Below are 98,739 nucleotides of genomic sequence, written 5' to 3'. Positions count from 1 at the left end.
GACGCCGGAAGAATATCGGCTGATGGCTGAGAAACCGGAAATCTCAAAAAGTGTGTGGAACTAAAGCTGGGATACTTACACTGTCATAACAGCCAAAGATGAAATACGTCCCCAAGTCTCCAGATCTTTACCAATACCCTCACGGTGGAGGCGGGTCAGCAAAAGCTTTACTATTTCAAAATGACTATGGTAAGCGTAATACAGGCACCTTTCGGCGGTTCGCCAAAGCCCATTAGTGTCATGCATGGCTAAATGGAACAGCTCCCAACCTAGATCGAAAGATTTGCTTTGCAAATATGGTAACCGACGCAGAATCAAGGCTCGAATCGCAGGATGTTCGTCGTTGGCAAAGCGGCGCAACGTAGGTGTAAGCAATCTAGGGAATTCATGTCCTTGCTCAAGGAAATTACTAGCCAAGATCATCAAGGCTTCAGCAATATTCCCCTTCTCCATATTAATGCCTTTTGAAATCAAATCGACTGAATCCCCCTCAATTTGATCAAATTTATCAAGTCCTGCAAAACCTATAGCTAAAAATATTAGTCGCTCTGCCGCTTTTGGGTCCTGTATGACATTGGCGCAGGCTTCAATCGCTTTTGCTGAAGAGTAGTTGCATCGCCATTGCATCGGATGTCTTTCCAGTTCATCGAGAATCTGATTTACAAGGATCGGAGCATTGGGCTCCTCCAGCGGTTCCCATTTTGCGTTGGTATTTAAGTTGCCATAACGATGGGCCATAAAAGTAGCGACTCCATTCATAATATCATCGCGAAATTTTGTAGAAATAGTTGCCCAAGAATCAGATAAAAAATTTATGAATCGGGCAGATTGACGGGAGGAAGCTTCGCGTAATTGCCAGCCAACCTCTCTTTCTCCACCAATAAGAAAGTCATCCCAGTCCCGTTGAGTATGGCCATCATAATGTGATAATAGTTGTAATACTCCGCTATTGCTGATGCTAAGAAAAACCTCAGATGAGAATGGGGCACTAACAGTACCACCTTGTGAGTGGATGTTAGGTTGACGGATTAATACCCCAGCTTTTCTTTCATATTCATCTACTAGTACTTGTAGTTCGGGTAAACGAAGATTGCTAGGAATTGGTACGATCAATTCTGCTTGCGCCTTTAATCTCCACAAGGGGTGCTCATTAAAAATATATTCATCGTGGACTGTCAAAATAGCCGCTGCCACTGCATCTTGTGCAGGGGCAGAGAGCAAGTTGAATGCTGATTGAATTAGCCCACCTAATTCATAAGTAAGTTCAGACTCAAGCATTTCTCGGTCGCACAACATGGAGCCTACTGCATCGATATTGGTTTCAGGAAATTTAGTACAAGCAATTATGCCAAAGTAGAACAATGCGCCTTCATTGCTAAAACAAATGCGTTCACGGTTTTTTTGCCACCAGTCTGAGTTTGTTTTGGCATGCTGGAGGATGCTAACCTCTATTGCGTCAAGTAGTATGTTCATACTGTCAGCATGTTTCATATCCCTATGGCTATGTGTATCTTCGAAAGAGGTTTCGCCCAAAAAGCCATGCCGGTAACCTTTGCGGGCATCTCCAAAACGTGATGCCTGAACAAGGCTCCAATGTTCTATTGATTCTAAAGCATGATCTAGTAATACACTGGATTGCAGCATACGTTGCTGGAGAAAATTATCATTTCGGTTCCCGAACTCATGGGCTTGACACCGCAGCTTGTTAGCGAATGTGTACTGTTGTAAATCATCTTCACTCACGTCATCTGTTATATAACGCCACAGCAAAGTATCATTAATGACTCCACCCATCACACAGTTAGCAATAATCTGACCAAGAAAACTGTGCTCCGATTGCGGTAAAGTAAGCAGCCGTTCAAGTAATAGAGCGGCAATGCTGACATTTTTTGACTTAATTTGTGACATGTGCATAGCCAATTGACCTGCAATTTTATTGCCATCAAACCAATCAAGATCAAGTGCTTCAATCCAAAATGAAACCACTCCAGCAGTATCAACATTATTCCATTGAACAATACGATGAACATGCATCTCTATGCCTTCTACATCCTGGACCATTTTTAAATAAGGAATCAGGAAGTTAATCCAGAAATAATGCCATTCAATAGAACTGCCTGCGGTATAAATCACCTGAAAAACATCACGGTTTTTTTCGCGCAAATCGCGTATTAATAACCAGTCTTCATTCTGCGGATTTTGTTCTGCAAATGATTCTGCTACCAGACGTCTGATGTGAAATGCTGAGTTACCAGTTAACACTGCTCTGAGTTGTTTTCTGAATTCACGGCGCTCGCCTTGTGCCAATTGAGAGATAAAACTGCGGATGCTGGGACGTACAAACGGAACGGGTGGTAAGGCATTTATGAACTCACTCAATGTAGCACCATTCCGTATGGCTTGGCTTATTACAAGTACGTCCAACAAAGTTTGATGACCAAATGTTAGCTTACCATCCTGAGTCTTCTGCAATACATTTAAACTGAATAGTTTCCTCTGAATATCCTGAGACGCAGGAAAGCGCTGATTTGGAACTACCAAACTTCTCGAGTTCAACATTTCAGAAGCAATAGTTTCAATTGCTTGTATCGCAATATCTCCTAATTCACTTTCGGCAAGCACAATAGTATTTAGATAGCGTTGCGCCAATGCCTGACTGGTCACCACATTGAAACTGCCATCTCGCAGGGCTAGCTCGACGAATAATGCCAGCTCACGCGGATTGCGTATCAGCTCGCGAGTTGCAGTATCAATATTAGTAGTCGCAATTCCCAGTGAATAGAGTAATGGTGCAATCTCAGCGTCCCAGTCAAGTCAAGTAACTGACACTTTAATTCACAATCCCAATGCCGTTCAGCAATCTGTCTGTCGTAATGTCTATCGAAATCGCGGCAAGCGGTAACAACAGTGATATTAGGGATCAATAACACACGATCGTTCTGCGCAAGAAAATACTTTAGTACACGGTGTTCGCGGGCGATGGACAATACATCCAAAGAATCAATAACGATTATCACATGGGCGTTTTCAGCTAGTCTTGCAGATTCCTCCACCCACTGTGGTGACAAACCCTGAGCCTGACGATCTTCTAGTGTAGCTAGGTCAGCGAACTCACGTGACTGAATAAAGAGAGGGATAATGTCCGAATGATTTTTTACTCGTTCTTCTAAAGCCTCCTGCAATTCAAGCAATACACAGGTTTTTCCTGAGCCCGGGAGTCCTGTAAGCAGGATAGAGCTTTTTCGCGCATCAATAGCAACAAGTAGTTCATCCAAGACTGGATTGGCTATACGCAGTCCACCAATATCTCGTCGCCACGACCTACCAATAGCAGAGGTGCTGGCAAAAGAATGATGCAACTTTGTAAGATCCATTTGCGGAACAAGAGTTGCTCCGGACTGCTGAACAATGGTTCGAAGGTCCTCTTTTGTCAAACGATGTTGTACAGCAGTAGATAAACCACCATCTCCCATACGCGCACCAAGTTTATCCAGACTTACCCAGAGTGCATTAAAGCAGCGGCAGGGTTGCTTACCATGTGTCGTAAACGTATCCGTAACTGCTGTTCCATCTGATCCAGATCGTCGCTGGTCACAAAATTGGTTCGATGCAGGAATTCAAACGTTGAAAGACTAAGTGCAGTTTTCGCCAATTGTATCGACAGGATTTTATCCAGTATCTGTTGTGCTTTTCCTAAACTTTGTAGGTAACTACTTTCGTCTGGTTGAGATGAACTGTGCTCTTTAAGTTTTGCAAGGTCGCCAAAGTTATTTCTCGAATAGAAGCGTACATTAACTTTCGGATTATTAGCCAGCAGAAGGAAGGCTTTGTCCAGCTCATCGCCAAGATCAGCTATCGTCCAGGCTTTGAAATCGGTTTGATTTTTTTGCACTGACAGGCGATCAAAGCTCCGTCAACTTTACCGACAACGACATCATCAACGGAGTAGTTTATTGAGTCGACCTCAATCCATTGAAAGTCCTGCTCGGACAATACTGTCAATGCCCAATCAAACGCAACCAGAATCTGATACCCATCGCCACGATTGGAGCGTATACCTGCAATACTCATCACTAACTCCCTTCCGGAGGGTATTCTTTCCTCCTCATCCAAACGCATTAGCATCGCCAAAAGTTTTGGACATGATATTCGTCCTTCTGCAACTACACCAGAGCGTAAAATATGCCCTCTTTAAATAGTTCCAATGCGGAACCCTCGAATTCCTAGGATTAATTCATATTGAATACTTACCTACTTTGAGTGCCTTATGACCTGTCCACTAGGAAAAGGATGGCTTCGACCAATAGCTTCCATCATCTTCGCAATTGATCCTATCCGCGTAATGTGGACAGCGTCTAAGGGAGATAGAGTGCCTAATTACGGCATAACGCATTTCTTTCTATCTCCACTTATAGCGATAAAATTAGCTTCGTTAGGACGCAGGTTTTTATGCAAAGTATTTAACGTTCTGGTTAATCATTTCTACATGGCACTTAGCCATAAAGATGGCTAAGTGCCATTACCCTACTATGAAACATCCTTTAGCTTGGGTTTGGTAATAGTATCGATAAAATCCCCATACCACTGCAACATCTCCCTACGCTGCTCCAGATACTGCGCATGGTTATATGTGCCACGAATAGTGTTCTTATCCACATGCGCAAGCTGTAGCTCGATCCATGCCGTGTTATAACCTTTTTCATGCAGGATGGTACTCATCGTGTGCCGGAAGCCGTGTCCTGTAGCCTTCCCATGATACCCAATCCTTTTCAATACCTGATTGATACTCGCTTCGCTCATTGGTTTGGTGATGTCGTTGCGCCCAGGAAAAACCAGGTTATAACGGCCCGTAATTGCCTGGATCTCTCGTAGTGCAGCCACAACTTGATCAGATAGTGGAACAAGGTGAGGGCGGCGCATCTTCATCCTTTCTACCGGCACTTCCCAAACCCGCTTGGCGAAATCAAATTCTTTCCATTCAGCCATGCGGAGTTCAATAGTACGAACGCCTGTTAGCATCAGAATCTTTGTTGCTAGCCGAGTTATTGGGTTCCCCGAATAAGCGGCGAGAGCTTCTAAGAAAGCAGGAAGTTCATCCGCTAACAGATGAGGGTAGTGCACAGATTTTGGCGGGGTTAACGCACTTGCCAGCTCTGAGGCAGGGTTAGTTTCAGCCCGACCGGTGACGATAGCATAGCGGAATACCTGATTGCAGGCCTGGCGAATTTTACGCAGCTTATCGAGCACACCCCGCTTTTCGAGTTTACGCAGTGAGCTGAGCACTTCGAGCGGTTTGATCTCAGCAATGGGACGCTTACCAATATCAGGAAATATATCGTTCTCGAATGCTTCCATCAGAACTTCAGCATAGCCTTTCGACCAGTTAGGCCGTTTGTACTCATGCCATTCCAGTGCGATAGCCTTGAAGGTGTCTTCGACATTGGCCTTTTGAGCCAGTTTTTCTGCTTTCTTTTCCTCTCCAGGGTCACCGCCTAAAGCGATGATCTTCCGTGCTTCCTCTCGCTTCAAGCGAGCATCAGCCAAAGAAATATCAGGATAAACACCGATAGAAAGCTTTTTCTCTTTCCCCAAAAAAACGATACTTCAAGCGCCAGTATCTCGCCCCATTAGGCTTCACCAACAGATACAGACCACCACCATCGGTGAGCTTGTATTCTTTTTCTTTGAGTTTTGCAGTATCAATCTGTCGTGCATTTAGTGGCATGAAGGGGCCCCTAATTTCCATTGAACGAGATGAGCCCCCGCAAAGGCCCCCAGATACCACTTGATTTGGGTATAACTGAGTTGACCTCGGTAGAGTTCGTGACAGAAAAATTCAGTAATTTAAGAGAATATAAAGGATAAAAAGCGAATTCAGTAGAGGTGTGTTGACTTCGAAATGGTACGCCCTACAGGGCTCGAACCTGTGACCTACGGCTTAGAAGGCCGTTGCTCTATCCAACTGAGCTAAGGGCGCATTGTTGATTTTCCACAGAATAACTTGCTGCGGATGGTCAGTTGCGGAGTTGGATTATACGGGCAGACACCCGTGAGTCAATGGGTTTTCGCCTTACAACCACTCACCTGTACATTTATTCGTTATTCTACGCCTGACAGCACGCCCCGCTTCTGACAAAATAGAGGAATTCCCGCTTTTTTAATTGATGGACTCCTCCACTGATGTCAGCAAAAATTATTGACGGTAAAACGATTGCGCAGCAAGTTAGGACTGAAGTTGCTGCACTGGTTCAACAGCGTTTGGCGGCAGGTAAACGCGCCCCCGGCCTTGCGGTAGTGTTGGTTGGTGAAAACCCAGCCTCACAGATTTATGTCGGCAGTAAGCGCAAAGCCTGTGAGGAAGTGGGATTCCTTTCTCGTTCATACGATATGCCCGCCAGCACTTCAGAAGCCGAACTGCTGGCTTTAATTGATACGCTGAACCAAGATCCAAAGATTGACGGCATTTTGGTTCAATTGCCGTTACCTGCCGGTATCGACAACGTAAAAGTACTGGAACGCATTAATCCTGATAAGGACGTGGATGGATTCCATCCTTATAACGTAGGCCGCCTATGCCAGCGTGCGCCAAAACTGCGCCCTTGTACGCCACGCGGTATCGTTACTCTGCTTGAGCGTAGCGGCATCAACACTTACGGTCTGAATGCCGTTGTGGTGGGCGCATCCAATATCGTCGGTCGTCCTATGAGCCTTGAGCTACTGCTGGCCGGCTGTACCACTACCGTCACTCACCGCTTTACTCAGGATCTGCGCTCACACGTCGAACGTGCCGATTTGCTGGTTGTTGCGGTCGGTAAACCGGGCTTTATTCCGGGTGACTGGATTAAACCAGGGGCGATCGTCATTGATGTCGGTATCAACCGTCTGGAAAGTGGTAAAGTAGTGGGTGACGTAGAGTTTGATGTTGCCGTTGAACGCGCTGGCTGGATCACTCCGGTTCCCGGCGGTGTCGGGCCAATGACCGTAGCAACTCTGATTCAAAATACCTTGCAAGCCTGCGAGGAATATCACGACATCAACACAAATTGATTTAAAGGATAGTAATGGAAATCTTTCAGTTGGAAAATCACCCTCATGTTGAACTGTGCGATCTGTTGAAGTTTCAAGGGTGGAGCGACAGTGGCGCATCAGCAAAAATGGTGATTGCCGATGGTCTGGTCAAAGTTGACGGAAAAGTAGAAACGCGTAAGCGCTGCAAAATTCTGGCAGACCAAATCGTGGAGTTTCAGGGGATGACCGTACAGGTTAAAGCCTAAGCTTCATAAAGAACATTGCGGTTACTGATAGCTATCAGCACCGCAATGTTTTCTTTGATATTTTTATTACCGCGACTCAAGGTTATTCCGCAAGATTCCACATCTTAAAAGATGGGAACCCTCCGTTTACATCAAATCAAAACCACTTATCTGCTACTTACGACGCCAACTGGTGCCCTGCGGCCCATCTTCCAGCACGATGCCCATTTCGTTGAGCTGATCGCGAGCTGAATCTGCCATTGCCCAGTCTTTACTGGCGCGAGCATCGTTCCGCTGTTTAATCAGCGCTTCAATTTTGGTCACTTCATCATCATTACTCTGCGCGCCACTTTGCAGAAATTGCTCCGGTTCTTGCTCCAATAATCCGAGAACATGTGCAAGTTTGCGCAGTTCTGCCGCCAGACCGTTGGCCGCTGCCATATCCTCCGCTTTCAGACGATTGACTTCACGAGCCATATCAAACAGAACGGAATAAGCTTCAGGCGTATTGAAATCATCGTCCATTGCTTCACAGAAACGGGTTTCAAACTCAGAACCGCCGGCTGGCATGGCGCTAGCATCGGTACCACGCAGAGCGGTGTACAAACGCTCTAGAGAGGCACGAGCCTGTTTCAGGTTCTCTTCGCTGTAGTTCAACTGGCTACGATAGTGACCAGACATCAGGAAATAGCGTACGGTTTCCGCATCGTAATACGCCAAAACATCGCGAATAGTGAAGAAGTTGTTCAGCGATTTCGACATTTTTTCTTTGTCGATCATCACCATACCGGAATGCATCCAGTAGTTGACGTAAGGGCCATCATGGGCGCAGGTGGACTGAGCAATTTCATTTTCATGGTGCGGGAACATCAAATCAGAACCGCCGCCGTGAATATCAAAATGCGCGCCCAACTGCTTACCGTTCATCGCGGAACATTCAATGTGCCAGCCCGGACGCCCCGGCCCCCAAGGTGATTCCCAGCTTGGTTCACCCGGCTTGGACATTTTCCACAGCACGAAATCCATTGGATTACGTTTCACATCGGCAATTTCGACCCGTGCGCCAGCCTGAAGCTGTTCCAAATCCTGACGAGACAATAAACCGTAATCCGGATCGCTATCTACCGCGAACATCACATCACCGTTTGACGCGACGTAGGCATGGTCGCGCTCGATCAGGCGCTGCGCCAGTTCAATGATTTCAGTGATATGGTGAGTGGCACGCGGCTCCAGATCCGGGCGCTCAAGATTCAGCGCATCAAAATCTTTATGCATTTCAGCTAACATGCGGGAAGTCAGCTGATCGCAGGTTTCATTATTTTCTGCCGCGCGTTTAATGATTTTGTCATCAACGTCGGTGACATTGCGGACATAAGTCAGGGAATAGCCCAAATAACGCAGATAACGCGCAACAACATCGAAGGCAACAAAAGTACGACCATGCCCAATGTGACACAGGTCATAGATGGTGATCCCGCACACGTACATGCCAACTTTCCCGGCATGGATAGGCTTGAATTCCTCTTTTTGGCGACTCAGTGTATTAAAAATCTTTAGCATCGGGACATTCCGTGGTTTTTTGCTAGGCGCGTACGCGTGAATATAAACAGGATATTACCAAAAATGGGCGCTTAAATAACCCAAGGATATATTGAAACGCGATCCTTATTGCATTGCAAGGTCAGCCATCGGTAAAACCTACTGAATAACGCAATTTTAAGCGGTTTTACGATTAAAGGTGATGATAAAAAGCGCGGATGAAAGGGGCGAATTTATTCGGTTGTAAAGCGCTTTATTAATCAGCCACATTACCCCACTCATGCTTTCCGCCTCTCCTTGCCAGAACGCGGTGGAAAGGCGCGAATACTGACTCAATCCGGCAGATGTGTTATAAGAGCCGTCTAAAGAGTAGCGACTCACTTTGTGATTCCACATATTACACTAGCAGGAATATTATTATGGTTACTTTTCATACTAATCACGGCGATATCGTCATCAACACTTTCGCTGACAAAGCGCCGGCTACCGTTGAAAACTTCCTGAATTACTGCCGTAAAGGTTTCTACGACAACACTATTTTCCACCGTGTTATCGATGGTTTCATGATTCAGGGCGGCGGTTTTGAGCCAGGCATGAACCAGAAAGAAACGGGTGCGCAAATTAAGAATGAAGCGAACAACGGACTGAAAAACACCCGTGGTACTTTGGCAATGGCGCGTACTAACGATCCGCACTCTGCTACCGCTCAGTTCTTCATTAACGTAGCTGACAACGACTTCCTGAACTTCCGTTCAGAGCGCGCTGACGGCTGGGGCTACTGTGTATTCGCTGAAGTGGTCGAAGGTATGGACGTTGTTGATAAAATCAAAAGCGTTGCAACTGGCCGTAGCGGCATGCATCAGGACGTTCCAAAAGAAGATGTGATCATCAAAAGCGTTACCGTTAGCGAGTAATTGCGACGGAATGCGCACGCTTTTTATAGCAGATCTGCATCTTAGCGTTCAGGAACCGGCAATTACTGCCGGTTTTCTGCGTTTTTTACAGCGCGAAGCCATTCACGCCGACGCTTTATATATCCTCGGCGATCTATTTGAAGCGTGGATTGGTGATGACGATCCGCAGCCGCTGTATCGTCAGGTCGCCAGCGCCCTGAAAGACCTGCACCATCGGGGAATTCCCTGCTACTTTATTCACGGTAACCGTGATTTTTTAGTTGGAAAACGTTTTGCTGCCGAAAGCGGTATGACACTGCTACCAGAAGAACAAACTCTCGATCTATATGGCCGCAAGATTTTAATCTTGCATGGCGATACGTTATGCACAGACGATGCGGATTATCAGCATTTTCGTCGCCGGGTTCACAATCCCATTATCCAATGGTTATTCCTGTCCTTACCCCTTTCTTGGCGTTTACGCATTGCCGCGTCCATGCGGAAAAGCAGCCAACAGAATAATAAAGGCAAATCCGAAGCCATCATGGATGTGAATAACGCAGCGGTGATTGAGGCTTTCCAACGCAATGGCGTAGAGTGGATGATTCACGGTCATACACATCGTCCAGCAATTCATCCCCTTAAATTGGCAGATAAAACCGTGCATCGCGCCGTATTGGGTGCCTGGCATGTGGAAGGGTCGATGATTTGCGTCACCCCTGAAGCCATCGAGCTGATCGAATTCCCATTTTAACCCTTACTGCCCAATCCTGAAAAATCCTGTTTTTTCGTACAAAAACCAGCTACGCAACCGTTTTCCTTGCCTGTAGCTCATGGTATGCTCTACGCCCTCTTCGCCAGACACAATTCGCTCTGGCCGACGCTTGCACAATCACAGGAGCTTTACACCCATGGGAGCCAACCTCGATTCGGCTATCGCAGCCGGGGTTAAAATCGCAATAGTTATGGGGTCTAAAAGTGACTGGGCCACCATGCAGTTCGCTGCTGACGTGCTCACCGAATTGGATGTCCCTTTCCATGTGGAAGTGGTTTCCGCTCACCGTACGCCGGATAAATTATTCAGTTTTGCCGAACAGGCAGACGCTAATGGACTGGATGTGATCATTGCCGGTGCCGGCGGGGCAGCCCATCTTCCGGGTATGCTGGCGGCAAAAACGCTGGTGCCGGTGCTGGGCGTGCCGGTACAAAGTGCAGCGCTGAGCGGCGTAGACAGCCTTTACTCGATTGTGCAAATGCCGCGCGGTATCCCTGTGGGGACTCTGGCGATTGGCAAAGCAGGCGCAGCCAACGCGGCACTGCTGGCAGCACAGATTTTAGCGCTGCACGATAAAGCTCTCGCTGGGCGTCTGGCAGCGTGGCGTCAAAGCCAAACTGATGAAGTGCTGAATAATCCCGATCCGCGGGAGGGTGTATGAAGCCAGTTTGCGTATTAGGTAACGGTCAGTTGGGGCGCATGCTGCGTCAGGCCGGAGAGCCGCTGGGAATCGCAGTTTATCCAGTAGGATTGGACGCAGAACCCGAAGCCGTGCCTTATCAGAATAGTGTGATTACCGCTGAAATTGAGCGCTGGCCGGAAACCGCACTGACTCGCGAACTGGCTACTCACAACGCCTTCGTTAACCGCGATATTTTCCCGCGTTTGGCCGATCGCCTGACGCAAAAAAAACTGTTAGATAGCCTGAATTTAGCCACCGCGCCTTGGCAATTACTCGCCGATGCCGAACAGTGGCAGCAGGTTTTTGCTTCTCTGGGCGAACTGGTCATTGTTAAACGTCGCGTCGGCGGTTATGACGGACGCGGGCAGTGGCGTTTACGTCCCGGTGAGCAAGATAGCCTGCCTGCGGACGCCTACGGTGAGTGCATCGTCGAGCAAGGTATTAATTTTTCGGGTGAAGTTTCTCTGATTGGCGCACGTAGCCATGACGGGAAAACGGTTTTTTATCCGCTAACCCATAATCTGCATGAAGACGGTATTTTGCGTATCAGCGTAGCTTTACCGCAACCAGATGCCAAATTGCAGGCTCAGGCAGAAAGCATGTTGTCCGCCATTATGAATGAGCTGGATTATGTGGGCGTGATGGCGATGGAATGCTTTATCGTCGGCAATAATCTGCTAATCAACGAGCTGGCTCCCCGCGTACACAACAGCGGTCACTGGACGCAAAATGGTGCATCCATCAGCCAGTTTGAATTGCATCTGCGCGCTATTCTGGATTTACCACTGCCAAAACCGGTGGTTAGCACCCCTTCAGTCATGGTGAATCTCATCGGCACGGCCGTTAATTTGGCATGGCTTTCACAGCCTCTGGTTCATCTGCATTGGTACGAAAAAGAAGTGCGTGATGGGCGTAAAGTCGGGCATTTGAATCTCAACGATCCGTCGGCAAGACAATTAGCCGAAACGTTGAACTCGTTGTCCCCCTTGCTGCCTGACGAATATCAAAGCAGCCTGCGTTGGGCGCAGAAAAAACTGGGATAAGCATTAATGGAGACGCCATAAACGCCTCGGTTTTATCACAGAGTCAGTTATTATAATCAGGGCAGCCAATAGCTGCCCTTTTCTTTATCATCTAACCGGTGTTTATAACTGATGTTTAGCCTTCCTCGTAGCTGCGGAATAAAGCCTTTCCGCGTAGCAAACGAGCGCCCAGCCAGCCGCCGCATAGAGACAATAACAATGCGCCAAGCAACGGCAACATCCACCACAAAATCCAGTTAGGCTGCCACGGGAAATCAAATACCAACCGTTGCAATGCCCAGAGTGAAGCTTCGGCACCTATAGCGGCAGCGATGCCCGCCACCAGCCCCAGCAGAGCAAATTCGCACCATAATGTCCCCCGTAGCAAGCGCTTACCCGCGCCTAAAGTACGGTAAACCACCAGTTCCTGGCGCCTCTGGCGCATTCCCACCTGAACCTGCGCGAATAGCAGCAAAGTGCCACAAATCATGACCAGCACCACCATGACTTCCAACGCTCGACTCACCTGTTGCAATACTTGGCCGACCTGTTTCAACATCGAGCCAATATCCAGCAAGCTTAACGTTGGGAACTGGCGGTTCAATTGAGTCAATAACTGGTCGTCACCGTTATAACGGAAGCTGGTTAGCCAGGTTTGGGGCTGTTTATCCAAGGCACCCGGCGGGAAAATAAAGTAGAAATTAGGCCGTAAACTTTCCCAATCGACTTTGCGAATACTGCTCACTTTGGCCGAAAACGACTGAGTATCACCGCTGAAGGTTAAGGTGTCACCCAGATTGATACCAAGCCGCTCGGCTACACCCTGCTCCATCGACACTTCATCCGCTTTTGGCGGCCACTGCCCATCAGTTAACTGATTATGAGACGGTAAATCCTGTAACCAGGTCAGATTAAGCTCTCGATTGACCGCTTCCCCTCCCGGATCGTTTTCATGCACCCGTTCGGTCGCTTGCTGCTGGTTAATTTCCGTCAGGCGCACCCGCACAATCGGATAGAACGTGGTTGGCGTAATCTGGTGCTGATTAAGAAAAGTGCTAACCTGCGGCACTTGCTCCTTCGTCATATTCAACAGGAAATAGTTGGGGCTGTCCGGCGGTAATTGCTGCTGCCAGCGATCCAGCAGATCACCGCGCAGTACCAATAACAGCGCCAACAACATAAACGATAGCGAAAATGCCGCCAGTTGGGTCAATGTCATCCAAGGCTGACGCAGTAGGCGATTGATCGCCAAACGCAGTGGCAAGCGCGTCACCGTTAGTCGACGCAGCATTAATAGGCTGCCCCAACCGATACAACCCAATAACAGTGACAACACCAGTAAGCCGCCCAAAATCGCCCACAGCAAGGTATTGCCGCCCATTAACAGCGCCAGCACCCCGATCACCGCTAATAACATTAACGGGATGAAATAGCGCAGCGGCCAGACATTTGCCGCCACATCTCGTCGTAACACGCGTAACGGCTGAGTCGCTAATAACTGACGATAGGGGCGCACCCCCACCAGCAGGGAAATCAGAATCAGGGAGCCTATCGACCACAGCCACGGCCAGAGCCCGGCTGCGGGTAATGCCGCAGGCAGCACCGGCGCCAACATGGAAATCAGCAGTCTTTCAAATAGCAACCCCACCGCGCTACCGCACAATGCCGCCAGCATCAGTACCGATAACCATTGGCCGACAATCAGTTTTCTCAGCGCGGCCTTGCCCGCCCCCAGCGTTTTCAGTACCGCCACCAAATCATAGCGGCTACGGCAATAATGCCCCATCGCGACCGCAACGGCGGCAATGGAAAGTAACAGTGTCAACAACGCCGATAACAGTAAAAATTGCTGCGAGCGTTGTAAGGATTTCCCCAATGCGCCGCCAGATTCCTGTAAACCGTACCAACGTTGATCCGGCTGCAGTTCCGGTTTTATCTGATCGCCGAAGCGCTGAATGCTATCCGGCGAGCCCGCAAACATATAGCGATAGGTCAAACGGCTGCCCGGCTGCACTGCGCCGGTTTTTTCCACATCAGCCAGATTAATCAAAATGCGCGGCGCGGTCTGGAAAGGATTGAATCCGGCGTCTGGTTCCTCCAGCACTTCCCCGACAATACGCAGCGACGCATCCCCCACCTCCAGCCTATCGCCAACGTTAACGCCCAATAACGTTAGCAGGCGCGGAGCCACCAACACGGTGCCCGGTTCCAGCCGCGCATTCTCCGGCCGGGTTTTCAGCGTGCCGTATAACGGATAAGCGCTGTCCGTAGCCTTCACATCCGCCAATTGCGGTCTATCACCGGCGTAAGTCATGGTGGTAAACGACAGTTGGCGACTGAGAGTTAGCCCTTGCTGCTCGGCATCTAACAACCACCCCTCCGATACTGGGCGAGAAGCGCTCAATACCCGATCTCCCGCCAGAAAATCACGGCTTTGCTGGCTGAGGCCCTTCTCCATTCGGTCGCTGATGCTGCCCAACGCCAACACGCAGGCGACGGCCAGAGTCAACGCTAACCAGACAATTAATAAGGACGGCGAGCGCCATTCGCGCCAAAACCAACGCCAAATCATGCTTCCTCCCACAGCTTGCCATCCCGCAGGCGCAAACGCCGCTGGCAGCGCGCCGCCAGTTGTTCATCATGCGTGACCAAAATCAGGGTGGTGTCGTAATCGCGATTCAAAGAAAACAACAGATCGGCAATGCGGTCGCCAGTTTGACGATCCAAATTTCCCGTTGGTTCATCGGCAAACAATACCCGTGGACGACCACTAAATGCCCGAGCCAGTGCAACACGCTGCTGTTCTCCACCGGAAAGCTGAGCAGGCAGATGGTGCAGACGTTCCCCCAGCCCCAATTGCTGCAATAACTCCGTGGCTTGGGCTTTGCTCTGACGATCGCTATCCCCACGCAATAACGCAGGTAATTGAACGTTTTCCAGCGTGTTCAACGTGGGCACTAGCATAAATGACTGGAAAACAAATCCGACGTTTTTCGCCCGTAATTGCGCACGTCCTTCCTCATCCATTGCTGTCAAAGATTGCCCCAACAGGCTGACTTCGCCGCTGCTGCCATCATCCAAACCTGCCAGAATTCCCAGTAGGGTCGATTTACCAGAGCCAGACTCGCCAATCAGGGCAATTGTCTGCGCGGGTTTGACAACCAGCTCAACTCCGGTAAGGATGGAAAGCTGATGCTCACCCTGACCGACGTGTTTATTAAGATGATGAACTTCAAGAACGTTTTCCGCTGGCATCTTCCCTTCCTTCTGCTGTTGGGATTATTCAGTCTGCGCGCTGCTGCAAACGATACATTATTGATTTTGGGCGACAGTTTAAGCGCCGGCTATCGCCTGCCCATTGCCGAAGCCTGGGCTACCCGTCTGGACAAGCAATGGCAATCGCTGCCAGCTCATCCTAAAGTCGTCAACGCCAGTATCAGTGGCGACACAGCCGCGCAAGGTCTGGCACGGCTTCCCGCACTGTTGGCACAACATCAGCCCCGCTGGGTATTGATTGAATTAGGTGCCAATGACGGGCTACGCGGATTTCCCCCGCAGGATATTCAACGGGATTTAGCGCAAATCATCAGTCTGGTTAAACAGGCCGATGCTCAACCCTTGTTAATGCAAATCCGCATTCCACCAAATTATGGTCGCCGCTATACCGAGTCATTCGCCGCGCTGTATCCGGCAATAGCACAGCAGGCCGACATTCCTCTACTCCCTTTCTTTATGGAGCAAGTAGCGATAAAACCTGAATGGATGCAGGACGATAGCTTGCATCCTAACGCCGAGGCGCAGCCGTTTATTGCCGACTGGATGTCAAAGCAACTCACGCCTTTTATCCAAAAAGGTAAGTCAGAATAACGCAGCACTTATTAATATAAGATATTAGCTATCTGATAATATAAGTTCTTAGTAAACCATTAGTCTGGGCAAATAGGTTCATTCAGTAGGTAAAGTTATGCAAAAAGCGGTTTTAATCACCGGTTGCTCGAGCGGAATTGGTTTGGTAGCGGCGCAGGATCTGCGTAACAGAGGCTATCGGGTTTTGGCTGCCTGTCGGAAACCTCAGGACGTAGAAAATATGTCCCAATTGGGGCTAGAAGGCATTGAGCTGGATCTGGATGACAGCGCCAGCGTCGAGCGCGCCGCGACACAGGTTATCGAACTAACCGGTGGGCGACTGTACGGTTTATTCAACAACGGCGGCTATGGCTTATACGGTCCGCTGGACACCATTTCGCGCCAACAAATGGAACGGCAGTTCTCCACCAATGTATTTGGCACCCACCAACTCACCCAATTACTGTTGCCTGCCATGTTGCCCCACGGAGAAGGCCGAATTATTCAAACCAGTTCGGTGATGGGGTTGATTTCAACGCCGGGTCGGGGCGCTTACGCAGCCAGCAAATATGCGCTGGAAGCTTGGTCAGATGCCTTACGGATGGAGCTAAACGGCAGCGGGATTTTTGTCAGTTTGATTGAACCGGGTCCGATTAGCACTCATTTCACGCAAAACGTTAATCAGACCCAGGCTGACAAACCAGTGAATAATCCGGGTATTGCCAAACGCTTCACCCTGCCGCCTGAAGCGATTTTGCCCAAATTACGTCATGCATTAGAAGCGCCGCGGCCTAAGTTGCGCTATCCGGTCACGCTGGTGGCACACGCCGTTACGGTGTTGCGTCGTATTTTACCGGGCCGCTTGCTGGATCGCGTCTTGCGGGGCAATGCCTGATAACCGATAAACCGCGATAGAGGGTTGAAGCCGGATATTCTGCCCCCATCTATCGCTAAAACGGATGAGAGAATAAAGTCATGCTAGCACCAACAGTTATCGATATTACCGAAGCTAACCTACATCAAACCCTGGAACAGTCCATGGCGCAGCCGGTTCTGTTCTATTTCTGGTCGGAACGTAGCCAGCACTGCCTGCAATTAACGCCAGTTTTAGACAAATTAGCCGCCGAATACGCCGGTCAGTTCATTCTGGCCAAAGTAGATTGTGACGCTCAACAAATGGTTGCCTCACAGTTCGGCCTGCGGTCTATTCCTGCGGTCTATCTGTTTAAAGACGGCCAGCCGGTTGACGGCTTCCAGGGCCCGCAGTCGGAAGAGGTTATCCGCGAACTGTTACAGCGTGTATTACCTAAGCCAGAAGAACTAAAAGCAGCAGAAGCGGCGCAGCTTATCGCCGATGGCAAAATACAAGAAGCCCTTCCGTTACTGAAAGATGCCTGGCAGCTTAGCCAATATAACAGCGAAATCGGCCTGCAGCTGGCGGAAGTTCAGATTCAACTGAATCGTAGTGACGATGCGGAAGCGGTATTGGAAACTATCCCACTGCAAGATCGGGACACTCGCTATCAGGGCCTGATTGCACAGATAGAATTGCTCAAACAGGCGGCAGATACGCCGGAAATTCAGCAATTACAGCAACAGCTGCTCGATCAGCCTGAAAACGCAGAGTTGGCGGTACAGCTGGCACTGCAACTGCATCAAGTTGGCCGTAACGAAGAAGCGCTGGAACTGTTGATGAGCCATCTGAAAAAAGATCTGGCAGCAGCGAACGGCAACGCTCGCAAAACCTTGATGGATATTCTGGCCGCCCTTGGCACCGGCGATGCTCTGGCCGGTAAATACCGTCGCCAGTTGTACTCTCTGCTGTACTAAGCGACTAAGCACGTTTTAGCTTCTCTGCGCGGGATCTTTCTCGCGCTCTTTCTCATTCACTTTTCAGGTTTTTTTCTGCTTTTTCGATAGCAGAATGATTCCTTACATGTATTTACCTCCCTTTAGTTAGTCTTTTAGCCTGTCGTCGCGTAATATTATGAAACAATATTCATTGACTGACAGGAAGTTAACTATGTTTACGGTTATCCCGATTATTATCGTCGTTGCGCTGGTTGTGGTGTTCTCCGCAATCAAAATTGTCCCACAGGGTTTCCAGTGGACAGTTGAGCGCTTTGGCCGCTATACCAAAACGCTGATGCCGGGCCTGAACATCGTCGTCCCGTTTATGGACCGTATTGGCCGTAAAATCAATATGATGGAACAAGTTCTGGATATTCCTTCACAGGAAATCATTTCCCGCGATAACGCCAACGTTGCCATTGATGCCGTCTGCTTTATTCAGGTTATTGACCCGGTAAAAGCGGCTTATGAAGTCAGCAATCTGGAACTCGCGATTGTTAACCTAACTATGACCAACTTCCGTACCGTGCTTGGCTCTATGGAATTGGATGAAATGCTGTCCCAGCGCGATAACATCAACAGCCGCTTACTACATATTGTTGATGAAGCCACCAACCCTTGGGGCATCAAAATTACCCGCATTGAAATCCGCGATGTACGCCCACCGACCGAACTGATTTCAGCCATGAACGCCCAGATGAAAGCCGAACGAACCAAACGTGCGGATATTCTGGAAGCCGAAGGCGTGCGTCAGGCAGCAATTTTACGTGCTGAAGGTGAAAAACAATCTCAAATTCTGAAAGCAGAGGGTGAACGTCAATCCGCCTTCCTGCAGGCAGAAGCCCGTGAACGTGCCGCAGAAGCCGAAGCTCAGGCAACTAAAATGGTTTCTGAAGCTATCGCCGCCGGTGATATTCAGGCGATTAACTACTTTGTGGCACAGAAATACACCGATGCGCTGCAACACATTGGCTCAGCTAATAACAGTAAAGTCGTGATGATGCCACTGGAGGCCAGCAGCCTGATGGGCGCGATTGGCGGTATCGCTGAACTGATTGGCGAGAGCAAAACCAGCCGAGGTAAATAACCATGCTTAAACAGATTGCAGCAAACCCAAATTGGTTTTGGCTATCACTCGGCGGATTGTTATTAGCCGCAGAAATGTTGGGTGCCGGCGGTTATCTGTTATGGAGTGGCATTGCCGCTGTGCTGGTTGGCCTGTTGGTCTGGATGTTGCCGTTAAGCTGGGAATGGCAAGGTGTACTGTTTGCCGTTCTCACCGTTAGCGCCGCCATTTTGTGGTGGTATTGGCTGAGTAAACGAGTCAAACCGCAGCCTGCCATGCTTAACCAGCGGGATCACCAAATGGTTGGTCTGCGGGCAACGCTGACGGAACCGACACTGGACGGCTATGGACGAATGAGAGTCGGCGACAGTAGCTGGCGCATCCATAGTTCTGAAGAATTAAGCGTGGGCACGGAAGTCGAAGTGGTCTCTATTGAAGGTAACACTTTGAATGTACGTGCAATAACACGCTAGTTTGTAGCCCACTTTCGGTTGACGACCGTGGGCTTATTAACTCTATCCTTTCTGTTCGCTGTGACAGCACCCCGCCAGATTATTGATAATCGGACAATTCGCCCCCTCGTCGCCGGGGCATTCAGCCGCTAACGCCAGTAAGCGCAAGCGCATCTGATTCAAATCCTGAATATGTTTCTCTATTTCAGCTACTTTCTGTAACGTCGCGGCTTTGACGTCCGCGCTATGGCGATCCGGATTATGGAACAGCGCCAATAATTCACGACATTCATCCAGAGTAAATCCCACCTGGCGCGCCTGTCGCAGCAAAGTCAATTCTTCAATATGACGGGCATCATAGCTGCGATAACCGTTATCAGTACGGATAGGCGGCGTTACCAGCTTTTTTTCTTCGTAAAAGCGAATCGCTTTGCTGGTCAAACCGGTCTTTTTGGCCACATCGCTGATATTCATATTTCTCCCTTGACCTTACCCTTGCTGGAAGGTTTAACCTCCATAAGTAGTTAAAATAGTCATGTCGGTCAAGAGAAATTCACCTTATTGCCCGCCAGAAGATTGGCGTCAAGGTAAAGGGCTTAATACCGACTAAACTTATCCCCGCAGACAAAAGGATAAGTTTCTTACTCTTTAAGGAGTTAATCATGTCACACACTACGCTGCTTGCTTTGCAGGGTTTAACTTGCATGAACTGTGCCGGACGGGTGCAAAAGGCGCTGGAAGGCCGGCCTGACGTCGAACAGGCTCAGGTTAATGTTCACTATGCGAAAGTAGTCGGTGAAGCTGACGTACAGGCACTGATCGAAACGGTAAAACAGGCAGGCTATCAGGCGGAACCGGTACAGCAACCGAATGTAGAGTTACAACTTTCCGGCTTAACCTGCATGCACTGCGCGGCAACGACACGTAAAGCGCTGGAAGCCGTCCCAGGAGTCATCGCCGCCGATGTATCAACCTCCAACGCCAAAGTTTACGGTCAGGCCGATGCAAACGCACTGATTGCCGCCGTGGAAAATGCCGGTTATCAGGCCACGTTGGCACAGGAAAACACTGTCCCAAAAACTGAGCCGCTGGCACATGCTACACAACCTGAGCCGGAATCTCTGGCAGCGGCCTCTTCTCTTCCGGCAACAGAAAATACCACCGCAGCCGCTCCAACGGACGGCGACGATCCGGATAGCGTGCAGCTATTGTTAACCGGGATGAGCTGCGCCAGCTGCGTTTCTAAAGTACAAAAAGCGTTGCAAAGCGTAGATGGCGTACAGGTCGCGCGAGTGAATCTGGCTGAACGTAGCGCACTGGTGACAGGCTCTCCGAATAATAGCGCGCTGATCGCCGCTGTAGAAAAAGCGGGCTATGGCGCAGAAATTATCGAAGACGAAGCTGAACGGCGGGAGCGCCAGCAGGAAATGTCTCAGGCCAATATGAAGCGCTTCCAATGGCAGGCCGCGCTGGGGCTGTTATTAGGTATTCCATTAATGGCATGGGGTTTATTCGGCGGCAGTATGACGCTAACGCCAGAAACCCAAACTCCGTGGCTGGTGGTTGGTGTACTGACGCTGCTGGTCATGATCTTTGCCGGCGGACATTTCTATCGCAACGCTTGGGTCAGCCTGAAAAACGGCAGTGCCACTATGGATACGCTGGTGGCATTAGGCACCGGTGCCGCCTGGATTTACTCGATTACCGTCAATATCTGGCCCGATGTATTCCCGATGGAAGCCCGACATCTTTATTACGAAGCCAGCGCCATGATTATCGGTTTAATCAATCTGGGACATGCGATGGAACAACGCGCCAGACAGCGTTCCTCTAATGCGTTGGAACGCTTGCTGGATCTGGCACCACCAACCGCTCGAGTTGTTACTGAAGACGGTGAGAAACAAATCCCGCTGGCCGACGTACAACTGGGTATGACCCTCCGTTTGACCACCGGGGACAGGGTTCCCGTTGACGGCGAAATTGTGCAGGGTGAAGTGTGGATGGATGAAGCTATGCTCACCGGTGAACCGATTCCACAGCATAAATTCGCTGGGGATAAAGTACACGCCGGAACCTCAGTACAGGATGGGTCAGTTCTGTTCCGCGCTAACGCCATTGGTAGCCAGACTACGCTGGCACGGATTATCAAGCTAGTACGTCAGGCACAAAGTAGTAAGCCGGAAATTGGCCAGTTAGCCGATAGAATCTCTGCAGTATTTGTTCCTACCGTCGTGGCTATCGCCTTGATTGCCGGTGTGATTTGGTACTTCTTTGGCCCGCAGCCCCAAATTGTATATACCCTGGTGGTTGCCACCACGGTACTGATCATCGCGTGCCCTTGCGCACTGGGATTAGCTACGCCGATGTCGATCATTTCTGGCGTTGGTCGTGCCGCTGAGTTTGGCGTACTGGTGCGAGATGCGGATGCGCTTCAGCAGGCCAGCGGCCTGAATACACTGGTATTTGATAAAACCGGTACATTGACCGAAGGCCGTCCGCAGGTTGTCGCTATCCATACCTTTAACGGGGTTACGGAACAACAGGCGCTTAGCTGGGCGGCTGCGCTGGAAACAGGCTCAAACCATCCGTTAGCGCAGGCAATTTTGCAACGTGCCAAAGGCCTGACGCTGCCTGCCACCAGCCAGTTCCGAACCCTGCGCGGCTTAGGCGTCAGCGGTGATGTTGAAGGAGCATCGCTGCGATTAGGAAACAGTGCGCTGCTAGAACAACAAGGGATTGATACCCTTGAGTTAAGCGACTTAATGCAGCAACAGGCGAAAACGGGCGCCACGCCGGTTATTCTGGCGGCCAATGGGAAAGTCGCGGCGCTGTTCTCCATCCGCGATCCGTTACGCCGTGATAGCGTCTCAGCATTACAACGTCTGCATCAGCAAGGCTACAAACTGGTGATGCTGACAGGTGATAACCCGATTACTGCTAATGCTATTGCCAAAGAGGCCGGTATCGATCAGGTGATTGCCGGAGTGCTACCCGATGGCAAGGCCGATGCGATTAAGCAGTTACAGGCTGCGGGTAACAAAGTCGCGATGGTTGGAGATGGTATTAACGATGCGCCCGCGCTGGCTCAGGCCGATGTAGGTATTGCTATGGGCGGCGGTAGCGATATTGCGATAGAAACTGCGGCAATTACGCTTATGCGCCATAGTCTGCACGGCGTCGCCGATGCCGTAGAGCTATCCAAAGCGACATTACGCAATATGAAACAAAACCTACTCGGCGCATTTTTCTATAACGCGTTAGGGATTCCAATCGCGGCAGGTATTTTGTATCCGTTCACTGGAACGTTGTTAAGCCCTGTGGTCGCTGGGGCTGCCATGGCGTTGTCCTCCATCACCGTCGTCAGTAATGCCAACCGTTTATTACGCTTTAAACCTAAACAATAAACGAAGTCCTAACCCAATGGCGCACAACCCTTTATTGTGCGCCATTTAGCGTTTAGCATGGGAGAAATGCTAAATCAGGACGCACACGGTTATGGGTCAACTTTTACGTCAGCTAGCCACCTTTCTTGGTATCCTTTCTCCGCCGAGTTATCCATATCCGGGTATCGATTTGCAACTGCCTGGCGATCGCCACTTTCATTTGGTAGGGAGTATCCATATGGGGACCGAAGGCATGTTCCCGCTACCGGATATCCTGTTGGATCGCCTGATAAAAGCCGATGCATTAATCGTCGAGGCCGATATTACCCAAGGTGGCTCTCCTTTCGGTCACTATCCCGATGAACTACCGCTGGTCGACCGGCTCGCTGAAACAGATTACCAACAGTTTGTTCAGCGCTGTGAAGAATTAAAAACTGACCCGCTGGCTCTGGCCACCCTCCCGGCCTGGCAAATCGCGCTGATGCTACAAGCACGTCAGGCGCAGAATTTGGGGCTGCGCGGGGAGTACGGTATAGATTACCAATTATTGAATGCAGCCAAAGCGCAGCGGAAAAATATTATCGAACTGGAAGGTTCGCAAATGCAGCTTTCCCTACTGGAAACCCTGCCTGACAGTGGAATGGGGTTGTTAAAAGATACTCTGACCCACTGGCACACCAACGCCCGCATGTTACAAACCATGGTCAGTTGGTGGTTAGAGCGGCCCCCCTGCGACAGCCTAGCTAAACTGACAACAACTTTTAGCGATGATTTATACGAGCTATTAATGGTGCAACGTAACCAGCAATGGCAAAAACAACTTTCCGCCTTACCGGCGGGGCGTTATCTGGTTGCGGTGGGCGCTTTACATTTATATGGCGACGGAAATTTACCGGCTTTAATGCAGCCAACTCATGGATAAAAAAATGGCCAATATCACTATTGGCCAGTCAAAGAGGAATTTTCATTGTTTTAGTTATTACATAGCAAGCCGGCTTTCCTAACGGTCAACCAATTTGCTATATCAGGGTAGCAACCTGCGGATAATATAAGCAACTGGGATTCATTATTATTGAGGGATACAATTTCATAATTTTGATTCTATTGAGTTAATTTTTTTCTTACTAAGCCGCATTAAGCGTAAGATACTAAAAAGATAAGGATTATCCGCAACGATAGTCCTATTATGATTAACTGGTTTCATTTTTATATTGGACGAAAACTATGACTCCTGCCGTCATTCTGCTGGAAAAGCAAAAAATCGCCTTTACTCTTCACCCTTACGAACACGACAGCGCAGAAACAAATTTTGGTGATGAAGCTGTCAAAAAATTAGGGTTAGATGCCCGGCAAGTTTATAAAACCCTACTTGTTTGCCTGAATGGGGAAACCAAAAACTTAGCCGTTGCCGTCACTCCGGTCGCCACTCAGTTGGATTTAAAAAAAGTTGCCCGAGCCTTAGGGGCGAAAAAAGCAGATATGGCCGATCCACAGCTAGCGCAGCGAGTAACCGGTTATTTAGTCGGAGGAATTAGCCCGTTAGGACAGAAAAAACGTTTACCGACGGTCATCGACAGTCAGGCACAGCAATATGCCACCATGTTTGTTTCCGGCGGCAAACGCGGGCTGGATATCGAGCTAGCTCCAGCAGATTTAGGTCGGTTGCTCAACGCGGTCTTTGCGGATATAGCCAAACAGGATTAATCCTCGTTTCGCTCTGCCAAGGAATGCCTCTGAGCAAAAAATGGGGAATACGCATAGACGCATTAGCGCTACCCGTACTCCCCCGTTAAGATAAAAAGTCCCTAAGGTATTTTCTACCTCATCTCAACTCACTACTTATAAACAATCTCACCCTTCGGCTCATAGGCCGCAGCGTCTAGTGGAGAGTGTTTTTCAATATATTGCTTCAAGACTTCCGCATCGATGAAGCCGGTATTAACGTAGCTTGGCAAAGTATCCACTTTCGGATAACCATCACCACCTAGCGCGTTGAAATTCAGCGTTGCCATGCGATAGGTTTTATTCGCATCTAGCGGTTTCCCTTGAATTTTAACATCACTAACGCCAGTGCCATCGGCAATCAGGCTGACGTTAGCAAATTGAGCATAGGCACCTGAATCCACTTTTTTATTAGCGACAACAGCCAAATACTTCTCAACTTCACTGCCCTTCATATCCACATAAACCAACGTATTGCCGAATGGCTGCACTTTCAGCACATCTTTATAAGTGATATCGCCAGCATCGATAGAGTCACGCACGCCGCCGCCGCTCATCACTGCAAAATCAGCGCCAGCACGCTCTATTTGCGCCGCTAACAGCATCCGCGCCATATTAGTTTGCTGGAAGCGAACTTTGCTACGATCGCCTTCAAGCTTGCCATTAACGCTACCGACTTTAATTTCCAGCTGCGCTTTGCCTTTATCTTCAAACGGCGTGAGTAATTTCAACATTGCCGGATTTTCAGCGATCTCTTCGGTATAGAAAACGCGCTCACTGGTGCCGTCGGCTTTCTCTACTTTCTTCTTCAGATTAACCGGAATCAGCTGATAGTTAACCAACGTCAGCTCACCGTTGCGGAATTTAAAATCTGCACGCCCGACGTATTTACCCCATTCGTGCGCCTGAACGATCCAGGTTCCATTTTGGCGATCGGGTGCGCAAGCCGTACCCGGAACGTAATCTACCTGCTTATGATTCTCGCGGGACATACAAACCGGGTCCTGCGAATGCCCACCCACAATCATGTCCAGATAACCTGCAGGCAGACTACGAGCCATTTCTACATCACCTGGCGCATTAGAACCGTGATTGCCGTTGTCATAATGTCCCATATGGGTGGCGGCGATAATAATGTCCGGTTTTTCATCCTGACGCAGTTTTTCGACGACCTCTTTGGCTTCCACCGCCGGTACGCGGAATTCAATATCGGTGAAATACTCAGGATTGCCAATTTTAGCCGTATCGTCAGTGGTTAACCCAATAACCGCAATTTTAATCCCTTGCTTATCAAATAGGGCATAAGGTTTAAATAAGCGCTGCTGGGTACTCTTCTGATAAATATTGGCAGAGAGCAGCGGGAAAGTGGCCCATTTTTCTTGTTGACGCAATACGCTAAGCGGGTTATCAAATTCATGGTTTCCGATCGCCATCGCATCGTATCCCACTAAATTCATACCGCGAAAATCGGGTTCCGCATCCTGTAAATCAGACTCAGGTACACCGGTATTAATATCTCCGCCGGAAAGCAACAATAAGCTGCCCCCTTCTGCTGCCACTTGCTGGCGAATATTATCCACCAAGGTTTTTTGCGCCGCCAGGCCATATTCACCGTGATCGTTTTGCCAGAAATGGCCGTGATGATCGTTAGTGTGCAGGACAGTAATGTCGTAAGTTTTATCTTTTTCCCAAGCGCTGGCCCATCCGGGGGCAAAGGCCAATGTTACGGCCAACGCGCATGCTGTGGTATTGAATGAAAAACGCATGGCAAATCTCCATGTAATCGCCAAAAGCGGGTCGAGTAAAAGTCAGTCTGATGAATACAGATCGCGTAATAGTTCAGGATTTCTGTGAGAATCAAGGTGATACCTCGATGCAGTTTGCATTGTAACTCGATTAGATACACCTGAATTTCACATTTTTGCGATACCTGTCAAATAATGCTGGATATAGCAAAAATCATACGATATGCATAACATGTATCCATTACCGCGCTATCTTTCACAATAAAAAAAATTAGGCTGATACTCATCATGACCGATCGCATCGTCCCCCCAACTTCCCAAACTAAGGGAAATGTATTAAAGCGAACATCGTTTTCCATATTAGGGGCGATAAGCGTCTCTCATTTACTAAACGATATGATTCAATCGCTGATTTTAGCTATCTATCCTTTATTACAGACAGAGTTCAGCCTGAGCTTCACTCAAATCGGCTTGATTACATTAACCTATCAGATGACTGCATCAATGCTGCAACCGTTGATTGGCCTCTACACAGACAAGCACCCACAGCCTTATTCCTTACCTATTGGTATGGGATTCACGCTTTCGGGCATCTTATTACTGGCCGCTGCGACTACTTTTCCCGTGGTGTTGTTGGCAGCGGCGCTAGTTGGCACCGGCTCCTCCGTATTTCATCCTGAATCTTCCCGCGTGGCACGCATGGCATCTGGCGGGCGTCACGGGCTAGCGCAATCGCTGTTTCAGGTTGGTGGGAATTTTGGTAGCGCGTTAGGCCCATTACTGGCGGCGGTCTTTATCGCCCCCTACGGTAAAGGGAATGTTGGCTGGTTTTCACTGGCGGCGTTACTGGCCATTGTGGTGCTATTACAGGTCAGCAAATGGTATCAAATGCAAAATCGCGCAGTGGCCGGTAAGCCGATAATAGCGACGCCGGTACACACGCTGCCTAAAAAGACCGTAATTGCCACTTTAGCGATTCTGTTAGTACTGATATTTTCCAAATATTTCTACTTAACCAGCATAAGTAGCTACTACACCTTCTATTTAATCCATAAGTTTGGTGTTTCAGTACAAAACGCCCAAATCCATTTGTTTGTATTCTTGTTTGCCGTAGCCGCAGGCACCATCATTGGCGGGCCTTTGGGGGACAGAGTTGGGAGAAAATACGTTATTTGGGGCTCTATCCTTGGTGTTGCCCCATTTACCCTTATTTTACCCTACGTATCTCTGCAATGGATTGGCATTTTGACGGTGATCATTGGTGTCATATTGGCATCAGCGTTTTCTGCCATTCTGGTTTATGCACAAGAGCTAATCCCCGGAAAGGTAGGCATGGTTTCCGGCTTATTCTTCGGTTTAGCTTTCGGTATGGGGGGATTAGGTGCGGCTGTACTTGGTTATGTTGCTGATTTAACCAGTATCGAGTTGGTTTACCAAATCTGTGCATTCCTGCCACTCCTTGGGATATTCACAGCCTTACTGCCTAATATTGAAGAAAAGTAGTCATTATTACTAACTTAAGCCGGATGAGATAGCAGTATTATCTGGCTTAAACCCTTATATCCATTAGGCCTAAATGAGATATCACTCACAAATGACCACCTCAGGCAATTTACAGGCCAACCTTCAATTTTATTGACAAAATATGAATTTTTATCGCGCAAAGTTCACTCAAATGCAATAAACTAGTGCTATTGCTGTGAATGAACACTGCCGTATAACAAGAAGGAGTCTGGATGCACCACTCAACACCCCTGATTACAACGATTGTAGGAGGCCTCGTACTCGCCTTCCTCCTCGGTACACTGGCACACCGCCTGCGCATCTCTCCATTAGTGGGATATCTCGCCGCAGGGGTGTTAGCCGGGCCATTCACGCCGGGTTTCGTCGCCGATACGTCATTAGCGCCAGAACTGGCTGAAATCGGTGTTATCCTGTTAATGTTCGGTGTTGGGCTGCATTTCTCTCTTAAAGACCTCCTCGCTGTAAAATCCATTGCTATTCCCGGTGCCATAGCGCAAATCGCAGTTGCCACATTGTTGGGTATCGGCCTTTCGAGCCTGTTGGGTTGGGATCTGGTCACAGGCTTGGTGTTTGGTCTTTGCCTGTCTACCGCCAGTACCGTGGTATTGCTGCGAGCACTGGAAGAACGGCAGTTGATCGACAGCCAACGTGGACAAATAGCCATTGGCTGGTTGATAGTTGAAGATCTGGCGATGGTACTAACATTGGTGTTATTACCAGCATTCGCTGGCGTTATGGGTAGCGAAAATACCAGTTTGAGCCAATTATTCACCGAATTGGCAATAACCATTGGTAAAGTCATCGCCTTCATCACCTTGATGATAGTGGTTGGCCGCCGCCTTGTCCCATGGATATTGGCAAAAACCGCCAGTACCGGCTCCAGAGAGCTATTTACCTTGGCCGTGCTGGTCTTAGCGCTGGGTATCGCTTACGGTGCTGTAGGGCTGTTTGACGTCTCATTCGCCCTAGGCGCCTTTTTTGCCGGTATGGTGTTAAACGAGTCCGAACTCAGCCACCGCGCGGCTCAGGATACCTTACCGCTGCGTGATGCCTTTGCCGTCCTGTTTTTTGTTTCGGTTGGCATGCTTTTCGACCCGATGATTCTGGTTCGTGAGCCTTTAGCGGTTATCGCCTCACTGGCTATCATTATCTTCGGTAAATCTGCCGCAGCCTTCCTATTAGTTCGCATGTTTGGCCACTCTAAACGCACTGCACTGACTATTTCGGTCAGTTTGGCGCAGATCGGTGAATTCGCCTTTATTTTAGCGGGTTTAGGGATCTCTCTTGGTTTGATGTCGGAGCATGGCCGCAATCTGGTTTTAGCCAGTGCCATTCTTTCTATCATGCTGAATCCATTGCTATTTAGCCTATTGGATCGCTATCTAATTAAAACCGAAACCATGGAAGATCAAATTCTGGAAGAAGCAGTAGAAGAAGAAAAACAAATTCCAGTCGATCTGTGTAACCACGCTTTATTAGTCGGTTATGGCCGCGTAGGTAGCCTACTGGGATCAAAACTCAATGCAGCCGGTGTTCCATTAGTGGTCATCGAAAACTCCCGAACCCGAGTCGAAGCCTTGCGTGAGCAAGGAATTAACGCGGTGCTGGGCAACGCAGCCAATGCAGAAATCATGTCATTGGCTCGACTAGACTGCGCACGCTGGCTGTTACTAACCATTCCAAATGGCTATGAGGCGGGTGAAATTGTCGCTGCGGCGCGTCTCAAACGCCCAGACCTTGAGATTATTGCCAGAGCGCATTATGACGATGAGGTGGTTTATATTTCCGACCGCGGTGCCGATCAGGTCGTTATGGGTGAACGCGAGATTGCAGGCAGCATGCTAAATATGCTGAAAATCGATACGTTGAGTGAAGAAGTCAAAAGCGCAGCTTGCCCGATCTGACTAGACCGATATTAAAATACAAAAGGCCAGCAATGCTGGCCTTTTGTTGTCTAGCGATTGGATTAACGTTCCCAGTAAGACTCTTCCAGACTATCCTCTCGCTCAGGTAAACCGCGCGTCAGACGAGGAGAGTGCTGATTCAATACCTGATAGCTCACTCGATTAGCATATTTACAAACCTGCGCCAAAGACGAATAGCTCAGGTAACTACGCACATGTTTACTTGAATTAGGAACATTATTACGATGATAACCGTTGGCCGCTATATCATGTAACACTGCGGACAATGCCCCATCCCCTGCCCCATTAGTATTCATAATCTTCTCAGGTCCGCCCATATAAGGAGCGATGTGTGAGTAAATCTTGAATGGCGTATCACAATGTTCTTTTCTCATTGCGCGGCTAAATTCGTACATATTGAATTCAGCAACAGTACCCGGCAGTAAAGGATGCTGAGTCTGGCGTTTGCCAGCTTCTTCCGTATAGCCAGCCATATAAAGGCCATTTGGCCCGGCGGTACATAGCACCAAATCGACCCAATCCAGCGCCATATCTGCGGCCATCAATGGATCGCTGATCCCCGTAAGCTCCAGCGCTTCATCTTCATTCATCGCTAAAATAGAGACGTTTTCTTTAAGGAAATCTCGCCACCATTGAGGATTATCTGCAATGACGTATTTTGTACCCAACGTCAGTACCACTGGCACATGATATTTTTTAGCGTATGCGATGGCCTGCATAGTGGCATCTGGCATTGGCTCACCGGGTTTACAACGAACTAAATAAGCAGTGAGAACTAAAGCCGAGGCTCCTGCAATCACTTCTTCAGGAATGCTTCCTGGGCGTAGCTGATTCATTTGGCCAGGACTGATAGCGAAAGTCCGCTCTCCGTTCTCAGTAATCAAGGTAAAACAGCGGCCAATAGCGCCATCCACGGCCTGCAAATAATTTAAGTCAGTACGACTTGAGGTATTACACAGATAACGATAGGCATAGCTGCCAATCTTTATATTGCTGCACATGGTTCCAAGTAAAACAGAGCGGTCATCAGCCAGAACCGAGTAATTATGCAATGTATTACCGATGGTGCCACCTGCAAACTCATGGGTAATCAAACCATTGCTGGTTAACTCCTGATAAAGAGCCTCAGCCACATCATCTTCAATAACTAAAGAATGTCCCTGGCTCAAACCGTAGCGCTGAATAAATCCTTCATCAACTTTGGCCTCAATATCGACTAGGGTTTGGTCGATACCGACGATATAAGAGGTGCTGACCTCATTTTCGGCCTGAACCTGCGTTTGTTGTAATAACGGATCGCGGGCATTGACCGGAAAATAATGTTTGGATTTACGTTTACCAGGAAATTTCATTGTTTTGATTGGCAGTGTGAAGATGAAAAGGAAGTGGATTTTAGCATAAGCTCAAGCTGGAAACATAATTAGGGAAAAGGTATGAGGTCGATTTAATGCGGTCAGAGAACAAGGATGAACGCTAACTTCAGAATTTTTATAAAAAAAAAGCCGGACAAGCAGCGCTTATCCGGCAATGTAAAATATCAATTATTATTGATTCGTTATTTTTTATCGGTATTCGCCAGCTTTAACATCTCATCTTCACGCTCGCGTTCACGCATGAAATGATCAACTAACACAAAGCCGACAGATCCCACCAAACCTGCAAGTGCGAACAGGATCATAATCAGCCCACGTTTAGGCGCATCTCTTTTGGTTGGCTCGGTTGGCTGTTGCAGATATTTAAATGGCACCACTTCCACTTTAGGAATTTCCAACGCATTTAACTTATCCAGATACAGTCTACGGTTAAGAATTTCAGCATTGATAGAAGCCAAGTCAGTCACCGATTTCTCAATTTCCAATTTGCGATTCAGTGCATCAGAACCCATAGTAATAGGGAAATCTGGATCATCACTAATAGCAGAACCACTACTGTAAACTGGTTTTTTAATACCCGCCGCATCAGCAATTGAAGTCGCGTACTTCAAACGTTCAATTTTAACTTCCTGACTATTCTTGGCACGCAATAGGTCCAAAGTATATTTATCAGTACCAATACCTTTAGCTAAATCAACAGCACGCTGTATTTTTCTAGATACATCAGCATTAACTATACTGTTAACGTAGTTAATATACCCCTGCAATAAATCACGCGCATCTGTAGCCGTCATGGCGCTGTATGATAATTTGTAGTACCGATATTCCTTATCATTATCGCTTTTATCTCTCTGCGGGCTGACTGATGTGATATTCTCATTCACTATCCGTTCAATTAATGCTCTTTTCTCCAGACCATCTTCAGGATTATCTCGCATTAATCTCTTAAAATACTCAGTATTCACTAAATACTGCTCACGGAGATCTTGAGAATCAAAGTTTTGTTTAAAAATAGACAATAAATAATCTGAATTGATATCAAGCTTAATATCAAGCACAGATAAATTAGTTGTTATCTTATCTAACACTTGAATTTGTTCATCGCCAGGCGAGACGATAACTGCTGTGCTCGTCCAGCGTTGAGGGAGAATAAAGGTAATAACCAAACCAATAATGATAAAAATAAAAGTGGTGAATATTATTTTTATTTTAGATCTAAAAATAATAGCCATTAACTCAAATAAATCTATCTCATTTTTCGAGGAGTTTACATTAGGAAAACCATAATCAGAAGGCATTTTAGAATCACTATTATTTACTTTAAAATTATCAGCCATTAACCGTCACCGAATTGAGAATCATTACTAAACTTAGCACCCCGTGAACTATATCAAATATATAAACCCACGGAGAGCTGATATTTTTAACTATACTTAATCTCTATGACCTTAATAATAGTAAAATCTCTTCTGTTTTTTCCAGCATCAAAGACTTATTCGCACGAGATTCTACATTCAATCTAACAACTGGCTCAGTATTAGAACTACGTAAGTTAAAACGCCAATCTTTGAACTCAAGGCTAATCCCATCGGTTTCATCAACGACCAGCGCTTCATTTTCATAAGTTGCGCGAACTTTAGCAATTGCTGAGGCAGGCTCAGACAATATTGAATTTATCTCACCGGATGCAGGGTAAGCACTCATACACTCTTCGACTAATTGCTCCAAACTTTTATTTTTAACGCACAATAGCTCTGCAATTAACAACCAAGGAATCATTCCAGAATCACAGTAAGAGAAATCACGAAAATAATGATGAGCGCTCATTTCTCCACCATAAACGGCATCTTCTTCACGCATTCTTTCTTTGATGAAAGCGTGTCCAGTTTTTGACATGACCGGCTTTCCGCCAGCAGCAGTTACAATATCAATTGTATTCCAACTCAAGCGCGGATCGTGAATAATATTTGAACCCGGTTTTTTCTGTAGGAATGCTTCAGCTAACAATCCAACAATATAATACCCTTCGATAAACTCCCCTTTATTATTAAAAAAGAAGCAACGATCAAAATCGCCATCAAAGGCAATGCCCATATCTGCACCATGGGCTAATACAGCATCAGTGGTATCTTGTCTACATTCTGGCAGTAGCGGGTTGGGGATTCCATTCGGGAATGTACCATCCGGTGAATGATGAACTTTAATCAGAGTTACAGGCATACCAAGCTTATCAAAACGCTTTTCCAAAGCATCAATAACATGCCCTGCAGCCCCATTCCCACTATTGATAACTAATTTCAAGGGCCTAAATAAGGATGGCGTTATATAACCAATTAAATGATCAATATAGGCATCAATAACTGATATTTTCTTGTAACTCCCTCTCTTAGACTCAACAATAGGCGGAAAGTCATTTGATTCTGCCAAACGTTGTATATCGCGTAGACCAGTATCACCACTAATAGGTCTAGCCCCCTGACGAACAAGCTTCATTCCATTATAATTAATAGGATTATGGCTAGCTGTAACTTCTATTCCTCCATCAACGCCAAGATGGAAGGTCGCAAAATATATCTCTTCCGTACCAGATAATCCAATATCCAATACATCTGTACCTGCATCTTGCAGGCCACGACTCAATGCAAGTTTAAGGCTCTCACTTGTTAGCCTTACATCACCACCAACAACAACTGTTTTAGGTTTTGCAAATTCACCATAGGCTCGACCAATACGATATGCTATCTCATCATTCAACTCTTCGCCTAACTGACCACGGATATCATAAGCTTTGAAACAAGTTAGTTTAGACATATATATCACTTTATAAACTGAGGAATTTTAGATAAGTTTTTGCAGATTAATGATACAGGCCAAAATAAAGCTTGCTTCTTCATAATCTTAATATCTTCTTTTGATTTAAGTATCATGTTTTTAACTGAACGGTTGCTTATTCCTCCGACCCTCATTTTGGTTAGCACACGAGGTAAATACGCTAGCTTAATCTGATGAGATATAATATAGCGAGTTAGTGAGTCATAATCCGCTGATATTTTGAAACTTAAATCAAAACTACCCAAACGCTCATATAATTCACGTTTCATATAAAATGTCGGGTGAGGCGGCATCCATCCATACTGCATTTTCCGTGGGTGAAACTCACCACTTTTCCAGCATCTAATGACATGGTCAATATTATCCCTTGCTACATATTGCAAGTCACCATATACCGCATCACATCCGTTATTTTTAAACGTTGCAACAACATCGGCGATAACATTTGAATCAGCTAACAAATCATCCGAGTGTAAGAAACCAATGATATCCCCAGTAGCAGCTAAGATACCTTTATTTAACGCATCATAAATACCTTTATCTGGCTCACTGATAATTGTAGAAACTCGGGTAGAGTTTCTATCTATCACTTTAAGTGTATTATCTTTTGATGCTCCATCAATAATAATATACTCAATATCTAAATGTGTCTGTTTCTCTAACGACAATAGAGTATCTATAATGGTTTTTTCACTATTATACGTAGCAGTAATAATACTTACTTTCATCATTAATACCCTACACCTAAGTTATCTACACGTTCTACATCACTTTCGGAAAGATAGTTTCCGGTATGTACTTCAATAATTTCTAACGGTATTTTCCCTGGATTTTCTATTGAATGTGCAATTCCTACAGGAATATAGGTAGACTCATTTTCATTCACTAAATAAGTTTTATCACCATAGTGAACTTTAGCTATGCCCGAAACAACGACCCAATGTTCAGCTCTATGGTAATGAATCTGAGTTGCAATGCGCTGGCCCGGTTTAACTGACACATGTTGAACCTGGTAGCGAACACCTTCTGCAATAGCATCGTGGGAACCCCAAGGGCGATATACCTCACGGTGTTGCAGATATTCGCACCGCTCCTCTAATTTGAGTTTGTTAACGATACTTTTAACATCTTGCACTTTATCTTTATGCGCAACTAATACCGCATCTTTGGTTTCTACAATGATAAGATCGTTTACTCCAACCGTCGCAACGAGCCTATTTTGAGAATAGACATAACTATCATGCATATCCTCTATTAATACATCACCGCGAACAACATTTCCCTGGCTATCTTTATCATTTATTTCCCATAGCGCAGACCAACAACCAACATCACTCCACTGAGCATCCATAGGCACAACAACCGCGTCGCTGGTTTTTTCCATAACTGCATAATCAATTGAATCATCCGGACAGTTATAAAAAGCCTCTTCATTCAGACGAATAAAGTCTAGATCAGCACGCTGACCGGCGATTGCTCGCTGGCAAGCTTCAAGAATATCAGGTCGATGTAACCCAAGCTCTTGTAAATAGCGTGATGCTTTAAATACGAACATACCGCTATTCCAATAATAATTTCCGGAAACCAAATATTCTTGCGCGGTAGCTAAATCAGGCTTTTCAACAAAAGCAGCAACCTCATAAGCACCATCTTCAACCAAAGCTCCCTGCCTGATATAGCCATATCCAGTCTCTGGACTATTAGGAACAATACCAAAAGTGACCAACTTACCAGCTTCAGCAAGAGGTTCAGCTCGTTTTACGGCCTGAATAAATGCAGGTTTATCCTGAATAACATGATCAGCCGCTAATACCAGTAATAACGGATCATTGCCGTTTAAAGTCGCATGCAAGGCTGCCAACGCAATTGCCGGGGCTGTATTACGACCAACAGGTTCCAATACAATACCGCTATGTGAGAGTTTTTTCTGGCGCAGCTGTTCAGCAATAATAAAACGGTGATCTTCATTACAAATCACAAGCGGAGCTAGATGAGGAAGCTCGTCTAATCGAAGTAGAGTTTCCTGTAGCATGGTGAGTTCTGAAGTCAAAGCCAGAAATTGCTTTGGATAATGAGTCCGAGATAGCGGCCACAGGCGACTCCCAGAGCCGCCTGCCATAATTACGGGTAATAGCATGAGCGATTACTTCCTGTCTTGAAAATAGAGCTTGGTATGAAGATGAACATCGTCAGCGGAAAGTAAATCATCGACCGCTCTCCAACAATACTGAGAATGTTGATCTTTTGGCAATTGTACTAACGGTGTCTCAATGACCAGTTTGTAGCCAAGCACTACATAATGAGTTGAAAAGTCTTCTTCAGAAAAATTATCCGGATAGAAATGTTCAAATGTGCCAATAAAGGCCGCATTTTGAATAGAGATAGGGAATCCTAACTCTTCTTTTGCTAACCGGGTAAAAGCATCAGCAAGAGTTTCATCTTTTCTTACTCGTCCCCCCGGTACAAACCAATAATTCTTTGCCGGGCGATTTAGTCGTTTACCAAGTAATATTCTATTCTGAGAATCCTGGACGACGAGATCGATAGATATCAATGGCGTATTAGCCACAATAGTCTTGAACAAAGATGTATCTAAGGGACGAGCCATATTATTTCCTGAAATTATGCTGGTTATCCAAAAACCACTGATAAGTCATCATGAGTCCTTCTTCCAAGGAAATATGATAACTCCATCCTAATTTGGCTAACCTACTAACATCCATCAACTTGCGCGGAGTTCCATCAGGCTTCGTTGCGTCAAAGACTAGTTTGCCCGTGAATCCCACCACTTTTGCCATAGTTTCAGCTAATTCTTTTATCGTACAATCTACACCTGTACCGACATTAATATGAGAAAGCATGGGCTGAGTATTAGCAGCGTATATCTGGTTAGATAATTCCATAACATGTACGCTGGCAGCTGCCATATCATCTACATGTAGAAATTCGCGCATTGGTTTCCCTGTTCCCCACACAACCATTTCCTCATCATTATGTAATTTCGCCTCATGGAAACGGCGTAATAATGCAGGAATTACATGGGAGTTTTCAGGATGGAAATTATCATTTTCACCATAGAGATTGGTTGGCATTACGCTACGGTAATCACGACCATATTGACGATTATATGATTCGCACAACTTTATCCCTGCTATTTTAGCGATAGCATAAGGCTCATTCGTTGGCTCCAAAATACCAGTTAACAGCGCGGCCTCAGTCATTGGCTGTTCTGCTAGTTTAGGATAGATACACGAAGAACCCAAAAATAGCAGTTTTTGTACATTGGCTAGGTGTGCAGCATGAATAATATTGCATTCGATCATTAAGTTTTCGTAGATGAACTCTGCCGGATAATTATTATTAGCCTGAATTCCTCCGACTTTCGCTGCGGCCAAATAGACTTCATCTATTTTTTCATCAGTGAAAAATGCCTGCACTGCAGCTTGAGATATCAGGTCTAGTTCATCACGAGTTCTGAGAACCAATTCAATATCGCTGCGATTCTTAAGTTGGCGCACAATGGCAGAACCAACCATGCCGCGATGGCCTGCAACAAATACCCGTTTCTTATCCATTATCATCAATTCTCCAACGAAATGGATACATCAAAACCGTTGGCTTTCAGCAAAGCATGCTGTTTAGCTTGTTGTAAGTCGCTTGCAACCATTTCAGCACACATTTCTTCAACAGTAATTTCAGGAACCCAGCCCAAAACTTTCTTGGCTTTTGCTGGATCACCCAGCAGTGTTTCAACTTCTGCAGGGCGGAAATAACGAGGATCAACACGAACAATAACGTCGCCAACTTTTACTGCAGAGGCATGATTACCGCTAACTGCCACAACAGTAGCTATTTCATCAACACCTTCACCACTGAACTCCAGTTCAATTCCAGCTTCTTTTGCCGACATACGAACAAACTCGCGAACAGTAATCTGTTTACCTGTCGCAATAACAAAATCTTCTGGCTTCTCTTGTTGAAGCATCATCCATTGCATACGAACATAATCTTTCGCATGCCCCCAGTCACGTAACGAATCCATATTGCCTAAATAGAGACAATTTTCCAAACCCAAAGCAATGTTTGCTACAGCACGAGTAATTTTGCGAGTAACAAATGTCTCACCCCGACGTGGAGATTCATGGTTAAACAGTATGCCGTTACACGCATACATGCCATAAGATTCCCGGTAGTTAACCGTAATCCAATAAGCATACATCTTGGCCACAGCATAAGGAGAACGCGGATAAAACGGAGTCGTTTCGCGCTGAGGGGTTTCTTGTACTAATCCATAAAGTTCTGAAGTCGACGCTTGATAGAAACGAGTCTTTTTTTCTAACCCATTAATTCGAATCGCTTCTAATAAACGCAACGTCCCCATAGCATCAACATCAGCCGTATATTCAGGTGACTCAAATGAAACAGCTACATGTGACTGTGCACCTAAGTTATAAATTTCATCAGGCTGAATTTCTTGAACTAAGCGAATCAAATTGGAAGTATCAGTTAGATCGCCATAATGTAAAAAGAAACGAGGATTTTCTTCATGACGATCTTGATAAATATGATCAACACGGCTGGTATTAAAGGAGGAAGCTCGGCGTTTAATACCATGAACCTCGTAACCTTTCTCTAACAAAAATTCAGCCAAATAAGAACCATCTTGTCCAGTAATACCTGTAATGAGCGCAATTTTAGTCATAATATTGTAATCCGTATTATTTATTCAATTCTTTATAAACATTGAGTGTTTCTTGATAACACTTATCCCATGAGAATTTGGCTGCTTGCTGAAAGCCAAATTCAATAAGCTTAGACCTTTCATTATCTATAGCGACTAAACCTTCGACTAATTCATCCACACTAGGTCGGTTCACTAATATCGCCGCATCTCCAGCAACCTCTGGTATTGAAGACACTCCCACAGCGACTACAGGGCATCCGGCACGCATAGCTTCTAAGATGGGAATACCGAATCCCTCGTAACTCGACGGATATAGTAATGCATAAGCAGAATTGTAAGCCTCATTCAAAGCTTCATCACTCAAGCGCCCTAACCAATGATAGCGATGCGGTAGATGCTGATTTAATAGCGATAATTCTCTATCAGTAAACTCGCCCCCCCCCACCACAGATAACTCAAGATGAGGGAGTCTCGATATAACTTTTACGGCAATATCAAAATTTTTATATCCGCCTCGAGCACCAACAAAGATAACTTTATTCGTATGAGTTTTTGTTAGCACTAAAGGATGATATTTCTCCGACACACCATTGTGAATAATTCTAATTTTATCACTAGGAACAGAGCAATAATACTGTAAATCTTTCGCAGTATTTTCAGAAACACAAATGATCAAATCACTATGTTTCACCGCTCTATTTTTTTGCCATGTATGTACCCATTTCGCAGGACCGCTGACAAACTTTTCATATGTAAAATCATGAACCGTTGTAACTACAGGCATATCCTCTTTGGGCAGACGATAGTAGGATGAATGAAATATTGGAGATATCTCTTTATTTATATCTGGTAATAAGCAATCTCTATAGCGTTCAAAAATACGGCTTTTAAGCTCCGTACTTTTAACGCCTACATCACCAATTTTATCATCATAAGAATACCAATCAAAATCCCCACCAGGCAGGCGAGTAACTATCTCTTTAAAATAAACAGTAATACCGCCATTACTTTGCAGTGAATTAATAATCCCATCATAAATTAATTTCATAAAAACACACCATAATTATTCCCATTAAGATTACCTTTCTCTATTAATTTGAAACCACGAAATCAAAATCAGTGGAGCCCAATATGTAGGAACAAACCATAGTATATCTGCGGAAAATACGATAGGCATGAGTATCACACCACCGCATAATATTTTTTCAACTACTGTTTTTGAGCGTTTTGAAACAACTATTGCACATCCAATCAGATAGACATAAAAGAAGAATGCAATAATACCAATCTGAGTAAACATGGAATATATTCCCATGTTTATTTCCGGGAGTCCATATATCGTTCTAAAAGTACTTCCTCCATACCCAAAACCGTATGGATATAAATCAAGATACTGCATCAAAAGAGAAATAGTCCGTCCACCTGTTTCATCTCCTGAGAATACAAAATCAAAAACTTTATCTAGAAGATAATTCAATGTACTTGAAAAAAACCAAAGATATATTGAAGTAATAACCAGAGAAAGAAATACTGCTGGAAGAGTATATTTAGCATTTTCACGAGTGAAAATAACGCGTCGACACAAAAAGATTGTCGCGAAAATTGCACATGCAAAAAAAATATATCCTGACGCAGAGAAGTTCAGCAACATCATTGATGTATATAATATTATAGGCATGTAGCGCCTATTTAGATACATATCTATTAATAAAAATGGTAGGAATGGTGCCATAAATTTTGAAAGGTGTCCTCGCTCAACTGATACTGCAGCAAAAGAGGGAAAGCCGCCAAAACCTGCACTATCAAAAGTACCATATGGTACGCGCCCGGATAAAAGAACAACAAATTGTATAATATAAACTACCGAAATTAATGCTGCAACTTTAGAACCGATCCGACTAATTTCTGATAATGTTGCTATACTTTTTACTTTAGAAAATGATAAAAATAAAAATGGAATAAGTAGCACTTTGAATATAACAATAAATCTATTAAAGAAGTTGTCACCAGCCAAACTGATACCGACGGCGTCACCTTGAAGAATAATAAATTTCCCTGTAGACAACAACAGATATAAATTGACCATAATAAAGTGAAGTAAAATAGAAAAGCATAATAAAACGAATTGAGTGAAAATTATATTTTTATTAAATCGCGCACCAAAAATAATGATATAGAGCGCATTTAAAACCAGGAAAAATTCAGCCAAACTTATTATATATATATAAGCTGGATTGGTAAATGGCCATAAAAATACAACCAAGGTTCCTAGTTTTTCTTCACCTAGAAGCTTAGATTTGCACACACTATAAATAATATAAAAAACAATAAAAAACCCAATAGCTAAATGTATCCCCTCAACATTTAATGCATAATCTCTTACATATTCAAATATATTATTGAATGGGTATCTCAGCTCATAAAATTCCATCGCGCACCAATATTAATGATCATACAGTATATTTAACTATAATCTTATGAATATAAAGACTAAAAACGTAATGATATAATACTCAAAAGAGTATTCCAAATATTTGTATCGAGAGTAATCTACCATTTCATGCAGAAATTTATAGACTTCGTCTTACTCTATTGGAACATGGACGAATTACAGTGACTAGCCCTCTAGATTTTTTTGCTAATGCATCCATAGAAAAAGATAAATCACACCCTAAACTAATTAATAATTACAATCACTTAAATAACAATCGCCGAATTTTTTTATACATGAATTCAAGCTTTAATTTTGAAGCAAACACATATAAAGGCCTAATAAAATAAACAAAGTCAACTAATAAAGAATTAGCACCAGAATACTTAAAATTATGCTTCATTCTATTTCTTTGTTCCTTTTCACCATACACCGAAGTTAAGATGTTAGTATGAAAAATTGAATGCTCTCTTAGTAAAATGGCTAAAAAAGCAGATTTCACATCAGGGTCGTTTGAGTAGAATTTTTCAGCGAATTTCATATACCCATTAAAGTCTATTTCTATTCTTTTCACTACACCATCTTTAGCAAAGAAATCATTTCCAAGTCGAGTATCAACTAATGGTTTATTTATATATTGGACTTTTGCACCATGCGTCACGATATCTAATAGATAAAAAACATGGCTATATGCGCTACCAATAAATGATTCATCAAAGGATACATTCTCCCACGAGCTTCGTTTTACAATATTAGAACCAAGGAAGCTGAAGGTAGCACCAATAGAATTACTATTGTTAAAATATTTGATTAGTTCATCTTTATCATTAGTTAAATAGAGAGAATCTCCAGTAGTCATCCATGGTTTGTATGAGATTCTGTTCATAGACAGATCACACTCATAACGATCGCACAGATAAATATCACATCCTGACGCTAGATATTTATCTATTTCATCGAGAGCTCCATCGGATAAAACATCATCACTACCAAAAAGCCAGCAATATTCACCTGATGCTAAAGAAACAGCGGCCAAATAATTTTTATCCGGACCAATGTTTTTATTATTTCTTTTATATACAATTGACGTGTTGGTGTTTTTTCTAAAATTTTCTATCATCTCGCTTGTATTGTCTGTCGAAGCATTATCTGATATACATATTTCTATATCATTTCTATTATTAGTTTGAGAAATAATGCTATCAATCAATTCAGACAAGAAATCACAACGATTGTATGTTGGAATACAAAATGAAATTTTAATACGGTTCATCTAAAATCCTTTGAACGCTCTTTGAGAAAACAAGTAACTTTTAAAATGGTGTGAAAAACAGACAGCTCTACATTTTAAACAGACTGTAATTCCTTTATTTTTCTCTTATAGAAAACAGGAAGAAATATAACCACAGTAAATAAAAAAGATAAAATCAATCCAGTTAACATACCTTTCATCCCGTAAACTGATGCTAAAGTCCACTGGAGGCTCAAACTAAGAATTGCTTGAACAGGCACTAAATACCATAACGGCCGTAAATAATTCATGCTTTGTAGGAGCATCGCATATGTATCAGTCCAAATACGCAGTAGGAAATACACACCAAATAAGGCTATCGTGGTAACATCTATATTAGGATTTATTTTTTTAGAGATAAGACCAATGATTTGTGTTTTAAATAGATAAAAGCCAACGCTACAAATGACGATAAAAATAGCGCCTAGCATAATATATTTATTTACTATTAAATTTAATTCCGACCATTTGTTTTGAACTCTGTATTCAGCACATACCGGCCAAAGAGCCTGTAATAATGCAGAATAAACAAAAAGGATCAATCCAAATATTTTAATTAATACAGTGTAAACAATGATATCACTAGCGACTAATTTCTGAGACATCACTATATAATCTGCCTGAAGAACAATTGTGGCTAAAAATGCAAAGAACAAAAAACCAGATGACCTCTTTAAAATTATTTTAACTAAATCATGATCAAAATCATCAGTCGCTTCGGCTCTAAATGTTTTTATAATTCTTGAAATAAATATCGTGACAGGTATTAATGCTGCTGGACCAAAAAACATGATAATAGCTAAATATATGCTACTAGATGCGCTATATTTACTGAATATGACTATTAGTATAAGGCCTAGTAAAGAAGCAAGTGCGGTGATCACATTAGCAATCCAACCTCTTTGTTCAGCGAACAATATTTTATATAGAACTCCGCCAAAACTGGTAAAAATAAAAATACAAAGAGTGATGTATAGCAATAAATGCTTATCATAAATAGTATTATTATCAAACCCTTGCAGATATACTGGAGCTAAAAATTTTGTTATCGGCCACAGTATTGACGCTAATACCAATATCCCAATTGATATTAAACACGCAGAAGTCAATATATAGTCATTATACTGTTTTTTATTTGCTCTTTGCTCTGATATAAAATTTTGTAAACTATATCCGATGCCAAAATCAGCTAATGCTCCCCAAGCAACAAGGCCAGCAAGTAAAGTAAAGGCAGCGTAGCCATTCTCACCCATTAAATCTAGTAAGTATCTAATACTTAAAAGTTGAATTCCTGCAGAAACAATTCTGGAAATCCAAGAAGATAGTGCTATCCATAGATGATTAGGTATTTTTTTAATTAAAAATTTCACGAACCACCATTATTAATTGTATCACTCAGAAGAATTCGCAATTATTTATATAATCAATAGAAAAACTTACACACTATTAAATCAAGACTCATCTAAACACCGAGTTATATAAGATTCTAATTTATCCTCTATTAATCCAATGTTTTCAAATTTATATTCAGGTTTTAGCACTTCATCTTCTCTATATCCATAAGAACCGAACTCAACAAGTAATTCCCTTCTATTACTATTTTTATTAACTAACTCCACAATATCTTTTACTGTATACTCATGTGGATTAAAGATAGAAAGTGTCTTGTTTTGATAATTTTCACTCTCAGAACAGACAACATCCATGATTGCATTCACCACATCTTCTATATAAACAAGATTCAGTTTTTGTTCTCCAGGCGATAATTTAAGAGCTATCTCAGCTTTTGCACTGTTAATAATAGCATCTAGTATTTTCCCCCTATTATCATTTTCCCCATAGGTTCCATATAACATAATATTAGTATATTTTACATTGTAACTAGAATAATACTTTAACAAATCCCTTAAAGCTGACTTAATGATTCCATAAGGATTCACGCCCTCAACATTTCGGATTGAATTACTAAACTCCCAATAGCTACCAATATTGACAAATCGACCATGGCCGCGTTTTTTAAAATATTCCAATAAGATAAATGGGATTTTAAGATTACCATCAATCACATTAAGATCAGGTATTTCTCCGGGTTTGTAATAACCCGCGGCTAAATTTACAATAAGATCAGGGGATAATTCATTTAAAATAAAGGTTAGCGAATCTATAGAAAATTTCGCATATTCAATTTCTCCATCGGCTGATATCGATGTTACTTTATCTCTCCCTATATTATAAATAACCCCATATTTTTCTATAAGTTTCGGAATTAAGAAACCACCTATATAACCGGTCCCACCAGTCAACGCTATTTTCATTTAATATTTGGCCAGTGCAATACTGGCCAACCTCGATTAGAAATTCAAACCAAAGAATTCTTCAAACTTACTGACCACGTAATCCAGATGATCATGTGTCAGGCCTGGATAAATACCGATCCAGAAGGTTTGGTTCATAATACGGTCTGTATTAGTCAACTCACCGACAACGCGATACTTCACGTCGTGGAAATACGGCTGGCGCGTTAAGTTTCCAGCGAACAGTAAACGTGTACCAATTTTGGCTTCATCTAAGAATTTAACCAAATCGATACGGGTTACACCGCTGTCTTCTTTAAGCGTTATTGGGAAACCGAACCAAGATGGATCTGAGTTTGGTGTGGCTTCCGGCAGTTCGAGGAATTGCTCACAAGACTGCAAAGCACTTTTTAGGTATTTAAAATTGGCTTTACGCTTTTCTACAAATTCTTCTACGCTTTCAAGCTGAGCCAAACCACAGGCAGCCTGCATATCCGTAATTTTAAGGTTATAACCTAAGTGAGAATAGGTATATTTATGGTCATAACCGAATGGTAGAGAACCTAGTTGTTGGCCAAAGCGTTTTTTACAGGTGTTATCACAGCCTGGTGCGCAATAGCAGTCACGGCCCCAGTCACGGAAGGATTCAATAATACTCTTCAACTCTGCTGATTTGGTAAATACCGCCCCACCCTCACCCATAGTAATATGGTGAGCAGGGTAGAAACTAACGGTACCAATATCACCAAATGTACCCGCCATTTTGCCATCATAGGTTGAGCCTAATGCATCACAGCAATCTTCAATAAGCCAAAGGTTATATTTATCCGCTACACGGCGAACTTCAGCCAGATCAAATAAATTACCCAGCGTATGAGCAATCATAATGGCTTTAGTTTTATCACTGACAGCTGCTTCGATCAGGCTGGCGTTCACATTATAAGTTGGAATATCAACATCAACGAAGACAGGAATTAAGCCATTCTGAATGGTAGGGTTAACAGTAGTAGGGAAACCAGCAGCAACAGTAATCACTTCATCGCCTGGCTTCAACGCACGTGCACCAAGTTTTGGCGAGGTTAGCGCAGTAAGCGCTAGCAGGTTAGCCGAAGAACCTGAAGTGGTTGTCAGTACATGAGGAACACCGAGATATTCCCCTAATTTTTTCTCAAAAGCATCATTAAAACGACCGGTAGTTAACCACCCATCCAAAGATGCTTCAACCATCAGCTGAAGTTCTTTAGCACCAATAACTTTACCTGAAGGTGGAACGACACTTTTACCTGCTTCAAATGGCTTAGGGGCCATAGCCGTTTCAGCGTACTGAGCAACTAACCCAGCAATCTGTTGACGTAATTCTTCTTGACTCATTTTCTATGACCTCAAATCATCTAGTTTTCATGTAATTATTAATTTCGGTAACACTATATTCATGCATGTCTTCGCCAGCTAGCCAGGCTTTATGCCAAGCCACAATATATTCCAGCGTGGTATTAAGGCTCCAACGTGGATGCCAACCAAGTTGCATTTTAGCTTTTGAACAATCTAACTTTAAGTAATGAGCTTCGTGCGGATGTTCATTACCATCCAATTGCCAGCTTGCATCACCCCCCCAAAATTCGACCATTTTTTCAACAATATTTTGAACCGGGGTCGCATCCGCTTCATTCGGACCAAAGTTCCAGCCCTCGGCATATTCTACGCCACCGTCGTACAACTTTTGCGCCAGTAAAATATAACCGGACAACGGTTCAAGCACATGCTGCCAAGGACGAATGGCGTGAGGATTGCGGATAATAACAGGTTTTGACTCTTCGAAAGCACGTAAAATGTCCGGAACAATACGGTCCAAAGCCCAATCGCCGCCGCCTATAACATTTCCGGCGCGGACAGTTGCCAGTGCTGTACCATGCTGATCGTACTTGGCTGGATTAAAGAAAGAGTTACGATAAGAAGATGTGACTAACTCAGCGCAACCTTTACTGTTGGAATATGGATCATATCCTCCCATCGCTTCATTTTCACGATAGCCCCATATCCATTCTTTATTGTCATAGCATTTATCGCTGGTGATATTAACCACAGCTTTGATGCCACCAACCTGACGGATTGCTTCCAGTAAATAAACGGTGCCCATAACGTTAGTTGAATATGTGTCAACGGGTTCCGAGTAGGATAGTCTTACCAGCGGTTGAGCCGCCATATGGAAAACGATTTCTGGCTGAAATTCACGAATTGAGTTTAATAGTTTTTGTTGATCGCGAATATCGCCGATTTCTGATTCCATCCCGTCAGCTACGCGGGCAGTTTCAAATAGGCTAGGTTCAGTTGGCGCAGCCAGAGAATAACCTTTAACCGTTGCCCCCATGTTCTGCAACCACAAACTCAGCCATCCACCTTTAAACCCGGTATGACCTGTTACAAAAACACGTTTACCTTGCCAGAAGCTTGCATCAATCATTTTTTATTCCCATACCTTCCAAGGTGCGCGTCCTTCTTCCCACAGTTCATGCAGGTAGAGTTTGTCACGCAGTGTATCCATTGGCTGCCAGAAACCTGTATGCTCAAAAGCCATCAGTTCGCCCTGCTCAGCCAGAGTCATTAATGGTTCTTGCTCCCAAGTTGAGTTATCGCCATCAATTAGATCAATAACTTTAGGAGACAGGACAAAGTAGCCACCGTTGATTAAAGCGCCATCACCTTTAGGCTTCTCTTTAAAGCTACGAACCTGTTTATCTTTGATGTCTAAAGCACCGAAACGGCCTGGCGGATAAGTAGCAGTTAAAGTTGCTTGCTTACCGTGATTTTTATGGAATTTAATCAATTCCGCGATATTCACGTCGCTGACACCATCACCATAGGTGAAGCAAAAGGCTTCATCGTCTTTAACGTAATCTTTTACTCGACGTAAGCGACCACCAGTCATTGAATTCTCACCGGTATCAACCAAGGTAACATTCCAAGGCTCGACGCGTTTTTGGTGTACCGTCATTTCATTATCACGCATGCAGAATGTAATATCGGACATATGCATAAAGTAGTTCGCAAAATACTCTTTAATGACATAGCCTTTATAACCACAGCAAATAACAAAATCATTTATTCCGTAGGATGAATAAAGTTTCATAATATGCCAGAGGATCGGTTTCCCCCCAATTTCCACCATTGGTTTTGGCTTAACTACGGTTTCTTCACTAAGACGGGTCCCAAGACCACCGGCAAGAATGACTGCTTTCACTAGAATCTCCATTACGTATTACTTTGACAAATCAAAGCTATTTTGATGGCACAAAGGCATCAGAGAAAAATTTATTTTCGTTTAATCCATTTTTTATAAAATCAGCTCGCGCAGCAGATATCATAGCTAAGGAACCGCAGGCATAAACATTAAATGGACTGAGATCGTCGATATCGTTAAGAACTGACTGATGTACAAATCCAGTTGCACCAGTCCAACTTTCATCATGACCTGAGACTACAGGAATATAATGAATATTAGGGTACTGAATTGCCCACTCCCTTGCGATATCTGAATAAAAACTATTCCCTGTTGGCATTCCCCAATAAATATACATTTCACGTTGATCATTCTTAGAAATCAATGATTCAACCATAGACTTAACGGGAGCGAAACCAGTTCCACCGGCAAGGAATATAATAGGTTCATTATTCTCACGCACAAAGAAAGTGCCCTGCGGACCTTCAATACGTAAGAGTTGCTGTGGTTTTAATTCGTTAAAAATGATATTACTGAAAAGCCCATTAGAAACTTTCCGTATATGCAATTCAACATTCCCACCGGGCGCGTTTGCAATAGAATAACTACGGCGTTGCCCATTCAGTATTAAATCAATATATTGTCCAGCCAAATACTCAATGTTGGCACTAGGTGGCAGCCTTAGCGACAAAATAGCAATGTCATCGCCAATATACTCAATATTGTCAACCTTGCATGGATAGGTTTTCTTCTTTATATGACTAAGTTCAGGATAATAATGAACGTCTAACTCAACATTAGACTTTGCTTTTGAACAACAAGTTAGTATAGAACCATTCGCAATATCCTCTTCGGATAAGAATGTATTCTCCCCTTGCTCAACCTCGCCTGATAGCACGACTGCCTTACAAGCGCCACAGGTTCCGTCCTTGCAGCTGTACTCAATGTTGATATTATTTTCTAGTGCTGCATCCAGAATGGTTTCGGTACCATCAGAAGTAAAAATAACACCGGATGGATGCAATTTAATTTCTAAAGACATATATAAATCCGAATTAAATAAATTTAAATAGGTAAATTAATTCGCATGAGTGATTTTTATCTTTTTAAGAATTAATCTTAGCGAATGATTTTTAACAAAATACACAGAGTAGTGATCTTTTCATCCATGAAAGACATCGTCGTATGAATAGAATAAAAGTCCCACGCTACCGCCCTTGGCTTGCAGCTACCAATGCACTGATTCGAAGGTTTAGGTCTGTGGCCCCGCCGGGGGTGTTGAGGGTACGCGCTTTGGCCTTAAACCGGTCTCAGAGCATTCCTAAACAGCAGACACATTTTAAGTTAAACATCCATTTAATTAAGGCATTAAAATTTTGTGCCAATTCTCGTACTAATACCCCGCCATTACAAGAAAAACGTGATTTATGCCGCACTTTAATTGACTAAGATAATACGAGAAAATCCGGAGAATGCCTTTTGCACAATAAATCGTAACCAACTGTATTCACTTCGTTTTTTCATATCTACGCGTATTTAAAAATTAAATTTTCAGCACAACATAAGCAGATCTATATATAGAGCACTTATATTTAGCAAGGCACTACATGTGCTGTTTAACTAATAATTCAAGCAAGTCTATATGCGCAATATCATCATTCAATGCAGGGATATATTCAAATTTCTCGCCGCCTGCATGTAGAAAAATCTCACGATTTTGTTCTTTAATTTCCTCTAGCGTTTCCAGACAGTCAGCGGAAAAACCAGGGCAGATCAGCTGTATATGCTTAACACCTTGCGAAGGTAAGTTTTTTAAGGTTTCATCAGTATAAGGAGTGAGCCAGGGTTCGCGACCAAATCGTGACTGGTAAGTCATCATGATCTGTTCTGCCGGCAGCGGCACAGCCGCAGTAAGCGCGCGGGTTGTATCTTCACAACGCAGCGGATAGTCGTCACCAAGCTGTGCGTAACGTTTAGGGATTCCGTGGAAAGAGAGCACCAGACGGTCAGGTTGACCATGCTGCTCAAAAGACCGTTCTACGCTTTGTTTTAATGCGGCAATGTAAGCAGGATGCTCTGCATAGTCACGAATAAAGCTGATAGAAGGTAAACGACGATAATTTTTTAGTATACGTGCAACGCTATCCCAGACGGCAGCGCTGGTCGAACAGGAATATTGAGGATAGAGCGGTAACACAACCAATTTAGTTACGCCTTGTGCCAACAGTTTTTCTATGGCATCGGATAAATGGGGTGAACCGTAGCTCATTCCAAGTTCTACCGGTGTATCCGGCATTCGGGCCGCTAGCGCTTGCTGCTGCCGACGACTAAAAACCAATAGCGGCGAGCCTTCGTCCATCCAAACTGATTGATACAGTTTAGCCACTCGCGGAGAACGGATTGGCAGTATGACGCCGTGTAATAAAGGCCACCAAAGCAAAGGGGAAGTATCAACTACTCGGCGATCGCTGAGAAACTCAGCCAGGTAACGCTTAATCGCTGGAGTAGTCGGGGCATCAGGCGTTCCCAGATTGACCATCAGAACGCCAAGTTTGCTTTGCATGAATCTGTTCCCTTCCTTTACTAATAAGCTGCAATGTATTTAAACCCGCGATGCACAGCATGTTTATTTATTGCTATTATAGCGAGGCGACCATAAATATAAACTGCCTGCTACTTCACCTCAGCAATATATCAAAAAGGCGACCCAAGGCCGCCTTCTTGTCTACCCAAACATATTAGCCCAAAATAGTAGCTAATTCAGCGCTTACTTCAGGAACTTTACGAGTTCCGTCTAATTTAAAGTACTGGGTGTTACCTGCATCAGCTTCTTTACGATAGTAAGAAACCAGCGGAGCCGTCTGCTGATGGTACTCAACCAAACGTTTGCGAACCGTTGCTTCCTGATCGTCTTTACGAATGGTTAATTCTTCACCGGTAATGTCATCTTTATCTTCAACCTTAGGCGGGTTGAACTTGATATGATAAACACGGCCAGATGGAGCATGAACACGACGGCCAACGATGCGATCAACGATCAATTCGTCTGGCACATCAAATTCTAGGACGTAGTCAACCTTAATCCCGGCTTCTTTCATGGCATCAGCCTGAGGAATGGTACGAGGGAAACCATCAAGCAGAAAGCCGTCGCGACAATCGTCTTGAGTGATACGCTCTTTTACCAGTGCGATAACCAGCTCATCGGTCACCAACTTGCCAGCATCCATAATTTCTTTTGCTTTTAAGCCCAATTCTGAACCGGCTTTAACAGCTGCGCGCAACATATCGCCAGTGGAAATTTGCGGAATACCGTACTTCTCCATGATGAATTGCGCTTGAGTTCCTTTACCAGCGCCCGGAGCGCCCAGCAGAATGATACGCATTGCGTAAATCCCCTTGCTATGTAGTTTTTCTATGTGTTTTTACTAGAATGAAATCGAAAATGCAGAAAACGCATAACCATACCATTTCCACGGGGGTTCGCTCAAGGCACCTTGCCGGAAGAGGTAATTGAGTAAATGGGACTAACTGAATTGATTTGGCAGGGAAAGGCAGTGATTGTGCGGTTAAAATGCCCCTAACCGAGCCATTGGTCAGGGGCAATCGCATTGCAAATTAGGCTGTCAGTAACTGATTCATGCGGCGGATGAACTGGTTTGGATCGTCCAAAGTCCCGCGCTCTGCCAACAGAGCCTGATCGAGCAGCAGCTCAACCCACTCTGCAAACAGGCTTTCATCACTGACTTCTGCGGCGCGTTTTACCAACGCGTGTTCTGGGTTCAGCTCGAAGATGTATTTCACTTCAGGTGCTTGCTGACCCGCAGCGGCAAACAATTTTGCCATTTGCGTGCTCATTTCATCGGCACCGGTGGTGACAATGGCCGGCGTGTCGGTCAAACGATGAGTCAAGCGTACATCTTTAACCCGGTCATTCAGCAGCGTTTTAACGCGCTCAACGAATGGCTCCAGCGCTTTTTCCGCTTCTTGCTGCTCAGGAGTTTCTGCATCAACCAGTTTATCCAAGGATTCATCGGCCTTACTCACTGACTGGAAGGCTTTGCCATCGAATTCAGTCAGGTAGCTCATCATCCACTCGTCAATACGATCGGATAACAGCAGAACCTCGATGCCTTTCTTACGGAACAGTTCCAGATGCGGGCTGTTCTTCGCTGCGGCATAGCTGTCGGCAGTAATATAGTAAATCTTCTCCTGACCTTCAGCCATACGGCTAACATAATCCTCCAGCGAAACGGTTTGCGCCGAGCTGTCGGTGTGGGTTGAAGCAAAGCGCAGCAGTTTAGCAATGGTTTCTCTGTTGCTACCATCTTCTGCTGGGCCTTCTTTCAGTACCATGCCGAACTGTTGCCAGAACTTCTGATACTGTTCCACATCGTCTTTCGCCAGTTTTTCCAGCATTTGCAGTACACGTTTACTCAGCGCGCTACGCAAATTCTGGGTAATACGACTGTCCTGCAAAATCTCACGAGATACGTTCAGCGGCAGATCGTTAGAATCTATCAGTCCGCGAACAAACCGCAAATAGTTCGGCATAAACTGTTCGGCGTCGTCCATGATAAACACGCGCTGCACATACAGTTTCAGGCCGTGTTTATGATCGCGGTTCCACATATCCCAAGGTGCCTGTGCTGGGATATATAGCAGACTGGTATATTCCTGCTTACCTTCTACGCGGTTGTGGCTCCAGATTAATGGATCGGTAAAATCATGGGCAATATGTTTGTAGAAGGCTTTATATTCGTCATCGCTAATATCGGCTTTACTGCGCGTCCACAGCGCTTGGGCTTTGTTAATTTTTTCCCAGCTAACGGTGCCGTCTTCTTCGTTTTTACTTTCGATTTCCACCGGCAGAGCGATGTGATCGGAATACTTGCTGATAATTGAGCGCAGACGCCAATCGTCCAGATACTCATCTTCTCCTTCACGCAGGTGCAGGGTGATTTCAGTACCGCGATCTTCTTTGGTGATGTCAGCGATAGTGTAATCGCCCTCACCTTTTGATTCCCAAAACACACCGGCATCCGCAGGTTCGCCTGCGGCACGAGTACGAACGGTAACTTTATCTGCCACGATAAAAGCAGAATAGAAGCCCACGCCGAACTGACCAATCAATTGGCTATCTTTAGCCTGATCGGAACCAATAGATTCCAGGAATGCTTTAGTGCCGGACTTAGCGATAGTACCCAGGTTTTCAATCACCTCGTCGCGACTCATACCGATACCGTTATCGCTCAGTGTTAGAGTGCGTTTTTCTTTATCGCAAGACAAACGGACGCGCAGTTCACCGTCCCCTTCATATAATTCAGGGGCAGAAAGCGCACGGAAACGCAGCTTATCGGCCGCATCCGAAGCGTTTGAGATCAGCTCGCGCAGGAAAATTTCTTTATTGGAGTAAAGCGAGTGAATCATCAAATGAAGCAGTTGTTTTACTTCAGACTGAAAACCACGGGTTTCTTGACCTTTCATACTCATTAGTTACCTCAATGCAAATTACTGTGCAGGCGGATATAGCCGAATGATGGAGATCAGATGGGGGTTGTAAGGAGGTGTTTCAAGTCTGAAAAGTGATGTTTGAGAGAAAAAAAGCATAAGCAGGGGCGACGGTCTGATGATCCCAAATGAGATTATTCATATGATAATCAATAATAAACCGTCGCCCGATCTGAAAGGTGATCAATATTTGATCGGATGTCGCCCAGCCAGAGAGTGAGACAGCGTGGTGCCATCTACCATTTCCAACTCACCGCCCACCGGCACACCATGCGCTATTCGGCTAGCCAATACGCCATATTGGCCACACATCTGGCCAATATAGTTAGCCGTTGCGTCACCTTCCACCGTTGGGTTAGTGGCCAGAATGACTTCGCTGATACTTTCGCTGGCGAGCCGCTGTTCCAACAGGTCCAGGCCGATATCCGCAGGGCCGATGCCGTCCAACGGCGATAAATGCCCCATCAGGACAAAATAACGCCCGCCAAACTGCCCGGTTTGTTCAATGGCGTGAATATCCGCCGGGCTTTCCACTACGCAAATCTGCCCGTTTTGTTGGCGACGGGGATTAGCGCAAATGGTACAGCTTTCTTGCTCAGTAAAAGTACGGCAATCGACGCAGTGGCCAATTTCCGACATCGCGCGGGTCAGCGCCTGAGCCAGACGCATTCCACCGCTACGATCACGCTGTAGCAGGTGGAAAGCCATACGCTGCGCCGATTTTGGGCCTACGCCCGGTAAACAGCGCAGCGACTCCATTAATGTTTCAAGGAGTGGGCTGGTTTGCATCAGAACGGCATCTTAAAGCCCGGTGGCAGTTGCATACCACTGGATACGGAAGCCATTTTTTCTTTTTGCGTTTCATCAATGCGGCGTGCGGCGTCATTCAATGCCGCAGCAATCAAATCTTCCAGCATTTCTTTATCATCTTCCACCAGCAGGCTTGGATCGATTTCAACGCGGCGGCAGTTATGCGCACCGTTGATAGTCACTTTAACCAAGCCCGCGCCAGCTTCACCGGTAACTTCCAATTTGGCGACTTCTTCCTGCATCTGCTGCATTTTTTCCTGCATCTGCTGGGCTTGTTTCATTAAATTGCCAATACCGCCTTTACCAAACATAGTCTTCTCTCACAGCAAGGGCCGCGTCTGTGCACCATGCACGTACCGCAGCGATTAAATAGGTCGGATACTTTCTTCATCCAGCTCGGCATCAAAGAATCGACGCAGAGTCTGAATATTCTTATCCGTAAGAATCGACTGACGCGACTGCGCCAGCTTCTCTTCATAAATTGCCTGTCGCCATTCCAACGGCGTTAATTCCGCTGGATTGTCGTCTTCAATCACGCTCAGTTCAACCGGGCTGCCGTACAACCCGCTTAACGCTTCCGTCAACACTTTCTGCGCGGACGGTGAATTCAGATGGCGCTGAGACGAACGCAGGTGAAGGCAAATATTACCCGGTTCTATCTGTTGTTTAAATGCATTCAGCGCCAACTGCTGAACCAATTTAGGGATCTGTAGCTGATTAATCTCCGCCGCCCAAGGGTCGCGAAGAATCGCCTCTTCCGCTAATTTTGCCGATAGCTCCGGCGTTTTCTCATGTTCTAGCGCCGAACGTAACGCTTTAGGCGTAGCAACCGGCTCCGGTGGTGCTTCAGGTTCATTTTGCGCTTTCCAGCGATACGCCTCTTTCTTACTCGGTTTCGCCTCAGTGACTTTGGCAGCCTGACGCTGCTGACTACGCTCGGTTACTGAAGCCAATCGCTCCAGAGCCGAGATTGCCGGCCGCGCTTTGTCAGGCGCTGCCGGCTCATTCTTTTTTGGGCTGGATGTCCCATGCTGTCGTAAAAGCTGGGTTCGCGCCTGCAATAGCTGAGCGGTGGATTCTGGCACCGATGCGGGCGGCGTTGGTTCTTCCCGAGCTAGTGTTGACGTTACCGGCTGCGGCGCGGCGTTACGCTGTGGTATAGCATGAGTTGGCGCAGCGATCGGGGAGGGAATCTGCGAAATAACTTCCGGCTCGGCGATAACCGCTTTTGGGTGGAAAGCCAGAGCACGTAACAACGTCATTTCAACACCCATACGGCGATCCGGCGCATAAGCCAGCTCTTTACGCCCCACCAGCAATGTCTGGTAATACAGCTGAATATCCGTTGGCGGCAAAGTACGCGCCAATTCACGTAAACGCGGTTCGATTTCTGCGTAATGATTATCCAGCATGGATGGCAGCAATTGAATCATTGCGATGCGATGTAACAGACTGAGCGTTTCAACCAGCAGGTTTTCCCAATCTACACCGCGTGACGCCGCCTGTTCTATCTGCGCCATCACCCGCGCACCATCGGCGCTTACCAGCGCTTCGATTATCGCCAGCGGCTGTTCATCATCCAAGGTTCCCAGCATCTGGCTGACCGTCGAAGTGGTCACCTGCCCCTGCCCCATAGATACCGCCTGATCGGTCAGGCTCAGAGCATCGCGCATACTGCCATCGGCCGCGCGTGCCAGCAGTTGTAACGCGCGAGCATCGCTGTCGATTTGCTCAGCCTGAAGCACTTTTTCAAGCTGAGCTCGGATTTGTTCCACATCCAGCGCTTTCAGATGAAATTGCAGGCAGCGGGAAAGGATCGTCACTGGTAATTTCTGCGGATCCGTCGTCGCCAGCAGGAATTTTACGTGTGAAGGCGGCTCTTCCAGCGTTTTCAACAGGGCGTTGAAACTGTGGCGGGAAAGCATGTGCACTTCATCGATAAGATAAACTTTAAAGCGGCCGCGCGCTGGCGCATATTGCACGTTATCCAGCAGTTCGCGCGTATCTTCCACTTTGGTGCGCGAAGCAGCATCGATCTCAATCAGATCGACGAAACGCCCCTGCTCAATTTCCAGGCAGTTGGCGCATTGACCACATGGCGTAGCGGTAATACCGATTTCACAGTTCAGCCCCTTTGCCAATAAACGAGCAATAGAGGTCTTACCGACACCGCGAGTACCGGAGAAAAGATAGGCGTGATGAATCCGTCCTAACGAAAGGCCATTAGCCAGCGCTGTCAGAACATGTTCCTGACCAACAACTTCAGCAAAAGTTTGGGGACGCCACTTGCGGGCAAGGACCTGATAGCTCATTAATACTTCATCGCTGAGATTGAGAAGACCATTTATACAGAAAAAACAAAAACACCGTTACCGCTTATATTTCATACTGGATTGTTTTCATTCACCTTTACTACCAAGGTATAACCTGTCGACACCGTCAAAATTATACCCATACCATCTATCACTATACTGTACCAGTACGTTGATTGTCATTCCTATTACTTTGAACATCCCATTTCAGCATAATTAAGCCTGATTTAGCTGCGCGCCCTTCTCCGCTCGTAGCACACAATGATTGAAAGCCTGATACAGCGATTTTATTAACCATTAAGCTTACCAACAAATTGAGCCAATAAATGAAAACGGATGCGGACCAGCAGTCCGCCCAGACTTTCTCCACTCAAAAGCTCTAGATGGCTTTGATGGTAAATAGCAATATCTTTGACTAACGCTAGCCCCAGGCCGGCTCCGGACTGTTCGCCAACGTTATCCAAACGATGAAATGGAATAAGCGCCTGTTCCGTTTCGTTATTGGCAATACCGGGGCCACTGTCTTCAATTTCCAAAATACATTGATCGACATGCCGATCCTGACGCAAGCGGGCAGTGACCGTTCCACCGTCTGGCGTGTATTTCAAGGCGTTATCCAACAGGTTATCGCACAGTTCGGTCAGCAGCAGCCCATCCCCTGCAATTTGGTACTCGCCATCACTCTCATAACCCAAATCAATCTGCTTGCTACGCGCCTGCGGCAAACGGGCAAAACAAGCGTCCCGCAATAATTGTGAGAGATTTACGGGTTGCAGAGTTCGTTCGACCACTTTAACGCGGGAGAGCTGTAACAGACGGTCAGTCAGCGCCACCGTGTTATCTAGAGTATGTTTCATCGCCTGTAGGCTCTCACGCCATTGAGCCGGTTCGTTACTAGCCAGAGCCACTGCAGCCTGAGTTTTCAGCACCGCCAGAGGCGTACGCAGCTGGTGAGAAGCATCGGCGCTGAATCGCCCCTGACGCTCAACCATTTCCCTCAGCCGCTGGATATAGCGGTTAAATGCCAGCAGCAACGGTGCCATTTCAGACCAAGGGAGAATTTTAGGCAGTGGCGTTAACTCACCGGGATCGCGCAGTAACATCAGGCTGGAAAGTTTACGTAGCGGCTTAAGAATTCGCTTCAACAGCAGATAAGCCATAGCCAGCGTGAATAACACTAAGGCCCCCTGAGTGAGCACCGCAGAGACCATAATCTGTTGCGCCAGATTATGCCGCGATGCCAGCGTTTCGGCCACGAGCACCAACACCATCCCCATTACGCCCTCTTCGTTAACTGGCTGATACAGCGCCGCCACGCGAATCGGCTTTCCATCATAATGAGCATCATAAAAATGTACCAATGCGGGATAAAGATTCGAGCGCGGCGTATTGGGCGGCAACGGCGGTAAATCATCGTAACCGGCAATGCTCTTGCCTTCCGGTGTAATGACTTGATAATAAAGCTGATCATTCATGTTACGTTCGAAACTATCTAGGACAATGTAAGGCACATCCACTTCTAAACGGCCGTTTCTCACTACCAGCCGTTCCGCCACGGTTCTGGCCGAGGCCAACAACGAGCGATCGTAAGCCAGCGTTGCCGCATTCATCGCGCTGATATAATGGGTATAAATCGAAAGGCCGCCGAGAATCAGTAAAGGTAGAGCGAAAAAAACCAATAATTGATGGAATAACGAACGCGGCGCTGTCAGGCCTGCACCTTTAGCCCTGCCCATGTTCGCTTTCCAGACTGTATCCTAATCCGCGCAATGTCATGATAGACACATCGCTCCCCAGCAATTTTTTACGCAACCGATGAACATACAGCTCAATACTTTCCGGGTTAGCTTCATCCGACAGAGTGAAAACCTGCTCAAATAATTGCTGTTTTGCCACCGGCCGCCCGCGACGATGCATCAGCGTGGTCAATACCGCAAGCTCTCGAGGCGTCAGCGCCAAGGGTTTATCGTCCAGTAAAAAATATCCCTCATCATGATAAGTCAGAGAACCAAATTGCAGAGCTTGCTGAGTAACGCCCACACTGCGTCGCAGTAAAGCGCGAATGCGCGCCTCCAGTTCATCGAGTTCAAAAGGCTTGGTGAGATAATCATCTGCACCCAGATTCAGACCTTTTACCCGATCTGCTACCTCTGTACGCGCCGTCAGCAATAATACTGGCAAAGTTTGTCCGCGTTTACGTAGCCGGGCTAATACCTCCAATCCATTCAATCGCGGCAAGGCAACGTCCAAAACGACTAAGGCATAGCTTTCGTTTTGCAGCAAATGCTCGGCTTCAATTCCATCATTGGCGATATCCACGGCAAAACCCGCGTGAGTCAAAGCCTTCTGTAACCAATGGGATAATTCGGGATGATCTTCTACCAACAAGAGACGCATATCACATCCTGTACTTTTTCCTGACCGTTGAAAGGTAACTGAAAGGTTATTGTTTTAACAATTCAGCAACCTCGCAATCGCGGGAAGGCTCACAGTTTGTTAGAAAATAACTTAGGAATCGCTATGAAAAATATCATTACCCGTGCTCTCACCGCTTCCGTCCTGATGTTAGCCGCACAACAAGTTTTGGCGATAGAACCACCGAAACGCACCGAATGTATTGCTCCCGCCAAGCCCGGCGGCGGTTTTGATTTAACCTGCAAATTGATTCAGGTTTCCCTACAGGAAACCAAAGCCATTGACCGCCCAATGCGCGTCACCTACATGCCTGGCGGCGTTGGTGCCGTCGCCTATAACGCCATAGTGGCACAGCGCCCGGCGGAATTCGGCACCGTCGTGGCATTTTCCGGCGGATCGCTGCTTAACCTGTCGCAAAACAAATTCGGCCGTTATAACGCGAACGACGTGAAGTGGCTGGCTGCGGTTGGCACCGATTACGGCATGATCGCGGTACGCAGCGACTCTCCATATAAAACGCTGAAAGATCTGATGGATGCGTTCAAGAAAGATCCAAACAGCGTGGTATTTGGCGCCGGAGCATCCATTGGAAGTCAGGATTGGATGAAAACCGCGTTGCTGGCGCGCGAAGTCGGCGTTGATCCTCACAAAATGCGCTACGTCGCCTTTGAAGGCGGCGGCGAGCCGGTAACGGCGCTGCTGGGTAACCATATTCAGGCAGTGTCCGGTGATTTAAGCGAAATGGTGCCTTATTTAAGCGGTGACAAACTGCGCGTGCTGGCGGTGTATTCCGAACAGCGTCTGCCCGGCCAACTGGCTGATATTCCTACGGCCAAAGAGCAAGGCTTCAATCTCGTGTGGCCAATTATTCGCGGTTTCTATTTAGGGCCAAAAGTGACTGAAGAAGAATACCAATGGTGGATTAACACCTTTAACACATTGACTCAAACCGAAGAGTTTAAAAAACAGCGCGATTTGCGTGGGCTGTTTGAATTCAATCTAAGCGGCAAAGCATTGGATACTTACGTCAAAAATCAGGTTGAACAATACCGTGAACAAGCCAAAGCCTTTGGTTTAGCTAAGTAATCGGAGGTAGATAATGAGCGACCGCATTTTTGCCGGTATCTGGATTCTGCTGTGCGTCAGCGGCTTGTTTATCGGCTGGGGAATTCAAAGCGAATACAGCTATGAACCGCTGGGGCCAAGGCCTTTTCCTATCGCTATTCTGGCGTTAATGACTCTGTGTGCAGTGCTATTACTGCTGCGCAAGCCGGAAACCATTTCCTGGCCGCACAGTAAAGTATTACAGCGTCTGCTGGTGATGATCATTACGCTGGTGCTGTATGGCTGGGGATTCGAATGGCTCGGATTTCCACTCGCGACGGCTTTGCTGACCTTCAGCATAGCGCTGTTGTTCCAGGCCAGTCTGATTCAAGCGCTGCTATCGGCGGTCGTTATCGGTATTGCTTTATTTTATGCCTTTGACCACTTACTGGATGTCACCTTACCGCTCGGCGTTTGGCTGAACTAACGAGGCAATAATGGAAACTTGGATGTATTTATCCCAAGGGTTTGAAGTGGCATTAGTGCCACAAAACCTGATGATTGCCCTAATTGGTTGCTTTATCGGCACCATCGTTGGCCTGCTACCCGGCCTTGGGCCAATCAATGGCGTGGCGATTTTGCTACCTCTGGCGTTTGCCTTAAAGCTGCCAGCAGAATCTGCCCTGATTTTACTGGCAACGGTTTATATCGGCTGTGAATACGGCGGACGCATCTCCTCGATATTACTGAATGTCCCCGGCGATGCGGCAGCGATTATGACCGCGCTCGACGGCTATCCCATGGCGCAGCAAGGACGCGCAGGCATTGCACTGTCTATCTCAGCGGTAAGTTCCTTCGTCGGCTCAATCATAGCCATTGGCGGCATTATTCTGTTTGCACCGTTGCTGGCACAATGGTCGCTCTCATTCGGTCCGGCAGAGTATTTTGCACTGATGGTGTTCGCCATTGCTTGTCTGGGCAGCATGATGAGCCAGAATCCGATTAAATCACTATTGGCAGCATTAATCGGTTTGGGGCTGGCAACGGTGGGCGTGGATGCCAACACCGGGGTATATCGATTCACCTTTGACAGCGTCCATCTCTCTGACGGCATTCAGTTTATCGTGGTGGTGATTGGTCTGTTCTCGGTCAGCGAAATTTTGCTGATGCTGGAAAGCACCAGCACCGGGCAAAAACTGGTGCGAAAAACTGGCCGTCTGTTATTTAACCGTAAAGAGGCGGCGGAATGCGTGGGGCCAACACTGCGTTCTTCCGTGATTGGTTTCTTCGTGGGTATTCTGCCCGGTGCTGGGGCCACCATTGCCAGCGCGCTGACCTACATGACAGAGAAAAAAATCAGCGGCAATAGCGAAAGCTTCGGCAAAGGAGATATTCGCGGCGTAGCAGCACCGGAAGCGGCCAACAATGCCTCGGCCTGCGGTTCGTTTATTCCAATGCTGACACTGGGCGTGCCCGGTTCAGGCACCACGGCGGTGATGATGGGCGCATTGACGCTGTATAACATCACGCCGGGGCCAGCCATGTTTACCGAGCAACCGGATATCGTCTGGGGATTGATTGCTTCGCTACTGATTGCCAACGTGATGTTGCTGTTGATGAATCTGCCATTGGTCGGTTTTTTCACCCGCATGCTCACAATTCCCCTATGGTTTTTAGTGCCGGCGATCGCCGCCGTTTCTGCTGTCGGGGTATATGCGGTACACAGCACCACATTTGATCTGGTCTTAATGGTTGGACTGGGCGTCTTTGGCTATCTGCTGCGAAAAATGAATTTCCCGATGTCACCGCTGATTTTAGGCTTTGTTCTGGGAGAAATGCTTGAGCAGAATTTACGACGCGCACTTTCCATTAGTAACGGAGATTTCAGTATCTTATGGCATGGCGCAATCGCCCAAACCTTATTGGGTCTGGCCGTGGCAGTATTGATATTACCTTTGATATTAAGGCGTTGGCGTAAACGTCGACAAAAATCACCGGCAAATGCCAATGTGTAATCATCAGATAGACGTGCTATTCGCCGCGAGTATTGTTAATTGAGAATATTGCTAACAGAAAGTATGGTTAGCTGAAGGTGCCGTCAGACAGTGATCAATCAGACAGCAATATAGAAGTCACTGGGCCTCGTGCTATTTCAGTAACGAGGCCTTTTTTACCGATTGCCAAAAAACATAGCCAAATTAATGGCCGTCGAAAGAGACCAGGCTGTAGCAATCAATACCTTGTTCCGTCAGGCGTTTTTCACCGCCCAACTCCGGCAGATTGATAATAAATGCCGCAGCAACCACTTCACCTTTCAGACGGTGAATCAATTTAGCCGTCGCCTCAATGGTGCCGCCTGTCGCTAACAGATCGTCGATAACCAGAACTTTATCACCCGGTTTAATGCTATCGGTGTGAATTTCCAGCTTATCGGTGCCGTATTCCAGTTCATAGGTTTCGCTAATGGTTTCACGCGGCAGCTTGCCGGGCTTACGGACCGGAACAAAACCTACGCCCAGAGCCAATGCAACCGGCGCGCCGAACAGGAAGCCACGGGCTTCGGTACCTACAACTTTGGTGACGCCAGCGTCCAGATAACGTTCTACCAGCAGTTCGATACTGGAAGCGTAAGCCAAAGGATTATCCAACAGGCTGGTAACATCGCGGAACAGTATGCCCGGTTTTGGATAGTCGGGGATAGTTTCAATACTGTCTTTAATATACTGAAGCTGTTGTGCTGCATTAGGTGCGGTAGCGGTCATAATTTATGCCTGATAAAACTGCTGAACATACTAAAACGCGGCCACCCGATGTCGATCAAACACCGCCGGGACAGAATACATCCACCCCTTTTAACGCCCTAAACAGGGACTATGGGGCAATCCGCGCACGAAAACGCTCAAATCTATTCAAACTGACGGAAAAATGCAACCGGAGCCAGATAATCAGCGCCTTTTTTGTTGCGTTAGGTCAATAACCGGCATCCGCAACATGAAAATCAATAAAACGATAAGCATAATTGCTAATAGCATTCTTACCCACCAGATTTTGACCAGCCACAGGGATATGGCAAAAGTGATGAGGGTCATCAGTACCGCTTTCCACTTGGCACCCGGTGGCAGCGCCCGATGTTGCTGCCAGCTACGAATATAGCTGCCAAACCATGAACGATAGAGTAGCCACTGATGGAAGCGCGGCGATGAGCGAGCGAAACACCAAGCGGCTAATAGCAAAAATGGTGTGGTAGGTAACAGCGGTAATACCACGCCTAAGGTAGCCAAGACCACGGCGGCCCATCCCAGGATGATTAACAACCAACGAGACATAAGCTCCCTTTATTTATTCTCACCATCATTGAAAACGACACTAATCATTACTTTATCATTAACCCGATTCACCACCAGCCGATTAATGATTCAATTTAATCAGACCAGTCCTTATTCCTTGTTTCCCTGCGGGTTCAAAGGCAAGCTAGTCCCCAAGACTATCAGGAGAAAATTCCATGAGCACAGAAAAATTGTTACAGGTGCTTGAAAGTCAGGTTGAAGCACTGTCGGCAGAAATCGCCCCACAGGCGCACACGCCTACAGCTCAGGCTCGTTTTGATCAGCTTCTTTTCAGTAACCACGGCACGCGTTTGCGGGATTATCTGCTGGAGGTTCGCAAGAATCTGACCCAATTGAAACAAGTCGTCGCCGAACAGCGCTCCGAACAGGTGGCTTTTTTGGCAGAGAAGCTGGTGGCGCAAATTTCAGCTTTACAGAGAGAGCTCGCGACCCAAACACTACGTAAAAATCAGCCCAAACCACGGCAGGTTAGCCAGGATCCTTACCATAAACTGGCAGAGCATCAGGATTATGAACGACGGATCATCGCCATGATTCAGGATCGTGAAAGTCAATTGGGACAACAAACCCGTCTGGTTGATCAGCAGCGAATCCAGAAAGAACTGGCGGCGCTGGAGGGCCGGTTAATGCGTTGTCGTCAGGCTTTATCGCGAATCGAGCGCAGTATCGAGCGAAAAGAGAATGGTTTTTGAAGGCGGGTCACATTTACATAACTGATGATTATTTGGTTTAAATTTATTATCTATAATCATATTCGGATTAGCTAGTGTGTAATCTAAGTTGATTCATTCCGCATATATTTACGTCTCTGAGGCTGACCGATTTCCTCGCTCAGCCGCCAGATTATGTGGGATAAGACGGCTTATCGGTTTGTCAGATCCGCCGACATTCACATTGACGGCACGGAAATACACCGCACCAGATTGTTTTTGGTGTCACGTTGGTTTTTCTTCACTCAAACTGAAACCCTAATGTTGGTTCATATGTCAGTTGAACATGCCCCACCAGAATTACAGCTAGCGGTAGATTTGATTTACCTGCTGGAATGCAATGAAATTGCGCCAGAAACGGCGCTGGCAGCACTGGAAATTGTTAAGCGTGACTATCAGCAAAAGCTGAGCCATCACCGTCAGGAATAATTTTCCGCCTGTCTACGGCTTACGATGCTGCCCCCAAAAAGGGCGAAACCTCTCCGGCTTCGCCCTCAGTATTTATGGGTTTTACAGCTGATTTTCCGATCCTACGAACATTCTCAAACTAAGACTGCGGTTGTTGCCGCCCGTTATCCGGCATCAAATTGATAGGACGGCTGACTTCCTGCACTTCCGATCCATCTTCTTTATGCAGATAAACTTCAAGCTGATTGAACGCAATATTGATGTCGTTTTCGCGGCAAAGCTTATCAATTGCTCGGTTTAACTCATCGACGGTGTAGCTACGATCGCGCAGTTCACGTACATATAACCGCAGTTCATGATCGAGCGTACTGGCTCCAAAATTGAGGAAAAACACCTGCGGTTCCGGATCGGACATCACTCTAGGATTATCATGAGCTGCTTTCAGCAGAACTTCTTTAACTTTATCTAAATCAGAGCCATAGGCAACGCCAACTTTAATCAGAATGCGGGTAATAGTATCTGACAGCGACCAGTTGATTAAGCGCTCGGTAACAAAGGCTTTGTTTGGGATGATCACTTCTTTCCGATCAAAATCCGTAATGGTGGTGGCGCGGATACGAATTTTGCTCACCGTACCGGAGAAAGTACCGATAGTCACCGTATCGCCGATACGCACCGGACGTTCGAACAAGATAATGATACCGGACACAAAGTTAGCGAAGATTTCCTGCAAACCAAAGCCCAGACCAACCGTTAACGCCGCAACCAGAAACTGCAGCTTATCCCACGAAACGCCGAGAGAACTTAAGGCGGTAATGGCCCCGACAGAGGTAATCAAATAAGTGAGCATCGTCGTTATGGCGTAGGACGTGCCCTGACGCAATTGCAAGCGAGATAACACCAGCACTTCCAGCAATCCCGGCAGGTTGCGGGTCATGACATAAGCCACCACCAGCGCCATAATTCCCACCAGAATATTACCCAGCGTCACCGCCTGCTGCACATTGGCACCGGCCACCGTGCTGTTGTAATGCCACAGGGTAATACTGTCTAGATAGGAGATAACCGTGACTAAATCCGACCATATCCAGTAAAACGCCGTAGCAAAAATCAGGAACAGAACCATCGTGGTCAAACGTAATGACTGCTGGTTAATCTGATCCAATGCCAACGGCGGCTCTTCTACCGGCTCACTCCCTTCCGCCCCTTCTTTCGCCAGACTCTGGCGACGAGCAATGGCGCGTCGGTAAGCCAAACGGCGGGCGGCGACGCCTAAGCCACGAATAGCGGTCAGATAAACGATATTCCACAGGAAGAATAGATAGATACTGTCAATCCAACGCCCGGCCAGACGTAGCGTGGTATAGAAATACCCTGCGGCCATTAACCCAATAAGAATCACCGGCGTCACCGCAATGGCCGTTACTATCACCAATCGCACCGCGTGGCTGTTTTTCTCACGCCAGCTATCACGACAGAATGGGAAAACAAATACCGCCAACAGCGCTAGCGCAATAACCACCACCACCTGGCCGATAACGTCATCCACCAGCCGCAGAGGACTTTTCTCGCCCAATACCGACCAGAAAATCACCGGCAGCAGCGCTACGCCCAAACGGACCATTTGCCGACGGTAATGCGCGCAGCGCTCAGCGGCAATATTGAAGTGATGTTCGGTAATTCCCCCAGGGGACAACATGCGGTAAGTCAAATCGAATATCAGCCAGAACAAGGCTAACTGCTGGAAGAAGCTCCAGAGGAAATCACTAATTGCCATCTCCGATTGCAGGCACCAATAGCCCACGAGCAGAATCAGCACCACACCCGGCAATACCTTTAATAAGGTGAGCAAAATCGCTTTCGGCGTATGCATCTGCGTATCGTGTTTTAGCTGACCAACATCGTTCGCCAGACTATCCAGATGGTTATCTATGATTTTATAGCGCCAGCGAATCACGCCGACCAGCAGCACCCCCGGAATCACAAAAATCAAAGATTTCAGTAATCCCGCCAGAATATCGCTAGGGGAAAATTTGAAATGAAGATTACTCAACTCACTGTGAATCGCCTCAGGCAAGCTTTTCAACCACGACCAATCCATCGGTTTATTGCTACTCACCCAAAAGATTTGTTGCGTTAAAGTATGTTGCAGTGAGCTGTTGACACTAAGTAATTGCTGCTGATTTATTTGCAGGTTAATCGCCAATGTCAGTTGGTTACCCAACTGTTTATTCAATTGATCCAACAGCTCACGGCGAATATCGACAATTTGCCCCAGCGCATCTTCCACCTCGCCGCTGACTTTTTCTTTACTGTCGCTCATTACCTTTTGAATATAATCATCGCCTTGGAAGAGCTGATCACGCTGTTGATTAATTTCAAACTGCTCCAAACGCAGGTCGGCAATGCGCGTTCCCATATCGCTAATCAGGCCGTCGGTCGGTAAGTTCAGTTGTTGTTGATACAAAATACGGGATAACAACAGGCTACCGCGCAATACGGTAATTTGTTCTTTCAAATTGCGTTCGGACTGCAATGCCCGATCCAGCCAGTTTTTCACACGGATATTCTGCTGAACCAGCGTATTGCCTTCTTTGGTGGCATTGATCAAACGCTGGCTTAAATCGCGGTTAATCGCCAGTTCGCGGCTGACCAGCGGATCGTTTTGAATGTCGGTCGAATCATCCGGAACCTGAGCTTCTTTAGCCGTTTTTTCGGAAAGAATCAGCCGCTTACCGCTGACAACTTCCTGAAGCGTTTGGATGTAACGTTCCAGTTGGCTGATATGAGCATTGGTATAATCCCGCTGCTTTTGCAGTAAATCCTGCAACGTAGTGTTGGCTTCCAGATTTCTCCGCTGTAAGTCCAACTGCGCATTCAACAACACCTGTTCGGTTAACAGCATTTGCTGTTGCGTAGGACGTAGGCCATCCTGTCCCGGCGCTAATCCATTGAGCAAATTACGGATTTGTTGTAGCCGCTGGGAAGCGCTATACATGGCGCTTTGTACACGTTCAGGTTGAGTTTGTAGGGAAATCAATTGGCTATTGTAAGTGGAAAGATCTTCCTGAGCCGCCTGTAGGTCATCCAGCGTTTCATTGAGCCGGGATTCCAATTGACGTAAAGAATAGTTCGCTAGCGATTCACGAGTCAGCGTATCGGATGAGTTGCTTTTCAGCGCTTCCAACGCATCGGTCGCCTGACGCAGCTTAGCCGGTGCCTGAGCCAACTGCTGCTTAAGCTGGTTGGCTTCCTGCTTCACTCGCTCAATGGCGTCGAGGTATTCCAGCGTTCGCACCAAATCTTGCTGGGCCAGTTTGTCGGCTGGCGTCGGAGTTTTCAGCTTAGCCAGAGCATCGAGTTGATTTTGAACTTCACTACGGCTCGGTACATCGCCATTTAAGTTCGCCGCGTTGGCTGCAGGCAAACACACTAACGCCAGAATAAGCAGGCTAAAAAGCATCCAGACACGAAGAAAGGGTGCGCTGTCGGTATTATTGAAAAGCAGAGACGATTGGGTATTGAACCAGCGAATCATGATCTAATTTCATATCAGCGGAGATAATAGAAATCCTACCACGTTCAGCCAGCCCCTATCATAAGAAAAGTTATTCATTGCATAAAAAACGGCCTCCGGGGCTGAAAACCGCCCTATCGGCCTAAGAATTAAAAGGTTAACACTTTCTCAGCTGCCAGCGTCCACTGAGCCAGTTCGACCAAAGTCCCAATTTCAAGGCCTTCAATAAGCGGTAACGCGCTAATACCGCGCGCATCGGCACAGGTTTTACACAGTTTGATAGGAACCAACTGGGCGCTGAGAATCTCCAGCATCTGCTGAATGTTGTACCCCTCATGTGGTTTTTGTCCGGGAATACCGGCAGTCACCGCATCAGACATCAGGAATAAACGAAGATCTAAGTCAGGCTGCTGATCTTTTAGCGCAATGGATAAACGTAGCGCGTTAAATAATGACTCATGACCATAGGCGGCCCCGTTGGCAATAACGACCAAAGAACTCATATTTACCTCACGTTAATCTTATTTCGTTAAAGCACCTTCCCCTCGCAGGGTTTGGCACCGTGAAATCATTTCCAGGTAGGTATCAATTAATACCGCTGCATCCTTTTGGATATCAAAACATTCAGGGGTAAATAACCAATTTTCCATCAGGCCGGTAATATAGGCGCGCATAATGATCGCCGCACGGCGTGTATTCAAATCGGCGGGGAGCTGTTTTGCCGCGATACAGTCTTGCAAAACGGCTTCAATTCGCTCATAACTGGCCAGATAGAGGACTTTTCTTGCGTCATGGACTGAGGTCATCTCCCCCACGAATTCGCATTTGTGGAATACAATTTCCATCAAAGCACGACGCCGGCAGTCTTCTTTCGTGGCGACCAGAATATAAATCAGGATTTCTCGTAGGATACGCAGTGGATTATCGGGATATTTTGCCTGATACTCTAGTTCGAGTTCATCGATGTTAAATTCCGATAACGCCCAGACTTCATTAAACAGATCGACCTTGTTTTTGAAATGCCAATAAATAGCACCACGGGTAACACCCGCAGCGTCAGCAATATCCGCGAGTGAGGTTCCTGAAACACCATGTTCAGAAAATTCTCTCACGGCGGCATCAAGAATGTGTTGCCGGGTCTCAAGGGCCTGCTGTTTGGTTTTTCGTGCCATGGCGTTGTTTTTTCGGGGGGCTGTGATTTACATACATTTGCGAATGTATGTACCATAGCACGCACATATCATTTTCGCAGCAATGGGTTTTAGAGCTTGTGATCCATTGGTTAATTAAAAATCGGACACTTGAGGTTTATCTATGAGCAAAAACAGAGGGGTAATGCCTCTGGCTGCAATTCTGGTACTTTCAGGCAGCTTAGTACTTATAGGATGTAATGATAAAGATGCAGCGCAAGGCGCTCAGGCACAACAAGCCCCTGAAGTTGGTATCGTGACATTGAAAGCTCAACCTCTCAATATTACTACTGAGCTTCCGGGGCGGACGTCTGCTTTCCGTGTTGCGGAGGTTCGTCCTCAAGTTAGTGGCATCATTCTTAAACGTAATTATGTTGAAGGCAGTGACGTTACTGCTGGAACATCGCTATATCAAATTGACCCGGCGTCCTATCAGGCCGCTTATGACAGCGCCAAGGGCGATTTAGCCAAAGCACAGGCCAGCGCAGAAATTGCGCGTTTGACCGTTAACCGTTACAAACCGCTGTTAGGCACCAACTACATCAGTAAACAAGATTACGATACTGCGACCTCTAACCTGATGCAGGCCAATGCGGCAGTACAAAGCGCAAAAGCTGCGCTGGAAAGCGCGCGTATCAATCTGGCTTACACCAAGGTAACTTCGCCAATTACCGGTCGTACCGGTAAATCTTCGGTAACCGAAGGTGCTCTGGTTAGCAGCGCTCAGGCCACGGCATTAACCACCGTTCAGCAGCTCGACCCAATGTATGTGGACGTAACGCAGTCCAGTGACGAATTCCTGCGCCTGAAGAAAGAACTGGCTAGTGGCGTCATGAAACAGGAAAACGGCAAAGCGAAAGTACGCCTGTTATTGGAAAACGGCACTGAATATTCTGAAACCGGGACTCTGGAATTCTCCGGCGTAACCGTGGATGAAACCACAGGTTCCATTACTATCCGTGCCATCTTCCCTAACCCGAACGAGTCATTGTTACCGGGAATGTTTGTCCGCGCCCGTCTTGATGAAGGTGTGAGAGAAGACGCGCTGCTGGTTCCTCAGCAGGGTATTACCCGTAACCCGCGTGGTGAAGCCACGGCGATGGTGGTGGGCGAAGGTGACAAAGTAGAACTGCGCACGGTAACGGCGGCTCAGGCAATCGGTGACAAATGGCTGATTACCGATGGCTTGAAACCGGGCGATCGCGTGATTGTAACCGGCTTACAGAAAATCAAACCGGGCGTGCAGGTGAAGGCGCAGGAAGTCTCTGACGCCGCACCGGCAGCAGCACCGGCTGAACAAGCGAAGAAGTCTTAAAAGGAGCCGGTAATTCATGGCTAAGTACTTTATAGATCGCCCCATATTCGCATGGGTTATCGCCATTATTATTATGTTGGCGGGCGCACTTGCGATAATGAAACTGCCCGTAGCGCAATATCCGACCATTGCGCCACCGGCAATTTCGATCTCTGCCAACTATCCAGGCGCCGATGCAACCACGGTTCAGAATACGGTAACTCAGGTTATCGAACAGAACATGAACGGCATCGATGGCTTGCTGTATATGTCTTCCAGCAGCGACTCGTCCGGTAGCGTACAGATCACTCTGACCTTTAACGAGGGTACCAATCCGGATATCGCGCAGGTTCAGGTGCAGAACAAACTGCAACTGGCCATGCCGCTGTTACCGCAAGAAGTACAACAGCAAGGCGTTAGCGTCGAGAAATCCAGCAGCAGCTTCTTAATGGTTGCCGGCTTTATTTCCGAAGATGGCACCATGCAGCAGGAAGATATCGCCGACTACGTGGGCTCGAACATTAAAGATCCTATCAGCCGGACCTCAGGCGTGGGTGACGTTCAGCTGTTCGGTTCCCAGTATGCGATGCGCATTTGGATGGACCCGCACAAGCTGAACAACTACAAGCTGACGCCGGTTGACGTTATCAATGCGATTAAAGTGCAGAATAATCAGGTGGCAGCAGGTCAGCTCGGTGGTACACCGCCAGTGCCAGGCCAGCAGCTTAACTCGTCTATTATTGCGCAAACCCGTTTGACCTCTGCAGAAGAGTTCAGCCAGATCTTGCTGAAAGTGAACACCGACGGCTCTCAGGTACGCCTGAAAGACGTCGCAATCGTCAAATTGGGAGCGGAAAGCTACAGCGTTATCGCTCGTTTCAACGGTAAACCTGCGGCAGGTATCGGTATCAAACTGGCTACCGGGGCTAACGCCCTGAACACTTCGGCGGCAGTTAAAGCCGAACTGGCCAAGCTGCAGCCGTTCTTCCCAGCCGGCCTGAAAGTAGTTTACCCGTACGACACCACGCCATTCGTTAAGATTTCCATCAACGAAGTGGTGAAAACGCTGGTCGAAGCGATCATCCTGGTATTCCTGGTTATGTATTTGTTCCTACAGAACTTCCGGGCTACCCTGATCCCAACTATCGCCGTACCTGTGGTGCTGTTGGGGACGTTCGCCATTCTTTCCGCCTTTGGCTATTCGATAAACACTCTAACGATGTTCGGGATGGTGTTGGCGATAGGGCTATTGGTGGATGATGCTATCGTTGTGGTAGAGAACGTCGAACGTGTGATGCAAGAGGAAGGGCTACCGCCGAAAGAAGCCACCAAGAAATCCATGGAGCAGATTCAGGGCGCATTGGTGGGGATCGCGATGGTGCTTTCTGCGGTATTCATCCCAATGGCCTTCTTCGGTGGTTCTACCGGTGCGATTTACCGTCAGTTCTCTATTACCATCGTTTCTGCCATGGTGCTGTCGGTTCTGGTGGCGTTGATTCTGACACCGGCACTGTGCGCCACTATGTTGAAACCTATTCCTAAAGGTTCACACGGCCCGAAAACTGGTTTCTTCGGTTGGTTTAACCGGATGTTCGAAAAGAGCACCCATCATTACACCGACAGCGTAGCTAACATCCTGCGCAGTACCGGCCGTTATCTGGTGATCTATCTGGCGATTGTTATCGGCATGGGCGTGTTGTTCCTGCGCCTGCCAACGTCATTCCTACCAGAAGAAGATCAGGGCGTATTCCTGACCATGGTTCAGCTACCGGCTGGTGCTACGCAAGAGCGTACCCAGAAAGTGCTAGACCACGTGACGGATTACTATCTGGACAAAGAAAAAGACGTAGTTAACTCGGTCTTTACCGTTAACGGCTTCGGTTTCAGCGGACAGGGGCAAAATACCGGTTTGGCGTTCGTCAGCCTGAAAAACTGGGATGAACGTCAGGGCGAGGAGAATAAGGTACCGGCTATCGTTGGCCGCGCATCTCACGCCTTCTCGCAAATCAAAGACGGTTTGGTATTCGCCTTTAACCTACCGGCGATTGTCGAGTTAGGTACTGCGACCGGCTTTGACTTCCAACTGATTGACCAGGGTAACCTGGGGCATGAAAAACTGACTGCGGCACGTAACCAACTCTTGGGTATGGCGGCTCAGCATTCAGACATGCTGGTAGGCATGCGTCCAAATGGTTTAGAAGATACGCCTCAGTTCAAAGTGGAAGTTGATCAAGAAAAAGCCCAGGCCCTCGGCGTGGCTATTTCCGACATCAATACCACTCTCGGTTCCGCTATGGGTGGTAGCTACGTGAACGACTTTATCGACCGTGGTCGTGTGAAGAAAGTTTACGTGCAGGCCGATGCACCGTTCCGTATGTTACCGAGCGATATCGATAAGTGGTATGTTCGCAACAACGTGGGTGAAATGGTGTCGTTTGCCACCTTCTCTACTGCGAAGTGGGAGTATGGTTCACCGCGTCTGGAACGTTATAACGGTTTGCCATCAATGGAAATTTTGGGTCAGGCTGCACCGGGTAAAAGTACCGGTGAAGCGATGGACCTGATGGAACAACTGGCGTCTAAATTGCCAAGTGGTATCGGTTATGACTGGACCGGTATGTCCTATCAGGAACGTCTGTCTGGTAACCAGGCTCCGGCGCTGTATGCCATCTCATTGATTGTGGTATTCCTGTGTCTAGCCGCGCTATACGAGAGCTGGTCAATTCCGTTCTCCGTTATGCTGGTGGTTCCGCTGGGTGTAGTCGGTGCGTTACTCGCCGCTTCTCTGCGTGGATTGAACAACGACGTTTACTTCCAGGTGGGCCTGTTGACAACCATTGGCTTGTCGGCCAAAAACGCCATCTTGATCGTTGAGTTCGCCAAGGACTTAATGGAGAAAGAAGGTAAAGGGCTGATCGAGTCTACGCTGGAAGCGGTTCGTATGCGTCTGCGTCCGATTTTGATGACCTCACTGGCCTTTATCCTCGGGGTAATGCCGCTGGTTATCAGTAGTGGTGCAGGTTCAGGCGCTCAGAACGCGGTAGGTACTGGCGTCATGGGCGGGATGGTAACCGCAACCGTACTGGCGATCTTCTTTGTTCCGGTGTTCTTCGTGGTGGTTCGCCGCCGTTTCAGCAAGAAAAATGAAGATATTGAACATAGTCATCCGGTTGACCATCAGGTTAAGTAATGTTTAACCCGCGATAACACTTTGTAAAAGGCCGCTCAGCGGCCTTTTTCTTGCCTGCTATTTCACGAAATTTTAATCCCCCCTTCTCAAGCACGTATCTGACGATGCGCCTCATCAGTCATCATTTTTCCATTGTTTGCATTTTTGGCTTGAAAGCGCTTATTTCTCGGCGCATAATTATTGTTATAGTATAACATTACATAGAGGTCATTATGAGAGCCGGCATTCACCCAGCCTATCGCACCGTCGTATTTCACGACACCAGCGCCGACGTTTACTTCACCGTAGGTTCGACCATCGCCACCGAACGCACGATCGCATTCGAAGGCCAGACCTACCCTTACGTCACTTTGGATATTTCTTCCGCTTCCCATCCTTATTACACCGGGAAACAAAAAGAATTCTCCAAAGAAGGCAGCACCGCGCGCTTCCAGCAGCGTTTTAGCAATTTTTTCAAGAAAAATAACTGATCTGGGAATCCACCATGCAAGTGCTTAGTTCATTACGTTCAGCAAAAAACCGTCATCCAGACTGCAAGATTGTCCGTCGCCACGGCCGGGTATTTGTTATTTGTAAAAGCAATCCGCGCTTCAAAGCGGTTCAGGGAGGAACTAAAAAGAAACGTTAAGCTCAATTTACCAACTGTATTGTGGTTGTTGTCTGTCGATAAAAAGCCTCGTTGCTGCCCAACGGGGCTTTTTCTTTACCGTAAAACTCACTATGTGGTGCTTTCAGAAGTGTTGGAGTCCCCCTGCCTTTAGCAGACAGGGGGAAATAGTTATTTCATACTGGCGACGATAGTATCGACATTATGTTTGAACGCTTCCGCATAGGTAGCTGCCGGGCCAGTTTTCTGAGATAGCGCTTCAGGAAACAGCTCACCTCCAGCCTGAGCCCCGCTGGCTGCGGCTATCTGCTTCACTAAACGCGGATCGGTTTGATTCTCAATAAAATAGGTTTTTACCTTTTCCTGTTTGATTTGCTTAATCAAATTGGCCACGTCGCTGGCGCTGGCCTCGGCTTCGGTGGAAAAACCAACGGGTGCCAAAAAGGTGACGCCGTATTCCTGTCCAAAATAACCAAAAGCGTCATGGCTGGTCAGTACTTTGCGTTTTTCAGCGGGAATACCGGCAAACTGGGCTTTTGCATAGGCATCCAGTTTTTCCAATTTCTGGATATATTCTGTACCATGTTTACGGTAATAATCTGCGTCATCAGGATCGGCAACGATCAAAGCATTCATCACATGCGTGGCATATTGAATACCATTTTGCATACTGTTCCAGGCGTGGGGATCGGTCACTTTTTTCCCCTCCTCTTCCATTTTTCGTGAATGAATACCCTCTGAAAGTGTCACCACTGGCCCTTTATAGCCAGAAGCCGCAATAAGACGATTCAACCAACCTTCCAGACCCAGCCCGCTGACAAATACCACGTCAGCCTGAGAAATCTGTTTGCTATCTTTTGGCGAGGGGGAAAAACTGTGTGGATCGCCGTCCGGCCCAACTAGCGTAGTGACGTTCACATGCTCACCACCGATTTGTTGCACAATATCTCCTAGAATAGAAAAACTGGCGACGGCTTCGATAGTTTTAGCCATAGCCAGCGGGCTGGACAGCAGGGCAGCGACCGCCAACGCGATAGGTAAACGCTTCATTTAATTCTCCTTTAAAGCACACACTTCTAATCGCGCGCCACGGCCCAAATGCCGCCGCGCGAGCCAAACAAAATCGAAATAAAGAAAATAATGCTGGCACTAAGCACAATAGCCGGTCCGGCGGGCAGTGAAGCGTAGTAAGACCAAATCAAGCCTACAATGCTAGAAATCATGCCGATCAGCACTGAAAAAGCTAAAGTATGAGGTAAATCCTTCGCCCAAAAACGCGCACTGGCCGCAGGTAACATCATCAACCCAACCGACATCAAGGTGCCTAGAATCTGGAAACCGGCGACCAGATTGACCACGACCAAAGCAAGAAAAATGCCATGCACCACCATCAACCAACGCCCCATACTGACGTGCAGGAAGATCGGATCGAATGATTCGATCACCAAGGCCCGATAAATCAGCGCCAGCACTAACAGCGAAAGGCTCGCGATAATGCCCACCATGGTCATCGCGGCGGTATCAATAGCCAGAATAGAACCGAATAACACATGCAATAAATCCATGCTGGAACCGCGCAATGAAACCAAAGTGACGCCAAGTGCTAGAGAACCCAAATAAAAACCGGCGAAACTGGCGTCCTCTTTTAACGGCGTTTTACGGCTGACTAGCCCTGATAGCATGGCAACCGCCAGTCCAGCGATAAATCCACCAATGCCCATCGCAACCAGCGATACGCCAGAAATCAGGTAGCCAATAGCCGCTCCAGGTAATACCGCGTGGGAAAGCGCATCCCCTACCAGACTCATTCGTCGTAGCAGTAGAAAAACACCAAGCGGCGCGGCGCTTAAAGACAAAGCCAGACAAGCAACCAACGCTCGCCGCATAAAACCGAAATCGACAAAAGGGTCGGCTAATAGATGAAACAAAGTCATGGCTGGGCTTCCACAGACAGATTATTTTGATTGGAAAGGTTTTGGCCAGCTTCAGCGCGCTCGGCAAATAAGCGTTTAGATTCATCCCAGCGACAATATTCAGCGGTTAACTGTAATACTCGTGGAAAATGCTGCGCTACCATCGACATATCATGCAAAACGGCAATAATGGTTCGCCCTTCCTGATGGAGTTGCTGGATAACGTTTAACAGTAAGCACAGAGTCTGATTATCAATCCCGGTAAAAGGCTCATCGAGCAGTAATAAAGGAGCCTGCTGTACCAATAACCGGGCGAAAAGCACCCTCTGCAACTGCCCGCCCGATAACTCCCCAACGGGACATCTGGCCATATCCAGCATGCCGACGGTGTCCAAAGCCTGCTTGATGCGTTGTACCGATTGACGACTCAGGCCGCCAAACATCCCACTTTGTGGCCAGCATCCCATCGCGACGACATCGAACACAATAATAGGGAATTGGCGATCCAATTCGGCTTGCTGTGGTAAATAAGCCATTCTGGGGATCGTCTTGTCGCCAAAGACTATTTTTCCGCTTAACGCTGGCTGTAATCCGGCCAATGTCTTAATTAAGGTGGATTTGCCTGCGCCATTTGCGCCAATCACTGCGGTGAGCGATCCGTGGGCAAAACAGCCGGTAAGAGGAGCCGTGACCGGCTGCAGCCCATAACCAACCTGTAATTGTTGCAAAGTTATCATGGCAGTGCATTCGCCCAATGAATGGCTGACCACAATAAGATCAGCACGGTTATCATGCCAAACGTGCGCAGCCATGATGAAATTGAAAATAGCGTTCGATTCGGCACAGAAAGCGACGCTTTATAGTGATGGGATTTACACATTAAGAAAATATCAGTGAGCTTAAATTGATATATTATAACATCACATTAAATTATAAGATTCAATACTCAAGATGATGTTGATGCGTAATTTAGGTAACAAAGAGTGAGATAACGCGGAGAAAGGGCAGTTAATGCGAAGAATTCAGAGCGGTAAGCCTGTGGCTATCGCAGGCAGAAGATTGTGGTATAAACTATAAATCGACATTTAATTTAATTTAAAATAATTCGTAACAGTAAATTAAATTATCTTTACCAAATGACATCTAGTAAGCCGACTATACTGTTTGGTATTCTGAAAGGATAATTATCGCAATATCTCATGACTTTTAGTTATCCATGTGTAAGCCTGCATCGCCCCATCATGGGCTTCCCATCACATTAACCGGTCAACTGATGAATTTAGTCTTAAATTTTTCTTCTACTAACGGCGAAATAATTGGTAAATATTAGGAAATCATGACTATCACTCGTTAAGATTAAACAATATTAAGTCTCTCTTGAGGTATTACTCTACATTGCTAAGCTGTTTATTTGGCTAATAATATTACGTATTAGAATTATTTAAAAACCACTTAAATCATATGGGTAACAGGCTGTATCAGGAGGTTTACTCCCTGCCCTTGCCTTTTGATACATTAAAGAAATTAATTAGCCCATAAGCGAACAATTAATGAACAAAGAAATCCGAGGAGACTTCTCCCGCTGCCATAGCTCTGCTTCACAACTGCGTCAGATAATAAAAGATAATATCAGCACGATTGAAGAAAACCTGACGTCTGGGCTAATGTATTATTCCGAAGATGCCCGCTACGTCGCAGGCTCATTAGAAATCCTTGAGATTAAGAGCATTCAGCTTAACGATTATTCAATGACTTACCGTTATCAGTGGTATATTTTTAACGCCTGTCTTGATATCAACACTCAAGATTACATTACTAACGCTGTAACATTTATTGTACATCCTGAAAAAATAATCTTTGATATAATAGATTATGACAAACCCTCTACCGCTGATGAATTGTAAGATTAAGTAATAAAGATAGAGCAGTGACTGAAAAAATGATTTATATTTGTTGTACGGCAGACTTATTTACTTCCTGGCTGTTTACCTGTTCGTATAATGATTATCAGTCTACTCACTATGTGTTATCGCACCGATGAAGAGTTAACGGAGGGGATGATATGGATGAGTACTCGCCTAAGCGACATGATATTGCTCAGTTGAAATTCTTATGTGAGAATTTGTATGATGAAGGTATTGCCACATTAGGCGATAGTCACCACGGCTGGGTTAACGATCCGACCTCTGCGATAAATTTACAGTTAAATGATTTTATCGAGCACATAGCTTCATTTGTGATGAGTTTTAAAATAAAATACGCGGATGAAGCCGACCTATCCGAGTTAGTGGAGGAATATCTAGACGATACTTATACACTGTTTAGTAGTTACGGAATCAATGACCCGGAATTGCGTCGCTGGCAGAAAACAAAAGACCGATTATTCAGACTATTCTCAGGGGAATACGTCTGTACCCTGATGAAAAATTAAGGGATAGTTGCCCTATAATTTCTTTATTTATATATTGAGAAGAATTTCCATTATGACCAAAACTGACTATCTGATGCGTTTAAGAAAATGCACAACAATTGACACTTTAGAACGTGTTATTGAAAAAAATAAGTATGAACTATCTGATGACGAACTGGAATTATTCTACTCCGCCGCAGATCACCGCCTGGCCGAGCTAACCATGAATAAACTGTATGACAAAATTCCTGCGACTGTTTGGCAGCATGTAAAGTAAATCGCTTAGCGCTGGTTAAGACGAACAACGTTGAGCCGATAACCCTATCGGCTGCAATGGGGGTGATGATTTAACGGTTATCATAAACCATGTAAAAACTCTTTTCTGTCTGTACGGTTATTTACATAACCCGGTACAAGCCCCCCTTTGCGCCAATATTTTATATCTAATTTCGTCAAATCCAGTTAAAAATAGCCTTTTATCTAAAACAATAATGGTTAACATCAAGGTTTAGGCATTATGGTTAATTACTAAAAATTCAATTCTTATAAGAAACATCACAACGTTCTTTCCCCGTAGTGTTATAAAAACATCCATTCTTGTCATTGATAAACTATGGGTGTGACAAAGAGAGATATCTAAATACAAAATGTATTGAGCATATTGGGCCTTTGTCTCGGTTAAACGATACAGGCCGCGGGGAGAGATATCAAACGCGGGTGAATTGCTGCAACGGCGTAAAGCTATTAAGTAATCTAAATAGTGAGATAGGAGTCGTTAGGCACGAGAAGTTGGATGTAAATGGTGCGATATGAGAAGCAGAATAGATTTAGGTAAGCCAGAATTGGTGGAGACCCTGCCAGCTACATCCCGGCACACACCTCGCCTGCTACGGCTGCTTCCTTCCGGACCTGACCGAGTTCACAAGTTAGTGTTGCGGGAGAACCAACAGGGCCTCCATTGACAGCTCCTGATACTCCGAAGCGGTGGGCATTATTGACCATGCCCCGCTAAATAGCAAGACAACCCGCATCAACTGGTGGTTTCTTACCCAATAAAGGGCTAGCGACCATCGAACATATGTTTCTCGCAGCTCTGAGGATATTGCATGATAATAATTCCCGGCACTCGCATTCATTGAAAAAGAGATCCGCAAAGTATGGAACAGGAAGAAGATAGTTTCCGTCAGCGCGTATTTCATGTGGTATCCGCTATTCCTTTTGGTCAGGTTACCACTTATGGTGCCATAGCGCGGCTGTGCGGCTCGCCACGGGCGGCCAGACAGGTCGGCGGAGTGCTGAAACGCCTGCCGGAAGGCACTAGCCTGCCCTGGCATCGCGTCATCAATCGCCACGGTGAAATCTCACTAACCGGCGAAGATTATTTACGTCAGAAAAAAGCCTTGCTAGCGGAAGGTGTAACTTTTGAAGATCGAGGATATATCGACCTTAAACGATTTGGCTGGCGTTGGTAATAGCGGAAAATAAAAGCAGAAAAATAAAAACAGTATGGGAAAATGCACCTTAGCATCTATTCCATACTGCTTTTATGTCATTCTCAGAGGATGATTAAGGTGCAGTCTGAATTGGTGCGGAGGTTACTGGTACTAATACCAGATCCGCATTTGTCCCCTGACCACGGTTAATCACTTCCTGAATGGTATCAGTGATAAATAATAACTGGCCATTCTGAGTTATCGCCGCACTAAGGATAATCCGAGCGTTAGGCGTAATTTCCGCAGGATTAAACGGTAGTACGAAGGTAAAAGGTGCCTGCTTGCCGTCGGTTCGTACTGCGCGCTGAGCAATCACTTTGGAAGGAGCATCGGCCAAAGAAGCATCAGACAAAGTTACCGTAATGACTGCATCAGGTGGCAATGCCACGCGTTCGCGAATATTTACGGTACCTCTGACCGATGGCTGTGCAATAGCGGCCGGGGTCGCTGCAGTGTTTCCTGCCGTCTGGGTAGGAATTTCTGCGCCGTGATTCGCGCAACCCGCTAAGCTTACCGTTAATGCTGCGCCGCCAACTATCTGCCATAGTTTCATAGGGTCGTCTCCTTCTTATTATCCAAATGCCGGTGACTAATCGAAAATCCGGCTCTTAATAAGTGGCTTCAACCACCTAGACAGGTAATTATAGCATAAAACGCTACCTAGCGTTTCAGACATCCAGCCTAATCATTCAGTTATCAATTAGTTTCTCTACAAACAATAGTTTATATAGTGAATTAATAGCAATACATTGACGAGCGACCTAATAATTCAGCACACTATGCTGAAAGAAAACACAGAGGGCCACACTATGGGTCAAGCACTACAAAAGCTCCTCAACTTGATTAATCTGGAAAAGATCGAAGAAGGTCTTTATCGTGGCCAAAGCGAAGACTTAGGGCTGCGTCAGGTATTTGGCGGACAGGTTGTCGGCCAAGCAATTTATGCTGCGAAACAGACCGCACCAGCCGATCGCTACGTTCACTCTTTCCATAGCTATTTTCTTCGCCCCGGCGACAGCAGCAAACCTATCGTTTACGATGTGGAAAACCTGCGAGATGGCTCCAGCTTTAGCGCACGCCGCGTCAGCGCTATTCAAAATGGCAAACCGATCTTCTTTATGACCGCGTCATTCCAAACGCCTGAAGAGGGATTTGAGCATCAGAATGAGATGCCGGATGTGCCACCGCCGGAAGGTTTAATATCGGAAGCGGAAATCGCCAAAAATCTGGCGCACCTGATTCCAGAAAAGCTGCGGGATAAATTTATTGGGCACCAGCCGATTGAAATGCGGCCGGTTAAATTCCATAACCCGTTGAAAGGCCACAAAGAAGAACCACTGCGTCACGTATGGTTCCGTGCTAACGGTCAGATGCCGGACGATCTGGATATCCACCAATATTTGCTGGGCTATGCGTCTGATTTTAACTTCTTGCCGACGGCGCTTCAGCCTCATGGCATCGGTTTCCTCGAGCCAGGAGTACAGATTGCCACCATCGACCATTCTATGTGGTTCCATCGCCCATTCCGCCTGGACGAATGGTTGTTGTATACGGTAGAAAGCACTTCAGCTTCCGGCGCTCGCGGCTTTGTTCGCGGTCAGATTTACAATCGCCAGGGTGTACTCATTGCCTCTACGGTGCAGGAAGGAGTTATTCGTCTACGCGGCTGATGGGTATTCCTGCCGCTGATTCATTCGGTTTTACTTCTTTCTTACCTCATTAATCAACGAAGGGGCGAAATCAATATCGCCCCTTCGCTATCATCGCTAAATATGTCTTATCTCGAACCCAAATTCTTACTGGTTATAAGCATTTTCACCGTGGCTGTTAACGTCCAAACCTTCGCGTTCCTGCTCTTCTGGCACTCTCAAGCCAACGATAACATCGGCAATTTTGAAAGCGATAAATGCGACAACGCCAGACCAGACAATACACACGCCGATACTGAAGAGCTGTACGCCGACCTGATGCCCCATGGTAACACCAGCCGCATAACCGGTACCTCCCAGTGATGAGGCGGTAAACACGCCGGTAAGTATACAACCTACGATACCGCAGACGCCGTGTACGCCAAATACATCACAGGTATCATCAACACGTAGCCATTTCTTGAGTAATACCACGCCCCACAACCCAGCAACGCCACCGACTAAACCAATAAGCAGCGCGCCACCAACACCCACGGTGCCCGCAGCCGGCGTGATAGCGACTAGACCCGCGATACAGCCTGAACAAGCGCCGAGCAACGATGGTTTTCCGCGTAAAATCCACTCAGCAAATACCCAAGATAAAATAGCGCCAGCTGTTGCCACCACGGTATTAATAAAGGCCAATGCGGCAATTTCATTTGCTGAACTGGCAGAACCAGCATTAAAGCCAAACCAGCCGATATACAGAATCGCGGTACCGGTAAAGACCATAGGCAAATTGTGAGGTTTAAAGGCTTCTTTCCCAAAGCCCGCACGTTTGCCCAGCATATACGCACCGACTAAACCGGCTACCGCTGCGTTAATATGCACCACGGTGCCACCGGCAAAGTCCAGCGCGCCATCCTGCGCCAAAAAACCGCCGCCCCACACCATATGCGCCATAGGTAAATAAGAGAACGTTAGCCAGATCAGAGTGAAAATAAGCACCGCAGAGAAGCGGATACGTTCAGCAAAGGCTCCAACAATCAACGCCACAGTAATACAGGCGAATGAAGCCTGAAACGCAACGTGAATCAATTGATAGAAAGTGCCGCTCAGGTTGGTCAAGCCAATGCCTTTCAGCATTGCCATTTCGAAACCACCGAAGAATGCGTTACCGGAGCCGAAAGCCAGACTGTAACCGTAGATAATCCACAGTACGCAGACCAGAGCGAAAGTAACCATCACCTGCGTCATCAGCGACAGCACGTTTTTTGAACGAATCAAGCCGCCGTAAAACAAAGCGATGCCGGGGATAGTCATGAACAACACCAACGCGGTGCAGATCATCATAAAGGCGTTATCGGCTTTATCAGCGACCGCAGGCGCGGCGGCCATAGCCATTGAAGGCAATATGGCTACTGCGCTCAGGCCCAACACGGATAAAAGTTTTTTCATTATCAACCCATCCCTAATCACTAAATTTGAGCCTGAAATCAGAGCGCTGCTTCGTCTGTTTCACCGGTACGAATGCGAATAACCCGTTGCAACTCGGCAACGAAAATTTTGCCATCACCGATCTTGCCGGTGTAGGCCGCTTTGCTGATGACATCAATGACTTCATCCAATTGATCATCGGCAATAGCAATGTCTATTTTGACTTTCGGTAGGAAATTAACGCTATATTCAGCCCCACGATAAAGTTCAGCATGTCCTTTCTGGCGACCAAACCCTTTCACTTCAGTTACGGTCAGCCCCTGAATACCTATGGAGGATAAGGCTTCACGCACATCCTCAAGTTTGAATGGTTTTATTACCACGGTAACCAGCTTCATATTTGCCCCTTCTCGAATTAAGTCCGAATGCCGTCTGCCACATCAGGGATAAAGCAAAGGATGTGCCATAAATAAACTAGCGAAGAATTTATTGATAAAAAGAGGGTTGAGGATGGATTATCGACTTGAGTATAGGTGTGAATCTCACCGCAGCGGAGACCAGTACGTTTTTTGCGCACCAAAATAGTGCTACACGCGTCACAAAAGTGCATTTCCACGAAAAAGGCGGCGCAAGACGCCAGATTTTAGTGCGGGGAAGAAAATAATTGGGCATGAATTGAATTTCAGGGGGAAACGCTCCCCCTAACAATCTGGGCTAGCTAATCGCGGCTTCCTCCGGTTCGACCGTCTCCAGTTCTTCGCTAACTAACTGCAATTGATACATTTGATAATAGCGGCCCTGCTGCGCAAGCAGTTCCTGATGCTTGCCTTGCTCCACCGCTTGTCCACGATGCAGAACCAAAATACTGTCGGCATCCACAATGGTCGACAAACGATGCGCAATCACCACCAGCGTGGTATTTTTTCGGATGAGGTGCAACGCTTTCTGAATAGCCTGTTCCGTACCGGAGTCAATATTGGCCGTTGCCTCGTCCAGAATAAGGATTTGCGGCGCTTGAACCAATACACGAGCCATAGCCAGTAACTGTTTTTGCCCAACCGACAGCGTATTGCCCTGCTCTCCCAAACGAGTGTGCAATCCTTCCGGCAAGGCGCGGACCAACGATGCCAATTGAACGGTTTCCAGCGCCTGCCAAACCTGTTTCTCACTGATATCACGCCCTAGGGTAATATTGGCAAAGAAAGAATCAGCCAGCACCACCGGATCTTGCTGCACCATAGAGACACCCTGTCGCAGCACCTGATGGGAGAGCGTGTCAAGCGGGCGCCCATCCAGTAGAATTTCACCCTGCTGTACTGGGTAATAACCCATCAGTAAGTTGGCTAACGTACTTTTCCCGCTGCCGGTATGCCCGACCAATGCGACAAAACCTCGCGACGGTACATCCAGATTGATGTGGTTTAGCACCGTTTTATCCGAACGATAAGAGAAAGAAACGTCTCGCACACTGATATGACCGCAGGTCAGTGGATTATTATCCTGACCGTAACCTTGCTGAGCGCGATCCATCAGTTCGAATATACGTTCCCCAGCCACCACCGCCTGTTGCATGATTGATTGCTGAGAAGTTAGCTCGATTAAAGGTTCATTCAGACGGCCAAGGTAGTTAATAAACGCGTACAGTACCCCCACGCCCACCGAGCCTTCTGGACTCAACCCAAACAGTAACAACAGCCCGCAAAGCACCAATGCCGAAAACAAACTGAGTAATGGCCGTAGCAGGAAACCTTCCAGACGCAGAGTTTGCATTCGCGCCATATAATGCGCCCGATTAACGGCAGACATTCGTTCGCCAAAACGAGCCTGCTGGCGAAATTGCTGAATGACCCCCATGCCGTTGATGACTTCGTTAAAACCATCGTTGATGTCTGCCAGATAGGCGCGTACTCGCCGTACCACCGGCGTGCTGTAGCGTTGATAAAGCGCCATGACCACCAAAACTGCGGGGAAAATGCAGATAGCAATCCACGCCATACGCCAATCAAGGCTAAACATTGCCACCAGCATCGCGCCGATTAACGCCGCACTTTTCAGCACGGTAGAAACCACCATTACATATAAATCTTTAATGACTTCGGTATCGTTAGTGACGCGAGAAATTAATTGACCGACCGGCTGAGTATCAAAAGCGCTAAGCGGCTGGCGTAGGGCTGCATCCATAACTTCAATACGCAACTGTTGCACCACACCCACGGCAGCTCGGTTAAACAGAATCGCCTGAAAATAATGCAGCGCCGCTGCCAAGAGTTGCAGCAGCAAATAGGCGAGCGCCAATCCACTCACCACAGCCAAGGGCAAATTGCCTTTTGCTACCATATTATCGATGAAATAGCTGATCAGCAGTGGGCCACTCACTTCTGCCGCCGCCGCAATCCACAGCATGACTATCGCGATAGACAATGGTTTTTTGTAGGCTGAACCATAAGCCAGCAGACGTTTTAACGTCGGCCAAAGTTGTCGAGCTTTACTCATCGGATTCGGCCTCCAGCCCTTCATCGCTATCTAAAGCTGCTTCAATTTGCTGATAACGATACATTTCCCGATACCATCCCGATTGATTAAGTAACTGCTCATGATCGCCACGCTGCACCACGCTACCCTGTTGCATGACCAGAATTTCATTTGCCTCAGTCAATGCAGAGAGACGGTGAGCGCTAATAATAACGGTGCGAGATGCTCCCCACTGACGCAGATTCTTCAAGATCTGATGTTCCGTCTGCCCATCAACCGCCGACAGAGCATCGTCCAGAATCAATATTTCGCTATCAAGCAACAGGGCGCGAGCAATAGAAATTCGCTGCTTTTGTCCACCGGAAAGCATCACGCCCCGCTCTCCCACTTCGGTTTCGTAACCCTGTGGTAATCGCAGAATATCTTCGTGAACGCTGGCTAAACGAGCCGCTTGTTCTATTTCCTGCTGCGTGGCGTCGGGCTTACCCAATGCAATATTGCCTGCAACGGTATCCGAGAATAAAAATGGCGTTTGGCTGACCACCGACAGGCGGCCACGCCAGTCGTCCAGACGAATAGCCGTCAGAGGTTGCCCCTGATAGCAAATGTCGCCTTCGTCTATATCAAACTGTCGTTGGATCAAGGCCAGTAAGGTACTTTTCCCCGAACCGGTTGGGCCACATAGCCCCAGCATCTCTCCCGGTTCCAGCTTCAATTTTACGTCTTGTAAAGTGGGCTTATCACTCCCAGGATAATCAAAGCGGCGAATATCAATCGCCAAAGTACTGCGTTCCGCCCGTAATGGCATTTGTCCATCGACAACAACCGGAGCCTCTTCCAACAAACTGCGGATACGACCGTAAGCGGCACTGCCACGCTCAACGATATTAAACATCCATGCAAGCGCCAGCATTGGCCAAATCATCAGCCCTAAATACATAATAAAACTGGTTAATTGCCCTAACGTAATGCTGCCATTCACAACCATCCAGCTCCCGCCGCCGATGGCCAGTAAATTGGCTACGCCGATGGCGATATAAATCGTGGGATCAAAACAGGCATCAACCTTGGCTACGTGCATATTTTTCGCACCGGCCTCAGTTGCTACACGGGAAAACTGCTCAGACTGATGATTCTCAAGGCCAAATGCCTTAATCATACGAATGCTGGTCAGGCTCTCTTGCGCCTGATTATTTAACGCCGAGAAAGCCCCTTGCGCAGATTTAAAACGTTGGTGCAATAATTCACCAAAATACTTGATTACAATCGCCATTATCGGCATTGGTAACAAAGACAGCAGCGTCAGCTGCCAGCTGATTTGTGTGCTCATCACAATCAGCACCGCGCAGCCCATCACCAATGAGTCCACCAGCGTCAAAACCCCTTCACCGGCGGCGAAAACCACGCGATCGACATCATTGGTAGCGCGAGCCATCAGATCGCCTGTGCGGTGACGCAAGTAAAAGCCAGGATTCTGTCGGCTAAGCTGACGGTAGAAATTAGAGCGTAATTCCACCGCTAATTGATAGGATGCGCCGAAGAGCAATACGCGCCAGACGTAGCGTAGCAGATACACTATTACCGCAGTCACAACCATTACGCCAATCCATGTCCACAACATGTTGGTAGACATGGTTTTTTCCGTCATACCATCTACGATAACCCCAACCAATTTGGGTGGTAACAGCTGTAAAATGGCAATAATGATCAGCAGTACTACCGCACCCAAATAGCGACGCCATTCGCGACGAAAGTACCAGCCTAGTTGAGCAAACAATCTCACGCAGTTTTATTCCATGATATGAAGGGAAATAGTATGGAAGCGAATCAAATAATGTCAGACTCTCTCGCCACGGCTCATGTGGCATAGAATAACATCGATAAAGTTGTTATTTAGTGAATTATTCACTCAGGAACCGGTAGTACCGTTGTGTACTTAATTTTCTCCATTGCGAAACTGGAAGTGACATCTATCAAACCCGGAACACCATTCACCATACGTTTATAGAAACTATCGTAGCTTTTCATATCCGCAACTTCGACCTGCATCAGATAGTCATATTCTCCGGCCATACGGTAGAAAGCCAGTACCTCCGGCATCTGCTTAGTGAATTGCACAAACTCCTGATACCAGCCGCTATTATGCTGTTGGGTTTTTATCAGTACGAAAGCCGTTAATCCCAGCCCCAGTTTTTCGCTATCCAAAAGCGCCACTCGGCCACGGATATAACCTTCATCCTCCAGACGCTTTAGCCTTTTCCAGCAAGGCGTTGACGTCAAATTGACCGCCTCTGCCAAAACCTGAAGAGAGAGCGTGCAATCCTCCTGCAACATACGCAGTAGCTTTCGGTCTGTTTTATCTAACATATCGCGATTCCAGAGAATAAATTTCTCTCATTAGGAAATAAAGAAGTAAAAATGGCAACAATTTTTTCCCAAAATACCGTTAACCTAGTCATAATTTGATACCCCCAACATCGCAGGCCACTACATGACCAATACTTGGGTAAAAAACGCCATCAGTGAAATAGAAGCGGATTTCCAACGCTCAGCTGATACGCACCTAATTCGCTTAAATTTGCCTGATTTTCCTGGCATTTACTTGTATCTGAAAGACGAAAGCACCCATCCAACCGGTAGTCTGAAACACCGGCTGGCACGCTCTCTATTTCTTTACGGCCTGTGTAACGGCTGGATAAAGGAAGGGACAACCATTATTGAGGCCTCTTCTGGCAGCACTGCGGTTTCTGAAGCCTACTTTGCCCGCCTGATTGGGTTGCCTTTTATTGCGGTTATGCCGAGCTGCACCGCTCGCAAAAAAGTCGAACAAATTGCCTTTTACGGTGGTCGCTGCCACTTTGTCGATCATGCGGGGCAAATTTATGCCGCGTCCGAGCAGTTGGCAAAAGAATTAAACGGTCATTATATGGATCAATTCACCTACGCTGAGCGAGCTACCGATTGGCGTGGAAATAATAATATTGCCGATAGTATCTATCGCCAGATGGCCCGCGAACCCTTTACCGTTCCCAATTACATTGTGATGAGCGCAGGAACCGGTGGCACTTCGGCGACGCTGGGCCGTTATATTCGCTATCAGGGGCATAATACTCAATTGATGGTCGTCGATCCGGAAAACTCAGTCTTTTACGATTGCTTCTGCAATCGGGATCGCAGCGTAACTGGCACCTGCGGCAGCCGCATTGAAGGGATTGGCCGCCCGCGCGCCGAACCTTCTTTTATTCCTGAAGTGATCGATAGCATGCTACGCGTTCCTGACGCGGCCAGCGTTGCAACGGCACATTGGTTAGAAGGTGTGTTGGGTCGCAAAGTGGGCGCATCCACCGGCACTAACGTATGGGGTGCTTTACAGTTAGCCCGACAAATGCGTGAAAAAGGCGAGTCCGGAGCTATTGTCACTCTGCTATGCGACAGCGGTGAACGCTATCTGGATACTTATTACAACCCGGAATGGGTGAGCGCCAACATCGGGGATTTAACCGGTTTTAAGGCAGAACTGGAAAACCTGTAATCATCCAGCTGATCGGCCAATTTATTTAAAGCTGACCGATCATAAGCAAAAAAAGCCGGATAAATATCCGGCTGGCTAATAGCAATCACCTCAGAATTCGGGGGAATAGGTGAGGTGTGGTGAACTTAGCCAATGTTGCAAATAGTGAGCTACGGCCTGTTGTTCACAATGGCCAATAACCTGAAGCTGTGGAAGTGCTGATTTAAGTTGAGGCAATGCGTTACCCATGACCATTCCGCGCCCAACTTGCTCAAGCATTTCTTTATCATTCATTGCATCGCCAAATGCCATACATTCTGACATTTCAACATCTAATAGTTCTGTCAACGAAGCCAGTGCAGCGCCTTTATTACAGTTACGAGGTAAAACTTCCAGGCACTCCCTAGCAGAAAAACACAAATCCACCTCTTGCCCCATCCGCGCAGCCAGCCTCTCTTTCAACGGCAACAGCTCTTCGTGAGACGCGCAGAAACAAATTTTGTGTGTTCCTGCCAAAGGTAGCTGGTTAAATTCAGTGAGCCGGTATTGAAACCCGCTCAGCTTATGCGCCGCTAACTGCGACGGATCGTCACGATTAGTAAACCAGCCTTCATCGCGAAAAATATGCATGCTGGCATTGGTAGACCAGGTGGTTCCCAGAACGAACTGCACTAATTCCGCGGGTAAATCTGTACCCTGCAATTTCTTGCCATCAATATCATGAATACGAGTTCCGTTACCAGTAATCAGATAACCTTTAATGCCTAAATTGGATAAAATACCTTTCATATCAATGTAATGACGTCCGGTAGCAAAAGTAACCACCATCTGTCTCTGATGTAATTGATGTAGCACTTCTAAAGTCGCTTCACCGATCTGATGGTTACGCATTAATAAGGTTCCATCCATATCGAAAGCGGCTAAGCGGTACATATTTACCTCATAAAATTGTGAGCCTGCTGGCAGTGACAAAAGTATGGCGTAGTATTTAGGGAACTAATAGTGAACAATTAATACAAACACTTCCGGATTTAACTATGCGCATATTTCACCGATTGGCTCAATATCAGCGTTTATATCAAGAATTTGGCCATCAAGCTGGTAACACGACGGTGAGTGAATTGGCAAGGCTGTTCTTTTGTAGCGATCGGCATACCAGAACCCTTATCCAAAAATTTGAGGAACAAGGCTGGCTCAGTTGGGACGCACAAGTTGGCAGAGGTAAACGAGCACAAATTCACTGCCTGAAAACACCGGATGAATTACGAGCAACCTATCTACGCCAATTATTACAGCAAGGGGATCATCAGGGCGCCTTTCAATTAGCTCAGTTGGAACCCCAGCGTCTGCATGCATTACTTAGCCCACATATGGGCGGGCAGTGGCAAGCGGATAGCCCGGTGCTACGAATTCCTTATTATCGAGAGCTGGAGCCGCTAGTTCCGCTAGAAACCACCGGGCGCGCGGAGCAGCATTTGATATATACGCTACATGCGGGCCTGACCCGATTTCAGACCGGTGATCCTCTGCCAAAGCCCGATCTGGCCCATCACTGGCACATCAGTGATGATGGCCTAACCTGGCAATTTTTCTTACGCAGCCAGCTTCGCTGGCATAATGGCGATCCGATAAGCGGAGCCCAGTTACTGGAAACCTTCCATATACTGCGTAACCATCCTCGCGGTCAGCCGGGGCTGGCAAATGTTAAATCTATAACTCTGCCGCATGCGTTATGCGTCCAGTTTACCCTTGAATATCCCGATTATTGGTTGGCTCACCGTATGGCCGATTTACCTTATCGTTTGTTCCACCCCGAATATCCATCGGTCGGTGCCGGGCCGTTTAAAGTCGCCGACTTTGAAAAGCACTTGATAAGGCTCGAACAACATGAGTTTTATCATTTGCAGCATCCCTATCTCGACAGTATCGAATACTGGATCTCGCCACAGCTTCCAGATGTTGTGGTTAACGGCAGCAGCCAGCATCCGGTCAGCATCACCATTGGGCAAAGTGAAGATATGCCCCTAGCAAAACCGGTTCAGCGCAGTACCAGCCTGGGGTTTTGCTATTTAGCCATGAGTCTGAAACGAGGCCAGCTAAATTCTCAGCAAGCCAGAAAAATTATGATGCTGATCCAGGCATCCGGTTTTCTGGCAAATTTATCCATTCAACGGGGAATTATCATTCCCAGCGAAGAAATGTTACCCGGCTGGCCTATCCCTCGGTTCCCAGAAGATAAAAGCATCACGCTGCCTAAACGGCTAATTTTGTTCTATCAGCAGCCAGCAGAGTTGACCATGGTTGCCAGCGAGTTGAAAAAATTACTCGCCGAACATGGCTGCGAACTTGAAATCCAATTTTGCGCCAACAAACACTGGCAAAGCGTTAACCAATGTGAACAAGCAGATCTATTAATGTCAGACCATCTTGTTGGAGAATCCCGCGAAGCCACTATGGAAAGTTGGTTACGCCATGACTTTTTATGGCAGGGTATTCTTCCGGCAGATTTACTGCTTTGGCAACAGCAATCATTACTGCAAATTCAGCAAGTTAAAGCACCAAGTGAACGTTATGCCTTACTGCGGGAACACTATCTACAGTTGATGTCCACCGGGCTGGTTCTGCCGCTATTAAATTATCAATATCAGGTTAGTGCGCCACCGAGAATCAAAGGCGTTACGCTCACCGCTTACGGTTGGTTTGATTTTTGTCAGGCCTGGTTACCCCCCACCCCAGAGTCATCTCTGAATAACGCCATATTGGAGAATTAAAGCGAGCTATCCTTGGATGGCGCTTATTGCAGATACAGTTATTATCCAATAACTTCACTGAATCTATTCGACCTGTTATTACCTTTTAGCCAGCTAACTGAGTTAACATAGCCACAGTATTTAATTTACGGCTCAAGGTTATTGCCATAAAAAACCTTGAGCCTACGAGGGAGCGATTAATGAAACGCGCAGTCGTAGTATTTAGCGGGGGGCAAGACTCCACCACCTGCCTAATTCAGGCATTGCAGCAATATGATGAAGTTCACTGTGTGACCTTTGATTATGGTCAACGCCATCGTGAAGAAATCGACGTAGCCCGCGAACTTGCGATTCAATTAGGCGCCAAAGCGCACAAAGTGCTGGATGTCGGTATGCTAAACGAGCTGGCGGTCAGTAGCCTGACTCGTGACAGTATTCCCGTGCCGACTTATGAAGAAAGCAGCGAAAATGCTATTCCCAGCACCTTCGTTCCCGGCCGCAATATCCTGTTTTTAACTCTGGCGGCAATCTACGCTTATCAGGTACAGGCAGAAGCGGTCATTACCGGTGTATGTGAAACGGATTTCTCTGGCTACCCAGATTGCCGCGATGAATTTGTTAAAGCCCTCAACCATGCCATTAATCTGGGCATCGCGCGGGATATCGCTTTCATCACTCCGCTGATGTGGCTAGACAAAGCTGAGACTTGGGCATTAGCCGATTATTACCAACAGCTAGATCTGATTCGCCACCAGACGCTAACCTGCTATAACGGCATTAAAGGCGATGGCTGCGGCGAATGTGCAGCCTGCCACTTACGAGCTAATGGGCTGAATAATTACCTAGCTAATAAGTCTGCTGTCACAACCAGCCTTAAAAAGAAAGTCGGCCTACTTTAATTTCAGTTTCCTCAGTTTGGTTCAGCCCTCATCGGCTCAACCCAAACAGGCATATGCAGTCGGTGATGCACAATTTCACAGACTGCTTGCTATATGGCGATGTAAAATATATGACAACGCAAAATATTATTCGAACCAGCTAAACCCAATTAGCCGCAACTACTTTCAAAATATGCTGATTAACGCACTCCTGCTCATCAAGACAATGACTGCCCTTCCGCTGGCTCTTCTAACGCACTTAATCTTTCCCGTAGCTCGCCGTCTATTGGCAGCGATTTTTGTGTTCTCAGATCGATACAAACAAAAGTCAGTGCCGCATCAGCCACCAACGAACCATCAGACGCTAAGGTCACAATCTGATTAAGCACACCGCTTTTACCACTGAGTTTTACCAAATGGCTATCTATGCGTAGCACATCACCTAACACTGCGGGTTTACGGTAACTAATATTGACATTAACCACGATAAAAGCGATATGGTTGCGGGTCATCCACTGAAATGCTTCCTCCCCATCCAGCCATTCCCAGCGCGCTTGCTCAAGAAACTCAAGATAACGAGCATTATTAACATGCTGATAAACGTCAATATGAAAACCACGAACTGTTATATGGGTGCGCATAGAAAACCTCAGCTACGGGATAAAATCGAATGCAGGTAAGCATCTGCCAGAACTGTAAAGCAAACTGGTATGACCTCACCGATAGTAGCAGAGTCACCCTAACACATAGCAGCCTCACTATATAACTTAGATTCAGATCACAATTAAATAACCAGTTATTTACATTTTCGCTCTCTGCGAACAGCCTTGCACAAACTCAGCTATTCCAGAATAAAATAGCTGAACTGAACGCAACTCATCAGCTCAGCTACAGCAAATACGACATCAACAAGTTAGTTGCCTAATGATTCCAATTTATCTTTCAACTCCCCTTCCATAGGCAGCGCTTTTTGTACTTCCATATCCACGCAGACAAACGTCATATCAGCGTCTGCGATAACCGCGCCGTCCGATAACCTTTTCATAACCTGCTTGAATTTCCCGCTGCGCCCTTTCAGGGAATATACCAGACTCTCAATTCGTAGCAGATCTCCCTCAACGGCCCCTTTACGATAATTAATATTGATATTTACCATATAGAAGCCAATATTCCGCTCCTTCAGCCATTCCAGCCGATTCTCTCGATCAAGCCAACGCCAGCGCCCCTCCTCAAAGAACTCCAAATAACGTGAGTTATTGACATGTAAATAACCATCAACATGATAGCTTCTGACCAAAACTTCATGATGCATGCTAATCAACGCCTCTTTCATCATTTATGAATTTTTCAAATACATAAGCCACATAACTGGTATGACCTGATGAAAGATTAGCAGCCAATGTTATAAACAACTAACTAAATGATTAAATATCATTCAACTTACATTTTTATTTTCTGCCGATTGCGCTCAATAAATATCGGCCCAATCCCTGAAACCTCTTGCAGCTGCTCTATTTGACTAAAAAAGCCAAACTCCTCTCGATAGCGAACAATGGCCTGGGCTTTTTTCAAACCAATGCCGCTTAGCGCAGCAGCCAGCTCTTCTGCCGTGGCTTTATTAACGTTTATCAGACCGCCTTCTGTTCCATTCATCCCTGCTGAAGGCTTATTCGTGTTTACTTCATTAGCTTTCAAGTTAATTTCTTTCGAGCTATTCCACGACTTCTCTGATGTTTGAGCCGATGCTTTTGATGATTTGGTTTGCATAGATTCTTTCGTTTGATTAGGAGCCGCTAGCGCTACAGGCGCTGACAACCAAGCCAGTAGCAATGCCAGTGCTAAGGATTTTCCATTATTTTTCATGCTGTATCCTCCATGTATTTGACAGCATCTGTACCTTGCCTCAGGCGTTTTATTTCGGCAAATCACGGATTCCAGATATGCGAAAGGCCGCTAAAGCGGCCTTTCGTTGTTACATCGGTTTGCAGAGGTTTGCGATGTTTACTGCGGCTGTTGTTGTTCCGCTGCACCCATTTTAATCGTTGCCTGTTTATGCAAGTTAGCCATCAGCGCATCCAGAGTCACACTGCCGATACCTTCTTCCATTTTAGCAATGAAGCCTGCCATTTCACCCTCTGGTAATTTACCCGGCGTCACGGACAGCAATTCGATCAATACGACATTGTCCTGACGATCCTGAGATAAACCGTAAACCGGTTTGTCCGCCTGCGGATGAGGCAGTCCAAATACGGTTTGAACTAACTGATCGTCATTCGGTGCACGAGCAATAGACTTCTTCTCGCCAAAGCTCAGGCCAGCGGCTTTCATCGCTTCTTCGCCTTTCCCTTGCTTCAGGGCGGTCAGAATTTTTTCACCGTCAACGCGAGCCTGCTGCTCCGCTTTCTGACGTTTAACCAGTTCAGCAACCTGATCGCGTACCTGATCAAACGGCTGTACGCCTTCTGGTTTATGACCATCGATACGAATCACGAATGCGCGATCGCCATCAACGGTAATGACATCAGAGTTACTGCCAGGAGCGCCATTTTCACCAACCAAAGCGCCATCAAAGATAGCCTGTACTACGGGTTTGAAATTCACTTCGGCAGGGATAGAATCACGAGTAAACCAACCGGTTTGCTTCGCTTTGCCACCCGCAGCTTCTTCAGCTGAAGCCAGAGACTCATTATCACTGGTTGCCGCTTCGCTCACTTTCTGCTGCAACGCATAGTAAGCATCAACCGCTTTTTCCTGCTTAACTTTGGATGCCAGTGAGTCATGTACTTCAGACAACGGCTTAACCTGCTCTGGTTTGATGTCGTTTAAGCGAACGATCAAATAACCCACAGAAGACTTCACCACGCCAGACAGCTGGCCTTTTTCGGTCAAATTCGCTTCTTTTAGCTCATCGACCGTTGTCCCAGGCTCTAACCAACCCAGTTCGCCGCCATTTTTACGAGAAATAATGTCGGTGGATTTTTCTTTCGCCAACGTAGCGAAGTCAGCACCTTTTTTCAGCTCATCCAAAACAGCCTTAGCATCTGCCTCGGTTTTAAATTGAATAACGCTGTAGTTTCTACGTTCCGGCTGAGTAAAGCTGGATTTGTGCTGATCGTAATAAGCAGCAATATCTTCTTCAGTCACGGTGATTTTATCTTGCATCGCTGCCGCATCCATTGCGATGAAACTCACTTTCATCTCTTCAGGCGCGATAAAGCTGTTTTTGTTCTGATCATAATAGGCTTTCAGCTCTTCATCAGTGACTTTCTGCTGAGCCTGTAACGCTTTCAGATCCAAGGTTGCCAATCGCACGTCACGCTGTTGCAAAATCAACTCGGACATAGCGGTAGCTTCTGCCGGTAATGCAAAACTGCTGTCGTTAAAGGCCTGTAGCAATTGCTGATTAATCAGCTGCTGACGTTGTAGCTGCGCGAACTGATCGAGGCTGTAGCCCCCACGGGTTACCAGCTCGAGATATTTGCTGTTATCGAATTGACCGTTAGTCTGGAAGTCAGGGAGCTGGCGAATAAATTCTTTCACCTGATCGTCACTGGCAGTCAGGCCAAGTTGTTTTGCATATTGGTCGAGCAACATGTTGTTGATCAATTGCCCCAACACCTGCTGACGCAGCTGCTGCATATAACCTTCATTACCAGCCAGCACGGAGAACTGCTCACCTAGCTGTTGCTGTAAACGACTACGTTCACTTTGCATTACCCGTTCAAGCTGGGCACGGCTTATCTCTTGGCCATTAACCTTAGCTGCATAGTCGTTGGAGCCACCGATCAGATAGCCGCCCACGCCGGTCAAGATAAAGGACAACATAATCAGGGCCAGGATGATTTTGAGCACGACGTTATTTGCAGCCGCGCGTAAATTGTCCATCATAATGTGACAATACTCCGCTGTAATGTGGATAAAAACTCTTGCTCAGGTATGAAGACCCAGCGTTCCTTGCGTCAGCCCAAAATCGTTGCTGCGCGATAAAACTTCTCACAGTGGCTAACGCCGCCATCGCCTTACGGCTAAGCCAGCATTTTACGCCAGTTCAACTGCCAAGCGAAAAAAAAGCGCACCAGTTACGATGCGCCTTATATCTTACCTTACCAACTCAACTGCGTCAGGTTATTGTTTATCACAAACAATATTTGGCACCGAAGAGATCTGAGGCAGCTATCAGTTAACTGCGTCTTTCAGACCTTTACCAGCACGGAAGCCTGGTACTTTTGCAGCTGGAATACTGATTTCTTTACCGGTCTGAGGGTTACGGCCAGTACGGGCAGAGCGCTCACGTACCGCAAAAGTACCGAAACCAACCAGAGCTACATCATCCCCTTCTTTTAAGGATTCAGTAACAGAAGCAATAATTGCATCCAACGCGCGCCCAGCGGCCGCTTTAGAAATATCAGCACCTGCGGCAATTTTGTCGATCAGTTGTGACTTATTCACTCTTTCATCCCCTTTAGAATTCTATCGTCGCGCCGAAAATCCCTACGGACAACACGACAGCGCAGCTGTTATATCAATCCTGTCTAGCCTTGGCAAGCAACCTAAAGGCGAATGCTTTCGTCAGACAGCCGATCTAACTTAGCGGCACAAAAAATAGCTGGCAAGTAGGATTTCGCTTACCAGCATTAGTTTTATCAATACTTCTTGCTATCCGTCACTATTTTGACGCAACAGGCTGTGCACCAAAGGCTGGATTTTGCAACGCAATGGCTAAAACATCGTCAATGCGCTTAACCGGATGAATCTCCAGATCGGCGATAACGTTGTCTGGAATCTCTTCCAAATCACGTTTGTTCTCATCTGGGATCAGTACCACTTTGATACCACCACGATGAGCTGCCAGCAGCTTTTCTTTCAATCCACCGATCGGCAATACCAAACCACGCAGCGTAATTTCACCGGTCATGGCGACATCGGCGCGCACCGGGTTACCCGTCAGGCACGAAACCAACGCCGTACACATCGCAATACCTGCACTTGGGCCATCTTTCGGCGTAGCGCCTTCAGGTACGTGAACGTGAATATCACGTTTTTCGTAAAAATCAGGGTTAATCCCCAATTTATCCGCACGAGCGCGAACGACGGTCAACGCAGCCTGAATGGATTCCTGCATGACTTCCCCCAGAGAGCCGGTGTAGGTCAACTTGCCTTTACCCGGAACACAGGCGGTTTCAATCGTCAGCAGATCGCCACCAACTTCGGTCCATGCCAGACCCGTTACCTGGCCAACGCGGTTTTCAGTATCGGCACGACCATAGTCAACCTTCTGAACACCCAAGAAATCTTTCAGGTTATCCCCGTTGATTTCAATGTGTTTAACCGTTTTATCCATCAGCAGATTTTTTACTGCTTTGCGGCACAGTTTGGAGATTTCACGTTCCAGACTACGCACACCGGCTTCACGGGTGTAATAACGGATAATGCTAATAATCGCGCTGTCATCAATAGTCAGTTCGCCTTTCTTAATGGCATTACGCTCGAACTGTTTTGGTAACAGGTGTTGTTTAGCAATGTTGAGTTTTTCATCTTCGGTATAACCTGACAGACGAATCACTTCCATACGATCCAATAACGGTGCCGGGATATTCATGGAGTTAGAGGTCGCCACAAACATCACGTCGGACAAATCGTAGTCTACTTCCAGATAGTGGTCGTTAAACGCCACGTTTTGCTCTGGATCCAGCACCTCCAGCAAGGCTGACGCCGGATCGCCGCGCATATCGGACGCCATTTTATCGATTTCATCCAACAGGAAGAGTGGGTTTTTCACACCAACCTTCGCCATTTTCTGGATCAACTTACCCGGCATAGAACCGATATAGGTACGACGGTGACCGCGAATTTCCGCTTCGTCACGCACGCCGCCCAACGCCATACGCACGTACTGGCGTCCGGTTGCTTTGGCAATAGATTGCCCCAGTGAGGTTTTACCCACACCCGGAGGCCCGACCAAGCACAGGATTGGACCTTTGATTTTGCTGACTCGGCTCTGAACCGCAAGATACTCAAGGATGCGGTCTTTCACGCGCTCCAAACCATAATGGTCGGTATCCAACACTTCCTGCGCCTTGACCAAATCTTTTTTA

General features: G+C 46.6%; 88 protein-coding genes, 1 tRNA gene, 1 other RNA gene, 1 pseudogene and 1 other annotated feature (1 of these 92 cut by a window edge). Of the genes and pseudogenes, 33 read left to right on the top strand and 58 right to left on the bottom strand.

Annotation, left to right across the window (positions count from 1 at the left end; translation table 11 throughout):
- Positions 1-75: 75 nt before the first annotated feature.
- The 6 genes and pseudogenes from AD970_RS20155 to AD970_RS10985 form a co-directional block, all read right to left on the bottom strand.
- On the bottom strand, positions 76-2,667 hold the full coding sequence (locus tag AD970_RS20155; RefSeq protein ID WP_049598690.1) for a hypothetical protein: 2,592 nt from the start codon (positions 2,665-2,667) through the stop codon (positions 76-78).
- 62 nt (positions 2,668-2,729) lie between these two features.
- Positions 2,730-3,473, bottom strand: coding sequence for an AAA family ATPase (locus AD970_RS20150; RefSeq protein ID WP_049598688.1), 744 nt, complete (start codon positions 3,471-3,473; stop codon positions 2,730-2,732).
- A gap of 23 nt (positions 3,474-3,496) precedes the next feature.
- Positions 3,497-3,892 carry a hypothetical protein gene (locus AD970_RS20145; RefSeq protein WP_049598686.1) on the bottom strand — a complete coding sequence of 132 codons (396 nt, stop codon included), beginning with the start codon at positions 3,890-3,892 and terminating at the stop codon, positions 3,497-3,499.
- Positions 3,853-4,071 (bottom strand): hypothetical protein, encoded by a 219-nt coding sequence (locus AD970_RS20140; protein ID WP_049598725.1) that lies wholly within the window; start codon positions 4,069-4,071, stop codon positions 3,853-3,855. The genes AD970_RS20145 and AD970_RS20140 overlap by 40 nt, the downstream gene beginning before the upstream one ends.
- Positions 4,072-4,527: 456 nt before the next feature.
- Positions 4,528-5,725 (bottom strand): annotated as a pseudogene (locus AD970_RS10990) (tyrosine-type recombinase/integrase).
- 175 nt (positions 5,726-5,900) lie between these two features.
- A tRNA-Arg gene (locus AD970_RS10985) sits at positions 5,901-5,977 on the bottom strand.
- A gap of 203 nt (positions 5,978-6,180) precedes the next feature.
- Between AD970_RS10985 and folD the strand changes: the two genes are divergently transcribed.
- Both folD and ybcJ read left to right on the top strand, forming a co-directional pair.
- Positions 6,181-7,047 (top strand): bifunctional methylenetetrahydrofolate dehydrogenase/methenyltetrahydrofolate cyclohydrolase FolD, encoded by an 867-nt coding sequence (gene folD, locus AD970_RS10980; protein WP_049598684.1) that lies wholly within the window; start codon positions 6,181-6,183, stop codon positions 7,045-7,047.
- A gap of 14 nt (positions 7,048-7,061) precedes the next feature.
- A complete protein-coding gene (ybcJ, locus tag AD970_RS10975) occupies positions 7,062-7,274 on the top strand; it encodes a ribosome-associated protein YbcJ (RefSeq protein WP_049598680.1) in 213 nt (70 codons plus the stop codon).
- A 153-nt stretch (positions 7,275-7,427) separates the two neighbouring features.
- Here the strand turns inward: ybcJ and cysS are convergent, their stop codons facing one another.
- Complete coding sequence (gene cysS / locus AD970_RS10970) at positions 7,428-8,813, bottom strand: cysteine--tRNA ligase (protein ID WP_049598678.1); 1,386 nt, start codon at positions 8,811-8,813, stop codon at positions 7,428-7,430.
- A gap of 398 nt (positions 8,814-9,211) precedes the next feature.
- Here cysS and ppiB point away from each other — a divergent pair, with 398 nt between their 5' ends.
- The 4 genes from ppiB to purK all read left to right on the top strand — a co-directional run bounded on the left by ppiB (position 9,212) and on the right by purK (position 12,185).
- The gene (gene ppiB / locus AD970_RS10965) at positions 9,212-9,706 is read left to right on the top strand and encodes a peptidylprolyl isomerase B (protein WP_049598676.1); all 495 of its coding nucleotides are present in this window, start codon (positions 9,212-9,214) and stop codon (positions 9,704-9,706) included.
- A 10-nt stretch (positions 9,707-9,716) separates the two neighbouring features.
- Entirely contained in the window at positions 9,717-10,439 is a 723-nt protein-coding gene (locus AD970_RS10960; protein WP_049598674.1) for a UDP-2,3-diacylglucosamine diphosphatase, read from the top strand.
- A gap of 157 nt (positions 10,440-10,596) precedes the next feature.
- Positions 10,597-11,121 (top strand): 5-(carboxyamino)imidazole ribonucleotide mutase, encoded by a 525-nt coding sequence (purE, locus tag AD970_RS10955; protein WP_049598672.1) that lies wholly within the window; start codon positions 10,597-10,599, stop codon positions 11,119-11,121.
- Entirely contained in the window at positions 11,118-12,185 is a 1,068-nt protein-coding gene (gene purK, locus AD970_RS10950) for a 5-(carboxyamino)imidazole ribonucleotide synthase (protein WP_049598670.1), read from the top strand. The genes purE and purK overlap by 4 nt, the downstream gene beginning before the upstream one ends.
- A 115-nt stretch (positions 12,186-12,300) precedes the next feature.
- Here purK and ybbP read toward each other — a convergent pair whose 3' ends face one another.
- Both ybbP and ybbA read right to left on the bottom strand, forming a co-directional pair.
- On the bottom strand, positions 12,301-14,736 hold the full coding sequence (gene ybbP / locus AD970_RS10945) for a putative ABC transporter permease subunit YbbP (RefSeq protein ID WP_049598668.1): 2,436 nt from the start codon (positions 14,734-14,736) through the stop codon (positions 12,301-12,303).
- On the bottom strand, positions 14,733-15,419 hold the full coding sequence (gene ybbA, locus AD970_RS10940; protein ID WP_049598666.1) for a putative ABC transporter ATP-binding protein YbbA: 687 nt from the start codon (positions 15,417-15,419) through the stop codon (positions 14,733-14,735). Before ybbA ends, ybbP begins: the two co-directional genes overlap by 4 nt.
- On the opposite strand from ybbA, the gene tesA reads away from it, so the two are divergent.
- From tesA to AD970_RS10915, 5 genes are all read left to right on the top strand, one after another.
- A complete protein-coding gene (tesA, locus tag AD970_RS10935) occupies positions 15,390-16,031 on the top strand; it encodes a multifunctional acyl-CoA thioesterase I/protease I/lysophospholipase L1 (RefSeq protein WP_049598664.1) in 642 nt (213 codons plus the stop codon). The two genes, ybbA and tesA, sit on opposite strands and share 30 nt — an antisense overlap.
- Before the next feature lie 97 nt (positions 16,032-16,128).
- Entirely contained in the window at positions 16,129-16,905 is a 777-nt protein-coding gene (locus AD970_RS10930) for an SDR family oxidoreductase (RefSeq protein ID WP_049598661.1), read from the top strand.
- 80 nt (positions 16,906-16,985) lie between these two features.
- The gene (locus tag AD970_RS10925; RefSeq protein ID WP_049598659.1) at positions 16,986-17,840 is read left to right on the top strand and encodes a co-chaperone YbbN; all 855 of its coding nucleotides are present in this window, start codon (positions 16,986-16,988) and stop codon (positions 17,838-17,840) included.
- Between the two features lie 193 nt (positions 17,841-18,033).
- Positions 18,034-18,948 (top strand): SPFH domain-containing protein, encoded by a 915-nt coding sequence (locus AD970_RS10920; RefSeq protein ID WP_049598657.1) that lies wholly within the window; start codon positions 18,034-18,036, stop codon positions 18,946-18,948.
- Between the two features lie 2 nt (positions 18,949-18,950).
- A complete protein-coding gene (locus AD970_RS10915; RefSeq protein ID WP_049598655.1) occupies positions 18,951-19,400 on the top strand; it encodes an NfeD family protein in 450 nt (149 codons plus the stop codon).
- Positions 19,401-19,442: 42 nt separating this feature from the next.
- Here the strand turns inward: AD970_RS10915 and cueR are convergent, their stop codons facing one another.
- Positions 19,443-19,853, bottom strand: coding sequence for a Cu(I)-responsive transcriptional regulator (gene cueR, locus AD970_RS10910; RefSeq protein ID WP_049598653.1), 411 nt, complete (start codon positions 19,851-19,853; stop codon positions 19,443-19,445).
- A 188-nt stretch (positions 19,854-20,041) separates the two neighbouring features.
- Here cueR and copA point away from each other — a divergent pair, with 188 nt between their 5' ends.
- The 3 genes from copA (at position 20,042) to ybaK (ending at position 24,466) form a co-directional block, all read left to right on the top strand.
- Complete coding sequence (gene copA, locus AD970_RS10905) at positions 20,042-22,783, top strand: copper-exporting P-type ATPase CopA (protein WP_049598651.1); 2,742 nt, start codon at positions 20,042-20,044, stop codon at positions 22,781-22,783.
- A gap of 91 nt (positions 22,784-22,874) precedes the next feature.
- Positions 22,875-23,684, top strand: coding sequence for a TraB/GumN family protein (locus AD970_RS10900; RefSeq protein ID WP_049598649.1), 810 nt, complete (start codon positions 22,875-22,877; stop codon positions 23,682-23,684).
- Positions 23,685-23,986: 302 nt separating this feature from the next.
- Positions 23,987-24,466: a Cys-tRNA(Pro)/Cys-tRNA(Cys) deacylase YbaK gene (ybaK, locus tag AD970_RS10895; protein WP_049598648.1), complete on the top strand. Its 480-nt coding sequence runs from the start codon at positions 23,987-23,989 to the stop codon at positions 24,464-24,466.
- A gap of 131 nt (positions 24,467-24,597) precedes the next feature.
- On the opposite strand, the gene ushA is transcribed toward ybaK, so the two are convergent.
- A complete protein-coding gene (gene ushA / locus AD970_RS10890) occupies positions 24,598-26,250 on the bottom strand; it encodes a bifunctional UDP-sugar hydrolase/5'-nucleotidase UshA (protein ID WP_049598646.1) in 1,653 nt (550 codons plus the stop codon).
- A gap of 267 nt (positions 26,251-26,517) precedes the next feature.
- On the opposite strand from ushA, the gene AD970_RS10885 reads away from it, so the two are divergent.
- Together AD970_RS10885 and ybaL are read left to right on the top strand one after the other, a co-directional pair.
- Positions 26,518-27,732: an MFS transporter gene (locus tag AD970_RS10885; protein ID WP_049598644.1), complete on the top strand. Its 1,215-nt coding sequence runs from the start codon at positions 26,518-26,520 to the stop codon at positions 27,730-27,732.
- Between the two features lie 233 nt (positions 27,733-27,965).
- Positions 27,966-29,657 carry a YbaL family putative K(+) efflux transporter gene (gene ybaL, locus AD970_RS10880; RefSeq protein WP_049598641.1) on the top strand — a complete coding sequence of 564 codons (1,692 nt, stop codon included), beginning with the start codon at positions 27,966-27,968 and terminating at the stop codon, positions 29,655-29,657.
- A 62-nt stretch (positions 29,658-29,719) separates the two neighbouring features.
- Here ybaL and AD970_RS10875 read toward each other — a convergent pair whose 3' ends face one another.
- The 25 genes from AD970_RS10875 to tctD form a co-directional block, all read right to left on the bottom strand.
- Positions 29,720-31,030 (bottom strand): inosine/guanosine kinase, encoded by a 1,311-nt coding sequence (locus tag AD970_RS10875; protein ID WP_049598639.1) that lies wholly within the window; start codon positions 31,028-31,030, stop codon positions 29,720-29,722.
- A gap of 203 nt (positions 31,031-31,233) precedes the next feature.
- Entirely contained in the window at positions 31,234-32,388 is a 1,155-nt protein-coding gene (gene wzz(fepE) / locus AD970_RS10870) for an LPS O-antigen length regulator Wzz(fepE) (RefSeq protein ID WP_049598637.1), read from the bottom strand.
- Positions 32,389-32,491: 103 nt separating this feature from the next.
- Positions 32,492-33,862, bottom strand: coding sequence for a phosphomannomutase CpsG (gene cpsG / locus AD970_RS10865; protein WP_049598635.1), 1,371 nt, complete (start codon positions 33,860-33,862; stop codon positions 32,492-32,494).
- A 5-nt stretch (positions 33,863-33,867) separates the two neighbouring features.
- Complete coding sequence (locus AD970_RS10860) at positions 33,868-34,611, bottom strand: glycosyltransferase family 2 protein (RefSeq protein ID WP_049598721.1); 744 nt, start codon at positions 34,609-34,611, stop codon at positions 33,868-33,870.
- A 2-nt stretch (positions 34,612-34,613) separates the two neighbouring features.
- Positions 34,614-36,020, bottom strand: a complete 1,407-nt coding sequence (locus AD970_RS10855; RefSeq protein WP_049598633.1) for a mannose-1-phosphate guanylyltransferase/mannose-6-phosphate isomerase — start codon at positions 36,018-36,020, stop codon at positions 34,614-34,616.
- 6 nt (positions 36,021-36,026) lie between these two features.
- Positions 36,027-36,491 carry a GDP-mannose mannosyl hydrolase gene (locus AD970_RS10850; protein ID WP_049598631.1) on the bottom strand — a complete coding sequence of 155 codons (465 nt, stop codon included), beginning with the start codon at positions 36,489-36,491 and terminating at the stop codon, positions 36,027-36,029.
- A 1-nt stretch (position 36,492) separates the two neighbouring features.
- Positions 36,493-37,458 (bottom strand): GDP-L-fucose synthase, encoded by a 966-nt coding sequence (fcl, locus tag AD970_RS10845; protein ID WP_049598719.1) that lies wholly within the window; start codon positions 37,456-37,458, stop codon positions 36,493-36,495.
- Between the two features lie 5 nt (positions 37,459-37,463).
- Positions 37,464-38,585: a GDP-mannose 4,6-dehydratase gene (gene gmd / locus AD970_RS10840; RefSeq protein WP_049598628.1), complete on the bottom strand. Its 1,122-nt coding sequence runs from the start codon at positions 38,583-38,585 to the stop codon at positions 37,464-37,466.
- Positions 38,586-38,601: 16 nt separating this feature from the next.
- The gene (locus tag AD970_RS10835; protein ID WP_049598627.1) at positions 38,602-39,615 is read right to left on the bottom strand and encodes a glycosyltransferase family 4 protein; all 1,014 of its coding nucleotides are present in this window, start codon (positions 39,613-39,615) and stop codon (positions 38,602-38,604) included.
- Between the two features lie 30 nt (positions 39,616-39,645).
- Complete coding sequence (locus AD970_RS10830; protein ID WP_049598626.1) at positions 39,646-40,998, bottom strand: hypothetical protein; 1,353 nt, start codon at positions 40,996-40,998, stop codon at positions 39,646-39,648.
- Positions 40,999-41,260: 262 nt separating this feature from the next.
- Complete coding sequence (locus AD970_RS10825) at positions 41,261-42,271, bottom strand: glycosyltransferase family 2 protein (RefSeq protein WP_049598623.1); 1,011 nt, start codon at positions 42,269-42,271, stop codon at positions 41,261-41,263.
- A 74-nt stretch (positions 42,272-42,345) separates the two neighbouring features.
- Complete coding sequence (locus AD970_RS19635; RefSeq protein ID WP_049598620.1) at positions 42,346-43,659, bottom strand: MATE family efflux transporter; 1,314 nt, start codon at positions 43,657-43,659, stop codon at positions 42,346-42,348.
- An 81-nt stretch (positions 43,660-43,740) separates the two neighbouring features.
- A complete protein-coding gene (locus tag AD970_RS10815) occupies positions 43,741-44,604 on the bottom strand; it encodes an NAD-dependent epimerase/dehydratase family protein (RefSeq protein ID WP_049598619.1) in 864 nt (287 codons plus the stop codon).
- Positions 44,605-44,640: 36 nt separating this feature from the next.
- On the bottom strand, positions 44,641-45,954 hold the full coding sequence (gene rfbH, locus AD970_RS10810; RefSeq protein ID WP_049598618.1) for a lipopolysaccharide biosynthesis protein RfbH: 1,314 nt from the start codon (positions 45,952-45,954) through the stop codon (positions 44,641-44,643).
- 16 nt (positions 45,955-45,970) lie between these two features.
- Positions 45,971-47,044, bottom strand: a complete 1,074-nt coding sequence (gene rfbG, locus AD970_RS10805) for a CDP-glucose 4,6-dehydratase (RefSeq protein WP_072080637.1) — start codon at positions 47,042-47,044, stop codon at positions 45,971-45,973.
- Positions 47,045-47,047: 3 nt separating this feature from the next.
- Positions 47,048-47,821 carry a glucose-1-phosphate cytidylyltransferase gene (gene rfbF, locus AD970_RS10800; RefSeq protein WP_049598616.1) on the bottom strand — a complete coding sequence of 258 codons (774 nt, stop codon included), beginning with the start codon at positions 47,819-47,821 and terminating at the stop codon, positions 47,048-47,050.
- Between the two features lie 37 nt (positions 47,822-47,858).
- A complete protein-coding gene (locus AD970_RS10795; protein WP_049598615.1) occupies positions 47,859-48,842 on the bottom strand; it encodes a CDP-6-deoxy-delta-3,4-glucoseen reductase in 984 nt (327 codons plus the stop codon).
- 561 nt (positions 48,843-49,403) lie between these two features.
- Positions 49,404-50,363 (bottom strand): ferrochelatase, encoded by a 960-nt coding sequence (hemH, locus tag AD970_RS10790; protein ID WP_049598613.1) that lies wholly within the window; start codon positions 50,361-50,363, stop codon positions 49,404-49,406.
- 175 nt (positions 50,364-50,538) lie between these two features.
- Positions 50,539-51,183: an adenylate kinase gene (gene adk, locus AD970_RS10785; RefSeq protein WP_049598612.1), complete on the bottom strand. Its 645-nt coding sequence runs from the start codon at positions 51,181-51,183 to the stop codon at positions 50,539-50,541.
- Positions 51,184-51,415: 232 nt separating this feature from the next.
- Positions 51,416-53,284 (bottom strand): molecular chaperone HtpG, encoded by a 1,869-nt coding sequence (gene htpG, locus AD970_RS10780; protein ID WP_049598716.1) that lies wholly within the window; start codon positions 53,282-53,284, stop codon positions 51,416-51,418.
- 207 nt (positions 53,285-53,491) lie between these two features.
- Positions 53,492-54,097, bottom strand: a complete 606-nt coding sequence (gene recR / locus AD970_RS10775) for a recombination mediator RecR (RefSeq protein ID WP_049598610.1) — start codon at positions 54,095-54,097, stop codon at positions 53,492-53,494.
- The gene (locus tag AD970_RS10770) at positions 54,097-54,429 is read right to left on the bottom strand and encodes a YbaB/EbfC family nucleoid-associated protein (RefSeq protein WP_049598609.1); all 333 of its coding nucleotides are present in this window, start codon (positions 54,427-54,429) and stop codon (positions 54,097-54,099) included. The genes recR and AD970_RS10770 overlap by 1 nt, the downstream gene beginning before the upstream one ends.
- A gap of 54 nt (positions 54,430-54,483) precedes the next feature.
- Positions 54,484-56,430, bottom strand: a complete 1,947-nt coding sequence (gene dnaX / locus AD970_RS10765; protein WP_049598607.1) for a DNA polymerase III subunit gamma/tau — start codon at positions 56,428-56,430, stop codon at positions 54,484-54,486.
- Positions 55,087-55,151, bottom strand: a sequence feature (DnaX frameshifting element). (Overlaps the previous gene by 65 nt.)
- Positions 56,431-56,720: 290 nt before the next feature.
- Positions 56,721-58,166: a sensor histidine kinase gene (locus AD970_RS10760; protein ID WP_049598605.1), complete on the bottom strand. Its 1,446-nt coding sequence runs from the start codon at positions 58,164-58,166 to the stop codon at positions 56,721-56,723.
- Positions 58,153-58,827 (bottom strand): transcriptional regulator TctD, encoded by a 675-nt coding sequence (gene tctD, locus AD970_RS10755; RefSeq protein WP_049598603.1) that lies wholly within the window; start codon positions 58,825-58,827, stop codon positions 58,153-58,155. The genes AD970_RS10760 and tctD overlap by 14 nt, the downstream gene beginning before the upstream one ends.
- 123 nt (positions 58,828-58,950) lie before the next feature.
- On the opposite strand from tctD, the gene AD970_RS10750 reads away from it, so the two are divergent.
- From AD970_RS10750 to AD970_RS10740, 3 genes are read left to right on the top strand one after another with little or no spacing between them, the layout of a single operon-like run.
- Positions 58,951-59,931 carry a Bug family tripartite tricarboxylate transporter substrate binding protein gene (locus AD970_RS10750; RefSeq protein WP_049598602.1) on the top strand — a complete coding sequence of 327 codons (981 nt, stop codon included), beginning with the start codon at positions 58,951-58,953 and terminating at the stop codon, positions 59,929-59,931.
- A gap of 13 nt (positions 59,932-59,944) precedes the next feature.
- Positions 59,945-60,376 carry a tripartite tricarboxylate transporter TctB family protein gene (locus AD970_RS10745; RefSeq protein ID WP_049598600.1) on the top strand — a complete coding sequence of 144 codons (432 nt, stop codon included), beginning with the start codon at positions 59,945-59,947 and terminating at the stop codon, positions 60,374-60,376.
- Between the two features lie 10 nt (positions 60,377-60,386).
- Positions 60,387-61,904: a tripartite tricarboxylate transporter permease gene (locus AD970_RS10740; RefSeq protein WP_049598599.1), complete on the top strand. Its 1,518-nt coding sequence runs from the start codon at positions 60,387-60,389 to the stop codon at positions 61,902-61,904.
- 183 nt (positions 61,905-62,087) lie between these two features.
- On the opposite strand, the gene apt is transcribed toward AD970_RS10740, so the two are convergent.
- Positions 62,088-62,651 (bottom strand): adenine phosphoribosyltransferase, encoded by a 564-nt coding sequence (gene apt, locus AD970_RS10735; RefSeq protein WP_049598597.1) that lies wholly within the window; start codon positions 62,649-62,651, stop codon positions 62,088-62,090.
- Positions 62,652-62,834: 183 nt separating this feature from the next.
- A complete protein-coding gene (locus AD970_RS10730; protein ID WP_049598595.1) occupies positions 62,835-63,215 on the bottom strand; it encodes a DUF454 family protein in 381 nt (126 codons plus the stop codon).
- A 176-nt stretch (positions 63,216-63,391) separates the two neighbouring features.
- Here AD970_RS10730 and priC point away from each other — a divergent pair, with 176 nt between their 5' ends.
- Both priC and rsmS read left to right on the top strand, forming a co-directional pair.
- A complete protein-coding gene (gene priC, locus AD970_RS10725) occupies positions 63,392-63,928 on the top strand; it encodes a primosomal replication protein PriC (protein WP_049598593.1) in 537 nt (178 codons plus the stop codon).
- Between the two features lie 291 nt (positions 63,929-64,219).
- Positions 64,220-64,375 carry a pleiotropic regulatory protein RsmS gene (gene rsmS, locus AD970_RS18885; protein WP_064518170.1) on the top strand — a complete coding sequence of 52 codons (156 nt, stop codon included), beginning with the start codon at positions 64,220-64,222 and terminating at the stop codon, positions 64,373-64,375.
- A gap of 118 nt (positions 64,376-64,493) precedes the next feature.
- On the opposite strand, the gene mscK is transcribed toward rsmS, so the two are convergent.
- The 3 genes from mscK to acrR all read right to left on the bottom strand — a co-directional run bounded on the left by mscK (position 64,494) and on the right by acrR (position 69,043).
- A complete protein-coding gene (mscK, locus tag AD970_RS10715; RefSeq protein ID WP_049598591.1) occupies positions 64,494-67,892 on the bottom strand; it encodes a mechanosensitive channel MscK in 3,399 nt (1,132 codons plus the stop codon).
- Positions 67,893-68,020: 128 nt separating this feature from the next.
- The gene (locus tag AD970_RS10710; RefSeq protein WP_049598589.1) at positions 68,021-68,374 is read right to left on the bottom strand and encodes a DsrE/DsrF/TusD sulfur relay family protein; all 354 of its coding nucleotides are present in this window, start codon (positions 68,372-68,374) and stop codon (positions 68,021-68,023) included.
- An 18-nt stretch (positions 68,375-68,392) separates the two neighbouring features.
- Positions 68,393-69,043, bottom strand: coding sequence for a multidrug efflux transporter transcriptional repressor AcrR (gene acrR / locus AD970_RS10705; RefSeq protein ID WP_049598588.1), 651 nt, complete (start codon positions 69,041-69,043; stop codon positions 68,393-68,395).
- A gap of 142 nt (positions 69,044-69,185) precedes the next feature.
- On the opposite strand from acrR, the gene AD970_RS10700 reads away from it, so the two are divergent.
- From AD970_RS10700 to ykgO, 4 genes are all read left to right on the top strand, one after another.
- Positions 69,186-70,376 (top strand): efflux RND transporter periplasmic adaptor subunit, encoded by a 1,191-nt coding sequence (locus tag AD970_RS10700; RefSeq protein ID WP_049598586.1) that lies wholly within the window; start codon positions 69,186-69,188, stop codon positions 70,374-70,376.
- Between the two features lie 16 nt (positions 70,377-70,392).
- Positions 70,393-73,545, top strand: coding sequence for an efflux RND transporter permease AcrB (acrB, locus tag AD970_RS10695; protein WP_049598584.1), 3,153 nt, complete (start codon positions 70,393-70,395; stop codon positions 73,543-73,545).
- Between the two features lie 212 nt (positions 73,546-73,757).
- On the top strand, positions 73,758-74,015 hold the full coding sequence (locus AD970_RS10690; protein ID WP_049598582.1) for a type B 50S ribosomal protein L31: 258 nt from the start codon (positions 73,758-73,760) through the stop codon (positions 74,013-74,015).
- Between the two features lie 14 nt (positions 74,016-74,029).
- Positions 74,030-74,173 (top strand): type B 50S ribosomal protein L36, encoded by a 144-nt coding sequence (ykgO, locus tag AD970_RS18880; RefSeq protein ID WP_071889688.1) that lies wholly within the window; start codon positions 74,030-74,032, stop codon positions 74,171-74,173.
- A 150-nt stretch (positions 74,174-74,323) separates the two neighbouring features.
- Here ykgO and AD970_RS10685 read toward each other — a convergent pair whose 3' ends face one another.
- Genes AD970_RS10685 through AD970_RS10675 form a run of 3 tightly spaced genes read right to left on the bottom strand, consistent with a single transcriptional unit; the run spans position 74,324 to position 76,802 of the window.
- Entirely contained in the window at positions 74,324-75,202 is an 879-nt protein-coding gene (locus AD970_RS10685) for a metal ABC transporter substrate-binding protein (protein ID WP_049598580.1), read from the bottom strand.
- 26 nt (positions 75,203-75,228) lie between these two features.
- Positions 75,229-76,086 (bottom strand): metal ABC transporter permease, encoded by an 858-nt coding sequence (locus tag AD970_RS10680; protein ID WP_049598578.1) that lies wholly within the window; start codon positions 76,084-76,086, stop codon positions 75,229-75,231.
- Positions 76,083-76,802 (bottom strand): metal ABC transporter ATP-binding protein, encoded by a 720-nt coding sequence (locus AD970_RS10675; protein ID WP_049598714.1) that lies wholly within the window; start codon positions 76,800-76,802, stop codon positions 76,083-76,085. The genes AD970_RS10680 and AD970_RS10675 overlap by 4 nt, the downstream gene beginning before the upstream one ends.
- An 813-nt stretch (positions 76,803-77,615) precedes the next feature.
- Here AD970_RS10675 and AD970_RS10670 point away from each other — a divergent pair.
- From AD970_RS10670 to ymoA, 3 genes are all read left to right on the top strand, one after another.
- Entirely contained in the window at positions 77,616-77,969 is a 354-nt protein-coding gene (locus AD970_RS10670; RefSeq protein ID WP_049598577.1) for a hypothetical protein, read from the top strand.
- Between the two features lie 158 nt (positions 77,970-78,127).
- Positions 78,128-78,496 carry an Hha toxicity modulator TomB gene (gene tomB / locus AD970_RS10665; RefSeq protein ID WP_049598575.1) on the top strand — a complete coding sequence of 123 codons (369 nt, stop codon included), beginning with the start codon at positions 78,128-78,130 and terminating at the stop codon, positions 78,494-78,496.
- A gap of 52 nt (positions 78,497-78,548) precedes the next feature.
- Positions 78,549-78,752 (top strand): expression modulating protein YmoA, encoded by a 204-nt coding sequence (ymoA, locus tag AD970_RS10660; protein ID WP_038243726.1) that lies wholly within the window; start codon positions 78,549-78,551, stop codon positions 78,750-78,752.
- A gap of 575 nt (positions 78,753-79,327) precedes the next feature.
- Here the strand turns inward: ymoA and ffs are convergent.
- Positions 79,328-79,424, bottom strand: an RNA gene (gene ffs / locus AD970_RS18875) — signal recognition particle sRNA small type.
- A 208-nt stretch (positions 79,425-79,632) separates the two neighbouring features.
- Here ffs and AD970_RS10655 point away from each other — a divergent pair.
- Entirely contained in the window at positions 79,633-79,947 is a 315-nt protein-coding gene (locus tag AD970_RS10655; protein WP_049598573.1) for an MGMT family protein, read from the top strand.
- 94 nt (positions 79,948-80,041) lie between these two features.
- On the opposite strand, the gene AD970_RS10650 is transcribed toward AD970_RS10655, so the two are convergent.
- Positions 80,042-80,521 (bottom strand): YbaY family lipoprotein, encoded by a 480-nt coding sequence (locus AD970_RS10650; RefSeq protein ID WP_049598571.1) that lies wholly within the window; start codon positions 80,519-80,521, stop codon positions 80,042-80,044.
- 256 nt (positions 80,522-80,777) lie between these two features.
- On the opposite strand from AD970_RS10650, the gene tesB reads away from it, so the two are divergent.
- Positions 80,778-81,638, top strand: coding sequence for an acyl-CoA thioesterase II (tesB, locus tag AD970_RS10645; RefSeq protein ID WP_049598569.1), 861 nt, complete (start codon positions 80,778-80,780; stop codon positions 81,636-81,638).
- 126 nt (positions 81,639-81,764) lie between these two features.
- On the opposite strand, the gene amtB is transcribed toward tesB, so the two are convergent.
- The 5 genes from amtB to AD970_RS10620 all read right to left on the bottom strand — a co-directional run bounded on the left by amtB (position 81,765) and on the right by AD970_RS10620 (position 87,872).
- Entirely contained in the window at positions 81,765-83,054 is a 1,290-nt protein-coding gene (gene amtB, locus AD970_RS10640) for an ammonium transporter AmtB (protein WP_049598568.1), read from the bottom strand.
- 38 nt (positions 83,055-83,092) lie between these two features.
- The gene (glnK, locus tag AD970_RS10635) at positions 83,093-83,431 is read right to left on the bottom strand and encodes a P-II family nitrogen regulator (RefSeq protein ID WP_009114005.1); all 339 of its coding nucleotides are present in this window, start codon (positions 83,429-83,431) and stop codon (positions 83,093-83,095) included.
- A 316-nt stretch (positions 83,432-83,747) separates the two neighbouring features.
- Positions 83,748-85,526, bottom strand: a complete 1,779-nt coding sequence (locus tag AD970_RS10630; RefSeq protein ID WP_049598565.1) for a SmdB family multidrug efflux ABC transporter permease/ATP-binding protein — start codon at positions 85,524-85,526, stop codon at positions 83,748-83,750.
- The gene (locus AD970_RS10625; RefSeq protein WP_049598562.1) at positions 85,519-87,288 is read right to left on the bottom strand and encodes a SmdA family multidrug ABC transporter permease/ATP-binding protein; all 1,770 of its coding nucleotides are present in this window, start codon (positions 87,286-87,288) and stop codon (positions 85,519-85,521) included. Before AD970_RS10625 ends, AD970_RS10630 begins: the two co-directional genes overlap by 8 nt.
- Positions 87,289-87,410: 122 nt before the next feature.
- On the bottom strand, positions 87,411-87,872 hold the full coding sequence (locus AD970_RS10620) for an Lrp/AsnC family transcriptional regulator (protein WP_049598560.1): 462 nt from the start codon (positions 87,870-87,872) through the stop codon (positions 87,411-87,413).
- Between the two features lie 124 nt (positions 87,873-87,996).
- On the opposite strand from AD970_RS10620, the gene AD970_RS10615 reads away from it, so the two are divergent.
- On the top strand, positions 87,997-89,037 hold the full coding sequence (locus tag AD970_RS10615) for a PLP-dependent cysteine synthase family protein (protein WP_049598558.1): 1,041 nt from the start codon (positions 87,997-87,999) through the stop codon (positions 89,035-89,037).
- A 90-nt stretch (positions 89,038-89,127) separates the two neighbouring features.
- Here AD970_RS10615 and cof read toward each other — a convergent pair whose 3' ends face one another.
- Positions 89,128-89,949 (bottom strand): HMP-PP phosphatase, encoded by an 822-nt coding sequence (gene cof, locus AD970_RS10610; protein ID WP_049598556.1) that lies wholly within the window; start codon positions 89,947-89,949, stop codon positions 89,128-89,130.
- Positions 89,950-90,053: 104 nt separating this feature from the next.
- On the opposite strand from cof, the gene AD970_RS10605 reads away from it, so the two are divergent.
- Together AD970_RS10605 and queC are read left to right on the top strand one after the other, a co-directional pair.
- A complete protein-coding gene (locus AD970_RS10605; RefSeq protein ID WP_049598554.1) occupies positions 90,054-91,787 on the top strand; it encodes an SgrR family transcriptional regulator in 1,734 nt (577 codons plus the stop codon).
- 179 nt (positions 91,788-91,966) lie between these two features.
- The gene (gene queC, locus AD970_RS10600; protein ID WP_049598552.1) at positions 91,967-92,665 is read left to right on the top strand and encodes a 7-cyano-7-deazaguanine synthase QueC; all 699 of its coding nucleotides are present in this window, start codon (positions 91,967-91,969) and stop codon (positions 92,663-92,665) included.
- Positions 92,666-92,862: 197 nt separating this feature from the next.
- Here queC and AD970_RS10595 read toward each other — a convergent pair whose 3' ends face one another.
- The 6 genes from AD970_RS10595 to lon all read right to left on the bottom strand — a co-directional run.
- Positions 92,863-93,285: an acyl-CoA thioesterase gene (locus tag AD970_RS10595; protein ID WP_049598549.1), complete on the bottom strand. Its 423-nt coding sequence runs from the start codon at positions 93,283-93,285 to the stop codon at positions 92,863-92,865.
- Positions 93,286-93,557: 272 nt separating this feature from the next.
- On the bottom strand, positions 93,558-93,956 hold the full coding sequence (locus AD970_RS10590; protein ID WP_049598712.1) for an acyl-CoA thioesterase: 399 nt from the start codon (positions 93,954-93,956) through the stop codon (positions 93,558-93,560).
- A 128-nt stretch (positions 93,957-94,084) separates the two neighbouring features.
- Entirely contained in the window at positions 94,085-94,507 is a 423-nt protein-coding gene (locus AD970_RS18500; protein ID WP_053215272.1) for a ComEA family DNA-binding protein, read from the bottom strand.
- Positions 94,508-94,645: 138 nt separating this feature from the next.
- A complete protein-coding gene (gene ppiD, locus AD970_RS10580; RefSeq protein ID WP_049598547.1) occupies positions 94,646-96,532 on the bottom strand; it encodes a peptidylprolyl isomerase in 1,887 nt (628 codons plus the stop codon).
- Positions 96,533-96,820: 288 nt separating this feature from the next.
- A complete protein-coding gene (gene hupB / locus AD970_RS10575; protein ID WP_004392663.1) occupies positions 96,821-97,093 on the bottom strand; it encodes a nucleoid-associated protein HU-beta in 273 nt (90 codons plus the stop codon).
- 217 nt (positions 97,094-97,310) lie between these two features.
- Positions 97,311-98,739, bottom strand: the 3' portion of a protein-coding gene (gene lon / locus AD970_RS10570; RefSeq protein ID WP_049598546.1) for an endopeptidase La. Its footprint extends 926 nt past the window's final position; only the last 1,429 of its 2,355 coding nucleotides appear in the window; the start codon falls outside the window, past its right edge — the gene reads right to left on this strand; it ends in the stop codon at positions 97,311-97,313.

This window comes from Yersinia nurmii, assembly GCF_001112925.1.
Taxonomy (GTDB): Bacteria; Pseudomonadota; Gammaproteobacteria; order Enterobacterales; family Enterobacteriaceae; genus Yersinia; species Yersinia nurmii.
The sequence above is the reverse complement of the archived record's forward strand: the minus strand, read 5'-3'. Positions and strand labels throughout refer to the sequence as shown.

Coding starts and splice junctions, on each gene's coding strand:
- AD970_RS20150 (WP_049598688.1), bottom strand. CDS start 3,473: ATGGGAGATGGTGGTTTATCTACTGCTGTACAACATCGTTTGACAAAA.
- AD970_RS20140 (WP_049598725.1), bottom strand. CDS start 4,071: ATGAGTATTGCAGGTATACGCTCCAATCGTGGCGATGGGTATCAGATT.
- folD (WP_049598684.1), top strand. CDS start 6,181: ATGTCAGCAAAAATTATTGACGGTAAAACGATTGCGCAGCAAGTTAGG.
- ybcJ (WP_049598680.1), top strand. CDS start 7,062: ATGGAAATCTTTCAGTTGGAAAATCACCCTCATGTTGAACTGTGCGAT.
- cysS (WP_049598678.1), bottom strand. CDS start 8,813: ATGCTAAAGATTTTTAATACACTGAGTCGCCAAAAAGAGGAATTCAAG.
- ppiB (WP_049598676.1), top strand. CDS start 9,212: ATGGTTACTTTTCATACTAATCACGGCGATATCGTCATCAACACTTTC.
- AD970_RS10960 (WP_049598674.1), top strand. CDS start 9,717: ATGCGCACGCTTTTTATAGCAGATCTGCATCTTAGCGTTCAGGAACCG.
- purE (WP_049598672.1), top strand. CDS start 10,597: ATGGGAGCCAACCTCGATTCGGCTATCGCAGCCGGGGTTAAAATCGCA.
- purK (WP_049598670.1), top strand. CDS start 11,118: ATGAAGCCAGTTTGCGTATTAGGTAACGGTCAGTTGGGGCGCATGCTG.
- ybbP (WP_049598668.1), bottom strand. CDS start 14,736: ATGATTTGGCGTTGGTTTTGGCGCGAATGGCGCTCGCCGTCCTTATTA.
- tesA (WP_049598664.1), top strand. CDS start 15,390: ATGAACTTCAAGAACGTTTTCCGCTGGCATCTTCCCTTCCTTCTGCTG.
- ybbA (WP_049598666.1), bottom strand. CDS start 15,419: ATGCCAGCGGAAAACGTTCTTGAAGTTCATCATCTTAATAAACACGTC.
- AD970_RS10930 (WP_049598661.1), top strand. CDS start 16,129: ATGCAAAAAGCGGTTTTAATCACCGGTTGCTCGAGCGGAATTGGTTTG.
- AD970_RS10925 (WP_049598659.1), top strand. CDS start 16,986: ATGCTAGCACCAACAGTTATCGATATTACCGAAGCTAACCTACATCAA.
- AD970_RS10920 (WP_049598657.1), top strand. CDS start 18,034: ATGTTTACGGTTATCCCGATTATTATCGTCGTTGCGCTGGTTGTGGTG.
- AD970_RS10915 (WP_049598655.1), top strand. CDS start 18,951: ATGCTTAAACAGATTGCAGCAAACCCAAATTGGTTTTGGCTATCACTC.
- cueR (WP_049598653.1), bottom strand. CDS start 19,853: ATGAATATCAGCGATGTGGCCAAAAAGACCGGTTTGACCAGCAAAGCG.
- copA (WP_049598651.1), top strand. CDS start 20,042: ATGTCACACACTACGCTGCTTGCTTTGCAGGGTTTAACTTGCATGAAC.
- AD970_RS10900 (WP_049598649.1), top strand. CDS start 22,875: ATGGGTCAACTTTTACGTCAGCTAGCCACCTTTCTTGGTATCCTTTCT.
- ybaK (WP_049598648.1), top strand. CDS start 23,987: ATGACTCCTGCCGTCATTCTGCTGGAAAAGCAAAAAATCGCCTTTACT.
- ushA (WP_049598646.1), bottom strand. CDS start 26,250: ATGCGTTTTTCATTCAATACCACAGCATGCGCGTTGGCCGTAACATTG.
- AD970_RS10885 (WP_049598644.1), top strand. CDS start 26,518: ATGACCGATCGCATCGTCCCCCCAACTTCCCAAACTAAGGGAAATGTA.
- ybaL (WP_049598641.1), top strand. CDS start 27,966: ATGCACCACTCAACACCCCTGATTACAACGATTGTAGGAGGCCTCGTA.
- AD970_RS10875 (WP_049598639.1), bottom strand. CDS start 31,030: ATGAAATTTCCTGGTAAACGTAAATCCAAACATTATTTTCCGGTCAAT.
- cpsG (WP_049598635.1), bottom strand. CDS start 33,862: ATGTCTAAACTAACTTGTTTCAAAGCTTATGATATCCGTGGTCAGTTA.
- AD970_RS10860 (WP_049598721.1), bottom strand. CDS start 34,611: ATGAAAGTAAGTATTATTACTGCTACGTATAATAGTGAAAAAACCATT.
- AD970_RS10855 (WP_049598633.1), bottom strand. CDS start 36,020: ATGCTATTACCCGTAATTATGGCAGGCGGCTCTGGGAGTCGCCTGTGG.
- AD970_RS10850 (WP_049598631.1), bottom strand. CDS start 36,491: ATGGCTCGTCCCTTAGATACATCTTTGTTCAAGACTATTGTGGCTAAT.
- fcl (WP_049598719.1), bottom strand. CDS start 37,458: ATGGATAAGAAACGGGTATTTGTTGCAGGCCATCGCGGCATGGTTGGT.
- gmd (WP_049598628.1), bottom strand. CDS start 38,585: ATGACTAAAATTGCGCTCATTACAGGTATTACTGGACAAGATGGTTCT.
- AD970_RS10835 (WP_049598627.1), bottom strand. CDS start 39,615: ATGAAATTAATTTATGATGGGATTATTAATTCACTGCAAAGTAATGGC.
- AD970_RS10830 (WP_049598626.1), bottom strand. CDS start 40,998: ATGGAATTTTATGAGCTGAGATACCCATTCAATAATATATTTGAATAT.
- AD970_RS10825 (WP_049598623.1), bottom strand. CDS start 42,271: ATGAACCGTATTAAAATTTCATTTTGTATTCCAACATACAATCGTTGT.
- AD970_RS10815 (WP_049598619.1), bottom strand. CDS start 44,604: ATGAAAATAGCGTTGACTGGTGGGACCGGTTATATAGGTGGTTTCTTA.
- rfbH (WP_049598618.1), bottom strand. CDS start 45,954: ATGAGTCAAGAAGAATTACGTCAACAGATTGCTGGGTTAGTTGCTCAG.
- rfbG (WP_072080637.1), bottom strand. CDS start 47,044: ATGATTGATGCAAGCTTCTGGCAAGGTAAACGTGTTTTTGTAACAGGT.
- AD970_RS10795 (WP_049598615.1), bottom strand. CDS start 48,842: ATGTCTTTAGAAATTAAATTGCATCCATCCGGTGTTATTTTTACTTCT.
- hemH (WP_049598613.1), bottom strand. CDS start 50,363: ATGCAAAGCAAACTTGGCGTTCTGATGGTCAATCTGGGAACGCCTGAT.
- adk (WP_049598612.1), bottom strand. CDS start 51,183: ATGCGTATCATTCTGCTGGGCGCTCCGGGCGCTGGTAAAGGAACTCAA.
- htpG (WP_049598716.1), bottom strand. CDS start 53,284: ATGAAAGGTCAAGAAACCCGTGGTTTTCAGTCTGAAGTAAAACAACTG.
- recR (WP_049598610.1), bottom strand. CDS start 54,097: ATGCAAACCAGCCCACTCCTTGAAACATTAATGGAGTCGCTGCGCTGT.
- AD970_RS10770 (WP_049598609.1), bottom strand. CDS start 54,429: ATGTTTGGTAAAGGCGGTATTGGCAATTTAATGAAACAAGCCCAGCAG.
- dnaX (WP_049598607.1), bottom strand. CDS start 56,430: ATGAGCTATCAGGTCCTTGCCCGCAAGTGGCGTCCCCAAACTTTTGCT.
- AD970_RS10760 (WP_049598605.1), bottom strand. CDS start 58,166: ATGGGCAGGGCTAAAGGTGCAGGCCTGACAGCGCCGCGTTCGTTATTC.
- tctD (WP_049598603.1), bottom strand. CDS start 58,827: ATGCGTCTCTTGTTGGTAGAAGATCATCCCGAATTATCCCATTGGTTA.
- AD970_RS10750 (WP_049598602.1), top strand. CDS start 58,951: ATGAAAAATATCATTACCCGTGCTCTCACCGCTTCCGTCCTGATGTTA.
- AD970_RS10745 (WP_049598600.1), top strand. CDS start 59,945: ATGAGCGACCGCATTTTTGCCGGTATCTGGATTCTGCTGTGCGTCAGC.
- AD970_RS10740 (WP_049598599.1), top strand. CDS start 60,387: ATGGAAACTTGGATGTATTTATCCCAAGGGTTTGAAGTGGCATTAGTG.
- apt (WP_049598597.1), bottom strand. CDS start 62,651: ATGACCGCTACCGCACCTAATGCAGCACAACAGCTTCAGTATATTAAA.
- AD970_RS10730 (WP_049598595.1), bottom strand. CDS start 63,215: ATGTCTCGTTGGTTGTTAATCATCCTGGGATGGGCCGCCGTGGTCTTG.
- priC (WP_049598593.1), top strand. CDS start 63,392: ATGAGCACAGAAAAATTGTTACAGGTGCTTGAAAGTCAGGTTGAAGCA.
- rsmS (WP_064518170.1), top strand. CDS start 64,220: ATGTCAGTTGAACATGCCCCACCAGAATTACAGCTAGCGGTAGATTTG.
- mscK (WP_049598591.1), bottom strand. CDS start 67,892: ATGATTCGCTGGTTCAATACCCAATCGTCTCTGCTTTTCAATAATACC.
- AD970_RS10710 (WP_049598589.1), bottom strand. CDS start 68,374: ATGAGTTCTTTGGTCGTTATTGCCAACGGGGCCGCCTATGGTCATGAG.
- acrR (WP_049598588.1), bottom strand. CDS start 69,043: ATGGCACGAAAAACCAAACAGCAGGCCCTTGAGACCCGGCAACACATT.
- AD970_RS10700 (WP_049598586.1), top strand. CDS start 69,186: ATGAGCAAAAACAGAGGGGTAATGCCTCTGGCTGCAATTCTGGTACTT.
- acrB (WP_049598584.1), top strand. CDS start 70,393: ATGGCTAAGTACTTTATAGATCGCCCCATATTCGCATGGGTTATCGCC.
- AD970_RS10690 (WP_049598582.1), top strand. CDS start 73,758: ATGAGAGCCGGCATTCACCCAGCCTATCGCACCGTCGTATTTCACGAC.
- ykgO (WP_071889688.1), top strand. CDS start 74,030: ATGCAAGTGCTTAGTTCATTACGTTCAGCAAAAAACCGTCATCCAGAC.
- AD970_RS10685 (WP_049598580.1), bottom strand. CDS start 75,202: ATGAAGCGTTTACCTATCGCGTTGGCGGTCGCTGCCCTGCTGTCCAGC.
- AD970_RS10680 (WP_049598578.1), bottom strand. CDS start 76,086: ATGACTTTGTTTCATCTATTAGCCGACCCTTTTGTCGATTTCGGTTTT.
- AD970_RS10675 (WP_049598714.1), bottom strand. CDS start 76,802: ATGATAACTTTGCAACAATTACAGGTTGGTTATGGGCTGCAGCCGGTC.
- AD970_RS10670 (WP_049598577.1), top strand. CDS start 77,616: ATGAACAAAGAAATCCGAGGAGACTTCTCCCGCTGCCATAGCTCTGCT.
- tomB (WP_049598575.1), top strand. CDS start 78,128: ATGGATGAGTACTCGCCTAAGCGACATGATATTGCTCAGTTGAAATTC.
- ymoA (WP_038243726.1), top strand. CDS start 78,549: ATGACCAAAACTGACTATCTGATGCGTTTAAGAAAATGCACAACAATT.
- AD970_RS10655 (WP_049598573.1), top strand. CDS start 79,633: ATGGAACAGGAAGAAGATAGTTTCCGTCAGCGCGTATTTCATGTGGTA.
- AD970_RS10650 (WP_049598571.1), bottom strand. CDS start 80,521: ATGAAACTATGGCAGATAGTTGGCGGCGCAGCATTAACGGTAAGCTTA.
- tesB (WP_049598569.1), top strand. CDS start 80,778: ATGGGTCAAGCACTACAAAAGCTCCTCAACTTGATTAATCTGGAAAAG.
- amtB (WP_049598568.1), bottom strand. CDS start 83,054: ATGAAAAAACTTTTATCCGTGTTGGGCCTGAGCGCAGTAGCCATATTG.
- glnK (WP_009114005.1), bottom strand. CDS start 83,431: ATGAAGCTGGTTACCGTGGTAATAAAACCATTCAAACTTGAGGATGTG.
- AD970_RS10630 (WP_049598565.1), bottom strand. CDS start 85,526: ATGAGTAAAGCTCGACAACTTTGGCCGACGTTAAAACGTCTGCTGGCT.
- AD970_RS10620 (WP_049598560.1), bottom strand. CDS start 87,872: ATGTTAGATAAAACAGACCGAAAGCTACTGCGTATGTTGCAGGAGGAT.
- AD970_RS10615 (WP_049598558.1), top strand. CDS start 87,997: ATGACCAATACTTGGGTAAAAAACGCCATCAGTGAAATAGAAGCGGAT.
- cof (WP_049598556.1), bottom strand. CDS start 89,949: ATGTACCGCTTAGCCGCTTTCGATATGGATGGAACCTTATTAATGCGT.
- AD970_RS10605 (WP_049598554.1), top strand. CDS start 90,054: ATGCGCATATTTCACCGATTGGCTCAATATCAGCGTTTATATCAAGAA.
- queC (WP_049598552.1), top strand. CDS start 91,967: ATGAAACGCGCAGTCGTAGTATTTAGCGGGGGGCAAGACTCCACCACC.
- AD970_RS10595 (WP_049598549.1), bottom strand. CDS start 93,285: ATGCGCACCCATATAACAGTTCGTGGTTTTCATATTGACGTTTATCAG.
- AD970_RS10590 (WP_049598712.1), bottom strand. CDS start 93,956: ATGCATCATGAAGTTTTGGTCAGAAGCTATCATGTTGATGGTTATTTA.
- AD970_RS18500 (WP_053215272.1), bottom strand. CDS start 94,507: ATGAAAAATAATGGAAAATCCTTAGCACTGGCATTGCTACTGGCTTGG.
- ppiD (WP_049598547.1), bottom strand. CDS start 96,532: ATGATGGACAATTTACGCGCGGCTGCAAATAACGTCGTGCTCAAAATC.